Source organism: Altererythrobacter sp. Root672, from assembly GCF_001427865.1.
Taxonomy (GTDB): Bacteria; Pseudomonadota; Alphaproteobacteria; order Sphingomonadales; family Sphingomonadaceae; genus Croceibacterium_A.
Map to the genome: position 1 here is coordinate 394,623 of NZ_LMHH01000003.1, position 108,215 is coordinate 502,837.

Here is a 108,215-nt window from a genome sequence, read left to right on the forward strand (position 1 = left end):
ACCATTATGGCTGCGAGATCGATGAGACGCTCATTCGTCGGACGGCCGATGCGCTGGTCGCCAACGGCATGCGCGACGCGGGCTACGTCTACGTCAACATCGACGATTGCTGGCAGGGTGAGCGGGACGCAAACGGCTTCCTGCAGCCGGACGCCCGGCGATTTCCCTCCGGCATCAAGGCGCTGGCCGACTACGTCCATGCCCGCGGGCTCAAGCTGGGCATCTACTCGGACGCCGGATCGAAGACCTGCGGGGGCAGGGCCGGAAGTCAGGGCCACGAATTCCAGGACGCGCTCCAGTTCGCGCGATGGGAAGTCGATTACCTGAAGTACGATTGGTGCAATACCGGCACTGGCCCGGCGCAGCGCAACCCTCGCGAAGCCTATGCGACGATGCGCGATGCTATCCGCGCGGCCGGGCGTCCGATCGTGTTCTCGATCTGCGAGTGGGGAGAGAACAAGCCCTGGGAATGGGCCGGGGAGATCGGGCACCTGTGGCGCACCACGGGTGACATCGTGAATTGCTGGAACTGCGAGCTAGGACACGGCAGCTGGACCAGCTGGGGCATTCTCAACATTCTCGACAAGCAGGCCGGTCTGCGAAAGTACGCGGGCCCGGGCGGCTGGAACGATCCGGACATGATGGAAGTCGGCAACCTTCCGAGCCTGGCCGAGAACCGCTCGCACTTCGCGATGTGGACGATGCTTGCCGCGCCGCTCATCGCCGGGACCGACATTGTCTCGATGAAGCCGGAGATCGCGGCGATCCTGACCAACCCGCGGCTGGTCGCGATCAGCCAGGATCCGCTCGGTATCCAAGGCTTTGCCTGGCATCGCACGCCCGAACTCGAAGTCTGGGCGAGACCGCTTGCCGACGACAAATGGGCGATCGCCGTCCTCAACCGCTCCGACGTCCAGCGCACTCACCGGATCGATTTTGCCGGCGAACCGCTATCGGACGATCTCAATCAGAAGTTCGCCAAGATCGGCGAGCGTCACTACGCGATCACCGACCAGTGGACCGGCCAACCGCGCGGCACGACACCGCAGCCGTTGGACGTGACCGTCGATGCCCGGGACACGGCGGTGTTCCTGCTCACGCCCGAGGGGTGAGCGATCCGTCCGTCAGTCGTGATCCTTGCGTCCGAAGTCGGGCCGGGCATCGTCCTGGCCGATCGCGACGATCGAGCGGCGGATAGAGCGGGTTCGGGCGAACAGCTCGAACATGGTTTCCCCGTCGCCTGCGCGGATCGCTTCTCGCATCAAGGCGAGGTCGGTCAGGAACCGGTCGAGCATTTCCAGCACTGCATCGCGGTTCTGCAGGAACACGTCGCGCCACATGGTAGGGTCCGACGCGGCAATACGGGTGAAGTCGCGGAAGCCGCCAGCGGAGTACTTGATCACCTCTCCGCGCGTCACCTGTTCGAGGTCGGAAGCGGTGCCGACGATGGTGTAGGCGATGAGGTGGGGGATGTGGCTGGTGACGGCGAGCACCATGTCGTGGTGTTCGGCATCCATGGCGTCGACCATGGCGCCAAGCGCTTTCCAGAACTCGATCAGCGCGCTGACTTGCTCCGGATCCGCACTGGCCGGCGGAGTGAGGATGCACCAGCGGTGGTGGAACAGGCTGGCGAAACCGGCGTCCGGGCCGGAGTGCTCGGTGCCCGCGACCGGATGCGCGGGAATGATCGCATGGTTGGGCAGGGCCTCGGACAGGGCCTTGGCGACGGTCCGCTTGGACGATCCGACGTCGCTCACTAGCGCATCTGTCCGCAGCGCCGCGGAAATCTCGCGCGCGACTTCCGTCATTGCGCCAACCGGTACACAGAGAATGACGAGGTCCGCCTCTGCAACCGCATCGCTCGCGGTTTCGCAGATCGTGCCGGCCAGCCCACGCTCCCTGGCGCGCTGGCGCACCGCGGGATCGATGTCGTAGCCCGTGGTGGTCACGCCGGGCAGGTGCTGCGCGACCGCGAGGCCGATCGAGCCGCCGAGCAAGCCAAGGCCGATAATGGCAACGCGTTCGAACTTCACTGCGTGTTCTCCGCCAGCGTGCGGAGCACATCGGCCACTTCGTCCATCTGTGCCTCGGTCCCGATCGTGATACGCAAAGCCTGCGGCAGGCCCTGGCCCGGCAGATGACGCACGGCATAGCCGGCATCGTTCAGCCCGTTGAGCGCCGTTTCGGCCGTCAACGCACCTTCGAACAGGATGAGCACGAAATTCGCCTCGCTGGGAAGCGGACGCAGTCCGAAGTTGCCGAGCGCTTCCAGCGCGGCGACGAACTTGGCCCGGACGCGCGTGTTGGAATCGCGCGACGAGACGACGAAGCCCTGGTCTCCCACAGCCGCGAGGGCCGCCTGTTGCCCGGCAAGGTTCACGTTGAACGGTCCGCGAATGCGGTTGAGCGCAGCAATGAGGGCCGGCGCACCGGTGGCCCAGCCGATCCGCTCTCCGGCAAGACCGTAAGCCTTGGAGAAAGTGCGCATGACCAGAACATTGTCGTGCGTGTTAGCCAGCGCCACGCCGCCATCGTCGTCTTCCGGCGCGACATATTCGGCGTAAGCCTGGTCGATCACCAGCAGCACATGGCCCGGCAGGCCAGCGTGCAGCCGCGCAAGCTCTGCCCGCGACATATAGCTGCCGGTGGGATTGTTCGGATTGGCGACGAAGACCACCCGCGTCCGCTCTGTCACGCAGGCGAGCAGGGTGTCGACATCGGTCCCGTAATCGGCGTCCGGCGCTTCGACCGGCGTTGCTCCGCACCGCCGCGCCGCGATCTCGTAGAGCGAGAAGCCGTAACGTACGTAAAGCACTTCGTCCCCAGGGCCTGCGAAGGCACTGGCGGCCACGGTGAGCAATTCGCCCGAGCCCGTGCCGCAGACGATCCGCGCCGGATCCACACCGTGCAGCGCGCCGAGCGCGTCACGCAGTTCCGTCGAATCGGGATCGGGATAACGATCAGGCCCCGGCGCTGCGGCGCGTGCCTTCAGCGCGGCCTCGCTGGTGCCGAGCGGGTTCTCGTTGGCGGACAGCTTGACGAGCTTGCGCCCGTCAGCGGCCTTGCTCTTGCCGGGCACGTAGGCATGGATTGCCTCGATCCACGGCTTCATTGCCGGTCGGGAAATAGGAGCCCCTTCGTTCACCGCCGCGCGCATAGCCGCAAGCAGCAGCAATTGACAGCCCGCTTGGGCTATCCCATCCCCCACCAAGCGTGGCCACAGTTCTTTCATCCACAAGCAGCACCGTCCTGCTCGACAAGCCGCTCCAACTCGACAGCGGGCAGGCGCTCGATCGCGTGACGATCGCGTATGAGACTTACGGCGAACTTGCGCCGGACAAGTCGAACGCGATTCTCGTGCATCATGCGCTGACCGGCGACCAGCACGTGGCCAGTCCGCACCCCATCACCGGCAAGCCCGGCTGGTGGGATCGTATGATCGGGCCCGGCAAGCCGATCGACACCAACCGCTTCTTCGTGATCTGCGCCAATGTGATCGGCAGCTGCATGGGCTCGACCGGCCCGGCGAGCGAGGCTGCAGACGGCGGGCGCTATGGCATGCGCTTCCCGGTTATCACCATCCGCGACATGGTCCGCGCCCAGGTGGCGCTGCTCGACGCGCTCGGGATCGGGCAGCTTCATGCCGTGGTCGGCGGTTCGATGGGTGGGATGCAGGCGTTGAGCCTGGCCGCCAATTTCCCCGAGCGGGCCGCGCGCGTGCTCGCCATTGCCACCACGCCGCGCCACTCGGCCCAAAACATCGCTTTCCACGAAGTCGGTCGGCAGGCGATCATGGCCGATCCGAACTGGCAGGGTGGCGACTATTACGATTCGGGCAGCACGCCCGACAAAGGCCTCGCCGTGGCGCGCATGGCGGCGCACATCACATACCTTTCGGAAGCCGGGCTGACCGGCAAATTCGGCCGCCGCTTGCAGGATCGGGAAGCGAAGAGCTTCGGCTTCGACGCGGACTTCCAGGTCGAAAGCTACCTGCGTTACCAGGGGCTCGCCTTCACCGACCGGTTCGATGCCAACAGCTATCTCTATATCACCCGGGCGATGGACTACTTCGACCTGGCCGAAGAGCATGGCGGTCGCCTCGCCGATGCCTTTGCCGGGACGCCAGCTCGCTTCTGCGTGGTGAGCTTCGATACCGACTGGCTCTACCCCACGGCCGAATCGCGGGCGATCGTTCACGCGCTCAACGCCGTCGCGGCGCCGGTCAGCTTCGTCGAGCTTTCAGCGCCCTATGGCCACGACAGCTTCCTGCTCGAAGTGCCCTCGCTCGACCGGGTAATCACAGGGTTCCTCAATGGCTGAGCTGCGCCCTGACCTTGCCGTCATCGCCAACCACGTCGCTCCCGGTAGCCGGGCGCTCGACGTCGGCTGCGGCGACGGCGAGCTGATGGCCGTCCTGCGCGACAAGCAAGGCGTCGACGCCCGCGGGATGGAGATCGATCCCGAGGCGGTCGAACGCTGCGTCGCGCGCGGCCTCTCGGTGATCCAGGGGGATGCCGACCGCGATCTCGCCGACTACCCGGACGACGCGTTCGACTACGCGATCCTGAGCCAGACGCTACAGACCGCCGCGCGTCCCGACCTGATGCTGGAGCAGCTGTTGCGCGTCGGCCGTCGAGCCTTCGTCAGCTTCCCCAATTTCGCGCACTGGCGCATGCGCGCGTTCTTGCTGTGGCATGGCCGCATGCCGGTGACGCGCCACTTACCGGTGAGCTGGTACGAGACGCAGAACATCCACCACGTCACCGTGACCGACTTCGACAAGCTGCTCGCCGACAAGGGCGTGAAGACCGAGCGGAGCTGGTTCTTCAGTGGAGACACGGAACTGACGTCTGTCGGCGCAAATTGGCGGGCGGAATACGCGGTCTACCTGCTGAGCCGGTGATTAGTTCACTTCAGAACGCGATCTCGCCCACGAAGTAGCTGATCGAGATCGTCACCACGCCGATGACCAGCGTGCGCAGGATGTTCTTGCCCACCTTCATATGTCCGGCCCGTGCGCCGACGATCGAGGTCACGACAAGCGAAGCCAGCACAGCGAAGACGATCAACCGGGTCTCGATCGCCACGGGCAGGAGGAAGGTCAGCGCCAGCGGAATCGCCGCGCCGAGCAGGTAGGCGAGGGCCGCGGTTATGCCGGTCAGCCAGACTTCGGCGGCCGAAGTGAGCTTGAGGATGCCGTGCCCGCTTTCCAGCGCCGCTTTAATTGGCGAGCGGGCCATGAGTTCGACCGCGACCTGGTGTGCGAGATCACGGCTCAGGCCTTTTGATCTGTAATAGTGAAACACCTCGGTCTGCTCGATCTCTCGCTGCTGTTCGACGTCGGCTATTTCCTCGGCCACGGCGTTGAGCTGTGCTTCCCGATCGGCAGCGGCTTCGGACCACTCCGCACCTCCCGCACAAAGCATGCCGGCCACGGTCGCGGCCGTGGCGGCCATCAGCAGGGTCCGGTCGCCGGCACCAGCGCCGGCGAAGCCCAGCAGGATGCCGCCGGTCGCCACGATCCCGTCACGGGCGGCAAGGCTCCAGGTGCGGCGGGACTTGGGATCACCGAGATATTGGCGCATCTCGCGGAGGAGAGTTTTGCGCGCCATGTCCGACCCGCGCGGCCTACTCTGTCCTGACCGGGCCGAGCGCGCCGGCGTTGACCTGCAACACGCTGTCGTCGCGGGCCAGCGACCAAAGGCTGAGGCCTGCTTGGCGGGCTCGATCGACTGCCATGCTGGTCGGGAGCGAGACCGTGACGAGGCGGGTTGCCCCGGCGCGGACTGCTTTCTCGACGATCTCGTAGGAACAGCGAGCGGTCGAAAGGATGAAGCCTTCGGCCGGATCCTGATCACTGGCTGCGAGGGCGCCGATGAGTTTGTCGAGCGCGTTGTGGCGGCCGACGTCCTCGCGGGCGTGGAGGATCAGGCCTTCGGGCGAGGCCAATGCTGCGGCGTGGGCGGCGCCGGTCTTGCGGCCGAGTGGCTGGAAGTCGCGTAGCGCGGCGAGGGCGGCGAAGATGGCGCCTTCGGCCAGGGCTTCGTGGGTAGGGACGGGTGGCAGCGGGCGGGCGACGGCCTCTAGGTTCTCGATGCCGCACAGGCCGCAGGAGCTTTCGGCCACGCGGGTACGGACGCGGTCGGTGAGTTGTTCGATGCCGAGGCCCGAAAGAGCGGCGCGGACGATCCAGCCCTTTTCGACTTCAGCAACGCTGATGTCGGTCAGGTCGGAGGGCTGCTTGGCCAGGCCTTCGGTGAGGGCGAAGCCGAGGGCGAAATCCTCGAGGTCCTGCGGCGTGGCCATCATCACGGCGTAGCTGAGGCCGTTGAACTCAAGCGCGACGGGGGCTTCGGGCACCCACTCGCGGGAAGCAGGGCGGCTGGTGCCGTCGGGGCGGATTTCGAGCGGTGTGCTCAATTCACCCATCCGCAAGCGGGAGGGAAGAAGGGCGCTCACCCCGCGTCGGAATGGCCAACCTCGTCGACCCGGTTGAACTCGGTGCCGCCCGATTGCGGCGTGGGGGTCACGCCCGACGCGAGCAGGTCGATCGCCGCCGTCGCAATCGGCGAAAGGTCGGTGCGATTGTCGGCGAAGATCTGCGCCTTCATGCGCGGATCCCAGAACTTCTTGATGTGATCCGCGGTGGCCAGAACGGCGCTGTCGGCGCCGATCGAGGCGTAGTTGAGCCCGATCTGGTTAGCCATGCGCCGCAGTTTGACGATCGTGCCTTCGCTCATTCGGCCGGCTCCGCCTGGACGATACGGCGCGAGCGTTCGGCTTGCTCGTTATAGTCTTCCTGCCATTCGGACGGACCGTTGGACGGCATGATCTGCACCGCGGTCACCTTGTACTCAGGACAGTTGGTGGCCCAGTCGGAGAAGTCGGTGGTGACCACGTTGGCCTGCGTCGCCGGGTGGTGGAACGTGGTGTAGACCACGCCCGGCGCCACGCGGTCGGTGACGAGGACGCGCAAAGTGGTCTCGCCCGAGCGGCTGGTGAGCTTGGCCCAGTCGTCGGTCTTGAGACCGCGGTTCTCGGCATCGCTCGGGTGCATTTCGAGCAAGTCTTCCTGGTGCCACAGCACGTTGTCGGTGCGCCGTGTCTGCGCGCCGACGTTGTACTGGCTGAGGATGCGGCCGGTGGTCAGCAGCAGCGGGAAGCGCGGGCCGGTCTTCTCGTCGGTCGGCACGTATTCGGTGACCACGAACTTGCCCTTGCCGCGCACGAAGCCGTCGACGTGCATGATCGGCGCGCCTTCGGGGAACTTCTCGTTGACCGGCCACTGCAGCGAGCCTTCACGGTCGAGGCGGTCCCACGACACGCCGGCAAAGGTCGGCGTGAGGCGGGCGATCTCGTCGAGGATCTGGCTCGGGTGGGTGTAGGTCCAGTTCAGGTCCATCGCGTTGGCGAGCAGCTGGGTCACTTCCCAGTCGCCGTAGCCGTTGAGCGGCTCCATCACCTTGCGCACCGGCTGGATGCGGCGTTCGGCGTTGGTGAAGGTGCCGTCCTTCTCGAGGAAGGTCGAACCCGGCAGGAAGATGTGCGCGTAGTTCGCGGTTTCGTTGAGGAACAGGTCGTGGACGATCACGCAGTCCATCGCGGCAAGGCCGGCGGCGACGTGCTTGGTGTCCGGGTCGGACTGCAGGATGTCCTCACCCTGGATGTAGATCGCGCGGAAGCTGCCATCGACGGCGGCGTCGAGCATGTTGGGAATGCGCAGGCCCGGTTCCGGATCGAGCGTCACGCCCCAATCGTCCTCGAACAGCTTGCGCGTCGCGGCGTCGGAGATGTGGCGGTAGCCGGACAGCTCGTGCGGGAAGCTGCCCATGTCGCAGCTGCCTTGCACGTTGTTCTGCCCGCGCAGCGGGTTCACGCCCACGCCGCGGCGGCCGATGTTGCCGGTCGCCATCGCGAGGTTGGCGATCGCCATGACGGTCGAGGAACCCTGCGAGTGCTCGGTCACGCCGAGGCCGTAGTAGATCGCGCCGTTGCCGCCGGTGGCGAACAGGCGCGCGGCTTCGCGCAGGTCCTGCGCCGGAACGCGGGTGACGGCTTCGAGCGTTTCGGGGCTGTGGCGCTCGTCGGAGACGAAGCGGGCCCAATCCTGGTACTCGTCCCAGTCGCAGCGTTCGCGGATGAACTTCTCGTCGGCGAGGCCTTCGGTCACGATCACGTGCGCGAGGCTAGTCATGACGGCGACGTTGGTGCCCGGCTGCAGTGGCAGGTGATAGGCGGCCTCGATGTGCGGGCTGCGGACGAGGTCGATCCGGCGCGGGTCGATCACGATCAGCTTGGCGCCCTGGCGCAGGCGGCGCTTCATGCGGCTGCCGAACACCGGGTGGGCATCGGTCGGGTTGGCGCCGATCACCAGGATCACGTCCGAATCCATCACGGAATCGAAGTCCTGCGTGCCGGCGCTGGTGCCGAAGGTGGTCGACAGGCCGAACCCGGTCGGCGAGTGGCACACGCGGGCGCAAGTATCGACGTTGTTCGAGCCGAAACCGCCACGCACCAGCTTCTGCACGAGATAGGCTTCCTCGTTGGTGCAGCGGCTGGAGGTGATGCCGCCGAGCGCGCGGGCGCCCGATTCAGCCTTGATCTTGTTCAGGCGATCCGCGGTGTAGGTCATCGCCTCGTCCCAGCTGACTTCGCGCCAGGGCTGGTCGATGCTCTCGCGGATCATCGGGTTGAGGATGCGCTCGCGGTGGTTGGCGTAGCCATAGGCGAAGCGGCCCTTGACGCAGCTGTGGCCGCGGTTGGCCTTGCCGTCCTTCCACGGCACCATGCGCACGAGCTGTTCGCCGCGCATCTCGGCGCGGAAGGTGCAGCCGACGCCACAATAGGCGCACGTGGTGACCACGGCGCGCTCGGGCTTGCCGATCGCCTTGACGCTCTTTTCCTGCAGCGTCGCGGTCGGGCAGGCCTGCACGCAGGCGCCGCAGCTGACGCATTCGGAGCCGAGGAAGTTGTCTTCGACCTGTCCGGCGCTGACCTTGGAGCCAAACCCGCGCCCGTCGATCGTCAGCGCGAACGTACCCTGCACTTCGTCGCACGCGCGCACGCAGCGGCTGCAAACGATGCATTTGCTCGGGTCGAAATCGAAGTACGGGTTCGAGAAGTCGGTCGCGAGGCCGAGGTGGTTCTCACCTTCGAAGCCATAGCGCACATCGCGCAGGCCGACTTGCGCCGCCGCGTCCTGCAGCTCGCAGTCGTTGTTGGCGCTGCAGGTCAGGCAGTCGAGCGGGTGGTCGGAGATGTAGAGCTCCATCACGCCCTTGCGCAGCTTTTCGAGCCGCGGGGTCTGGGTGTGGACGTTCATTCCGGGCATGACCGGCGTGGTGCAGCTGGCGGGCGTGCCGCGCGCGCCGTCGATCTCGACCAGGCACAGGCGGCAGGAGCCGAACGCCTTCATGTTGTCGGTGGCGCAAAGCTTGGGGATCTGGCCACCGATCTCGGCCGCCGCGCGCATCACGCTGGTCCCGGCAGGCACCGTCACCTCACGCCCATCGATGGTGAGGCTCACCATCTCGTCGGACTTGACCTCGGGGGTGCCGAAGTCTTCCTGGCGTTCAAATCCCATCTTTTCGCTCCATCGCGGCGAGATCCGCCGGCGTATTAATATTAGCAGGTTTGGCGCTGATTTTCACGGCTGTTGCGCCAATGGCGCCTGCAAACGCAAGCATCGAATGCTTGGTGTCTGCCAGAAGCAACGTTTCAATCGCGTCAACGGCTCCCGCGGGCCAATGGCCGACGACCGGCTGGCTTTCCAGGTAAGCCGGGGCGGGGGACAGCAATTCGGGCAGATTCTCGGGCAAACCGAGCGAATCCACGCCCAAAGTCAGTACCGTATCGTAGCCTTCGTCACGCGCGAAATGGAGCGCCGCGGCAATGCCGGCGAGCGGGCCCATTTGCGGGTGTGGCCAGTCAGGGATGGTCGGGGCAGGGGCGGTTTCCCGTCCCACTACAACGACATACTCGCACCAACCGGACAACGTATCGACCGCCCGGGCGAGCAGGGTATGCCCGTCCAGTTCGGCCAGCGCCTTGTCGCTGCCGAAGCGGGTCGATTGCCCGCCAGCAAGGACGACGCCGAGGATCACTAGGCGTTGTTCCGATCGAGGACTTTTTCGCTCTCAGGCATAAAGTCTTCCGGCCAGTTCTTGAGCGCGCTGAGCACTGGGTAGGGTGTGAACCCCCCGAGCGCGCAAAGCGAGCCGAACTTCATCGTCTCGCACAAGTCGGCCAGCAGGCCGATGTCCTGTTCGGGCAAGCGGCCCTTCTTCGATGCGTTGTGCATGACCGGCAGCACTTCGACCGCGTCAGCCTTGCGTCCGCCTGCGCGGATGCGGTCGATCAGTTCGACCCCGCGGGTGGAACCGATGCGGCACGGGGTGCACTTGCCGCAGCTTTCGACTGCGCAGAATTCCATCGCGAACCGGGCCATCTGGCCCATGTCGGCGGTATCGTCGAACACGGTGATGCCGGCATGGCCGATCAGCGCGTCGGCCGCGGCATATTCCTCGTAGTCGAAGCGGATGTCGAACTGGTCGGGGTGGATATAGGCACCCAGCGGACCGCCGACCTGCACCGCCTTGACCGGACGGCCGCTCTCGGTGCCGCCGCCAATGTCGTAGATCAGCTCACGCAAGGTGATGCCGAACGCGGTTTCGAACAGGCCGCCGTGCTTGATGTTGCCGGCGAGCTGGATCGGCATGGTGCCCTTGGAGCGGCCGACGCCGAGCGCGACGTATTGGGCCGAGCCCCCTTCGGCGAGGATGTGCGGCACGGCGGACAGAGTCAGCACGTTGTTGACCACGGTCGGCTTTCCGAACAGCCCTTCGAGCGCCGGAAGCGGCGGCTTGGCGCGCACTTCGCCGCGCTTGCCTTCGAGCGAGTTGAGCAGCGAGGTTTCCTCACCGCAGACGTAAGCGCCCGCACCGGTGCGGACTTCGCAGCGGAACGGGGCGATGATGCCTTCGCACAGCTTCAGCGCTTCGGTCAGCTTGCGGATCGCGTCGGGGTATTCGCTGCGGCAGTAGATATAGCCCTGGTTGGCCCCGACGGCCTCACCGGCAATCGCCATGCCCTCGATCAGTGCGTAGGGGTCGCCTTCCATGACCATGCGGTCGGCAAAGGTGCCGCTGTCGCCTTCGTCGGCGTTGCAGACGATGTACTTCTGCGGACCGGCGGCGCCGGCCACGGTCTTCCACTTGATGCCGGCGGGGAAGCCCGCGCCGCCACGGCCGCGCAGGCCAGAAGCGAGCACTTCCTCGATGATCTCGGCCGAACCGATGTGGCGCGCACGGCGCAGCCCGGCCCAGCCGCCGGTTTCCTCGTAGTCGTCGAGGTTGGTCGGGCGGGTCTGCCCGGCGCGCGCGAAGGTCAGGCGCTGCTGGCGGGCGATGAAGGGCAGTTCGACGATTTCGCCAATGGCCTTGCTGCTCGATCCGTCGAGGATGGCGTCGACATCATCGAGCGTGGCCGGACCGAAGCCCATGCCCTCGATTTCGACCAGCGGTTCGAGCCAGTGCATGCCCCAGCTCGAAGTGCGGTGAACTTCGACGCCCTTCTTGGCGAATGCAGCAGCAAGCGCGTCGGCGCCCAGCGCCCGGGCCAGCGCGTCGTCGGAAATGCGGACGATACGGGTTTCGGACATCAGGCGTTCTCAATCACTTTGGCGAGGCTTGCGGCATCGAGCCGCGCATGGAGCGTGTCACCGACACGCGCGCTCGGCCCGGCGCTGCACAGGCCGAGGCAATAGACCGTCGAGAGCTTAACGCGCTCGCCGGCGGCCTGGTTTGCGGCGGCCATCAGGGTTTCGACGCCGCGGGCCTTGCAAGCTTCGGCGCGGCAGATCTGCACTACGGGGCGCGGATCGGCCTTCTCGTGGAAATCGTGGTAGAAACTGACCACGCCGTGCACTTCGGCGCGGCTCAGGTTGAGCGCGCCGGCGATAACGCGCTCGGCCTCGCCATCGACGCAGCCGAATTCGTGCTGCACGTCATGCAGGATCGGGAGCATCGGTCCCTCGCGGCCTGCGTGTTCGGCCACGATCTCCGCGACTCTCTGCTCTTTGGTACTCACTTGTTCAGCCTCTCCGCGTGCCAGGCGATATGCTCGTCCATGAAGGTCGAGATGAAGAAGTAGGAGTGGTCGTAACCCTCCTGCATCCTGATTTTGGCGGGCATATCGGCCTTGCGACATGCCTCGTCCAGTAATTGCGTCTTGAGTTGCGTATCGAGGAAGTTGTCTGCGGTGCCCTGGTCCACCAGCAAGTCCGGCAGACGCGCGCCCTGCTTGATGAGGGCGCAGGCGTCGTATTGCCGCCACGATGACATATCCTCGCCGAGATAGCCGCCGAGGGCCTTCTCGCCCCACGGGCAGTTCATCGGACTGACGATCGGCGAAAAGGCACTGGTCGAGCGGAACCGTCCGGGATTGCGCAAGCTGATGGTCAGCGCGCCGTGACCGCCCATCGAATGGCCAGTGATCCCTTGGCGGTCCATATCGACCGGGAACTCGGCACCGATGAGAGCGGGCAGTTCCTTCTCGATGTAGGAACGCATGCGGAAGTGCTTGGCCCACGGCTCCTGCGTGGCGTCGACGTAGAAGCCGGCGCCCTTGCCGAAATCGTAGGCCTCGTCGTCGGGCACGTCGTCACCGCGGGGCGAGGTGTCGGGGGCGACGAATACGATCCCGTGTTCGGCGCAGGCCCCGCGGTACTCGCCCTTTTCCATCACGTTGGCGTGGGTGCAGGTCAGGCCCGAGAGATACCACAGCACCGGAAGCTTCGCGCCCGGCGCATGGTCCGGCACGTAGACCGCAAAGGTCATGTCCGTGCCGGTCTCGCTGGAGGCATGGCGGTAAACGCCTTGCGTGCCGCCAAACGCGCGCGCGGTCGATACGACTTCCATGATTAGCGCCTTAGTCCGTTTCGCTCAGTGGCGCATGTGGAACGCGCAGACCTTGTTGCCGTCCGGATCGCGCAGATAGGCACCGTGCGACTGGTTCGGCGCGGCTGCGCGCGGGCCGGGGGCGCCTTCATCGACACCGCCAGCAGCCAGGCCGGCTTCGTACCACTTCACGATGGTCTCGTCGTCAGGGGCGGAGAAGCCGAGGGTGTGGCCATTCGAAACCGTCGCAGCTTCGCCGTCATAGGGCGGTGCGACGATGAAAGTGCCCTGCGGGCCGGCATAGATCAGGCGGCCAGCTTCGACCGGCGCGACGTTCTGGTAGCCCAGGACGCTCATGGTGGCGTCGTAGAACTGGCGGCTCTTCTCGATATCGTTCGAGCCGAGAAATACGTGGGTGAACATCGGCGACTCTCCTGTCGATTCTTATGCGGCCTTATCAGGCACTGTCATCATATAGCCGAAAATTTCGCCCTTGTGAAAGTGCCCGAGCGGTTTTTTCGGTTTCGTCGGAATCTCCCTCCCGCGAGCGGCCGGGGACCAAACGGCCTTCACTCTGGCGCGTCGTAGACCGCACAAAGCTTGTTTCCGGCGGGATCGCGCAGATAGGCGACCGTGACTTCGCGACCCGTCGCCGGCGAGACCCGCTTGAGGGGCTGGCCTTCGCACTCGGTTCCGCCGTTGGTGAGACCAGCGCTGTGCCAGCCGAGGACGGCCGCTTCGGACGGTGCGGAGAACCCGATCGTGCCGCCATTGGCATGGGTTGCCGGTTGGCCATCGATTGGCCTGCCGACGATCAGCAGCGCCCCGTCGTGGCGATAGAGCAAGCGCCCTTTGGCGTCGGTCGTGGCTGCAGCGATGCCGAGCGGGGCGAACGTCGCGTCGTAGAACCGACGCGCGCCTTCGGGATCGTCGGTGCCGATGGCCAGGTGTCTGAACATGAAAGTCTCCCGATTGGGTATCCGCGAAAGTAGGCCCTTGACCGCGCCTACAATGGAGGCAGCAATCCCCTCCGTTCGTGGTGAGCTTGTCGAACCACGCCAGCGCTGCGCCAGCGTCCTTCGACAGGCTCAGGACGAACGGATCAGGGGTAAGAAGGACCCCAAACGGTGCTTAGTAAACCACCACGCTGCGGATGCTCTCGCCCGCATGCATCAGGTCGAAGCCCTTGTTGATCTCGTCCAGGGTCAGGACGTGGGTGATCATCGGGTCGATGGCGATCTTGCCGTCCATGTACCAGTCGACGATCTTGGGCACGTCGGTGCGGCCCTTGGCGCCGCCGAATGCGGTGCCACGCCAGTTGCGGCCGGTGACCAGCTGGAACGGGCGGGTGGCGATTTCCTTGCCCGCTTCGGCCACGCCGATGATGATCGAGGTGCCCCAGCCGCGGTGGCAGGCTTCGAGCGCGGTGCGCATGACTTCGGTGTTGCCGGTGCAGTCGAAGGTGTAGTCCGCGCCGCCGTCGGTCAGTTCGAGGATCTTGGCGATCGTCTCGTCGCGGCTCAGGCCCTTGGTGTTGAGGAAGTGGGTCATGCCGAACTGGCGGCCCCAGGCCTCGCGGTCAGGGTTGATGTCGACGCCGATGATCAGGTTCGCGCCGGCGAGCTTGGCACCCTGGATCACGTTGAGGCCGATGCCGCCGAGGCCGAACACGACCACGTTGTCGCCGACCTGGACCTTGGCGGTGTTGACCACGGCGCCAACGCCGGTGGTCACGCCGCAGCCGATGTAGCAACTGGTCTTGAACGGCGCGTCTTCGCGGATCTTGGCGACCGCAATCTCGGGCAGCACGGTAAAGTTCGAGAAGGTCGAGCAGCCCATGTAGTGGAAGATCGTCTGGCCCTTGTACGAGAACCGGCTGGTCCCGTCGGGCATCAGGCCCTTGCCCTGAGTGGCGCGGATCGCGGTGCAGAGGTTGGTCTTGCCGCTGAGGCACGACTTACACTTGCGGCATTCCGGCGTGTAGAGCGGGATCACGTGGTCGCCCGGTACGACGCTGGTCACGCCCGCGCCGACTTCGCGCACGATGCCGGCGCCTTCGTGGCCGAGCACGCTCGGGAACAGGCCTTCGGAATCGAGCCCGTCGAGGGTGTAGGCGTCAGTGTGGCAGATGCCGGTCGCCATGATCTCGACCAGGACTTCCCCGGCCTTGGGACCTTCGAGGTCGAGCTCGACGATCTCGAGCGGCTTCTTGGCTTCGAAGGCGACAGCGGCACGGGTCTTCATGGCAGGTCTCTCACTGGCTGGCGGGACGAACTTTCAGGCGCCCATGGCCCTTCTGTCCGTCTCGCGCCAGCCTGAATTTCAACCGCAGGTCAGGCGCTCAGCGCGCCGCCTCCGCGGTTGAAATCCCGAGATCCGCATCGGCATCGCGCATCGGCAGCAGCCACAGCAGGCCGGCGCCAATGATCGCACCGAGCGACATGATGATCGACACCGTCAGCAGCTGCTCATTGCCGAGCGCCGTAAACAGGAACCCGGCAATGATCGGCGAACCCGCCGCACCGGCCCGTCCAACGCCGAGCACGAAGCCCGTACCCGTGGCGCGAGCATAAGCCGGGAAGCCCCGAGCGAAGGCGGCGTAGTAACCAACGATCGCGGCATTGAGGAAGAACATCGTCAGGAACGCGGCAATCCGCCACCCCCATAACGTCCCGCTACCCATGCCGAATGCAGCGACCGCCACCGAACCGAGCACTGCCGCAACAATGGTCGGCCCCTTGATGTCCCACTTCTTGAGCGCGAACCCGAAGATCGCACCACCCACGGCGCCGCCGATGTTGGCGACGGTCAGGGTGCTCGCAGCCTCAGGCTGGGTGAACCCGGCGTCGTGCACGATCTGCACGGCGAACTTCAGGATGAAGTAGAAGGTCAGGGTGTGGAACATGTAGCCGAACGCCAGCAGCAGCGTGACCGGCCGCAGGCGCGGGTTGGACAGGATGTCGGTGACCTTGGGCTTGGCGGCCTGTTCCGGCACCGGCGGAAGCTCGGCGATTTCGGGCTGCTGGAGCGCGCGAAGAGACTTGTTGATCTTCTCCAGAGCGCCAGCCGGACGACGCGCGGCGTAGTAGGCCGGGGTTTCCGGAACCAGCAGCATGACCAGCGGAATCATCACCGCGGTGACGATGGCGCCGAACAGGAACACGGCGCGCCAGTCATAGTCGACCAGCAGCCAGCTCTGCGCCGCGAAGCCGCCGATCACACCACCCAACGGGTAGCCGATCACGTAGAGCGCCATGGCGAGGCTGCGGTTTTTCTTGTTCGAGGTCTCGGCCGTCACGGCGTTGGTCGCAGCGAGCATGCCGCCGATGCCAAGGCCGGTGATGAGCCGCCAGATGGTCAGCTCGGACACCCCGGTCGCCGCATGAGCCATGTACATGCCGATGGCCATGACCACGAGGCAGATCAGCATGGCCGGCTTACGGCCGATCTTGTCGGCCACACCGCCCAGGATCAGCGAACCGAAGCCCATGCCGACGAGTTCGGCCGACAGGACGATGCCCAGCTCAGAGCGCGGAATGCCCCATTCTTCGGAAATGCCAGGAGCCGCGAAGGCGCTGGAAAGCACGTCGAAACCGTCGAGCGCGTTCAGCAGGATCATAAGGACGATGACGACCCACTGACGAAAACTCATCGGGTTGTCGTCGATCACCTGGATGGGATTGGTTCCCCCAGCGACACCGGCCATTTTTTGTATTCCTCTCTCCCAAGAAGGGATCTCATTCGTGGATTCGCGTGAGCATTTCCACCAGTTTTTCGACTTCGGCGGCGGTGAAGCGCGCCTTGAGCCAGTTTTCGTGTTCGGCGATGCAGACTTTGGCCTCGTCCAGCGCGGCAAGTCCCGCCTGCGTCACGTGGAGGGCCTGCTTGCGTCCGTCGCTGTCCGAGCGTTCGCGCCGCATGAAATCGCGATCCTGCAGGCGGTTGACGATCGTCATCGTCGTCGCCCGGTCCATGCTCAGCTTCCGGCCCAGCTCGACCTGGGAAATGCCCGGCTCCTCAGCCGCCAACCACAGGGCAGAGACCTGTTTTTGCGTGAGATCGAGGTTGGCAAAGGTCTCGGTGAAGTGGCGGTAGACTGCGCCATGCGCGAGCCGGAGATGGAAGCCCACGACCCCATCGAGCCCCCCAAGGCCCCGGGATTTGACATCCATCAGTTTCAGCGTCGGCACCAGCCCCTAATCCTCACCCCATCCCTTGCCTAATCGTTAGTGGAGCATACAATCGTCCGCAACAAGGCGGCACGCCAAATGAGAGGATCCGATGGCGCATTTTCCCCAGACCCCGAGCTTCACCGGCTTCAACACCCCCAGCCGGATCGAAGCGGACATCAACGACCTTCAGCACGAAGGGACGATTCCGCCAGAGCTCGATGGCGCGTTCTATCGCGTGCAGCCCGATCCGCAGTTCCCCCCGCGCCTGGGCGATGACATCTCGTTCAACGGCGACGGGATGATCACCCGCTTCCATTTCCACGACGGCCAGTGCGACTTCCGCCAGCGCTGGGCTCAGACCGACAAGTGGAAGCTGGAGAACGAGGCCGGCAAGGCCCTGTTCGGCGCCTATCGCAATCCGCTGACCGACGATGAGAGCGTGAAGGGTCAATATCGCTCCACCGCCAACACCAACGCCTGGATCTATGCTGGCAAGCTGTGGGCGATGAAGGAGGATTCTCCCGCGCTGCTGATGGACCCGGCGACGATGGAGACCATCGGGTTCGAGAAGTTCGGCGGAAAGATGACGGGGGAGACCTTCACCTCGCACCCGAAGATCGATCCGAAGACCGGCAACATGATCGCCATCGGCTATGCCGCCTCGGGCCTGTGCACCGATGACGTGACTTACTACGAAGTGAATCCCGAGGGTGAACTGGTCCGCGAGAAGTGGTTCAAGGTTCCCTACTACTGCATGATGCACGACTTCGGGATCACCGAGGATTACCTGATCCTCCATATCGTGCCCTCGATCGGTTCGTGGGAGCGGCTGGAAAAGGGCCTGCCGCACTTCGGCTTCGACACCACGCTGCCGGTCTATCTGGGCGTGATCCCGCGGCGTGATGACCTCAAGCAGGAAGACATCCGCTGGTTCAAGCGCGACAACTGCTTCGCCAGCCACGTGCTCAACGCCTGGCAGGAAGGGACCAAAGTCCACTTCCTCACCTGCGAAGCGAAGAACAACATGTTCCCGTTCTTCCCCGACGTCCACGGCGCCCCGTTCAATGGCATGGAGGCGATGAGCTTCCTCAGCGATTGGACCGTCGACCTGGCCAGCAACGGCGAGGACTTCGAGGCGGTAACCAAGCTGACCGACACGGCGGCCGAGTTCCCGCGCATCGACGACCGCTTCGCCGGTAAGAAGAACCGCTACGGCTGGTTCCTCGAAATGGACATGCGCCGTCCGGTCGAGCTCAAGGGCGGCAGCGCCGGTGGGTTGCTGATGAACTGCCTGTTCCTCAAGGACCTCGAAACCGGGGCCGAGCAGCATTGGTGGTGCGGGCCGGTCTCGAGCCTGCAGGAGCCGTGCTTCATCCCGCGCAGCAAGGATGCGCCCGAAGGCGATGGCTGGATCGTGCAGGTCTGCAATCGCCTGGAAGAGCATCGCAGCGACCTGTTGCTGTTCGACGCGCTCGACATCGAGAAGGGCCCAATCGCCACGATCAAGGTGCCGATCCAGCTGCGCTTCGGCCTGCACGGCAACTTCGCCCCGAGCGAGGAAATCGGGCTCGCCGCCTGACGTAACGCGTCCACCCATCCCGATACCAACCCGTCTGATCGGAAGGCAGTTTTTCCTGTCCGGTCGGCGGGTTAGGGCCGTCTCGCACAGGGGACGACGGGAGATGACAAGTGGTCGCACACTCCGCCGCCGTCGCTGACGGTATTGGACTATTTCATTTGGACAGGCGCGGGATCTTCCGACCTGAACTCAACCTCATGCGCGTCAGCGGGCTCGCCCAGGCGCGGCTGCAGTTGGCGGTGCTTTCGGGCAATCGCCGGCGGGCGCTGGAGCAGGTCGACCGGCTGGTCGGCATCGACCGGCAGCTCGAAGGCTTGGCGAAGGGCGAGGGTGGGCCCGATGCCGGCGAGCTGGAGGCCGAGCTGGCCGACCAGCGGTTGGCCATTGCCAGCGAGAAGTTGGCGCTGACCTCGGCGGTCAATCTGCCACGGTTGGAGCCGGCGTTCGGGGCAGGCATGGGTGCAGCGCTCGCGCGCGAGGAGCCGGTCGAGATCGTCGAGGACGAGACGCTGAAGGGCCACTTCGTCCGCGTTGGCCTGTGGGCCGGGAGCTTTGCAGTGCTTTGCGCTGGGGCCGCGGTCGCGGCGCTGACGTTGATCTAAGCCCTCTCTTTTTGGGAGAGGGTTGGGTGAGGGTGCGTCGCTATCGACAACACCCTCACCCTCCGCGCCTTGCGGCGCTGCTCCCTCTCCCAAGGGGAGAGGGGTTTCGGCTTAAGCCTCCACCGCCTGCTTGGCGTCGGCGAGCACCATCTCGGCGCCCTTTTCGGCGATCATGATGGTCGGCGCGTTGGTGTTGCCAGAGCTGATCTTCGGCATCACCGAAGCGTCGATCACGCGCAGGCCCTCGACCCCGCGTACCCGCAACTGCGGGTCGAGCGGATAGCGCTCGTCGCCCATCGCGACCGTGCCGACCGCGTGATAGAGTGTGCCGCCTGCCAGTTTGGCATAGGCGAGCATTTCCTCGTCGGTGTTGCCGAACGGATCGCCCTTCGACTTGAGGTAGGGCTCAAGCGCCGGCTGCTGCCAGATCTTGCGGATCAGCTTGAGCTGGTCGACCACGCTCTGCTTGTCGATCGGGTCCGACAGATAGTTCGGCACGATCTTCGGCCACACCGTACCGTCGGGCGACTTGGCGTGGATCGAACCGCGCGATTCCGGGCGGACCTGGCACGGGTTGGACGCCATGCCCGGCTCCTTGTCGAGCCGCAGACCCTGGTACTGGTTGAGGTATTCGAGGTCCATCGACGCGGCCATCACGTGGATTTGCACGTCGGGGAACTGCAGTTCCGGCCGCGTCTTCACGAAAGCGCAGCCATGCGCCACGGCGTAGCTCAGCAGGCCCTTGCGGGTGAGGCCGTACTTGGCGATCTCGCCCAGCAGCTTCACGCCGCGGCTCAGCTGGTTGATCGAATGATGCGGCTCCTTGAGCGCCGCCTGGCAGCCGATCATGTAGTGGTCCTGCATGTTCTCGCCGATCATCGGCGACTCATGCACGACCTTCACGCCGAGCTCCTGTAGCAGCGCGCCCTGGCCGACACCGCTGATCTCGAGAAGCTTGGGGCTTTCGACGGCGCCGGCTGCGAGGATCACCTCGCGCCCGACCATGACCTTGCGGGTCTCCCCGTTCTGCTTGAACTCGACGCCGACCGCCTTCTTGCCGTCGAAGATGATCCGCGTGGTCATCGCGCGGGTTTCGACGGTCAGGTTCGGGCGCTTCATCGCCGGGTGGAGGTAGGCGACAGCGGCCGAGTGGCGTCGGCCGTTCTTGGCGGTCATCTGGAAGAAGCTGCAGCCTTCCTGGTTCCCGTCGTTGAGGTCCTTCTTGTAAGGGATGCCGGCCTGCTGGCAGGCCTCGACCAGCGCAGCAGAGACGGGATGCTCATCCGGGAAGTCGGACACGTTGAGTGGCCCGTCGGAACCGTGGAACTCGTCCTCGCCACGCTCCTGGTGCTCGCTCTTGCGGAAGTAGGGCAGGACATCGTCCCAGCTCCACCCGCGCGCGCCCATCTGGGCCCAGCCGTCATAGTCGGCCGACTGGCCGCGCACGTAGAGCATGCCGTTGATCGAACTCGACCCGCCGAGCACTTTGCCCTTCGGCCACTTGTGCGAGCGGCCACCCGACCCCTCGTCGACTTCGGTCTCGTAGAGCCAGTTGACCTTGGGATCGTTGAGCGTCTTGCCGAAGCCAATCGGCGTGTGGATCATGATGTTGGAGATGAACTGGCTCGGTTCCTTGAGCGGGCGATCATCGCCGCCCGCTTCGAGCAGCACGACCTTGTGCTCCCCGCTTTCCGTCAGGCGTGCTGCCAACACGCAACCCGCGCTGCCCGCACCGACGATGACATAGTCTGCGTAAAGATCCGCAGCCATTCCAGCTCTCCTCTCAAACCCAATTTGCGCAGTAACCGCGCGATTCGCTTGTGCGGCACGCTAGGGACCGTAATCTTGAGCCGCAATGCAGGAGAGGCGCATGATCAAGCCCGAGCTTGAGTATGTCTATGAAGCGAGCGGCGAACTGGAAGCCCCGCGAGAGATCGGCAAAGTGGTCGACGGGACACGGCGGATCATCCCGATCGTGGCCGGCGGCTATGTGAAGGGTCCGAAGATCAGCGGTAAGCTGATGGGCAATTCGGCAGACTGGCAGCTTACCCGACCCGACGGCGTAACCGTGGCCGATGCCATCTATGCCCTGGAAACCGATGACGGCGTGCTGATCCAGATCCGCAACAAGGGCCTGCGCCATGGCCCGGCCGAAGTGATGGATCGCTTGCGTCGGGGCGAAGATGTGGACCCGGCCGAATATTACTTCCGCACAGTGCCGGAATTCATCGCCCCCGAAGGGCCCTACGACTGGATGAACAAGTCGATCTTCATCTGCTCGGGCGCGCGTTACGCCAGCAGCATCAAGCTGTGGGTCTGGCGCGTGCTTTAAAGGCTAGCGCCCCGCTGCCGCGGCAGCGGGGCGCTGGACTAAGCAGGATCTAAATCAAGGGCTGACGGGATCACCGCTGTCGTTCACGGCGACGGCGATGAGGACGATCGCGACGATCGCGAGCAGAGGGAGGAGAATGCCAACGCCGGTCAACTCGTCGGAATCTTCCAACGTCGTTGCTGCGCGAGGAGCCGGTCCAGTGGCGGCCTGCGCCAGGACCGGCGAGCTGGCCAATGAGATCGCTGAAAGTGCTAGTAACGCACTTCTACCAAGAGACATATCCACCTCCTCTTATTGTTGAGTTTCATTCCCTTACGCTAACAAGCGTTTGACGAGCAATACTTCTGTACGATTTTGTTGAGGGCAGCAAGTGGTCTGATCCTGCGCTAGTGCTTGGCGATGCGATGGTGGTCTCCGCCGCGTTGGGATCGAGTCAAAACTACGGGGCTTTGCTTAGTTAGGTCTTCCGGGGATGGTGAGGTTAATGCGCGATTCAGAGGTATGGCCAGCACTGCCCTTGGATTGGACTTCCTCCCGCGTCGGGCGCACGCGCGCCTGCGCTTGGGAATTCCGGCCCAGCTCATGACGGTCAATGGCCCCAGAGCGATTACCTTGCTGGACCTGTCGCAAAGCGGTGCGCGCCTCCAGCTTTCCGGGCCGGAACGGGTCAACGGCGGAGTCCTGAGGTGGATGGGCTTCGAGGTCTTCGGGGTTCGGGTCTGGCAGAGTGGGAACACGATTGGCCTGCAATTCGACAATCCGATCAGTTCCAACTGGGTCCTGGCGACGCGAAACTGGCGGCCGTCGGACCGAGAGTCCAAGATTGAATCGAGGAGTTTTGCCCGGGATTGGGCGAAGGGGGCCGGGGACAAGTCGGCCGATCCCTTGCTGAACAAGGTGAGGGGACGCGCGCCTCAGGCCGGTCCTTCGCTCGATATGCAGCAGCTACGCCAGTCCAATAAAGGCCGATGGAGCCAGTCCGGCATGGCGTTCATCCTCGGCAGCAGCGTGATCGGGATCGTGGTCGGAATCTGCAGCTGCTATTTCTAGGCTTTAGTGGCTGTGGATCGCGTATTCGATCCGCACGTCGAGCAGCGTCGGCGCGTTCTGCGCGAAACTCCAGCTCAGGGCTTCGTCCAGCGCCTCCACGCTGTCGACCAGTCGTGCCGGCAGGCCTTGCGCTTCGGCGAGCTTGACGAAGTCGATGCCAGTGAGGTCGCATCCGGGCACATGGTTCATGCCGAACTCGGCCGAGAAGCCGGTCAACGCTGCATAGGCGCCGTTGTTGAGGATCACGAAGCTGACGTTGGCCTGCTCCTCCCGCGCCGAGAACAGGCCCTGGATTGTGTACATTGCGGAGCCATCGCCGAGGATGGCGATGACCTTGTCGGGTTGGCCTTGGGCCACGCCGATCGAAGCCGGTAGCGAGTAGCCCAGACCCCCGCTGGCACAGGTGTAGAACCCGCCCTGACGAGTGATCGGCAGCGTGTCGTGCTCGGGTCCCCGCGCGGTGGGGGCTTCCTCCACGATCACCGCTTCCGCCGGACGCAGCGCCGCGATGCGCTTGAGCACATAGGCCGCGGTCATGGCCGGCTCCGGATCCTTGAGCTGGTGCGACCTACCGGTGAAGGCGCGCGCATTCACTCGCTCGCACAGCTGGGCGAGCCCGTCGGCCACGTCACCCAGGACGCCGCCGCCACCCGGAAGCGCGGCGAGGTGCTGCGGATCGTCGCTCAGGGCCATGAGCGTGGCGTTATCGGGCCAATGCGGGCCACTGCCTTCGACGTGATAGGTGAACACCGGTGCCCCGGCGACGAGGATCGCATCGTGGGGCGCCAGGAGATCACGCAGCTTGTCGCGCCAGGCGGGGAGGAAGCCGGCAAACTGCGGATGGTTTTCCGGGAAGGTTTCGCGCGCGGCATAGGGCGCCGCCCAGACGGCGAAGCCGGCCTTCTCGGCCAGCTTGATGGCGGCTTCCCAGCCGCCCGCGTTGGCGACGCCGGTGCCGATCACCAGCGCAGGGCGCTTGCTCTGGTCGATCATCGCGGCGAGCCGTTCGATGCCGGTTGCCGAGGGGACTGCACGCAAGGTCAGGTCGGGCAAGGGCGCCCAGTCGCATTCGCGCTCCCAGTCGTCGACCGGGATCGACACGAAGCACGGCCCCATCGGCGGAGTCATCGCGGTGACGAAAGCGCGCACCAAGGCCAGCGGCACGTCTTCAGCACGGGCCGGCTCGATGGCGTACTTGACGTAAGGTCGCGGGAATTCGGTCGGCCGTTCGGCGTAGAGGAACGGATCGTACGGCAGGATGCTGCGGGCCTGCTGCCCGGCCGTGACCACGATCGGCGTGTTGTTCTTCCACGCGGTGAACAAGTTGCCGAGCGAATGGCCGGTGCCGGCCGCGCTATGCAGGTTGACCAGCGCCGGCTTGCCCGATGAGCGGGCAAAGCCGTCCGCCATGCCGACTACGACCGCCTCGTTCAGGCCGAGGACGTAGCGGAAGCCTTCGGGCATGGCCTTGAGCATCGGCAGCTCGGTGCTGCCGGGGTTTCCGAACAGGCGGTCGACACCGAAGTGTTCGAATACGCGGAAGGCGGCTTCTCTGACTGTAGGCATGTTCAGGCCCTTACGCGCTGAGCAAAGCGGGCTTCAAGCCCTGCACGAGGGGACTGTCTGCGAAGCTGGGTGATTGGCATGGGTCGTAATGGCTTAAGTCACTGGTTGTAGGAAAGTTTTTTCTGACTTTGGAGTAACGGAGCTGGATCCTCCCCGAGCGAGCTCGAGGAGGATCTAGACAAATCGTCAGACAGCCTCGCCGCCGGCGCGTGCCCGTTCAAGCATCGTCGCCTCATCCCGGTTCACCCGGAACAGGATCACAAACAGGCAGACCAGGATCGCCGGGACCACCACGTTGATCGACATGATCGCTTGCCCCAGGTCGCCGCCGTTCCTGTCGCTGACGATGCCGACGAAATACGGACCCATGCCCAGGCCCAGCAGCGTGGTGATGATGATGAACAGCGACGAGGTGATCCCGCGCATGCGCGGCAGCACCAGGTCATAGAGCAGCGAATAGAGCGGCGGCAGCCACAGCGTCAGGATCAAGCTGTAGCCGACGAAGCGCAGGTAGAACTCGGTCGGGTTGGTGGCGCTGAAGGTCCAGATGCCGAAGAAAGGCGAGATGCCGAGCGAGAAGATCGTCAGCCAAACCCGGCCCTTGCCGCCCATGCGCGCGGTCAGCCAGTCGCTGAGCGGTCCGGCGACGATTGGTCCGATCATCCCCAGCACCGCGGCGAGCAGGCCGAACTGCACGCCGGTCTGGGCGGGCGAGAGGCCGAAGGCGCGGTTGAGGAACGACGGGGTGAAGCCCATCACGCCGTAGTTGATCGAGGTCTGGAAGCCCGCGACCACGATCAACAGGATAACCGAAGGCGAACTGACGACGTTGTAGGTCGCGCGGTCGGTCAGCTTGAACGACTGGAACAGGTTGAGGATCACGAACGCGCCGATGGCGACGACTGACCACTGCAGCACGTGCGGGTCGATGGAGAGGCCGAGCGCTTCGATCGGCGGGCGCGGAGAGAAAGCCTGGGTGATGCGCGTCATGGCGACGCAGAACACCAGGATCACGGCGAGCGAGACCAAGTTCACGGTCCACTGCTTTGCCCCGGCCTTGTGGTTCCACAGATAGAACCAGTTCGCGCCCGGAGTGACCGCGCCGAGTACCTTGGCGCTGGCCGTGAACGGGGCCGGGTCGGGCGGCGAGACGATGCCGTCCATGGCACCGCGGGTCGGCTCCTTCATGCGGTAAATGAGCACGGACAACAGCAGCCCGGGCAGAGCCGCGACCAGGAAGGCGAACTGCCAGCCGGAAAAGCCGCCCGGCGCTTCGACCCCAGCGTAGCGCACGTCCCACCAGTGGGCGACCACGCCGCCAAGCGTCATCGACAGGCCGAGACCGAGCGCGGTGGCGATGCCGAGCGCGGCCATCGCCGTGCCGCGCCGCTCGCGCGGGAAGACGTCGAAGATGATCGAGTTGGCGGCAGGCTGTGTCGCCCCTTCACCGACGCCGACACCGAGCCTCGACAGGGCCAGCATCCCGAACCCGTTGGCGAACGCCGCGAGGCCGGCCGCCAGCGACCAGCCGAAGATGCAGATACCGAGCAGACGGGTACGGATCCAGCCGTCGACCAGTCGGCCGAGCGGGAGCGAGAACAGCGCGTAGAACAGCGAGAACACGGTGCCGTAGAGCAGGCCCAGTTCGGCGTCGCCGATGCCCAGGTCCTCACGGATCGCGGGGGCCAGGATCGAGAGGATCTGGCGGTCGAGCAGGCTGATCGCCTGGGCCGCCGAAACCAGCGTCAGGGCATACCACCCCGCGCGCGTGACTTTTGCAGCAGGTTTCAGCGCTTCGTGAGCGACCGTCGTAGCCATGGTCTTTCCTCTCCCCAACTTCCCAAATCCTCCCCGAGCAAGCTCGGGGAGGATCTATTCTCAGCCCTTCAATGCCGCCGCGATCGTTTCGCTGATCGGCGTGGTCGGGCGGCCTGACAGCTCGCTCAGGTCCTTGCTCTCGCTGTAGAGTTCACCGAACCCTGAGAGGTAGCTGGTGCTCGCCAGCATGGTGGCAACCGGCGGCGGCAGGCCAACGCTTTCCAGCGTCTTGGCATAATCGCTTTCGGACTGGTTGACGTACTTGACCGGCTTGCCCGCCTGGCGGCCGACTTCGGCAGCGAACTCGTCCATCGTCCAGCTCGTGTCACCGGCCAGTTCGTAAACCTTGCCGCCGGGGCTCTTGAGCAGCGCGCCAACCGCGCCGCCGGCGAGGTCCGCGCGGGTCGCGGTGGACAGGCGGCCTTCGCCCGTTGCGCCGTAGATCGCGCCATGCTCGATGGAGGGGGCGAGGGCGCCGGTGTAGTTCTCCGAATACCACGGCATGCGCAGCACGTCGTAGTTGAGGCCGCTCTTCTCAAGCAGCTTCTCGGTCAGCACATGCTCGGTGGCGAGTGCCAGCTTCGAGCCCTGCGCGTTGAGCACCGAAGTGTAGGCGAGGTAGGATACACCCGCCTTCTTCGCCGCCTCGATCACCGCACCGTGCTGGCGTTCGCGCTGGCCAACGGCGTTACCGCTGATGAGCAGCACCCGGTCGACACCCGCGAACGCGGCGTCGAGGCTGGCCGGATCGTCATAATCCGCCGCCCGCACTTGCACGCCCTTGGCGGCATAGTCAGCCAGCGCCGCAGGATCGCGGGCGAGGGCGACCACGTTCGCGGCATCGGTCTTCTGCAACAGTTCGTCGAGAACCAGGCGGCCGAGCTTCCCGGTGGCCCCTGTCACGGCATAAGTCGTCATCGGCAATCCTCTCAATTCTCGATTCAGAGCTTGAACCAGCGTTCGGCGTTGCGCTGGAAAAACTTCTTCTTCTGGGCGGCGCTGATCTCGAGATCGTCCATCCAGCGTACTTCGTCCGGTACGTATTGATAGGGGTAATCCATCGCGTACATCACGCGGTCTTCGCCCATGACCTCGATCATCAGCTTGATCGAGGGGCCGAACGGCAAGCCGCTGTTCGTCGCCAGGACGTTGTTGCGCATGTAGTGGAACAGGTCGTGCTGCAGCGGCTTCAAGCGGTCGTAGCGCTGGCTGCGGATGCCGGCCTTGTGCATGTAGTCCAGGCGATAGAGCCAGAACGGCAGCCCCTCGCAGCCATGGCCGAGCATCAGCTGCAGGTTGGGATAGCGGTCGAACACGCCGGTCGTGAGCAGGCGCATCGCATGGTAGCTGGTCTCGACCCCGAAGCCGTAAACAGCGCCATCGAGCCCGGCTTCGACCATGCCGCCGATCATGCCGTCAGGCGGGCCTTGCGGGTGGATGTAGAGCGGCAGGTCGAGATCGGCGCAGGCGCGCAGGATCGGGTCGAACTGCTCCTCGTCGAGATAGTGGCCATGGGTGTGGCTGTTGATCTGCACGCCGTGGAAGCCGAGCTCTTCCTTGCCGCGGCGCAGTTCCTCGGCCGACCACTCAGGGTCGAGCGGGGCGACGGCGATCATGCCGTGGAAGCGGTCGGGGTAAGTCTCGCAGGCGGTCTTGAGCTGGTCGTTGGCGTTGCGGGCGATGCGCTTGGCTTCTTCGGCGTCGTGCATCGACTGGGTGCCGGGGCTGGTCAGCGCCAGCACCGCCTTGTCGATCCCGGCCTCGTCCATCGCCTGGATGCGTAGCGGCCCGAGGTCGAGCAGGCGCTCGCGAATGAAGGTGGTGCGCTCGCTCGGGCTGGTGCCGTAGAAGCCCCACAGGCTCTTGGTGCCCTTGTCGGCGCGGCCTTCCTTGACCAGGCGCATGATCGCGTCGAGCTGTTCCTGGGTGGCGAACGCTTCTTCGGTGGCAATGCGCAAGTAACCGCGGTCACCGCCGGTCTTCAATTCGTGAGTCAATTCATCTTCCTGTTCGATAGGCGGCGGGCCAGATGCCCTGCTTGCCGGGGGAGAGGATGCCGTTCGGATCGAGGGCGTCCTTGATGGTCTCGGCGAAGCGCCGCTGGACGTTGTTGTTGAAGTCGTACTGGTCGGCGACCAGGTCCATGAAATCGACATGGCTGCGGTATTCGCCGTAGCCGAGCTTGGCCGCCGGGCCGACCAGCGCCTTGCACGCGGCATAGGCGGCGCGGGCCTGGGGTTCGTCCTCGGTGTCGAACACTACCAGGCCGACGTGGATCATGTGGCGCTTGCTGACGATGAACACGCCCGAATAGTCGAGGCCGTCGGCGTTGAGTTGCTGGCGAACCATGTCGCGGATGGTGGTGCCGTCTTTCCCGGTGATCGGCATGGCGCAGGAGAAGCCGATGTGGCCGCCCTGTTCGCCGCCGTACCAGCGGGTCATGCGGTCGAGCGCCATACTCGGGATGCCGGCCTGGACGCGTTCGTGCGGGTTCTCGAAACCGGGCAGGGCGCTGCCGTCGTACTTGGAATAAGTGATGTTGCAGCCGGGAATGGAACCGAGCGCGGCGTCGACCTTGGCGCGGTTGTGTTCGACCACCGGCTCGTCGCCGTAGAGGGCAAAGCGCATGACCCAGCGACCGAAGCCGGGGGTCTGGGCGATCTTGTCGATCACCTCTTCGGGGATCGGGTCGCTGCCGGTGTACCAATCCTCGCGCCCCCAGAAGGCGCTGGCGGCGCAGACGGCGTTGATGATCATCGGCTGGTTGGGGATTGTCCCGTCGATCATCAGCGGGCGCAGAGCCTCGAGGAACGGGCCGAACTGCTCCTCGCTGTCGAGGGTAAGCCAGCCGGGCATGTAGACTTGCGGCGGCGGCATCAGCCACACGCCCATCTTGGTGACCACGCCATAGTTCGACTGGGTGAACAGCCCGTCGGGCGTCGGCCCGCAGCCGTGCGGGAAGACCTGCCAGGCATGCGGATTGCTCATCCCGCCCATGCCGGTGCGCAGCACCTCGCCGTCGGGGAGCACGACTTCCATCCCGCAATGATTGCCAAAGTGATCGCCGAGCGGGGTGTAGCCGACCCCGTGGTCGAGCGCGTTGCCGATCACGCTGCCGGCGCCCAGGTCGGGCACCGACATCCACAGCTTCGAGCCGATGGCGCGCAAGTGGTCGTAGAGGTCGAAGAAGCGCACGCCGGGCTCGATCAGAGCCCAGCAATTGTCCTCGTCGACTTCGAGCACTCGGTTCATGCGCCGCAGCGAGAGGGCGAAGCTACCTGACACGCGCGGAGCCCCGCCGCCGTAGCCCTTGTTGCGGCCCTGGCTGCTGGTCCAGACCGGCGTGCCACGCTCGTTGGCGACGCGCAGCACCGCCTGCACCTCCTCCACGCTGCCCGGCAGCAGCACCGCGCCGGGGCGGTACCACTCACCGGGAGGCGCGAAGGGATCGCCGTGATCGGCCATGGAAGCCGGATCGGTCAGGACGTTGTCGGCCCCGATCGCCTCGCGCATGGCACTGATCGCGCCTGCGAGACTGCCGGGGGGCAGGGTCCGTTCGTCCATCGCTTCCTCTCCTATCCGGCCGCGGTGGTTATCCTTCGTGCACGGCCTTCAGCACCATGCAGGCGAGCACGCCCTCGGGGCCATCCTCGCTGCCGTGGCCCGACCACTTGACCCCGCCGAACGGCGCGTCCGCGCCGCCGATCATGTGGCTGTTGATGCCGATCATGCCGGATTCGATCTCAGCCGCGAGGCGGCGCTGGCGGCGGTAGTCGCCGGTCCAGGTATAAGCGGCGAGGCCGTAGGGCAGGCGATTGGCCTCGGCGATCATCTCTTCCTCGCCCTTGAACGGGTTGATCAGAGCGACCGGGCCGAACGGCTCTTCGTTCATGATGTCGGCGTCGAGCGGGATCTCCGACAGCACGCTGGGCGCGTAGAAGAAGCCCTGGTTGCCGAGGCGCTCGCCGCCGATGTGCAGCGTCGCGCCCTTGTCCTTGGCGTTGCCGATCAGGCGGTCCATCGCCTCGGGCCGGCGGGGGTTGGCCATCGGGCCCATCTGCGTGCCTTCGACCAGGCCGTCACCGACCTTCACCTTCTTCGCACGCTCGACAAAGCCGTCGCGGAACTTCTCGAACACGTTTTCTTCGACGATGAAGCGGGTCGGCGAAACGCAGACCTGGCCAGCGTTGCGGTACTTGCCGCCGACTGCGGTATCGAGCGCCTTGTCGATGTCGGCATCGCCGAACACCAGCACCGGGCCGTGCCCGCCGAGCTCCATCGTGGTGCGCTTCATGTCGTCCGCCGCCAGCTTGGCGAGCTGCTTACCCACCACCGTCGAGCCGGTGAAGCTGAGCTTGCGGATCACCGGGCTGCCGAGCAGGTGGCGGCTGACCTCGTCAGGAATGCCGAACACCGCTTGCGCCACTTCCTTGGGCAGGCCGGCGTCGAGCAGGCACTGCAACACGCCAAGCGCCGAGGCTGGAGTCTCTTCCGCCGCCTTCATGATCACCGAACAGCCCGCCGCGATCGGCGCGCCGAGCTTGCGGCCGGGATTGCCGAGCGGGAAGTTCCACGGCGCGAAGGCCGCGACCGGGCCGACCGGCTCATGGCGCACGGTCGAGCGGGTGCCCTCAGGGCGGACCAGCTCGCGGCCGTAGATGCGGAAGCACTCGCCGGCGTAGAAGTTGAACAGGCCGACGTTCATCATCACTTCGATGCGGCTTTCGGCGAGCGGCTTGCCTTGCTCGAGCGTCGCCACGCGAGCGAGCTGCTCCTGGCGTTCGGCCATCAGGCGGGCGGCGCCGGTGAGGACGGCGGCGCGTTCCTGCGGGCTCGACTTCCGCCAGATCTTGAAGCCCTTCGCCGCGACTTCGAGCGCGCGGTCGAGATCGCCGGCTTCGGCCAGCGGCAGCGCGCCGATCGCTTCGCCGGTCACGGGGTTGACCACCTCGAACGTGCGCCGGCCGCCGCCGGACACTTTCTCGCCATCGATGATCATGTGGAGGGCGGGATAGTCGGCCAAGGCGGGGGCTCCTTCATGGAATAGAGAGCCGCACCGGTAAGGTTCCGCGCGAGGGCGGGACCCTTTCGGCAAGACAGACGACTCTCCCGGTTCGTATGTGTTGCTTACGATTGCGGCGACCGCCGCGCCAAGTCAACGGGTACCGTTAGAGACCCAGCGCTTCGAGCCGCTCCACTTCCTCGCGATAGGGCTTGATGCCACGCCACATGAAGAACGTGGCGGTCGGCAGGAAGATAATCGCGGTGATTAGGATCGCCTTCCAGATCTGCTGCTCGTCCCCGACCACGAAAGTGCTGACGAAGCCGATCACCGCCGGGCCCATGGCGCCGAAGAAGGTGAACATGAACAGGTAGAGCGCGGTGACCTGCCCGCGCATTTCGTTGGGGGCGATGCGCTGGACGGCCGCGTTCTGCGCCGGAGCTCCGGCGAGGCCGAAGAACACCGACAGCGCCATGCAGATGATCGCCAGCTCGCCCGTTGGCATCAGCGGCATGGCGATGGTGACCACGGTGGTGCAGGTGAAGATGATCGCCGTCGCGCGAATATTGGCGTCCTTGTAGCGCTTGCCCAGCCAGGTCACGAAGGCGCCACCGGCGGTGATCCCCAGCAGCATCGACACAAGCAGCAGGCTGCCGAGCAGGTCGCCGAGCCGGGCTTCGTCCCAGCCTTCGTAAGTGCGCAGGATGAACGGCGCGCGGAATTGCGGCAGGCCCTGGCTCTCGGTCGCCGACATAGCCAGCGCCACGAACAGCGGCAGGAACACGTACTTGCGTTTCCAAATCGCCACCGCCGCGTCGAAACCCATGAAGGCCGCGATCTTGCGTCCGAAAGGCGCCGACGGTGGGACAAGCAGCCTCGCTTCGGGCGGGCTGCGGCGCGGCGGTTCCTTGACCGTCAGCCAGATCAGCGCGGCGAGCAGCCCGGGTGCGCCGACCATGATCAGCACCAGCTGCCAGCTAAAGATTTCGATCCCGAGGAAGCCGATCGTCTCGCCCAGCGTGTCGGTCCAGCGGATCAAGCGTCCGCCCACGATGTTCCCAACCGAACTGCCGAGAATGTAGCCGAGCTGCAGCAGCGCGAAGACCAGCGGAATGCGCAGTGGTTTGAAGTAGTCGACCAGGATCGAGTACGAACCGGGCCCGTTGGCGGAGGAGCTCGCACCAACGAAAAGCCGGGTCGAGACGAGCTGCCAGAGGTTCTGCGCCAGGCCGCCCAGAGCCATGATCGTGCCGAGCGCGGCGATCCCGGCCGAGAGCACGAACTTGCGCGGGAAGATGTCGACCAGACGGGCAAGCGGGATGCCGACGACCACATAGGCTACGACCGTCACCGGCCCGAGCAGCAAGCCGAGCGTGAAGTCGGAAATGCCGAAGCTGATCTTCATCTTCTCTGCGAGCAGGCCGAACGCGGTCTGGTCGAGGAAGGTGACAAAAGTCGCGAACACGACGGCGAACAGCGCGTAGAAACCGGCCTTCTCGCTCGGCCACGGTTGCGTGGCTGCGGATGGGGCCGTTTCGACGCTGACAGTGCCGGGCCCGGTTGGCGCGATTGCCATGGTGCTCTCCCCGCGCGGCCCCGGTCGGCCGGGGTCTTGTCGCAATTTTCCTTGCCCCGATTTCTAGGTGGTGAATAGGAAAAGGCGAACGGAAATTTGTCGCATCGCGTCGCGCGTCGTCGCAATCCGTCGAGTGGAGAGGCTAATAGAATGAGTTCACAGGATTATTCAGATACTTACGCACGCGATCGGGCCGAGATCGAGGACCTGATGGCGCGCTATCTCTTCGCGCTCGACTACAACGATCTCGACAGCTTCATCGAGATGTTCACCGATGATGCGGAGTTCGAATTCGCCCGCGGCCGGGTGCAGGGCAAGGCCACGATCCTGGAAACCGTGAAAGGCTTCAAGAAGCGCATCGGCGAACACTACAAGGACGAAGACGGCAACCCCGCGGTCCTGCGCCACGTTCTCGCGCACACCGCGATCCGCGTCGATGGCGACCGCGCCTGGACCCGCGCGCAGTGGTTCGAGATGGCCAATGACGGGCCGGGCAAGAGCCTCAAGATGGGCACCTTCGGGATCTACGAAGACAAGCTTTCCCGGATCGATGGCCGCTGGCTGTTCACTGAGCGGCGTATCCTCAACGAGTTCCTCCCCGGTCGCGAGAGCGGACCCGAGAACCCGATCCGCACGATGGACGCGGCGGCTGCGCTGTGACCAGTCCTTCGACAAGCTCAGGACGAACGGATGTGTCGTTGATCCATTCATTTTCAACCCAACTCCGTTCGTGGTGAGCTTGTCGAACCACACGCGGGATCGGGCTGAGATAGCGGACCTCATGGCCCGCTATCTCTTCGCCATGGATTACCATGACGCCGATGCTTACGCGGAGTGCTTCACGGTCGATGGCGTGCTCGACTACGCGATGGGCACGCTCGAAGGCCGGGAGGCGATCCGGGCGGAGGCGATGGTGTTTCGCGACAAGATCGCCCAGGTGTTCAAGGACTGGCAGGGCAAGCCGGCCAAGTTGCGCCATCTCGTCCACCAGAAAGCGATCCGTATCGAGGGCGATCGGGCCTGGAATACCGGGCTGTGGTGGGAAATGACTAACGGCGGGCCTGAGGGCCGCCCGGCGACGCCCTCGTTCGGGACGTATGAGGATGAACTCCTCCGCGTTGACGGCCGCTGGCTGTTCAAGCGGCGCAAGATCTACAACGAGTTCCTGGCGGGCCGCGAGTCCGGAGCGGTTAATCCGGTGCTGGCGATGAACGCCGCCTAGTTCTCCGAGGAGAGGAAAGCATGATCGATTTCGCCGGCCGTACGGCCTTCGTTACCGGGGGCGCTAACGGCGTTGGCATCGGGATTGTTCGCAACCTCCTCAACGCGGGAGCCAAGGTAGCGATTGCCGACATCCGGCAGGACTCGATCGACGCGGCGCTGGCCACGCTCGACAACCGCGAAGTCATGGGCGTCCAGCTCAACGTGATGGACCGCGATGGGTTCAAGGCCGCGGCCGACAAGGTCGAGGCCGAGTTCGGCCCCGTCAGCCTGTTGTTCAACAACGCCGGGATCAATCTCTTCCAGACGATCGAGGATTCTTCGTTCGACGATTGGGACTGGGTGCTCGGCGTCAACCTTAACGGCGTCATCAACGGCGTCGGCACCTTCGCTCCGCGGATGAAGGCGCGTGCTCTCTCGGGTGAGGTCAAGGGCGGCCACATCACTAACACCGCCAGCATGGCGAGCTTCATCGCCGGCGGCGCGCCGGGCATCTACAACACTGCCAAGTTCGCGGTGCGGGGCCTGAGCTATTCGCTGCGCCATTCGATGTACCAGTACGGCGTCGGCGTGTCTGTCGTGCATCCGGGGCTGGTGAAGAGCTACATCTACGCCAGTGACGACGTACGGCCCGACGGCCTCAAGGGCGCGATGAAGGCTGTAGATCAGGCGGCGGTCGAACGGCTCGCAGGTATCCACGAGTTCGGCATGGAGCCCGACGTGATCGGCGCGCGTATCCTCGACGGCGTGCAGGAGAACCGGGCGAACATCTTCACGCATCCCGACCACAAGGACGAGCTGCGCGAGCTATTCGACGAGATCCTGGAGGACTATCGCGACTATCCGCAGGACGCCGGGTTCGACCAGCGCGTCGGGTTCGAGAAGATCCGGCGGGATAGCTTTGCGGCGACGAGGCGGAAGGCGAACGAGGTCGGGTGATTTGCACCCATCGGCAACCGTTCAGGGAGCCGATGGTAAGGCGCACTCATGAAAGCGTTCCTCCCCCTCCTCACCCTCGGCCTTCTCGCCGCTCCGGCCGCAGCGCAACAACCCCAGCGCCCCACCATGACGCTCGAACAGCAAATGATGGTCCGCTGCTCCGCGGTGTTCGCCGTCGTCGCCGGCGATCAGGCTCGTGGCGTGCCCTCAGCCCGCGCGTATCCGCCGATCGCCCAGCGCGGGAAGGAGTTCTTCGTCCGCTCGAACGCCCGCCTGATGGATGATCTGAACCTCACTCGCGAACAAGTGCAGGACCTCATGAACACCGAGGCGAAGACTATCCAGACCCGCTCGAAGGAGGACCACGACCCCGCAGCCTATCTCGACGGCCTGATGAAACCCTGTCTTTCTGCGTTGGACGCATCCGGCCTGTAGACGAAAACGGCCGCATGCGGCATGGCCTTAGGTCAATGTGGCAGCTCTACTATTTCCCCCTATGTCCGTTCAGTCGCAAGGTCCGGCTCGCGCTTAGCGAGAAGGGCGTCGGCTTTGACCTGCGGCGCGAGACGCCGTGGGACGCCAGCGATGCGTTCTATTCCTACAACCCCGCCGGCCGCACGCCGGTGATGCGGCTGGAGGAAAAGAACATCACGCTGATCGATAGCCAGGCGATCTGCGAATATTTCGAAGAGACGATCGACAAGAGCCCGCTGATCCTCGGCACCGCGATCGGCCGGGCGGAGATACGCCGGCTGACTTCGCTGTTCGACGAGAGCTTCTTTGCCGACGTCACTCACCCGCTGCTGCACGAGAAGATGAAGAAGCGCATGGTCCTGCGCCAGCCGCCTGACTCGAAGGCGCTGCGCAGTGCGATGCGGCTGGCGCACGAACATCTCGACTACATCGACTGGCTGACCGACAACCGCCGCTGGCTCGCGGGTGCGCAGCTCAGCCTGGCCGACTTCGCCGCCGCGGCGCAAATTTCGGTGGCGGACTACCTCGGCGGGATCGACTGGACCGGACACGAGGGTGCCCATGGTTGGTACCGCGTGATGAAGAGCCGCCCGAGCTTCCGCCCGCTGCTGAGCGAGAAGATGGAAGGCATCCACCCGCCCAGCCAATATGCGGACGTCAACGCCTGAGCATCGGCGCTATTGCTTGGCCATCGCGAGGCTGAACCGTTCCTCGGCGCTGATCAGGTGATCGTGATCGTCCTTTCCTAGGTCGATCTGGACCCAGTTGATCGTGCCGGTGAACGTGTTGCCGGTCACGCCATAGTCGGGCGAGGCGGGCGAGCCGGTGTCGCTGCCGACATCGCAGGCCTCGTCGGCCGAAAAGGCCATCGGTTGGGTCTGATCGACCCGGCCTTTTCCAACCGACTTACCGTCATAGAAGAGGGTGACGTCGCCACCTTTCGCCAGCCCGCCGCCGTCGTACTTGAACTCGAGGCGGACCTGGTGCGTACCGGCGGGGATCGCCTGGTCGGCTTCGGCGAAATAGTGCTCTATGCCGAAGAAGCAGTAGCAATACTTGAGCTTCCCGTCCTTGGCATAGAGCGTCCACCCACCGGCCTCGCCGCCCTGAGTGATGATCACGCCACTGGCCGAAACGCCTTCGGGCACCACGACCTCGGCGGTCACCGAGTACGACTTGTTCATGAGGGACAGCACGGACCCCTCGCTGACACGCATCCCTGGGAACAGCACTTGCGTGTCGCCGGTGATCAATTGCGGCCGCCCGGCGATGTCGGGATTGATACGCTCGAAGCCGCGATCGTCCAGTGGCAAGACGTTGTATTTCGCCGCCTCGATCAGCCATAACCGTTGTAGTTCGGCGAGCTTTTCGGGGTTGTCGGCGACGATGTTGCGCGCCTGCGTCCAGTCATCGGGGCCATAGAGTTCCCACGCATCCGCGTCGAACGGTCCCGGCTGATCCGCCTTCCACGGCGTGCGGTGCTTGGTCGCAGCGGTCCAGCCCTGGTGATAGATGCCGCGATTTCCGAACATCTCGAAGTACTGGACGTCGTGCGTCTCGATAGCCTTGGCGTCGTCGAACGTGGGCGCCATGCTGACACCTTCCAGGGGCGTCTGCGCGATGCCGTTGACAAATACCGGCTCCGGCAGGCCGCAGACATCGAGCACGGTCTTGGCGACATCGATCACGTGGTGGAACTGATTGCGGGTCTCACCGCGCGCCTTGATGCCATTCGGCCAGTGCACGATCGTGCCATTGCGCGTGCCGCCCCAGTGAGAGGCAACCTGCTTAGTCCATTGGTATGGGGTGCACAGCGCGTGCGCCCAGCCCACGGCGTAATGGTTGTAGGCCTTGGGCGTGCCGAAATCGTCGATCTTGCTCAGCAGGAATTCGGTGGTCTCGATCCCAGGCATGCCGTTCAGGGTCGTCATCTCGTTGAAGCAGCCGTTGATCGTGCCTTCGGCCGAGGCGCCGTTGTCGCCGATGATGAGGTAGATCAGTGTGTCGTCGAGGATGCCGAGGTCTTCGAGTGAATCGATGATCCGGCCGATCTCGTGGTCGGTCTGCTCGAGGAAGCCGGCGTAGATTTCCATCTGTTTGGCGAGCACCGGCTTGAGATCGTCGGACATCTCGTCCCACGCGGGGATTTCGTCATGGCGCCTGGTCAGCTCGGCGTCCTTGGGAATGACGCCCAGCGCCTTCTGCCGCTCGATCGTTGCTTCGCGCAGCCTGTCCCAGCCCTGATCGAACTTGCCCTTGTACTTGTCCGACCAGGTCTTGGGCACATGGTGCGGGGCATGAGTGGCGCCCGGAGCCCAGTACATGAAGAACGGCTTGTCATGCGCCAGCGCCTTCTGCTGCCGGATCCAGGTGATCCCGCGGTCGGCCAGGTCCTCGGTCAGGGTGTAGCCCTCCTCCGGCGACTTGGGCGGCTCGATGGCCTTGGTGCCTTCGTAGAGGCCCGGATAGTACTGGTTCGCCTCGCCACCGACGAAGCCGTAGAAATATTCGAAGCCCGAGCCGGTCGGCCATTGGTTGAACGGCCCCGCGGGGCTCACTTCCCACAACGGCACTTCATGGCACTTGCCCAGTTGCGCGGTGGAATAGCCGTTGAGCTTCATGATCTCGGCCAGTGCGGCTTTCTCCTTCGGGCGGATGCTGCTGTAGCCCGGCGCCGAGGTCGCCATCTCGGTGATCGCTCCCATGCCGACCGAGTGATGGTTGCGCCCAGTGAGCAGAGCCTGCCGCGTGGGCGAACACAGCGCGGTCGTGTGAAAGCGGGTGTACTTGAGTCCACCCTTGGCCAGCTTCTCGATGTTCGGCGTGTGGCACGGGCCACCGAACGTGCTCGATGCTCCAAAGCCGACGTCGTCGATCAGCACGATCAGCACATTGGGCGCGCCCTTCGGCGGTCTCAGCCGGACGATCGGCGGAAACTTCGTCGCCGGGTCGCGCGCGTCGTAAGTGGTGATGCCGACATGCTTGGGATCGGGCATCGGCAGGATGTGGCGCGGCAGGTTGTCGGGGGTGACGGGCATCGGGGGCTCCCTTGGGGCTGACTGGTCGAGTCGGGAGGCTAACGGGGCGCCAAGGGGCCACTATCGGGATAGACCCCGAATGCGCTGGAGGATTGAACGGTGTCGCCAGATCAGCGTCGGCTTGCTTTTCTCAGGACCGCCCGCTCCCCATATTCCTGCACAAAGGAGATCCGCATGACCGAGAAGTTGAAGCTGACCGACGCGCAATGGCGTGAGCGCCTGACTCCCGAGCAGTACCAGATCCTGCGCCACGCGGGGACCGAGCGGGCCTTCACCGGCAAGTACGAGAAGAACAAGGCGGCCGGCGAGTATGTCTGCGCGGGCTGTGGCCAGCCGTTGTTCGAAAGCAGCGACAAGTACGACAGCGGCTCCGGCTGGCCGAGCTTCACTCGCCCGGCAGCGGACGGCGCGGTGGAAGAGCATCGCGACATGACCCACGGGATGGTCCGCACCGAAGTGCTCTGTTCCAACTGCGAAGGCCATCTCGGCCACGTCTTTCCCGACGGTCCGGGCGAGAACGGCCTGCGTTATTGCATCAACAGCGCCTCGCTCGACTTCAAGCCGGAGGATAACTAGGCCGAACCAACGTAACGCGCGTTAACGCTGCGTTCCGATTGTCCTATGCATCGGCGCGATATCGGAGGGCGTGGCGCCCGGCCGCAGGACGATTCTAACCAATGTTGCAGCAAAGGCGGGGCTCAAGGACTGCCAATCGTAAGAACTCGGCCCCGCCGCCGACGTCGCGCTGGCGCGTCTGGTTGAGGCGCATCTTGGTGTGGGGCGGAGCGCTGTTCGCGTTGTTGCTGTTGGCGCTCGGCACGTCGGTGTTCTTCGCCGCGCGCAGCATGCCGAACTACTCCACCCTGATGAACAGCCAGGCCGGCCAGACGATCGTCGTCCGCGCCCGCGACGGCACCGAGATCGTCGCCATCGGGCCGAGCTATGGCGAGTGGCTCAGCTCAGACGAGATTCCGCAAGTGATGAAGGACGCGATGGTCGCGGTGGAGGACCGCCGCTTCTATTCGCACATCGGGATCGACCCGATCGGCCTCGCCCGGGCGCTTTACGTGTCGTTCCGCGATGACTCCTCGGTCCGCGCGACTTCGACCATAACGCAGCAGCTGGCGCGCAACGTCTTCCTCAATTCGAACCGCACGGTCGACCGCAAGCTGCGCGAAGCCGTGCTGGCGCTCGCGCTCGAAGCGAAGTTCAGCAAGGAAGAGATCCTCGAGCTATACCTCAACAAGGTCTACTTCGGCGGCGGCGCTTACGGCGTTGATTCCGCCAGCCGGAAGTTCTTCAGCCACTCTGCGCGTGACCTGTCGACGGCCGAGGCGGCGATCATCGCCGGGCTGGTCAAGGCGCCGAGCCATTATTCGCCGACCGCCGACGTCGATGCTGCCGTGGGTCGCGCCAATGTCGTGCTCGAACAGATGCGCAAGTACGGCGCCATCGGTGCGGACGAGGCCGAGGCGATCGACGTGTCCTCGGTCAAGCTGCGCAAGGACGACAGCCAGAACTCGGCGCGCTACTTCACCGACTACGTCCTGCCGCAGCTCGATGTGCTGCTGCCGGATACCGGCAACGAACCGCTCGAAGTCTGGACCACGCTCGACGTGGGTATGCAGCGGGCCGCGGCGGCAGCGCTCAAGGGCAACACTCCGGGGAGTGCCCAGGGCGCGCTGGTCAGCCTCGACCGGGATGGCGCGATCCTCGCGCTCGTCGGGGGTACGGACTACGTCAAATCTAACTACAACCGCGCGACCGAAGCCTTGCGCCAGCCGGGTTCGGCCTGGAAGCTGTTCGTCTATCTCAGCGCGCTAGAGGCCGGCTACACGCCCGATGACCGGGTGGTGGACGAGCCAGTCACGATCAAGGGCTGGAGCCCGCGCAATTCGAACGGCAGTTACGCTGGCGAGATCGATGTGCGCACGGCGTTCGCCTACTCCAAGAACACGGTCGCGGCGCAGCTCGGTAACGAGGTCGGCTTTTCGACAGTCGCTTCGATGGCGCGCCGGTTCGGCATCACGACCCCGATCGCGACAAATCCTTCGATGGTGCTCGGCACGTCGGAAGTGCGGGTGATCGACCTGACGCGCGCTTTTGCGGCGGTTTCGGCCGGCGGCAGTTCGATTGATCCCTACGGAATCACCAAGGTCGTCAGCGCCAGCGGCGACACGCTTTACGAACACCAGGCCACGCGCAGCAACCAGCTGGTTCCGGACTATGTCGCCGCCGGGATCACCGATCTGCTGCAGACGGCAGTCAACACCGGCACCGGGCGCTCGGCGCAGATCGGCCGCCCGGTGGCAGGGAAGACCGGCACGACCAGTTCGAACAAGGACGGATGGTTCGTCGGCTTTTCGAGCGGGATCACCACGGGCGTGTGGATGGGCCGCGACGACGCCAAGGCCGTGCCAGGACTCCAGGGCGGAACCGCGCCGGCGCGGGCGTTCTCTGCCTATATGCGCTATGCCGTGAAGGACCGGCCCGAGGAGAAGTTCCAGACCGAAGTCCAACTGCCCGATTGGCAGCTCGAACCGGACGAGGAGTGGATGTACGGCGATCCGGAAGACCAATATTACTACGTCGATGAGCAGGGGAACCTGATCGAGCCCCAGGGTGCCGAACAACCACGCGGCATGCCGTTCCCCGTCGAAGGCGAGGAAGAACCACAGCCGGGCGAGCCGGGTCGCCGACCCGATCCCCGGCTAGCCCCACCGCCGCCGGGCCGTGCCCCGCCGGCAGCGGCTAACGACGATTTTCTGGATCGGGCTACCGGGCGTTCGACTGAAGGCACGCCGCCTCGCGCCCAGCGCAGCAACGCGCCGGAATAACAGCAGCCTCGGTGTGACTTGTCCCCCTCCCGCTTGCGGTAGGAGTTATGGGTGGATGAGTGTGAGGGTTAGGTCGCGCCTGAACTGACAGGCCCACCCTCGGCCCCTCCCGCAAGCGGGAGGGGAGGTAGAGCTCAGCGGAGCCTTACCGGAACCGAGACTTCCGGCGCCCCACGCACGCGAACACGCAGCAGGACGGCCTTGCGCCCTTCGGTCTTCGCACCGCTAATGACGGCTTCAAGCTCTTGCGCCGAAGTGACGTCGCGGTTGTTCGCGCTCAGGATAACCGTGCCGCGGTTGATGCCCTTGAGTGCCGCATCGGCATTGGGATCGACATCGCTCACCACCACACCCTTGGTGGCGCTCGGCAAACCTAGCTGACCGGCGATCTGCGGGCTCAGCGGGATAACCTGCATGCCCAGCGATTCCTGGATCAGTCCGCCGGATTCCTGCTTGGCCCCATAAGGATCCTGATCGTCGGGGTTGAACACCTGCGCGGCGAGTTCTTCCTCGCTTGGGCGGCGTCCGACGGTGACGGGCAGGGTCTGATGCTGGCCGTTGCGGATGATCTCTACATTGATCCGCTTGCCGGGCTCGATGTTGGAGACGATGAACGACAGCGTCGTGTCGCGCGTCACCGGCTTGCCGTCGACAGTGACGACCACGTCGCCGATCCGCAGGCCAGCCTGCTCGGCGGCTTCGCCGGCCTGGACCGACTGGATGAACTCACCGCGATTTTCCGGGAGACCCAGCGACGCCGCGAGGTCTTCGTTCATCGGCTGGATGCGCACGCCCAGGAAGCCACGGACGATCTCTTCACCCGCGATCAGCTTCTGCACGATCGGCTCGGCTGTTTCTGCCGGAATGGCAAAACCAATGCCGACGCTGCCGCCCGTGGTGGAGAAGATCGCGTTGTTGATGCCGATGACGTTGCCCTGCATGTCGAACAGCGGGCCGCCGGAGTTGCCGCGGTTGATGCTCGCGTCGGTCTGGATGAAGCGGTCGTAAGCGCCGCCCGCGCCGGTGTTGCGGTAGACGGCCGAAACGATGCCCGAAGTCACCGTGCCGCCGAGTCCGAACGGATTGCCGATCGCGATGACCCAGTCGCCGACTCTCGACTGGCTGGAGTCACCAAAATGCACGAACGGGAAGGCTTCCGGGCGAGTGATCTTGAGCACGGCAAGGTCGGATGCCTGGTCACTGCCCACGACTTCGGCCGGGTATTCCGTGCCGTCGGGCATGGTGACCGTCACTTCTTCGAGTTCCGCCCGGCCATCCGGCTGGATCACGTGGTTGTTGGTCACCACGTAGCCGTCGGCCGAAATGATGAACCCGGAACCGAGCGATTGCGCCTCGCGCGTGGTCGGTTGCTGCGGCGCCTGCTGTGCGCCGCCGCCGCGATTGCCGAACAAGTCGGCGAAAGGCGTTCCGGCAAGGGGGTTGGAGTCGACAGTAATGCGCTGGCGAGTGGAGATGTTGACCACCGCCGGTTGCAGCTGCGCCGTCAGGTCAGCGAAGCTGGCAGGAGCGCCGGCACGAGGAACGACAGCACTGATCTGCCGTTCGTCGTTTTGGGCTACCTGGGCGCCGGCGGGCTGTCCGGTGAACAAGGAGATCGCCGCTCCGCTCGCAAGCAGAGCCGTGGTGACACCATAGGAATAACGCACGGGCTTCACGTCCTCTAGATCCTCTTTCTTTTACGGGGGCCCGAAAGCCCCGGATACCGGCAGTCCCACCTCGAGGATTCACTCGCGCGCGGCTGAACGCCCATTGAACGGCCCAAGGACCGGCTTAGTGCCCGCCGCTGCGGAATTGCCGCAAGTAGTCGTTATCCGGCGAAAGAATGATCGAGCTTTCACCTTCACCGCCTTCGAACGTGCGGCGATAGCTCTCCATCGCGCGGTAGAAGTCGTAGAAGCTCGGGTCCTTGCCATAAGCTTCGGCATAGATTCGCGCGGCCTGGGCTTCGGCCCCGGCGCGTACGATCTGGGCATCCCGCTGACCGCCGGCGCGCGTCGTTTCGGCTTCCTGCTTGCGGTCGGTTTCCATGCGCCGGAACGCGGCCTCGAGCGGAGTTCCTTCGGGCAAGTCGGCCCGTTTGATGCGCACGTCGATAACCTGGGCGCCATACTGCCGGGCCTGGGTATCGAGCGTGTTGCGGATGTTGGTCATCGCCACGCCGCGTTCGGCCGTGAGCATCGAGGCGAAAGTGCGCCGGCCGAGCTCCTGCCGCAGGACCGAGGCAAGAATGGGCTGCAACTGCGTTGCCACGTTTTCTTCGGTGCCGGCGTTCTCGACCATCTTCACCGGGTCGACGATGCGGAAGCGAGCATAGGCATCGACCTGCAGTCGCTGCTGGTCGCTAGACAGGACTTCTTGCCGCTCCATGTCGATGTCGAGCACGCGCTTGTCGATCATCTGCACGCGCTCGAAGAACGGCACGCGGAGCCACAGGCCGGCATTGGTCTGACCAAACGGTACGTTCGCCCGGTAGCTGTTGATCGTGCGGACCGGCTCACCGGTGCGGATGACCACGGCCTGCTTCGTTTCCGGGACGATGATGATGCTGGAGAACAGCGCGATCACGGCAAGCGCGACCACGATGATCGATAGCTTATGGGTTTCCCATACGGCTTGCATGACCCGTTACCTTCCCGCCGGCGGCGTTGTTTCGGCCTGCGGTGCAGCACGACGGCGCACCTCAGGCAGCGGCAGGTACGGCGTCACGCTGTTCGATTCGACGATCGTCTTGTCGGTCTTGCCCAAAACGCTTTCCATGGTTTCGTAGTAGAGCCGCCGCCGCGTCACTTCGGGGGCGAGCTTGTACTCTTCGTAGATCTTGTTGAACGCCGCCGCGTCACCCTGCGCCTTGGCGAGCAATTGCTGCTCGTAAGTGCGGGCCTGGTTCATGGCGGTGTTGGCGTCCTGCTGAGCCGCGGAAACGTCCTTGAACGCCTCGACCACCGCCTCAGGCGGATCGGTCTTCTGGATTTCGATGCCCTGGACCGCGATGCCCGAATTATAGGAATCGAGGATCTGCTGCATGCGCAGGCGGACGCTCTGTTCGATATCGCCGCGGCCTTGGCCAGACAGCACCTTGTCGAGCGTGTGTTCGGCCACCGAGGCGCGCATGGCGGCTTCGCCTACTTCGCGCAAAGTCTCTTCGGGCTCGGCCAGCTGGAAGCGGAACTTGCTCAGGTCCTTGATGTTCCAGCGGATCAGGTAGGAGAGATCGACCAGGTTCTGGTCGCCCGTCAGGATCAGCTTTTCCTCTGGACCCGAGGGAATGCGTACCGAGCGGATCTCGCTGACGTTTTCGATCGAGACCTGCTGGATCGGCCAAGGCAGCGTGAAGTTCAGACCAGGGCTGAGCGTCCGCGAATAGCGACCGAACGTCGTCACCACGCCTTCTTCGCGCGGGGCGACTTGGTGGACGCTCGTCACCCCGACCCACAGCAGCGCGAGGCCACCGATGATGATCGGGATCCAGCTGCCGCCGCCCGGACGTTCCGGAATGCGGAAGCCGGGGCCGCCAGGACCCTTGCTGCGACGCGGACCTTCGGGGCCGCGCTGCTTGAACAAGTCTTCGATATTGGCACCGCGACGGGGCCGATCTTCCGACCCGCCACCAGGCAGCCAGGGGTTGCGAGGCCCCTTCGGCGATTCTTCCGACGAAGGCGGCGTGCTGCCGTCATCGCTTCCGGAACCATCGCCGGGATTGTCCTTATCGCCCTGGGGCTTGCCCCACGGGCTACGCTTTCCGGCCATGGCCAGTGCGATCCTGTCTATGAACCCACCCAATTTTTCCATTCCCCATGTTATAGGGGGCCAATCCGCAAAAAACAGGGGCGCTGCAGGACATTTTCGCAGCACCTTGCGTGGGCGCGTCCACAGGCCCTAACAGGCGGTCGCATGACAACAGTCGCAGATATCGAACAGAACGTTCCCCCCCACATTGTTCCGCGCGTACGCTCGGCACGTTTTTCAGACGGCGTCGCCACGCTCGTCGCCGACGCCTCGGGCCTGTCCCGCGCCGCCGCGGCGGAGCTGCAGCAGGAGCTGGAACAGGCGATTGGAGGCTTGGAGGGTGTGTCCGAGGTCCGCGTCGCGCTGATGGCCGACAAGGTGCAGCGGCGGATCGTGGCGATCGGATCGGGCAAGGGCGGAGTCGGGAAATCGACCCTGACCGCCAATCTCGCCGTCGCCCTGGCGCGCACCGGGCACAAGGTGGGCGTGGTCGACGCTGACATCTACGGCCCTTCGCAACCGATGCTGCTCGACGCCGCGAACCAAAAGCCGACCGCCGAAGGCCAGCAGTTGATCCCGGTCGAAAGCGAATTCGGAGTGAAGCTGCTGTCTATGGGCCAGCTCATCGCGCCGGGTAAAGCGATCGCCTGGCGCGGGCCGATGACGGGCAACGCCCTTGGTCAGCTGATGGATGCCCAGTGGGGCGACGCTGAAGTGCTGCTGGTCGATCTGCCTCCCGGCACCGGCGACGTGCAGCTGACGATGCTGCAGAAGTTCAAGCCCGCCGGCGCAATCGTGGTCTCGACGCCGCAGGACCTGGCCCTGATCGACGCCACTCGCGCGCTCGACCTGTTCCGCCAGGCCGACATTCCGATCATCGGCCTGGTCGAAAACATGGCCGGCTATCTCTGTCCCCACTGCGGCCAGCCGAGCGAACCGTTCGGCAGCGGCGGGGCGGAAGCAGCGGCACGGGCCCTGGGCGAGGATTTCCTTGGCCGCATTCCGCTCGCCATGGAAATCCGTGTCGCCAGCGATGCGGGCCAGCCCCCGGCGGCTAACGATGGCCCGCAGGGCAAGGCCTTCGCCGACATCGCCGCACGACTTTCGGACTGGCTGGCGCGCCAATGAGGACAGGCCGCTGAGCCGAATTTCGGTCTCACGGCGCGGCCTGCTGGCCGGCGCTGCGGTCGGCGGCGGCCTGTTGGTCGCCTGGATGCTCCTGCCGCGCACCTACGATTCGCCGCTCGCGCCCCTGCAGGGCGAACAGGCGTTCAACGCCTGGCTCAAGATCGGGCGTGACGGAGTGGTGACCGTCGCCGTTCCGCAACTCGAGATGGGCCAGGGCGTGACGACGCTCCTGCCGCAAGTCGTGGCGATGGAACTGGGAGCGGACTGGCGCCAGATCGCCGTCGAGCTCACCCCGGCGAGCGGCGCTTACGCCAACTTCCCCTTGGCGGCCCGCTGGGCCCCCTTGCGCGGAGTGGCTTTCCCGCAGTTGGCGGACGAGCCCGACGACTATTTCCTCAAGCGTTGGGCCGAAACCGAACGCTTCAACGCGACGGCCGAAGGAACGTCGCTCGCGGCGTTCGAGATGCCTTGCCGTCTCGCCGGAGCTTCGGCCCGGGCGATGCTGGCGATGGCCGCGGCGGACCGTTGGGGCATCTCGTGGGAAGAATGCGAGGCGGAGCTGGGCTTCATCGTCCACGGCGAGAAGCGATTGAGTTTTGCCGAGTTGGCGGAAGAAGCGGCGAGCTTTTCGCCACCCGATCCTCCGCCGCTCCGTTCGCAGCCTCCGGCAGAACGGGCGCCAGTTGGTCGTGATGCCGAAGAAGCGGAAGTTCCGTTTCCCCGGTTGGACATGCCCTCGAAGGTCGATGGCAGTCTCCTGTTCGCGGGCGATGTGCGGTTGCCGGGTATGGTCTACGCCGCGATCCGTCACGGCCCGGCCGACCACGCTGAACTCTCCAGCTTCGAGCGCGAGGCAGCTGTCGGCCGGCAGGGCCTGGTCGGAATAGTCGAGGGCAAGCGTTGGCTGGCCGCAGTGGCGACCAACTGGTGGGCCGCCGAACGGGCGCTCGATGCGATGGAACCGCGCTTCAGCGTCGAGAACGTGGTCTCGTCCGGGCGTATCGACGAGGCGCTCGACCACGGTGTCAGGCGCGGCGAACCGCAGAGGATCGCCGAACGCGGCGAGGGCGACGACTTGATGGTCAAGCCCGACCTCGCCTTGCGCTACGATGTGATGCCCGCGGCGCACGGCACGATCGAGACGGCCAGCGCCACCGCGCGGTTGACGAATGGTCGGCTTGAACTGTGGCTCGCCAGCCAGGCGCCGGAACGGGCGCGGGCGGCGGCGGCCAAGGCGCTTGGTCTGTCGCTCGGCGATGTGGTGCTCTATCCGATGTCGGCCGGCGGAAGCTTCGACCGGAGGCTGGAACACGATCACGTGATCGAGGTCGCGCTGATTGCCCGCGAAATCGGCCGTCCGGTCCAGCTGGTCTGGTCGCGCTGGCAGGAACAGCTCATGCTCCGCCCGCGCCCTCCGGTTGCCGCGGTGCTGAGCGCGCGGCTGGCGCCTGGGGGCAGCATCAACACGTTCAGAGCGCGCCTTGCGATGCCTTCGTCGGCGCTGGAGTTCGGTCGCCGCCTGTTCGACAACCAGACCACCTGGGCGGCGATCGACGCGGTCGAGGATGAACCGGATGCGATGGCGACTGAGGGTCTAATGCCGGCCTACGGCATCCCCAACGTCGCGATCGACCACGTCCCGGTTAGCATCGCGCTCCCGACCGGGCGGTTGCGCGGCAATGCCCACGGCTACACCTGCTTTTTCGTCGAGAGCTTCATCGACGAGGTAGCGCAGCGGCATCAGCAAGAGCCGCTGTCGTTCCGCATCGCCATGTTGGGAGATGACCTGCGCCTGGCCCAGTGCCTCCAGCATGCCGCTCGCCTGGGAGAGTGGGGCGGCGGTGCGGCGGGTAGTTCACAAGGCTTGGCCTGCCACCGCATGGGCGACGCGCAGACCGGCGGGCGCATAGCGCTGGTGGCGACCGCGGTTGCCGGCGAAGGCGGCGTCAGAGTTGAGAAGCTCTCGGCAGCGGTCGACATAGGCCGAGTGGTCAACCGCGACATTGCCTTGCAGCAGATCGAAGGCGGATTGCTCTACGGTGTCGGTCTCGCTCTTGGATCGGGCGTCGAATACGACGGCGGGCTTCCCTTGCAGGGTCGCCTGGCAGCTCTCGACTTGCCGACACTCGCCGATAGTCCGGAAATCCGCATCGAATTGATCGACAGCGATGCCGAGCCGTTCGATCCGGGTGAACTCCCGGTAGCCGTGGTCGCCCCGGCGATCGCCAATGCACTGTTTTCCGCCACGGGGTTGCGCCTGCGGCGGCTGCCGCTGCTATCGGGTGGGTTATGAGTCTTCCAACCTCTTCATCGAGCGGGATCGGCGTGCTGCTGGTCAATCTCGGCACTCCCGACGCGCCGACGCCGCAAGCGGTGAAGCGCTATCTGCGCGAGTTCCTGTCGGATCGGCGAGTGGTTGAGATTCCGCCCATCGCTTGGCAGCCGATCCTGCGCGGTATCATCCTGAATACGCGGCCGAAGAAGTCGGCGCATGCCTATCAGCAAGTCTGGACTGAGGCTGGCTCTCCTCTCGCAGCGATCACTGCCGAGCAGGCCGCCAGGCTGCAGGAACGGATGGGAGCCGCCGTCCGCGTTGCCTATGCGATGCGCTATGGCCAACCGGCCATCGCGACCCAGCTCGAGGCGCTGATGGAAGCGGGCTGCGAGAGGATTCTGCTCGCGCCGCTCTACCCGCAGTACTGCGGCGCCACGACCGCAACGGTCGTCGATGCGGCTGGCGATGCCCTCAAGGCCCTGCGCGCCCAGCCGACCTTGCGGACCCTGCCGCCCTACTATGACGATCCGGCCTACATCGGGGCTCTGGCGGCGGACCTGCGCGGGCGGCTCGATGCGTTGCCGTTCGCACCCGAAGTCCTCTTGCTCAGCTTCCACGGCATGCCGGAGCGGACCAGGGCTCTAGGCGATCCCTACTACTCGCATTGCCTGGAAACCGCCCGACTGCTGGAGGCGGCACTCGACCGGCCGAGCCTGCGCTTTGTCACCACCTTCCAGTCGCGTTTCGGACGGGCCAAGTGGCTCGAACCTGCAACCGACACGGTCATTGCCGAGGAAGCGAAGCGGGGCACCCGGTGCCTGGCCGTCGTGGCGCCGGGCTTTTCGGCGGATTGCCTCGAGACGCTCGAGGAACTGGCGATCAGGGGTCGCGAACAGTTCCTGGCAGCCGGCGGAGAGGCGTTCGGCGCGCTGCCCTGTCTCAATGCCGAAAACGCTGGAATGGACATGCTCGAAACGCTTGTCCGCCGCGAATTGGCGGGCTGGCTCTGAGTTAAGCCGTAACCTGCGGATTGCATGTAAGAAAACCGCCAGCACGTTAACCTGATCTCCAAGCCTTTCTTGCCAAAGGGTCTGATGGGGTCGGGAATAGTGGCAAATTTCCTGCGGCGTTGGGGCCCGCTTTGGGCGGCGTTGCTGCTTTGCCTAGGAGCGACATCGGTCAACGCGGCCGAGATCCAGTTGCGGCCCGACCTCACGCAACCCGCCGCATCCGCTGGTCCTGCAGGCCAACCCCAGGGCGCCGACTGGACCTGGCTGCAACTCGACGATCCACAGCGCCTGCGCGCGCTCCCGGCCAATTGGCACTTGCTGATCGACCAGGTGCGGTTCGCGGAGATCAGGACGGTCGTGACGACCGCGGACGGCAAGCGGATCGTCATTGCACGACGGGGCAATGACCTAGGACACAACTGGGCGGCAGGTGCCGTGCTCAAGTTTGAGATTGCTCCGGCGGGCGAAGAAATCCGCAGCCTGGCAATCGGCTTCAAGGGCCTCGACGATCTCGCCCTCATGCGCAAGGTCACGGCCGTCAGCGCCGATCGCTCCGCAGTGCTGGAAGGCCGCTGGTTGATCCTGATGGGCATCTACGTGGGGTTGCTGGCTTCGGCCCTCGCCTACAACTTGCTGGTGCATTTCGGGCAGCGAAGCAGCTTCCAACGTTTCTATCTCGGCTGGGTCACCGTGGCGCTGGCCTATGGCCTGAGCTGGTCGAACCTCGGCGCTTATGCCTTCCCGGGCCTCGCCGGGCCGCTCGCGGCGCGGCTCAATAACGGCCTAGTGGGCATGCTGATCGCGCTTGCCGCGCTGTTCCTGATCTCGGTGCTCGAGCGCCGCACCGTTCCGCAGCGTCTGGTCACGGCTGTTCGGTTCTGGGCGTGCGCCGCGATGGTCGCCGGGATCCTAGCAATCGACGAACGGCTGGTTCCGGCCTCGGTCAGCGATCTCCTGCTCAATGTCGTCATGATCTGCAGCGTCGGCACATCGATAGCCGTGATCTCGGTCGCCGCTTGGCGGGGGAGCCGGGTGGTGTGGATCTACATGGTCGGGTGGACCCCGGTCATCGCGGTCTTCGCCCTGCGCGCCGCGCGCAACTTCGGCCTCACCGGGCAGAACGACTGGGTGGACATGGCCACTTTCGGGTCCATCGGTCTCGAAGCGATGGTCTTTTCCTTCGCCATCGCCAGTCGGTTCATCGTCTTGCGCAAGGAACGCGACGCGGCCGAGGCCAGCGCTCGTGGAATGGAAATCGAGCGCGAGACGCTACAGCGCGCAGCCCATTCCGACTTCCTCACCGGCCTGGGCAACCGGGCCTTGTTCCATGCCCAATTGCGCGAGTTGTTCGGCAGGCGCGCCACCTTCACGCTCATGCTGATCGACGTCGACTACCTGAAGGACATCAACGACCGACAGGGGCACGATGCCGGAGACGTCCTGCTGCGCCATATCGGCGAGCGACTGGGGGTATTGTCGAGCGACCAGGTCTCGTGCGCCCGCATCGGTGGCGACGAGTTTGCGATTCTTTGCGAAGACGAACTGGGCGCCCGGCTGCTCGTCATCGACGCGCTCGATCGCTTGCAGGGAGCTGCCTGGTCGCACGGCAGCTTCCAGGGATCGCTCTCGCTCAGTATCGGCTCGGCCAGTTCGCTGGGCGCTTTGGCCCCGACGGATCTATTCCAGCAAGCCGACATTGCGCTCTACGAAGCCAAGCGTCTTGGACGAGGGCGACGGCTGGAGTTCGACGGCCGCCTGCGGCTGCAGACCGAAAACCGGGTCGACCTGATCAGGGAGGCAACGGCCGGCCTCGATCGGGCCGAGTTCGCCCTGCATTTCCAGCCCATCGTCCACCTCGGAACCGGCAAGCTGGTGAGCGTCGAGGCGCTGCTACGGTGGAACCATCCCGAACGGGGAATGCTGACACCCGACTCCTTCGGCGGGGTCATGGAAGACGGTGATTGCGGGGCCGCGGTTCAGAAGCGCGTGATCGACCTCGCAATTCACGAACTCAGCCACCGTACGCGGGAGAACAACGTAGCGCTGGCGGTGAACTTCACGGCGATGGACTTGCGAGGGCGGGAAAGCGCCGAGCACTTGCTGGCCAAGCTGCGCGAAGCTGGCGTTGCGCCGGGTTCGCTGTGTATCGAAGTGACCGAGGGGACGATCCTCGCCAAGTCGGTCAACGATCCGACCGCCGCTCTGCGAGTGCTCCATGAAGCCGGCGTGCAGATCGCACTCGACGATTTCGGTACCGGTTATGCCTCGCTGGTCCATTTGAAGGAAATTCCGGTCGACATCCTCAAGATCGACCGGTCGTTCATTTCGGGCCTGCTGGACGACGGCGAGAGCGAAGAGATCGTCCGCGCGGTGATCGCGCTCGGGCACGGATTGAAGAAGCGGGTGGTCGCCGAAGGGATCGAGACTCGCGCCCAGATGGAGCGCCTGCGCGAACTGGGCTGCATTTACGGGCAGGGTTACCTGTTCGCTCACCCGTCTGCGGAGTTCGATCCCGCGCTAGCCTGCCGTCCTGCTTCCGCCGCCTGAGACAGCGGAAGCGTTTAGGCAGATCTTACTTGCGTGAGAACTGAACGATGTACTCGGCCAAGGTGCCGAGTTCCGCGTCGGTCATCTGTCCGGCGAAGGCCGGCATGGCGCCGCGGCCGTTGGTGAGGATGTCGACCACGTAGTCCTTGGTCAGCCGCGAATTGCGGTCCAGCGAAGGACCGATCGAGCCTGCCGCTTTGGCGTCGGCCAGCGAGTGGCAGGCGCTGCACGTGTAATCGTTGAACAGCTTGAGCCCCGCGGTGCGGACTGCCGGGTCCTGTGCCGGGGCATCGGGCGCCGCCGCTTCCGGACGAACGAGATCCGCTGCGTTCGTTGCCCGAGCCGGTGCAGGTGCGCTCGGCTGGCGGTTGGCGACGGCCGCCGGCAGCGGTGCCGGTGCGTCGGCGGCGGGCATGGGCCCGGTCGCGACAAAGGCCGGGGGCGGCGCAGGCTGGACCCAGGCGCTGGCTCCAGCAGCAGCGACGGCACCTGAGCGCGGGTGGGAATACTGATCAGCCATGCTGGCGATCGTGCCGCCTTCGCGAATGATCCCGCCGGGCACTGCGCCCGTTGCCTGATGCTGGGCGGGAGCTGCAGGAGCCAGTGTGCCGCTGCTTGCAATTTTCTGCGCCGAGCAGGCCGCTAGCGTCAACGCGCTGCTTATGCCGATAGCGGACAGGATGGCTTTCACCCCGCGACTTTGAAGGTTCATGGCCTCTCCTCGCTCGAACCGGATTTTGGCGCGCTATCGAAGTTTGGCCCTCGTCAGACAAGAGGAACATTCGACGGAAGTGTGCATGGCCGCGGCGATCGGCGCGGGCGGCAATTGCAACCTGAATAAAAGGCCATATACTGGCGGGTATAATCAAGAATTGTGTGCGTATAGACAAGAATGGGGGATAAGTGATCAGGTCGCCCGAGGAAGTTGCGCTCGAAGCATTGGCGGCCATTCGGTCCGGCGATTTCGAAAATCTGAAACCCCTGCTTAGCGAGACCATCGTGTACGAGGATCCGCGCTTGGTGCGGCGTGGCGTCGTTGCGATCAAGGCGTTATTCGAAGCTGACCGGCAAGCCTATTCAGATATGGAATGGGAAATATCCGGGCTGACTTGCGAGGGCGCTTCGGTTGTCGTGGAGCGTGTCGACCGGTTCACAATGAACGGTGAACGCTACAGCCTCGACGTCGTCGCAACATTTGAAGTCAATGAAGCGGGCAAGCTGGAGAGCTTCGTCCAATCTTTCGATTCGGCCCGACCGGTCCAGAGTTAGTCGGACGCTCCACCATTCAGGCGCTCGCCGACTTTCGTTTGTTCCTGGAAGTGTCGCATGGCCGCTTCGGCTTCGTCGAGGCCGGCTAGCCTGACGATATGCTCCTGATCGTGCCAACAGGCACAGACCTGCCCGTCGATCAGGCTGAAAAAGAGGCCGGTCCAGTCTTCATCGAGCTCGGACCCTGAAAGCTCGCTGCGGTTCATACAGGTGCTCACATGCAAGGTGAGCCCGTTATGCAGCGGCCCAGCCTTCTGGTTGATGAATAACAACGTTTTCGCATCGATGTGCCGGTCCGCCGTCCTGGTTGTGGAGCAACCGGTCGAATCGAGCCCTGCGACGGTCCCGCATTTAGGTTCGAAGTCCCAACGGATTAGTTAATGGGATGGTGGCGTGAAATTAACCATCAACTCCCGCGCGCGAACTCAAAAGTCGATCGCGATGCCCTTCTTCACCCAATCGCCGTAGCGTGTCGGGCTCAGTTCTTCGTTCTCATCCGCCGCCTTTGGCGCTGGGGGTGGGCCCTCGTCCCAGTGGGCAGGCTTGTTGAAAGGGCTGGGCCGGTGGGTGGCGCGCTTGGTCATGGTCGTAAGATGGGGCGGGTGGCGGTGTGGCGCAACTGCCTCTAGAGGGGCGCGATGAAGCGCAATGAAGGCAAACGGCCCACCGAAATCCAGGGCCTCGAAGCCCGCCGCGCCGCGTTGCGGTTGCTCGATGCAGTTCTGCGGCGCGGAGAAACACTCGACCAGGCGGCGGGAGCGGCCACCGGCGGACTGCTCACGAGCTCCGACTCGGCGCTAGCCCGGGCCATTGCGAGCGAGGTGCTGCGCTGGCTGCCGGATCTCGACGCCTTGATCGATTCTGCCACCCGCTTGCGGCTGGCCGACGATGCCAAGGCTCGCACCGTGCTGCGCATGATGCTGGCCCAGTGGCTGCGGTTGGAGACACCGCCACACGCGGTTGTCGCGACCGGGCTGGCGCTCCTGACGGGAGGGCCGCGCAGGCTGGCGCATGGAGTGTTCGGGGCGCTGGTGCGCGGAGAGGCTGCTTTGCCTGCCGTTCCAACGCTGCCGGAGACCGTGGCCGAGAGATGGGGCGATCGCGCGACGGTCATTGCTGCCGGGCTGGCCGAGCCGCCCCCGCTCGATCTCGAACTGCGAGACCCCGCGGAAACGGCCAGCTGGGTGGGGCGGCTTGGCGGCGAAAGTCTTGCCCCAGGCCACGTTCGCCTTCCTCGCGGTACCGCAGTTACCGACATCTCGGGCTTCGCCGACGGTGGGTGGTGGGTTCAAGATCTCGCCGCGTCGTTGCCGGCACGGCTGCTGGGGCCGGGCGAGGGCCGCCGCGTGCTCGACCTTTGCGCTGCGCCGGGCGGCAAGACGCTCCAACTCGCCGCCGCGGGCTGGAAGGTAACCGCGCTCGACATCAGCAAGCGCCGGTTGGAGCGGCTGCGTGAGAACCTCGCCCGGAACGGCCTCGACGCCGAAGTGGTCGTGGCCGACGCGCTCAAGTGGGAGCCGAAGGAACCGTTCGACGCCATCCTGCTCGACGCGCCCTGCACCGCGACCGGCACCGCCCGCCGCCATCCTGACGTGCTCCACCGCATCGGTGAGCGGCAGATCACGGAGATGGCCGAACTACAGGCGGCGCTGCTCGAGCGGGCGAGTGGCTGGCTCAAGCCCGGCGGGCGACTGATCTATGCGACCTGCTCCCTCGAGCCGGAGGAAGGCGAGCAGCGGCTTCCGGTCGCGGGTGTTGAGCTCGATCCCGTTCGCGCCGAAGAGCTGCCCGCCGGCCTCGCTCCAACCGCCGAGGGCTGGCTGCGGACCGACCCGGGCATGCTCTCAGACAAGGGCGGGCTCGACGGCTTCTTCATTGCCCGCTTCGTTAGCAAGTCGTGAGTTCAGACGGTTAACGACCGATTACCTCAAGCTGACTTGACCTTTGCCTGGAAGCTCTTGCGCAGCTTCAACAACTTGGGTGGGATCACCGCGAGGCAGTAGGGATTCCGCTGGCCTTCGCCCTCCCAGTATTCCTGGTGGTAGTCTTCCGCCGGATACCACTCCGCCGGACCTTCGATGGTGGTGACGACCTTTCCGTCATGGTCCGCGTTGGCCCGCTCGATCGCGGCTTCCGCCTCGGCGAACTGGTTTTCGTCCAGCGGGAAGATGGCGCTGCGGTATTGAGTACCCACGTCGCCGCCTTGGCGGTTAAGCTGCGTCGGGTCATGCGTGCCGAGGAACACGTCGAGGATCTCGGCGTAGGAAATGACCTCCGGATCGTAAGTGACGCGGATCGCTTCGGCGTGACCCGTGTCGCCCCCGCAGACCTGCTTGTAGGTCGGGTTCGGCACCGTGCCGCCGATATAGCCACTTTCGACTTGGCTCACCCCGATCACGTCGCGGAACACCGCTTCGGTGCACCAGAAGCATCCGCCTGCCACGATCGCCGTTTCATTCGCCATGCTCAGATCTCCTTTGCTGCGACAAATGGGGCGTGCCTGGGCGCTTGTCATCCTCCCCCTGGCGTTTAGGCTGTTCGGACAAGACAAACGGGAGAGTTACCATGCGCATGATACTCCTCGCCGCTGCCGCTGCTTTGGCCGTGCCTGCCGCGACTTCGCTACCCGTCGCTGCCCAGGCGCAGCAGGCGGCCGTCGATCCGGCGCTCGCGACCGTGCTCGCCCATTCCCGCCGCGATGGCGACCGGGCCCGCGACCAGTATCGCCATCCGGGCGAGACGCTCACGTTCTTCCAGGTCAAGCCGGGCATGACCGTCGTCGACTATCTTCCGTCGAGCGGCTGGTTCACGCGCATACTCGTGCCCTATCTCGGGCCGCAGGGGCAATACATCGCCATGGGCCCGGACCTGACCGGTGAGACCAACCAGTACTTCCTCAATTCGATGGGCGGTCTGGCGGACAAGTTCGCTGGCCAGGCGGCAGGTTGGAACCTGGGCGAAGGGGCGAAGATCTCGGCCTTCAACACCGATGGCTATCCGGAAGGTCTCGACGGCACTGTCGACCGGGTGCTGATCTTCCGCGAGATGCACAATCAGTTCCGCTTCGGCTGGCTGCATGACGACATGCTGGCGATCCGCAAGATGCTCAAGCCCGGCGGCATGGTCGGGCTGACCGATCACCGGATGAACGAAAACGCGCCCTATTCGATGACCGACGGCAACAAGGGCTACATGCGCGAAAGCGACGTGATCGCGCTGATGAACGCCTATGGCTTCGACCTCGTCGGCAAGAGCGAGGTCAACGCCAACCCCAAGGACACCAAGGACTATCCCCGTGGCGTGTGGGAACTGCCGCCGTCGCTGGCCGGCGCGACCGATGAGACGCGGCCCAAGATGCTGGCGATCGGGGAGAGCGACCGGATGACCCTGCTGTTCCGCAAACGCGACTAAGGCGCCTTGTGCGCCGGGCGCAGGTGACTAGATAGCGGCGCATGACCAAGCTCACCGTCGCCGCCTTGCAACTGGCGCTCGGCTCGCAGGACGAGTTCGAGAACATTGCTGCCGTCTCCGCTCTGGTGGAGGATGCCGCGGCCAACGGCGCGCAGATCATCCTGCCGCCCGAGCTCTTCTCCGGCCCCTATTTCTGCAAGGTCGAGGATGACGCCCTGTTCGCGAGCGCGCGGCCGGTGACGAAGCATCCTTCGGTCGTGGCGATGCGCGAGCTGGCCAAGGCGCTCAAGGTCGCCATCCCGACCAGCTTCTTCGAACGTGACGGGCATCACTACTACAACACCCTCGCGATGATCGACGCCGAGGGCGAGATCATGGGGACCTATCGCAAGAGCCACATCCCCGATGGCCCGGGCTACGAAGAAAAGTTCTATTTCCGTCCCGGCAATGACGGCTTCAAGGTGTGGAAGCTGTTCGGCGCGACCATCGGCATCGGTGTGTGCTGGGACCAGTGGTACCCGGAAACCGCCCGCGTCCTGGCGCTGCAGGGCGCCGAAGTGCTGTTCTACCCGACCGCAATCGGGTCCGAGCCCAAGGACACCGAAATGGACACGAGCCGCATGTGGCGCCGTGCAATGATCGGCCATGCGGTGTCGAACTGTATGCCCGTGATCGCGGCCAACCGTATTGGGCATGAGGCTGAACATGGCGGGGATGGGCAGGCCTTCTACGGCCACAGCTTCATCTGCGACGAGTGGGGTGACATGATCACCGAGTTCGGAGCTGAAGAAACCGGAGCCCTGGTGGCGACGCTCGACCTCAAGGCGGCCGCCAAGCACCGCGCGAGCTGGGGTTTCTTCCGCGACCGTCGTCCGCAACTCTACGGTCGCATCAGCGAGGATATCTGACTCACCGATACCTGATCGCGCTCGGGTCGAACCGTCGGCACCACCGGTTCGGCCGCCCTCGCGACGTGCTGAAAGCGGCGCTGGAGCGATTGTCGGAAGAGGGCGTGGCGATCGCGGCGGCTGGACCGGTACTCCTGACCGACCCCATCGGACCGTCGCACAGGCGTTACGCCAACTCGGCGGCGGTCATTGAAACCGACCTCGAGCCACCCGAGTTGCTCGCCTTGCTCAAACGGATCGAGCGCGAGTTCGGCCGTCGCACCGGTGGGCAACGCTGGACCTCGCGCGTGCTCGACCTCGATATCGTGCTGTGGAGCGGCAGCACTTTCGCGGCGCCGGACCTGACCGTCCCCCACCTCCTCTACCGCGAGCGCGCTTTCGTGCTGACCCCAGCCGCACGAATTGCTGCCGATTGGCGCGACCCGATAACGGGTCTGAGCATAAGACAGTTACACTCCCGGTTGACCCGCCCCGGCACCGCCCGTAGGTGAGCGCCCGTGGTCGGGCCCTTAGCTCAGTCGGTAGAGCAACTGACTTTTAATCAGTAGGTCGCTGGTTCGAATCCAGCAGGGCTCACCACAAGTCTCCTGTGAACGAGGTATCGACGTGAAGCGCACGCGTATGGCGGCTCTCGCCGCAATCCTGGCTTTCGGCTTGGCAACAGGTGCCACCGCACAGGAGGAGGCCGCAGGGCCCTCGCAAGATGCCGCCTGGCACAATCAGCAGATGATTGCGCTGGCGAGCCGGCAAGCGAGCGACGGATGGCAGTGGCTGCCCGGCGGCCTGCTGTGGCGCCGCGTGGCGGGCGATGGCTCGGGCAAGCATCCGACCGTGCAGGACGTGGTCACGTTGCACTACGCCGGAACGCTGGTCGACGGGACCGAGTTCGACAGCTCCTACGCGCGTCGTCAGCCCGCGACTTTCCCGCTGCAGGCGCTGATCCCGGCCTGGCAGATGGCAGTGCCGGAGATGGGCGTTGGCGACACGATCGAGATCGCCACTCCGTCTACGCTCGCTTACGGGCCGATCGGCCGCGGCCCGATTCCGGGTGGCGCGACGCTGCTGTTCAAGATCGAGCTGCTCGGCATTCAGGAGCGGTAAGGCCGTCTCAATCCGGGAAGCGGACGCCGGGCAAAGCGCCCGCCGGCGGAACAATACCTTCATAAGTTAATTCCCCAACCATGGGGAGCACAGAGGTCGATAAATATCCGCTGACGGGGCGTTTTCTCTTGGGTCGCCTGCGCCATGCGATGACCGCGGAAGAGAAAGACCTCGTCGAATCGCTCGTCGAGGATACCGAGCGCTTCCCCCGGTCCACCACGCTGATCGCACGCGGACAGCTGGCCGAGCGGTCGACTCTATTGATCGAAGGCCACATGTTGCGTGTCATCCGGCAGGACGGCCAGCGCCACGTGGTCGGCATGCATGTCCCCGGCGACTTTGCCGACCTGCACGGCTTTGCCCTGAAGCGGCTCGACCATGACCTTGTAACGGTGGGCAATTCGCTGGTGGGCTACGTGAGCCATGCCAAGCTGGTCGAGGTAACTCAGCAATATCCGCATCTCACACGGCTGATGTGGTTTTCGACTCTCATGGACGCCGCGATCCACCGCCAGTGGATCCTCAAGTTGCAGGAACTGCCGGCGCCGAGGCGGGTCGCGCATGTTTTTGCCGAGCTATGGCACCGGCTCGATCTGGTTGGCTTGGGTCGGAAGGACGGGCTGCGCACGTCGCTGATCCAGGCCGACCTGGCCGACATGTGCGGCACCACCGCGATACACATGAACCGGGCGCTGGCGCTGCTGAAGAAGGAGGGCGTCGCCGAGTTCCGTCGAGGGACGGTCTATGTCCAGGACCGCGCTCGGCTCGAGGCCTATGCGCGCTTTGATCCAGACTACCTCTATGGGCAAGGCAGGCTGCGCGTGGGCGGTGAACTCTCGAAGCCGTGAGCCCGCCCGGAAAGGCGTGACGTGATTGCGCGCGACAGGGCAGGTCCAGGCCCCGGATATCGGCCTTCCCGGCGTCCGAGATGGGGCACCTTGGTCTTGGTGGCGGTGCTTCACCTCTTGGCATTGGCGGGCCTGGTGCGCGTGTTCGCGCCGCAGTTCGCTTCGGCCGCTATCGAGAAGGCTGGCTCGCTGATCACGGTTCAGATCGTGGCGCCCGCTGAGCCGACGCCCTCTCCGGAACCTGCGGAGAGGGCCGACGCGGGGGCGGCGGCGGAGGAAGTCCCACAGGCGACACCACGCGCGGCAGAAGTTCCGCCTGTCCCTCTGCAACGGCCGAGCCCGGTGCCGGTCGCCTCGGGTGGTGGTGAGGAGGGCCAGGGTTCGGGCGCAAGTGGTGTAGGCGCCGGGTCCGGATCGGGCGTCTCCGGGAGCGGGCAGGGAAGTGGCGCGCGTCCGCTGCAATTGATCTCCGGCACGATCGACGATGCCCGCGACTACCCGGTGCCGCCCGGCGGGCGTCAGGTGCGCCGCGGACACGATGTCGTGATCGAACTAACTGTCGGTCCTGGCGGCAGGGTCACGGCCTGCCGCGTCACCGATCCAAGTCCCGACCCCCAGGCCGACGCGATCACGTGCCGCCTGGCGACCGAGCGATTTGTCTTCCAGCCACGCCTCGACGCCAACGGTCAGCCGACCGTCGGAACGTACCGCTGGCGGCAACGGTGGTTCTGATGACTTCGCCGCCCGGTGGCTCTAGGATGCTTGCAAATCAGCCGGCAGGATTCGCGAGCGATGGCAGTGATATATCCGGTGGTTCTGTGCGGCGGCAGCGGTACTCGGCTCTGGCCGCGCAGCCGTAAGGACGCGCCCAAGCCCTTCTTGCCCCTCGTTGATGAAGACACGCTGTTCGAAGCGACCCTGCGCCGGTGCGCCGATCCAGAGCGGTTCGCGCCGCCTGTCGTCGTAACGGGCGTCGGGCATCGCACCCATGTTGAGGCGCAGGCGGCATCGTTTCCCGGCACGCAGGTGATCGTCGAACCGATGGCGCGCAACACCGCTGCGGCGATCGCACTGGCGGCTCACCGGTTGCCGGAAGAGGCCATCATGCTGGTGTGCCCGAGCGACCACCACATCGCCGATACCGAGGCCTTCCGGGAGGCCGCATGCGCTGCGGCGAAGCTCGCGGGTGAGGGCTGGCTCGTGGCGTTCGGCATTACCGCTACGGCGCCGGAAACCGGCTATGGGTACATCCGGCGTGGAGCACCGCTCGAGGGCGGCTTCGAGGTCGAACGCTTTGTCGAGAAGCCGGACCTGAAGACCGCGATGAGCTTCCTGTCCGATAGCAGCTACAGCTGGAACGGCGGCATCTTCGTCTTCCGCGCCGGGACGTTTCTGGAAGAGCTGGCTCGCCATCGCCCCCGGCTCTCCGCTGCCGTCGAAGAAGCGGTCGCGAGCGGACGTGAGGACGGGCTCTCGTTCCACCCGGAAGCAGGGGCCTTTGCCGCGATTGAGCCGGAATCGGTCGACTATGCGGTGATGGAGAACACCACGCGCGCAGCTGTCGTACCGGTTTCTATGGGCTGGTCCGACATCGGTAACTGGCAGGCTTTGCGCGACGCGCGCGCGGGGGACGAAGCCGGCAACCGCACGCGCGGCAATGTCGAACTGGTCGATTGCAGCAACGTTCTTGCCGAAACCGACGGACCGCGCATCTCGGTGATAGGGCTCGACGACGTGGCGATCGTTGTCGATGGCAACGAGGTGCTGGTCACCACGATGGCGGGCGCGCAGAAAGTCGGCAAGCTTGCCGGTGCGGCCAACCAATAGGGCACCGGACAGAAGGGGGAATTTATGGGCGGCGGATCGGGCTTGATTGCCCAGACCATTCAGTTGGCGCTGGCGCCGGTTTTTGTGCTCGTGGCCATTGGCAACATCATGAACATCCTCTCGACCCGCCTCGGTCGCGTGGTCGACCGCTCGCGCGTGCTGCAGCAGATGCACGCAACGACGAGCGGCGTGGAACACGACCGGGTCGTCCGCGAGATTCGCACGGTCGACCGGCGGATCGCGATGATCAGCCGGGCGATTCTGCTGCTGGTGCTCAGCGGCCTGACGATCGGGCTATGCGTCGCCTTGCTGTTCGTCGAGGAGCTGTTCAGCATCAATCTGCAGCAAGTGGCGGCGGCGGCGTTCATGGTGGCGATCGGGCTGCTGATGTCCGCCCTGACGCTGTTCATGCGCGAAACCCAGCACGCAACGGCCGTGCTGAGGATTCCGGAAACGTACCTGGAACCGGATCGCAAGTTGTGAGGATTTGAGCCCTTTACGGGCAGGGATCAGGCTGACGGCGGAGCCAGCAGCTTGTGGCTCTGCTGCCGGATTGCACCTTCGACGATCGGCTGGATGAAGCCGAGCGCGGGCGGCAGGTCGACATAGAACATGACCTGCTGATCTTCGATATCGATGTGGGCGCGCAGTTGCTGACCCATGGCCGAAATCGCCATCGTCATGCGGTCTTCGCTGGGCCATTCGGTCACGACCTCGGCCATGCCGCCAGGAATGCTGTCGCCAATGCTGTGGCTATTGGCTTGCAAGCGGCGGCGGACTTCTTCCCGGCCGAGCGAATGGGGAATGGCGACTTCCATTAGGTATCCTGCTTGTTCGGTTCGGGAAGGGCCGCGGGCTCGCCGTCCGCACCATAGCGGTAGTCGAGATAGCGGGTACGAATGGCGAGATCATCGAGCGCGCCGTCGGCCAATTGCCGGGTAACGCGGTCGATCTCGTTGCTGATCTTGCCGAGGCTTTCGACCAGTTGCTTGTCGGGCGTCGAGCCGGCCCGCTCTTCGCGGCGCAAGTTCGCCGGGATCTTGCGGTAGGCGTCGACCATGCCGGGCAGGGTCTCGCCCACCAGCTTGCGGGTTTCGACCGCTGCCGGATGGACCGGATCGACATTCTCGAGCTGCAGGCCGAGCGCGTCGAGCTGGACGCCGATCTGGTCGACCAGGGTGACTGCCGGCGGCGGCAGCGCGGGGCGTTGGTGCTCTAGCCACAACTCGGTGCGCGCGACCATGTGCCGCACGTCGCCGGTGTTGAGATCGCTGCGGCTCGGTACCCTGACCTTGGGGAAGTTCGAGAACAGAAACGTCGCCGCGACCACTGCGAGGAAGGCGACCATGATCCCGGTGAACCCGATCCCGTCGATCGCGATCCCTACCGCCATCGCGGCAAAGACGATCGCCAGCAGCGATCCACCGATCAGCTTGATCCGCGTCATCAGGTTGCGTTGGCGCAGTTCGGCCGACCCTCGCCCGATCGGGCTGGTCGTACGCCGATGACGCCCTCCAGCCCGGTTGTCGGCCAGGAGAGCGCGCCCGTCGTGGAGCAGGCGGTCGCTGTCTGGGGTCAAGTCGCTCGACATCACTCAGAGGTTAGCAGCGAAGGTTCGTTGGCGACCTTGGACGCCTGGGCTTGGCCTTCGGCGCGGGCGATGTAGCCTTTCGACTTTTCGACCTCGGTCGAAAGCGTGTCGACGGTTTGCTTCATCGAGGCGAGTGCCTTGACCTTAAAGTTATCAACTTCATCCATGGTGTCGTAGATGTTCTGGAACGCGCGCTGCAGCGTCTCCAGCGGGATCGTGCTCGCCGCCGCCTGCTCGTGGATCTTGGCGGTGTTTTCGCGCAGGAGCTTGCCGGTGGAATCGATGATCCCGGCGGTGGTCTCGTTGAGCGACGTGATCTGCTGGAGCACCAGGCGCTGATTGGTCATTGCCTGAGCCACCGTCACCGCAGTGCGCAGCGCGCCGACCGTAGTGGTGCTGGCGCGGTCGACGCCCTTTACCAGCTCGACGTTGTTCTTCTTGACCAGGTCGAGCGCGAGATAGCCCTGCACGCTGACCGCCATCTGCGTCAGCAGGTCCTGGGTCCGCTGGCGGACATAGAATAGCGCTGTTTCGCGGATCGCCTTGGCCTTGGCCGGGTCAACGGAATCGAGGTTGTCGGCTTCGTCTTCGAGCCGCTGGTCGAGCGTCTTGGCGATGTGGGCCATCTGCTCGAGCTTGCCCATCGCTTCCCACAGCTTCTGCCGTTCGACGTCGATCGCCGCGTTGTCCATCAGCAGCTCGTCCTTGCCGCTGGCAAGCCGCGCGAGGATCGCCTGGATGTGCCCCTGGGCCGAGGTGTAGCTGTCGAAATAGCGCTTCAGTGAATTGCCGAAGGGGATGATCCCGAACAGCTTGCGGCTGGTCATCTTGCCCTTGCGGCCCGGATCGAGGTCTTCGACCGTACGGCGCAGTTCGGCGAGGTCTTTGCCGACGCCGCCTTCCTGGTCCATCGCGCGCACCGGGCGATCGAGGAAGCGGTTGGACATGCCGGCCGCGGTGGTGATCTCCTTGCGGCCCATGCCGGTGATCTGATCCACCTTCTTGCCGAATTCGGGCGACTGCGCATCGAGCGCGATCAGCTCGGCGACGAAGCCTTCGACCTTTTCCTCTAGCTTGGACTTCTTCTCGGCATCGACAGGCACGAGCCCTGCGGCGCGATCGGGCGCAACCATGGGCACCGGATCGGGCGGAGTCAGCTCGAGATCCGTTGCCGTCTTGGTCGTGGTTTCGTTGGTCGTCGCCATTCACCTGTCCCCTTCCGGTATTCGCTTACTGTATTAGGTAGGCAAAACACGCTCTTCAAGGGTGCGCGTTTTTCCGGCGCCGAGAGGGTGCCGCATGCGGTGCGATTGCGGAAGGGGAAAATGGCGCTGTGTTTAGATCCTCCCCGAGCTTGTCTCGGGGAGTGGCGCGCACCGTAGGTGCGTGACGGAGGGGTAGGCGGAACAACACAACGCCCCTCCACCATCCCGCTTCGCGGGACGGTCCCCCTCCCCGAGCAAGCTCGGGGAGGATTAGGCCGCCAGGTCGAAGGGCTCGATCTCGCCCGACAGGTACAGCCGCTTGGCCTTGGCCCGGCTGAGCTTGCCTGAACTGGTACGCGGCAGCGTGCGCGGGGGCACGAGTTCCACGACGCAGTTCATCCCGGTGATCGAACGGACCTTGTCGCGGATGGTGTCGCGCAGCTTGATGCGCTCGTCGGGATCCGAAACCCGGCAGTGAACCAGAACCGCGGGCGCTTCCTCGCCATTCTCGGTTTCGACGGAGAACGCGGCGATGTCACCGTGGTTGAAGCCCGGCAATTGCTCCACGGCCCATTCGATGTCCTGCGGCCAATGGTTCTTGCCGTTGATGATGATCATGTCCTTCGCCCGGCCGACGATGAACAGATAGCCTTCGGCCATGTAGCCCATGTCGCCGGTGTCGAGCCAACCGTCGATCAGGCAATCGTCGGTCGCTTCCGGGTTACGGAAGTAGGAATGCATGACGCTGGGACCGCGGCACCAGACCTTGCCGATCTGGTGGTCCTTCTTGATCTCGCCCTTCTCGCCGCGGATCTCGACGTCCATGTCGGGCAGGGCCTTGCCGCAGTTGACGATCGCACGGTAGCGCGCCGGGCGCGAGAGATCGCGCGGAGTGCCTGACAGGCGTTCTTCCTCGACCAGTTCGACGCGAATGCCTTCGCCCGGCGGCATCACGGTGACCGCGAGCGTGGCTTCGGCCAGGCCATAGCTCGGGGTGAAGGCGCTGGCCTTGAACCCGGCATCGGAGAAGGCGTTGACGAAGCTCTGCATCACGTCAGGGCGGATCATGTCCGCGCCGTTGCCGGCGAGGCGCCAGCGCGACAGGTCGAAGCGCTCGGCGACGTTGGATTGGCTCGAGATGCGGCGCGCACAGATGTCGTAGCCGAAGGTCGGCGAATAGGACATCGAGTTGCCCTTGTTGCGGCTGATCAGGTCGAGCCAGGCCAGCGGGCGCCGCGCAAAATGTTCGGTCTTGAGATAGTCGACCGAAATCTGGTTGGCGATCATCGACAGCAGGCAACCGACCAGGCCCATGTCGTGGTACCACGGCAACCAGCTGACCCCGCGGTCGCCAGTGCCGAGATTCATCGTCATCGCGTGGCCGTACAGGTTGTGCAGCAAGGCGCTGTGCGTGACGGCGACGCCGGTCGGAAAGCGCGTCGAGCCGGACGAGTACTGCAAGTAGCAGATATCGTCGGACTGGGCTTCGGGCAGCTCGATGTCAGGTACCGGACGTTCACCGAACGATTCCCAATCGATCCCTTCGCAACCCTGGCGCGAGGCCGCGACGGAGGCCATCTCGGCGATCTCGGCCGGGTAGAGCAGCAGCTTCGGCTCAGCACTTTCGAGCTGTACGCCGAGTTGTTCGATGTAGTTGTCCTTGCCGCCGAACGTGGTCGGCAACGGCAGCGGAACGGGCCAGGCACCGGCATAGACGGCACCGCAGAAAAGGGCGGCGAATTCCGGACCAGTTTCCGCGATCAGCGCCACGCGATCGCCCTTGCCGATTCCGGCAGCGATCAGGCGCTTGGCCCATGCGAGGGCGTCGACGCGTAGCTCGCTATAGGGATAGACCCGTTCGAGCGTGCCCCGTGCGTCGTAGAAATTGAAGCCCTTCTCGCTCTTCGCGGCGTAGTCGATGGCTTCGTTGAAAGTCGCGAAATCCGCACGGATGCGCGGCAACGCGCAGTCGTTGGGTGTGGGAGTGAGTTCGGTCATTGCCTAGATAATTGCCCGTCTGCTCTACGCTCTGTTGGCGCTTCCCCATTGCCTCATGGCAGCGGGATCCTAGCCGCCACGCGACAAACTTTCTCATTTGTCAACGACTGTGGCACGAATAAGGCGAAGGAACCCGGATGGATAGCGAACGAAGAGCGCCACATCGAGAGCGAAAAGTGCCAAAGCCGCTCGACAAGCCCCGGCTTGAGGAGTTGGCGCTGGCCTATGTCGCGAGGTTTGCGACCAGTGCGGCCAAGCTCGAACGCTACCTTCGCCGCAAACTGCGCGAGCGCGGATGGGAGGGAGAAAATCCGCCCGACCTCGGAGCGCTTGTCGAACGATATCAAGGGCTTGGCTATGTCGATGACGTCGCCTATGCCCGCTCCAAAGGGGGCAGCTTGCTTCGTCGGGGCTATGGTCCGCGCCGCGTGAGCCAGGCGCTAGGCGAGGCGGGAATCGCTGAAGAAATCCGCGAAGAGACTCGCGCCCGCCCTGCCGACGAGAGGCACGCGGCGCTGGCACTGGCCCGGCGGCGAGGGTTCGGCCCGTTCGGCCAAGATATCCCCGACCGGGAAAAGCGTGAAAAGCAATTGGCGGCCATGTTGAGAGCAGGACACCCGCTCGACAGCGCGCGCAAAATGGTCGATGCCCCCGACCGCACGGCGGCCGAGGAATGGGCGGCCGAACTGGACGATGAAAGCTGATACGATGCGCGCTCTGCTCCTTGCCATCCTGATCCTGGTCCCGGCTTGTTCCCCGCAGGCGGCCGGAGGCGCAACTTCGAGCGCGGCTGCGACTGCGACAACGGCGGTTCACCCGACTTCCGGCCTGGAAGTCATTCCGCTGAAGATCACCACGCCAACCGGCAAGGCCCATGCCTTCCGCGCCGAAGTGGCCCGGACACCGCAGGAACAGGCTAAGGGACTGATGTTCCGGACCGAGATGGGCGCGGACGAGGGCATGTTGTTTCCCTATGCCCGTCCGCAGCTCCTGAGCTTCTGGATGAAGAACACCGTCCTCTCGCTCGACCTGATCTTCATCGGGGAAGACCGGCGGATCATCAACATCGCCGCCAACGCGACCCCTTATTCCGAAACGCCCATCCCTTCCGACGGGCCCGGCATTGCCGTGCTCGAACTGAATGGCGGGCGTGCGGCCCAATTGGGCCTCGTGCCTGGCAGCAAGGTCGAATGGTGAGACCGGACGAGCTTGCACGAAAAAGGCACAAGCCCTAACGCGCGGCCCATGGGATTCTTCTCCAAGATCTTCACCTGGTGGGACGGCGCCACCATCGGCACCTCGTTGTTCAGCGCGATGAACGGCGAAAAGGTCGGTACCGACGCGCAGGGCAACACCTATTTCCGGTCGAACAAGAAGACCGTCGATGGGCGCGAACGGCGCTGGGTCATCTATAACGGCGCCAACGATGCCAGCCGGGTTCCGGCCGAATGGCACGGCTGGCTGCACGGCTCACTCGATGCACTGCCCGAAAACGAGCTGCCTCCGCCGAAGATCTGGGAAGTGGACTACACTCCGAACGCCACTGGCACTGTCGCGGCGTATCGCCCGCAGGGCGCGCTTGAGCGCGGCGGTCGGCGTGCGGCTGCTACGGGCGATTACGAATCGTGGACGCCCGACGCGTGAGGCTGGTGGCCGCTACGGCTGGTCTGCTCCTGCTTGCCGGATGCACCGGCAAGGCGCCTGAGCCTGAGGCCGAGGCAACCGAAGTTCCCAAGGAACTGGCCCAGGCCGATGCGGCCCGCGCGGCCGCCGGTATCGGTACGCCGATGGAACAGCGGGTTGCCGTCATCGGGCTGCTGAACAAGCGCAACAACATCTCTCAGGATCTCGAGATGAAGCCGGGCGAAGCTCGCCGGGTGGGCGACGTGGTCGTCCGCCTCTCGGCCTGCGAGCGCACGGCGCCGTGGGAAGAGCCGCCCGAAACCGGGGCTTTCGTGCAGGTGATCGTCCTCGAACGGGCCGATGCCGACTCAGAGCCCGCCTGGCGCCGAATCTTCTCCGGCTGGCTGTTCAAGAACTCGCCCAGCCTCAATGTCGTCGAACACCCGATCTACGATGTCTGGGTCAAGGACTGCAAAATGAGCTTCCCGGGCGAAGAAAGCCCGGTGTCTGACAGCAGCGGGCCGACGCCGCGGGCGACACCCACGGCTGGTGCCGAACCGGCGCCCGAACCTACTGTCACCGCACCCTCACCGGCGCCCGTCGAGACTCCCGCGGCGAACGACGCGTAGACTTCGGGCAGCGAGGGCGCCGGCCCTGCCATCACGGCCTTCGTCAGCCTTTCGAGATAGCACTCCCGCGTGACGGGCACTGCGCCGAGCGAGGCCAGGTGGTCCGTCATGAATTGGCAGTCGAGCAATTCGTACCCTCCGCGACGGAGCAATGCGACCAGCCATGCCAGGGCTACTTTCGAGGCGTCGGTCGCCCGGCTGAACATGCTCTCACCGCAAAAGGCGTGGTCGAAGCCGACTCCGTAGAGGCCGCCGACCAGGCGATCTCCGTCCCAGCATTCGATCGAGTGCGCGTGGCCCGCGATGTGGAGCGCGCGATAGCTGGCGGCGATGCGCTCGCTGATCCAGCTCTCGGGGTGTCCTTCGCGCGGGGCGGCACAGGCTTCGATCACGCCTTCGAAGTCGTGATTGCAGGTAACGCGGAAGCGATCCTGCCGGATGACTTTGGCGAGCGACCGCGAGCAACGAAATTCCTCAAGCGGGATGATCGCCCTGTCGCGCGGCTCCACCCAGTAGATATCCTCGTCGTCCCGGCTGTCAGCCATCGGGAAGATGCCGCTGCGATAGGCCATCAGCAGCAGGTCTTCGGGAATTATCTTGGTTGCGGGAGCGTGCATGGCAATTTCCGCAAGATGGGGCTGACCTCGTCGCTTGCCAAGCCAGTTCGGCGGCTATAGAGGCGCAACCCGCCCGCAGGAGTGTAGCTCAGTTGGTAGAGCATCGGTCTCCAAAACCGAGGGCCGTGGGTTCGAGTCCCTCCACTCCTGCCAATTCTTCAGCCGCGGCGTAAGTCCGCACGCGGCTGAAGCGTTTCGGCCCTAGACGCAGGTCTGTGGCCCAACATCCACAGTAGGCCGAAATCTACGCTGTCGCCGATGGAGCGCTGGAACCGCTGAGACGGGCCGGTCATTATTAGCGCCGGACGGGAGCTCATGAGGAGCATCTCATATGGCAAGCCTGAGTTATCGCAGCAGCAAGCCCGACGGTTGGGTCATGCCGCGTCCCTATCACGACGCCAGCCTACGCTACATGAAGCACGGACCGATTCAGCCGATGGAAGAGCCGGGCTTCTTTGCTCGCCTGTTCGGGCGGGGCTGACGTGACTTCATTGCCCAAGTCCGGAAGGTGCTGAACAGGGTCGCCAGCACCTTCGGACTTTCCTAACCGGCCCGCGCCTCCCGCGCCGGTCTTGCGTTTACGCGGGCGCCTCGCTACATCGCCTGCCGACTTCCGACATCGGAGCCAGCATGCCCCTCCCGGATCCCTCGAATCAGCGAGACCGGGGTGGCGATGGACCTATGGCGGAAGCAGAGTGTCATTTTTGCGAGGTCGATTAACGATGGCCAAGACCAGTCCCGGCGAATTCTTCCGCCAGGTCCGTTCGGAAGCGGGCAAGGTTGTGTGGCCTACGCGCCAGGAAACCGTGCGCACCGCGATCTTTGTCGCGATCATGATGCTGCTGCTGTCGGTATTCTTCCTCGGCGTCGACCAGTTGTTCGGGTTCGCTGTACGCGAACTGCTCGCACTGGTCTGATCTGCGCCAGACAGACTTTACGGAAAAGAGATCCATGGCCCGCTGGTACATCATCCACGCCTATTCCGGCTTCGAGAACAAGGTCCGCGATTCGATCATCTCGGAGGCTGAACGCCTCGGTCTCGCTGAAGCCGTGGAAGCGGTCGAAGTGCCGACCGAGACCGTCACCGAAGTGAAGCGCGGCAAGAAGGTGCAGGTCGATCGCAAGTTCATGCCGGGCTACGTGCTCGCCAAGCTGACCTTGACCGACGACGTCTACCACTTGGTCAAGAACACCCCGAAGGTCACCGGCTTCCTCGGCGCAGGCGGCAAGCCGCAGCCGATTTCGGAGCGCGAGGCCGCCCGCTATTTCGGCGGCGTGGCAGAAGCCAAAGCCACCCCGAAGCAGCACGTCAACGTCGACTACGAGATCGGCGATCAGGTCAAGGTGCTCGACGGTCCCTTCGCCAGCTTCAACGGCGTGGTGGAAGAGCTCGACTTCGACAAGAACAAGGTCAAGGTCAGCGTCTCGATCTTCGGCCGCGCGACCCCGGTCGAGCTGGACTTCGAACAGGTCGAACTGGTCAAGTAAGCGCCTAGCCAGATCCTGGACATGGTTCGGGGTCCACAATGGCTCTTTTTGGATTCGGTTTGCTGCGGGAGCGTGTGTTAAGCTGCGCAGCATGACGGTGCTGGATCAGTTTATCGCCTTTGCTCAAGCGCTTCCTGCCGGACGACGGCGGGAAGTGGAGGCCGTCTTGCGCACTATCATGGATGGGCAGGCCACCGGCAAGCACGGCGGCTTTACTGCCGAACAAATGGTGGAACTCGACCGCCGGATGGCTGAGGCCGATCCCGAGTATGCCGACCCGATCGAAGTGGAATCCGTTTTCAGGCGTCACGGCGTCGCCTGATGCAAATCCGCTATCGGCGGAGTGCACTCGCCGATCTGAATGCGATTGAAGCATTCTATCTTGAACAAGCGCCCCACGCGATCCACCATGTCTTGGCCGATATTCGCGCCGCCATCGGCATCCTCGCGCACTTCCCGCGCGTAGGAAAGCGGATTGGCCAGCGTGGGTTGCGCCGCATCCTGACCCGCCGATACCGATACATGATTGCCTATCGCGCTGAGCGAAACGAGATCGAGATCATTGGCATCTTTCGGTTCCAAGATCGCGAAGCTTGAATTGAACGGCGGTTTCGCCTAACGGCGCCCCTTCCCAAAGCTACAGCTCGGGAACCCGCGCGGGAGGTGGCCTCGGTCACCGCTTGAACCGCTTACCATGAGCCTCTTGCCGAAAGGCCCGCGGCGACAGTGAGAAAGGAGGCCAGTGATGGCCAAGAAGATCGAAGGCTATATCAAGCTGCAGGTGCCTGCGGGCGCCGCCAACCCGTCACCCCCGATCGGCCCTGCGCTCGGTCAGCGTGGCGTGAACATCATGGAATTCTGCAAGGCGTTCAACGCCTCCACGCAGGAGCTCGAAAAGGGCATGCCGATCCCGACGGTCATCACCGTCTATGCGGATCGCAGCTTCACGTTCATCACCAAGACTCCGCCGGCCAGCTTCCTCATCAAGAAGGCGGCGAACCTGAAGTCGGGCTCGAAGGAGCCCGGCAAGGTTTCCGCGGGCAAGATCGCGCGCTCCAAGCTCGCTGAAATCGCTCAGGTGAAGATGGCCGATCTGAACGCCAACGACATCGAAGCAGCAACGAAGATCATCGAAGGCTCCGCTCGCGCGATGGGCCTCGAAGTGGTGGAGGGCTGAACCGATGGCCAAGCTGACCAAGAAGCAGAAGCTGATCGCCGAGAAGGTTGACGCCGAAAAGCTCTATGGCTTTGACGAAGCGCTCGCCGTGCTCAAGGAATTCGCCAGCAAGAAGTTCGACGAGACCGTCGAAGTGGCGATGAACCTCGGTGTCGATCCGCGCCACGCCGACCAGATGGTCCGCGGCATGGTCTCGCTGCCCTCGGGCACCGGCAAGGACATGAAGGTCGCCGTGTTCGCCCGTGGCGACAAGGCTGACGAAGCGCTCAAGGCTGGGGCCGACAAGGTCGGTGCCGAAGACCTCATGGAAGACATGCAGGCTGGCAACCTCAACTACGACCGCGTCATCGCGACCCCCGACATGATGGCCGTTGTCGGCCGTCTCGGTAAGGTGCTGGGCCCCAAGGGCCTCATGCCGAACCCGAAGCTCGGCACGGTGACCCCGAACGTCGCCCAGGCCGTCAAGGACGCCAAGGGTGGCCAGGTTGAATTCCGCGTTGAAAAGCTCGGCATCATTCACTCGGGCATCGGCAAGATCAGCTTCACCGAAGCGCAGCTGAAGGACAACTTCCGCGCGCTGACCGATGCGGTGGTCAAGGCCAAGCCGACCGGCGCCAAGGGCAAGTACGTCCAGAAGATCGCGCTGACCTCTTCGATGGGCCCGGGCCTGAAGATCGACGTTAGCGAGGTCGAAGGCGCCTGATTATCGGCGGTTCGATCCGAGAGATCACCAAGGGGGCCGGCGGAGAGATCCGCCGGCCTTCTTTTTTGGGCTGGCCAAATGACCAGCACCGATTGGCGTCAGTTGCGCGGGTAAGTTTCGGCGTCGTCGTCGGGCGGATTCCGCCACCGGATGTTCTTCGCCGAAAGGGACAGCCGCTTTTTCAGTTTCACGCTGTCCAGCCCCCAGTCGCCCAGGTGCACCCCGCTTAGAAGCGTGAGAATCCCGACGACGAATAGGGTGACCGTGAGCGGGAGAGCGAGGAACACGTCCAGGATACGCTCGGTTGGCGTTTCTACATGGCCCGTGCGGTCCACTCCAAACAGCGCCAGACCGTCCCCAAGGGAATGTTCGGCCCATTCGCGCTGCAACCACCATTCACCCAACTCTATGGCGAGGATGGCAGGCGCTAGCAGCGCCGCCGCAACCCCGATGATGACCATTGTTTCGGCGGCAAGCTGCCGACCGATTCCGCGGCGGCGCAAGTTTGCGGCGGTAGCGGGTTTGTCTTTCGGTGGCGCAACGGAGAGCGACCGATCGGCGACGCCCGTTTTCTGCGGAGCCGGTTGCGCAGGTCCCAGGTCGTAACCGGACAGCAGGGAGGAGGCGGTAGCGCTAAGTTGTGAGGCGCAAGTCTCTTCGATCAGCCGCTTCTGAGCCGCTGACAATTCGTCCTCGAAGCTACCGACTTTGCCCCGCCTCATCCTCAAGGCATCAGGGTCCGACTTGTCGTATGCGTGTCCTGGAATCCCCTTGGTCAGTTCAAGGGCGCGAAGCTTGTCGAAGGACGAGAGTTCCACGGCCTGTTCCAAAGCCGGTAGGTCGACGCGCTGGTTCAGGAACTGGAGTGCACGCGCCATCTCGGAAACGGCGTCGGAGATGAGACCTTCGTAGGACACCACATAGTGCGGCCGCCGCTTCAGCTCTCGGCCCCAACTGTTCATGAAGCGGAAGTACTCTGGAAGCCCCTGCTCGTTGTCGCTCAGGAAGTCATCCATATCGCCGGTGAAGGACTGTTTATGCCGCGTTACGTGGTGGTAGCTGGACGCCATCACGTCGCGGGGGTCGCGTACCACGAACAGGACCGGAAGTTCAGGAGGGATGCGCGAGGTAAAGCGCGAGTGCGTCGATGGAATCAGGGGAACCGCTGCCGCATCCGCTCGCCTGATAAAGGCTGGAATACCCCGCGTCGGATCAAGATCGAAATTCGGGGCAAAGCCGAACATGGTCTCGGTATCGAGGTCGGGATGTCGAGCCTTGGCGGCGAAGTAATGGGCGAGGATAAAGCGGACCCAAGTCCGCCCGGATTTCGGATATGAAACCAGGATTGCGGTGGCTTCAGCGGATGCAATCCGCAAATTGCGGTTCAGGTGAATCCGCCGGGCAATAGCGGATGGCGCCCTGCCGATTGAGTCCATCAGCATTCTCCTGCGGGGAGAATATCGGGTTGCGGGCGTAGTCCCGACTACTCTTAGGGATGAGCAGTGGCGCTCAGGGGGTAGTGCTGCAGTGCGATAGGGGTCAGATTCCGCCCGGCGTAAAGTCGAATCCGGCCTCGGCCAGCGCCTCGCACAAAGTGTCGACACAGCTTCGGAGGTCGTTCGCATCGGTTGAGCGAATCACGAAATTCGCGCCGACTTGGCCATCGCGGAAGAAGGGATAGCTGCCGATCTGGCAATTGGCGTGAGCCCGCTCCACCTCGCGAAGGATGTCGGCGACTTCGCTTTCCTTGATGAACCCCCCGACCGTCTCGCTCAGCAGCGGGGCTCCGCCTTCGAGCGTACCCGTAAGCGCATCGAGCATCTGAGCGGCGATGTGTGGCACACCGGCGAGCATGTGGACGTTGCCGATCTTGATCCCCGGCGCGCCTGACATGCGGTTGGGGATGAGGTCTGCACCCTCGGGCGTGCGAGCCATTCTAAGCCGCGCCTCGCTGACCCCGCCGCGCGTCACATAGTACTCTTCGAGGATGCGCCGGGCTTCGGGGTGGACCACGACCGGGACGCCGAGCGCCGCGGCCACGGCATCGACCGAGATGTCATCATGCGTCGGGCCAATACCGCCGGTGGTGAAGAGGTAATCGTGCGTCGTGCGCAGCGCGTTCACGGCCTCGACGATGCGCGCTTCGACATCGGGCACGACGCGCACTTCCATCAGGCGGATGCCCTGGACTTGCAGCCAGCTGGCCACCTGGGCGATGTTCTTGTCGTGCGTTCGGCCCGAGAGAATTTCATCCCCGATGACGACTAGCGCGGCGGTCCAGATGCGGTCGGGCAAAGGCATGGTCCTGCGGTACGAGATTTGCGGGCCCCGCGCCACCGCATGATATTGGGGCCTATCCGGAATTTTCCTGATGTTGGAAGCAGGAGCATGGCATATCCTGTGGCACATATGGTGAAGCAAGCCCTGTCTCTCGTAGCTGCACTCGGCCTGTTGAGCGGGTGTTCCAGCCTCCCACCCGAAAGCTCAGTCGACTGCGTCGACGCCACGAGGCCTCACATCCGCCTTTCGGAGGATGGGCAGACCGCCTTCACCGAGATCGATGTCCTGACCTACAATATTGAAGGGCTGCCATTCCCGGCCCGATCGAATCGAGGTCCCTATCTCCGGGAGATCGGGCGGCGTCTGGCAGAGTTCCGCTCGGCCGGGGAAGGGCCGGACATCATCGTCTTCCAGGAAGTGTTCAGCAAAGACGCCGCGGATGCTGTGATGAGTACCGGCTATCGCAGCATTGCCGTCGGACCGCGCCGGCGATCTGACCAGGCACCCAACACCCAGGGCGCTCTCCCTGGCAGTCGAAACATCTTCAGGGGCGAGATCGGCCTTAACGTGATGTCCGCGGGGCTGGTGATCGCGACCGACTATCCGATGGTGGCCGCGAACTACGTGCCCTACGCCACCCGGAGCTGTGCCGGGTTCGACTGCCTGTCGAACAAGGGCGTGCTTTTTGCAGAAGTCGCCATCCCAGGCGTTCCAGGCGTGGTCGACGTCTTCACCACGCACATGAATTCACAGCGGGCCTCCGGCGTCTCAGAGGAACGCCATGCGGCCGCTCATGCCCGGCAAACGAACGAGCTGGCGGATTTCGTGATCAGGAGCAGTCCGCTGAGCGATCCAATCCTGATCGGCGGCGACTTCAACATGCGTAATTCCGATGTCCGACACTATACTTTCGATCGGCGGTCGCCGCTCGGCAACGTGCACCGCTATTGCAGTGAGAACCGCAGCTTGTGCGACGTGCGCCAGGACTGGGAGCACGAGGATCAGTGGCGGCGGGTGCAGAACCTGCACTTGTACCAGTCCGGCAACGTGGTGAAGGTACGCCCGATCCGCGTAGAGGGCATGTTCGACGGCGGTCCGAGCGGGCCGGTACTGTCTGACCACAACGGCTTCCGCGTGGTCTACGAACTGAGCTGGCCGGCCTCGGAAACCGAACTTGCGCCGACATGCGCGTGGTCACCAACTACCGCTCTCGCTCGGTAAGGAACTCGCGCGCGTCCGCGCATTGACGATTGCCAGCCGCGGCGGCCTCTGCCACCAATCCGCGCCATGACGATCGTTGCCGCACGCCGGTATCGCGATGGCAAGGTGGTGGAACACGACCTGCTGCCGTGCCTGGACAAACCGGGAGTGGATGAGTTCGACTGGATCGGACTGGTCGAGCCGAGCAGTGAGGAACTCAAGCTCATCCAGGACGACTACGGCCTGCACCCCCTGGCGGTCGAAGATGCACTGACCCATCGCCAGGATCCGAAGGCCGAATCCTACGGCTCGCAACTCTTCGTCCTCGCCCGGACCGCGGCGATTGGCGAAGGCGAGAAGATCACTTACGGCCAGACCTCGATCTTCCTTGGCGAGCGGTTCATCATCACCGTACGCCAGGGTAGCGAGCGAGCCCACGTGAAGCTGCGCGACCAGCTGGAAGCGACGCCGGAGCGGCTCGCCGAAGGACCCGATTTCGTCCTCCACGCCGTGCTCGACTACATCGTGGACGGCTACGGGCCGCTACTCGACGAGATCGAGGAGGACATCGGCGACATCGAGGAGCAGGCGATCGGCAATTTCCCCGACGGCGCCCGCATCCGCCGGATCTTCCGCCTGCGTCGGACACTGCGGCACTTCGAAGGGATCGCCGAAGCGATGGAGGAAGTGGCGGCCAAGCTGTGGGAGGTAGAGCAGCCCTCGATCGACCCACGCGCGCGGCCCTATTTCCGCGACGTGTTCGACCACACCCAGCGCGCCGCGAGGCGCACCCGCTGGCTCAACGACACGCTGGGCGGGATCCTGCAGGTGGCGAGCCTGCTCGAGCAGAAGCGGACGGGTGCCATTACGCGCCAGCTGGCCGCCTGGGCCGCGATCCTGGCGGTGCCGACGGCGATCGCCGGCATCTACGGGATGAACTTCAGGTTCATGCCCGAGTTGGAGTGGCGCTACGGCTACTTCCTCATACTGGGGGTGACCGCGCTTACCTGTGCGGGGCTGTTCTATCGCTTCAAGCGGATTGGGTGGCTCTAGGCCGGCAATCGGCTCATCCATTGCTCACGCGATTGTCGCCACATCTCCACCGGTAGGTTTTCGAGAGGGGGCGGCAGCTGTGTCGGCCCAACGTTCACCGCGCCGAGCGCCATTGCCAGGCGTTGCGATGGCACGTTGTTCGGGTCGATGGTGTGGATGACCTCCGTCCAATCGAGCGCATCGAAGGTCCAGCCGATCGCTGCCTGTGCGCTTTCGCGGGCATAGCCTTTCCCCCAGGCGCTCGAGAGCAGCGCCCAGCCAACTTCGGGACCCGGCCATCCCTCTGGTTGCCATGGCCCCACTCGTCCGATCCATTGACCGGTCGCCTTCTCGATGACGCTGAACATTCCGAAGCCTTTGAGCGACCAGGACCCGGCCATGGTCGCCATCGCTCGCCAGGCCGCGGAACGAGTCAGCGGTCCACCGATGAACTTAGCGGCTGCCTCGTCCGCCATCAGGGCCGCCCAGCCATCGAGATCTTCCTCGCGCGGGCGCCGTAGTATCAGGCGGGCCGTTTCCAGGCTGGGTTCCATATGATGCACTCCGATGCAGAAGGGGCTTCAATACAAATACATGGGAAGGTGACAAAGTCCGCTGTCCGCCCCGAGCAGACATTCATGCTACGGCAGTCCTCTGGAGTACCTAACATATGTTAGAGGGGAGTCTGACATGGGCCTAGCTACGGCATTCTCGTCATTCCTTTTGGCCACCGCTGCGCCAGCGAGTCCGGCTTGCCTGCCTGTAGAGGGTTGGGACGAAGTTCTCGCCGACGACCAGGTCCGTTGGATCGTCATCGGCGAAGTTCACGGCTCTAACGAAGTACCGGCCTTGTTCGCGGATGTCGTCTGCCTGACAGCCCAGTCACGACCCGTAGTCGTGGCGGTGGAGCAACCCGCCAGCGACCAGGCGGCGATTGATGCGTTCATCACGTCCGACGGAGGCGCGGAGGCTGAGCATAAATTCCTCAGTGCCGTCATGTGGAACATGCCGATGAAGGATGGGCGGTCGAGCGAGGCCTACTTCCGCCTCTTCGAAACCCTGCGGCAAATGCGTGCGGCGGGTCGGATCAGTTCGGTAATCGCCTTTCAGCCCACTGCGTTCACCGCGCGACCCACGCCTGCTGAATACGAAAAAGCGATGGCGGACTTGGTACGGAGTGCAGCCCAGGGCGGAGCTACCGTGCTTGCCCTGGTGGGCAACGTTCACGCCCAGCGCACCGAGGTTCCGAGGGGAACGCCCTACATGGCCATGGCCGGCAACCTTCCGGCTGAGGCGACCGTCACCTTCAACACCCGTGGCGAAGGCGGCGAGACTTGGGCGTGTATCGGCGATCCTAACGGCGCACCGGGCAAGATCGACTGCGGTGCGCACACCGCAGGACCGGTCTTGGGACGGGCCCGAGAGGTGGAGCTGAGCTCCGATCCGGCAGGACCCTATACCGGAGTGATCTATCTTGGCGCCCCAACCAGCGCGTCACTGCCGAAGGTGGCGGGGCCAAGTCAGCCGAGTGTTGCTACGGCTTTGAACCCATAGCGGTCGGTCTGCAAACGACCCATTGCGGACATTCGCCACCACCGATTGGACCTCCGGACGAATTAGGTGCGCCGGCTTCAAAGTCGCGGCGATTGGATATCTCGCCACCTTCCAGCAGGACGTACGACGGCATGATCATGGGCGAAGTGCGCTGCCCCTAAACGGCTGAGTGCCACATGGGTGTCGATCTTTCGACATGGGTGTCGATTTTTCGCTGCCTCCAAATTTCAGACACTTTTCAGGAAGATTGCAGCGCCTGCCCAAAGCTCCACCGAGCTTTGAGCGCTAAGAATCCTCGTCAGTGACCAGCAGGACACGCGGCGCAAGCTCTGTCCCGCTGGCCGTTGCAGGAGGATCCGTCATGAACCGAACGAAGAAGCTGATCTACGCGACGCTTATCGCTACAATCTGGGTTGCGGGACCAGTTGATGCGCGTGAGAGGTCGATTTCGGCCGACGTCGCCTACGGCGATCTCGACCTGACTACGACCGAGGGTGCCGCGGAGCTCGAACGGCGCGCCAGGATCGCAGTCTTGCGGCTCTGCGGGAATTACGACAGGAACGACGCGCTAGGCGAACGGCCGTTTCGGCGGTGCAAGCGGTCTGCCCGCGTCAATCCGACGGTAGAGGCGCTCGTGACGCAAGCCAGGCTTGACGCAACGACGCGTCGCGACACCAAAGTCGCGGTCAGGTAGCTCAATCGAAACCGCCGGCAGGACCGCGGAGACCGCCTCCGAGCCTCGCGCCGGCCCCAGGATCGCTACGCCGATGTCGCAATCTGTGCTAAGCGAATGTCGGAAGGAGCCTCTCGCTTGGAACAGGTGCGGCTTGGCCGGCTGACCCTGCAGCCCAGACGCCAATTGCTGGCAGACGGTGCACGCGTTCCGGTCGGGCGAAGGGCGCTCGAAGTGCTTTCAGTGCTGGTGGAGGCCAAGGGCGATCTTGTAACCAAGGACGAACTCATTGCCGCCGTTTGGCCCACTGCGGTTGTTGAGGAAAACGCCGTCCAAGCGCAGATAGTCGCTCTGCGCAAGGCGCTGGGCCCCGACGCCGGAATGCTCAAGACCGTTCGCGGCATCGGTTATCAGATCGAATTGCCCGAATGCCAGCCGGATGGCGGCCCGCCATCGCTAATTGTGTTGCCTTTCGTCGACATGAGCGTGGGGCAGGAGCAGGAATACTTCGCCGACGGCATATCCGAAGACATCATCACCGATCTCGGCGGGGTATCAGGGCTAAACGTCATCGCGCGCCACACGGCGTTCTCGCTCAAGGGGCAGGACGTGGGGATAGGCGAGGTCGTGCGGCGTTTCGCGGTTAGCCACGTGCTGGAAGGAAGTGTACGCAAAGCAGGAGACAGGGTCCGCATAACGGCGCAGCTGATTGACGGAGCGAGCGGCCTGCATGTCTGGGCGGAACGCTACGATCGTGATCTCGTCGACATCTTCACGCTGCAGGACGAAGTGGCGCAGGCGATCGTCAAGGCGCTCGAAGTCGAGCTGCTGCCGAGCGAAAAGCATGCGATCGAGGATCGGGGAACCGACAATTTCGAAGCCTACGATCTCGTCCTGCGTGCTCGCGCATTGTTAGGACAGCACGGCCTAACGAATGTCGAGAAGGCGCTCGGCCTCGCAACGCGGGCGGTTGAGCTCGATCCGAAGTTCATGCTCGCCTATCACCAGCAGGCGGCAGCGCTCGACCATCTCGAATTCCTGTCGCCAGAAAACAGAGATGAATGTGATCGCCAGCGAAAACACTTGATCGAACAGGCGACGGCGTTTGCTCCCAATGACGCGCTCTTGCTGCTCATGCGTTGCCGGGAGCATGTGCGAAAGGGCGAACTGGTCCTTGCCGAAACGCTGAACCAAGCGGTCCCGAAGGGCCAGGATCTGGGAATGTTCTGGGGTTGTCCGGAGTTCTTCGATTTCTACGTAGGGCGCTTCGGGCCAGTCCTGGAGTTGTTTCAGCGCAGGGTTCAACGCGATCCCATGGATCGAAACTCATCTCTGGGCTTGCATGATCTTCTCGATATCTGCGGACGGCTAGACGAAGCCGACGCAGAAGCCCGGCGAAACCGGGACTTGCCTGGTGACAGGGGACACTTCGAGTTCTCGACGTTCCTCCGGGCCAAGGGGCGGGCGACACGGGAGCAGCTGTCTGCCCAGTTTCGGATCATGCTGGAGGCCGGGGGATACGTCTCGACTGTACCCGTGAACAGGCAGCTCGAGCCGGTGCTGCACAATCCCGAAGCAGCCAAGAGGCTCGTTCGCGCGGCCCTCACCGACCCGGCTTGCCAAGACCCGCTTCGACAGCTCTGGATAGCACGCCTTGCGGCATTCTATGACGACATCGATGCCGTGCTCGCGGTGTTCCAGCGTGTCTTCGTAGACAGCGACAACATCGTCGATCTGCGCTGCGTCATGTGGCAGACGCCTTTCCGGCAAGCGCACCGCGACCTCCGATTCAAGGCCATTCTCGAGGCGCTGGGTCTTCCCGACTACTGGCGGCAAACCGGCCGGTGGGGAGATATCGTCAAGCCGCTCGGCAACGGTGATTTCGAGGTCACCGACTAAGCGCAAGCCCTCAGAAGTCACCGCGTCCCCGGCTCCCCGAGGAAAGCCAGGATCGCGCCCATCGTCGCCTCGGGCTGTTCTTCCATCAACCAGTGACCGGAATCGCGGATGCTGAGCCCGCGGACATCAGTCGCGGCGAAAGCGATCTCGTTCGCGAAACCCTCGCCGAACGACTTTTCTCCACCAATCGCGAGGATCGGCATGGCGAGCTTGCCCTCGGCGAGGAATTTCTGGTTATCGACGGCGTCCTGGCGGAAGGCCGCGAATTGCGCGAACGCGTTATGGATCGCGTTCGGACGGGAGTAGAGCGCGGCATAATGGGCACGCGTCTCTTCGTCGATGTGCTTCGGGTCGGCCGATAGTTCGTTGTAGAAGCGATCGAGGTATATCCGCTCCCGACCGGCGACGAGCCGTTCCTCGTCAGGGCCGAAGAAGTCGAAGTGCCAAGTTCGCTGGTCCTTGACCACGGTGTCCCAATTGCCAAGCCCGGGCAGCGGCGCGTCCATCACCACCCAGCGAGTGACCCGGTCGCGGTTCTGGGCGGCGAAAGCGTAGCCGACCATATTGCCGATGTCGTGCGTGACCAACGCCAGGGAACCCTCGAGCCCGAGCGCGTGGAGCACCGCCGCGATATCGCCGGCCTCGCTCTTCTTGTCGTACCCGATCTCGGGATGTGATGAGAGGCCCATTCCGCGCAGGTCCGGGACGACGACCGTGTGATCGGCGGCCAGCCGCCTTGCGAGCGGCGCCCACATGTCCCCGGTATCGCCAAACCCATGCAAGAGCACGACCAGGGGCCCATGACCGCCGATCCGCGTATGAATCGTCGCGCCGTCGACAGGAATTTCGCGTGTCTCGAAGGTCGAGGGAAATGGCTCGACCCCGGCCATCGCGGGGGTCGCGGCGAACAGACCGGCAATGAATACTGCAAACCAATGAGATTGACGGATCATGTGGGTCCCCCTGTCGACGGGCGTTGCCTAGCAGCTAGCCCGCTGCACGTCACCGTGCGCGACAGGTTGGTCATCTCCGCGGTCGACGTCCGCTTTCCACCCGAAGCGGCTATCACCGCTGGGTGGAAAGCGAACCGCTAACCCTCAATCCCTCGAAGCGCCCTCACCGTAGATCAGCGAGCGGTCCGGCGCGTCGTGGTAGTCACGGTCGCCGTTTGGGGCCGGGGCCTTGCCGATGGCCTTGGCGGCCTGGACGGTGTTGTGCAGCAGGCAGGCGATGGTCATCGGACCGACGCCGCCGGGGACTGGAGTCACTGCCTTGGCGTGCTGGACTTCGTCGAACTTGACGTCGCCGACCAGCTTCTCCTTGCCGTCCTCACCCATGATGCGGGTGATGCCGACGTCGATCACGACCGCGCCCGGTTTGACCCACGAACCTTTGACCAGCTCGGGCGCGCCGGCGGCGGCGACGATGATGTCGGCCTTGGCGGCGATCTCGGGCAGGTTCTCAGTGTAGATGTGAGTGACGGTGACGGTGCACTCACGGTCGAGCAGCATCAGCGCGACGGGCTTGCCGACGATGTTGGACTTGCCGATCACCACTGCATCGAGGCCGACGAAATCGTCGATCACCGATTCAAGCAGCATCATCACGCCGAGCGGAGTGCAGGGCACCATGCCGCCAGTGCCGGTCGAAAGGCGGCCGACGTTGACCGGGTGGAACCCGTCGACGTCCTTCTCCGGAGCGATCGCGCCGAGCACGGTGCGCGTGTCGATGTGCGCCGGCAGCGGCACCTGGCAGAGGATGCCATGGACCTCGGGGTCGTGGTTGAGCTGGTCGACTAGGGCGAGCAGCTCTTCCTGCGTGGTATCGGCGGGGAGGCGATGTTCGGACGAACGAATGCCGACCTTCTCGCAACCCTTGATCTTGCGGCGGACGTAGACCTGGCTCGCGCCATCGTCGCCCACCAGGATCACGGTCAGGCCGGGACGGGGCCCACCTGCTGCTACCAGCGCGTCGACCTCCGCCTTGGTCTGTTCGTCCAGCTTGGCCGCTACCTTACGGCCGTCGATCACCTCTGCCATGCCGAGGCTCAGTGCTTCGCGTCGTACTGGTTGATCCACTCGGCCGACGGGGTCAGCGCACCGAACGGATAGAAGTGCAGGCGCACGCGGCCATGCTCTTCGTCGTTGAGCTTCGTGTCGAGCGAGTTGACCAGCTTGTCCGGACCGGCGCTGCCAATGAGGTTGGTCAGCGAGATGCCGTACTTCTTCATCACGCTGGCCGAGGCGCCCACGCCGCAGCGCTTGGCGAAGCCGAGCAGGCGCTTGATGCCGGCCGGGCCGGGGACGCCGAGGCGCACCGGCACGTCGATGCCGCGCTTGCGCATTTCGCCGACCCATTCGACGATCGCGTCGTCGTCAAAGGCGAACTGGGTGACGACCAGCGGAGTCATGCCGCCGGCGCGGATCGCGGCGATCTTGCGCTCCATCCAGTCCCACAGCTGTTCGGGCGTGTTGTTCGGGTGACCTTCCGGGTGGCCGCCGATGCCGACGATCTGGATGCCGTGCTTCTGCAGCAGGCCGGTCTCGATGATCTGCAGCGAGTCCGAATAGGGGCCCTCGGCCTCGGGCGGATCGCCCGCGATGATGAAGACGCGCTTCACGCCGGCCTTGGTGGTGATGTCTTCGAGGTACTTGTCGAGCTGCGCTTCCGACAGGATGCGGCGGGCGGACAGGTGGACGATCGGTTCGAACCCGAGCTCGCGCACCAGCACGGCGGCTTCGACGCGCTGTTCGATCTCTTCACCCGGGAGGAAGGTCACGGCGATCTGGGTGCCGGGACGAATCAGGGGCGCGGCTTCGCGCAGGCCTTCGATTTCCTTGGCCGTCATTTCCAGTGAATAGCCGTCGGCCATATTGCGACGGGGCTTCTCCCAATCGGGGTGGATTGAGGCATAGGACATCGATTCAGCTCCTCTCGTGTGCGCGGCGGCGCCATAAGCGTTTCCCGCGCGATGACAAAGCCCCTAGCGCGACTGATTGTTTTCGGATAGACGAAATTTTCACACCTGCGAACAACATGACGAGAGCGATGCTGCTGTTCCTCCCCGGGCTGATTTGCGATGCGCGCACCTTTGCGCCTCAAATCGCTGCGTTTCCTGGGTCGAAGGCTATCAACAGCTATGGCCTCGCCAACTCGCTTCCGGAGATGGCGCAGATCGCGCTCGACGAGGCGCCCGAGCGATTCGACCTGTTCGGCCATTCGATGGGCGGGCGAGTCGCGCTCGAGGTGTTCCGTCTCGCGCCGCACCGGGTCCGTCGCCTCGCCATTTCGAGCACTGGCGTTCACTCGCTGCGCCCGACCGAACCGGCCAACCGCCACGCCCTTCAGGCGCTCGGTCACGAACAGGGCTTCGAAAAGCTGGTCGACACCTGGCTTCCGCCAATGGTTGCCGACGTGAACCGCGACAAGCCCGGGCTCTACGCCCCGATGCGGCAGATGTGCCTCAGCATGGGCCAGGACGTTTTCGACGCCCAGATCAACGCGCTGCTGACCCGGCCGGAGCAGGAAAGCCTGCTCGCCGAGGTCGCTTGTCCGACGCTGGTCATGACCGGCGAACTCGACGGCTGGAGCCCGCCGCCGCAGCACGAAGCAATCGCCGACCGAATCGCCGATTCAACACTGGTAATCGTAGAAGGTGCGGGGCACATGCTGCCCCTCGAGGCGCCCGACGCGGTCAACCAAGCCATCGCCGCCTGGCTCAATGAGCCGGCGAACGACTGAACCCCTACCCGTCAACCCGCCTTTAGGAGAGGCATAGAATGACTGAACAAACGCTGCAGCAGAAGCTGGACCAGGCAGGCGACGTCGTCGACTTCCTGCGCAACCAGCAAGTCGGCCCGAACGTCTATCCGGGCGTGCCGGCAGAATACTCCAACTGGCGCAACGAACAGCGCGCCTGGGCGAAGAGCGCCGTGCTCTTCAACCAGTCCTACCACATGGTCGAGCTCTACGTCCGTGGTCCGGACGCCTATGCGCTGCTCGAATACACCGCGATCAACAGCTTCAAGAACTTCGCCGTCAACAAAGCGAAGCAGTACGTTCCGGTGACCCCGGACGGCTACGTGATCGGCGACGTGATCCTGTTCTACCTGGCCGAGAACGAGTTCTCGCTGGTTGGCCGCGCTCCGGCGATCGAGTGGGTCGAATTCCACGCTCAGTATCCGAAGGCGGATGGCAGCAAGTGGAACGTGACCATCGAGCGTGACGAGCGTACCGCTCTGCGCACCGACGGCAAGCGCAAGAACTATCGCTTCCAGCTCCAGGGCCCGAACGCGATGAAGATCCTCAGCCAGGCGATGGGCCAGACCGCGCCGGACCTGAAGTTCTTCAACATGGCTCACGTCGACATCAACGGTAAGGACGTCATCGCCCTCCGTCACGGCATGGCCGGTCAGCCGGGCTACGAGTTGTTCGGTCCGTGGGAAGACTACGCCGCGGTTCACGCTGCGCTGGTCGAAGCCGGCAAGAACGACGGCCTGACCCTGGTCGGCGGCCGTGCCTACTCGTCGAACACGCTGGAATCCGGCTGGCTGCCTTCGCCGCTGCCCGCGTTCTACACCGGCGACAGCCAGATGATGAAGGACTACCGCGCCTGGGCTTCGGGCAAGTCCTACGCTGGCGTTTGCTCGATCGGCGGTTCGTACGTTCCCGACAGCATCGAGGGCTACTACCTCACGCCGTGGGACATCGGTTACGGCCACATCGTCAAGTTCGACCATGACTTCGTCGGCCGCGAGGCTCTCGAGCGCATGGCCAACGAGACCCACAAGACCAAGGTTACCCTGGCTCTCAACACCGAAGACGTGATGGCCGCCATCTCGTCGAACTTCACCACGGGCGACCGTGCGAAGTACTTCGAGTTCCCGAGCGCCGTCTACGCGATGCACCCGTTCGACGCCGTCAAGGTCGACGGCAAGCTGATCGGCGTTTCGACCTGGATCGGCTACAGCTCGAACGAGGGCGCCATGCTCTCGCTCGCGATGATCGACCCGGCTCACGTCGAGTTCGGCAAGGAAGTGACGCTGGTTTGGGGCGAACCCAACGGCGGCACCACCAAGCCGACCGTCGAATCGCACGTCCAGTTCGAAATCCGCGCGACCGTGTCGCCGGTTCCGTACTCGGCCGTGGCGCGTGACTCTTACGCTGACTCCTGGCGCCAGAAGGGCGTTGGGGCGAGCACGCTCGTCAACGCGTAAGCGAACTGACCCATAAGGAAGGGGCGGCCACCGCGAGGTGACCGCCCCTTTTTTTGTGGGCGGTGGAGGGCCTCAGGGCTTTCCTGCGTCCGCTAGCCATGTTCCCCGAGGGGAACGATCCTCCCCGAGCTTGTCTCGGTGAGGTGGCGCACGCCGCAAGCGCGTGACGGAGGGGTAAGCGGAAAAAGGCGAGCCCCTCCACCATCCGCTGCGCGGACGGTCCCCCTCCCCGAGCTTGCTCGGGGAGGATCTAGGAAACTCTCCGCTTGGCGATCGCCCTCAGCAGGCTTCGAGCAGTCCTGCAGTACGCTCGAGCAGATCCATCGCCCGGCGCTTCATGCTCTCGTCGAAGCGGGCCTTGGGAATGCCGAAGGACAGCGAACCGACAACCTCGCCGCCCATGGTCACCACTCGGCCAATGCCGCGGATGCCGAGCGAATATTCCTCGTTGGTTACCGCGAACCCGGTCCGGCGCACCTCGGCGAGGTCCTTTCGCAGGGCCTTCTCGCTGGTGACGGTCGTAGGTGTGAACCTCGACCGCTCGACTTCGGCGAAATAGCGTTCCAGATCCTCAGCGGGCAACGCGGCGAGAAGCGCTTTGCCAGAGGCGAGCGCGTGCATCGGCAGGCGCCGCCCGATGTCGATCGAATAGCGCAGGGCCTGCTCGCTGGTCTCGGTCACGATCGCCTCGACGTCCCAGTCGATGCGGACGAAGAAGCTGGTCGTCTCGTTGAGCTGGACGCGCAGGGTGCGCACCAGCGGCGCCGCGCGGTCGGCCAGGGTGAACCCGCCGGGACGAGCCTGCAGGCGTTCGAGCCCCGGACCGGCCGAGTAGCGGCGCCCATCGCGCGCGAGATAGTCCCGCTCCACCAATGTGCCGAGCAGGTAGGACAGGCTCGAAACCGGAATGCCGAGCGCTACCGCGATCTCCTGGGCGACCAGCGGCCGGTCATGAGCGACGACATATTCGATGATGTCGAGCGTACGGGTCGCCGACTTGACCTGGCTGGATTGCGCCGCGGCAACTGACCCGTTCTCGACCATCGCTATCCTATCCGTTTGTCGGCGATATCCGCGCCTTCGCGCAGCGCCTTGAGCTTCTTCCAAGCAACCGCGGGATCGATCTTGCCGTAGCCGGCGAAGGTACCGAACCCGCAGTCGGAACTGGCGACGACCCTGTCCTTGCCGACGAAATCGGCGAACCGTTCGATCCGCTGAGCGATCAGCTCGCTGGTCTCGATGTAGTTGGAGCAGGAATCGATGAATCCGGGGGCGAGGATCTTGCCGGTGGTGTCGGCGGCCTTCCACACGACCCACTCATGCTCGTGGCGCGGGTTGGCGGCTTCGAACAGGATGGTGGCGGGACGGGCCGAGAGCACCACGTCGATGATCTTCTCGAGCGGGATGTCGAAGTCGTGCGGGCCTTCGTAGTTACCCCAGCACACGTGCATGCGCAGCTTTTCCGGCGCGATGTTGGCCGTGGCGGCGTTGAGCGCTTCGACGTTGGCCGTAATGGTCTTGAGGAACTCCGCCTCAGTCATGTCCTGGTAGCCGGTGTGGCGGCTCATCGCGAGATCGGGGCAGTCGAGCTGAAGCTGGAAGCCGGCATCGACGATCGCCTCGTATTCCGGGCGCATCGCGTCAGCGAGGTCGGCCAGGTAGGCTTCGTGGCTCGGGTAGAACTGGTTCGGCTGGAAAGCGGTGATGAGGCCCGGGCTGGCCGAGTTGAGGAAGCCTTCGACGCCCTGGCCGTGCTTCTCCATCGCCGACTTGAAACGGCGGATGTCGTCATGCAGCGGCTGCAGGTTGACCAGCTCGACTTTGCCGATGGCCGAGGCGCGGGTGAATTCCTGCGCGCCCATGATGTGGGCAAGCTTTTTGGTCAGTTCCGGCACGGCTGCCAAGTCGAGCGCGGGCTTGCGCGGAGAATGGCCACCGAAGCCCGACAGGCGCTCGATGATGTAGGTCGAATAGCCGACTTTGCCGAGTTCGCCGTCGCTGACGACGCTGACGCCAGCTTCGACCTGGTCCTTTACCGCCTGGTCGACAGCATCCTGCACCAGCCGGTCAAACTCGGCTTCATCGTAAGCCTCCCCCTTGTCGCGAGCGAGGAGCAATGGAACGAGTTCTGGGCCACGGGGTAGGCTGCCGACATGCGTAGTCTTGATCATGCCGGCAGCTATTTCAGATATGCGAAATTACCGCAAGGACGAAGAAGTTAGGTGTCCCCCGCGACATCGGTCTGTTGCATGTTAGCGCTACTTCGCCGCGGTCGTTTCCCAACCGGTTGGCGAGTTGAGCGGAGCGAGGAAGCCCATCGCCTCGATCTCGTGCACCCTGCCGTCGGCACCCACCTTGAAGATATGCGCGGCCGGCAGGTCGAACGGGTCGAACGGCAGGCGGCTCTTGTCATACATGATCTTGGTGCCGTCGAGCGCGGTCACTTCGTAGGGCTGGAAATCCATCGGGTGGCGGAAGTGCGACAGGCCCATCACCAGCCCGGTCTGCGGGTCGGCGGCGAAGACGCGGCGATTGTCGATCGTGGTGATGTAGCTCATCACCTTGCTCGACAGTTGTCCGGCACAATCGCGGGCGATCGGTGCGGTGTTGGCGTTCGGCCCCGGACCGGCATTGGCGCCGGCGGTGATCATGCCGTTCTCGTGCCGCTCGCAGTCCGCGGCGAAGGGCATCAGGGTGCCGTCGTTGTCATCGAGCGCGGGATAGTAGCTGGCGCCGATCTTGATCAGTTCGTCGTGATCCTTGCGATTGGCTTCCGGCACATCCGCGAGCAGGCCCGGACGCACGGTCTGAAGCTGCGCGAGTTGGGACTCGTTGGTCACGTCGGAATAAAGATGCTCGGCCTCGACGATGCTGCCCCTGGGATCGAGCTTGAGCCGGATTGCGACGATGGCCGGCTTGCCATCGCGCTCGACCATGCCGATCCAGCCGGCGGTCTGGCGCACCTCGTCGGGCACGATCACGCCGAAGTCCGTCCCCGGACCGGTAGTGTCGGCCCACAGGCCCTCGCCCTGGCGGATGCGCTTGAGGTTTTCGACGATCACGGCTTCGTCCGAAAAAGGCACGCCTTCGGCCGAGTGCTTCTCGATCCCGGACACATAAGCCTGGGTCAACTTGACCAGGCAATCCCGGTCGCAAGCCGGTTTAGCGGCGTCCGCCTGCGCGTTGTTGCACCCCGCCAACGCAGTCGTGAGCATGAGCCCGGCAAGGGCCTGCGGCATCCACTTGGTCATTCGTTCCTCCCCTTTTTGTCTTGATCTTACCAGCCGCTCGGCATGCCGTAGGGTACCGTGGTCAGCACCGCCTCGATCTGGCGGAGCTTGCCGTCCTGCACCTTGAACACCTCGGCGATCATGAAGCTGAAGGGCTGGGTAAAGGTGCCGGTCACCGGTTGCACCGTGCCGTCGGGCCGACCGTATTCGCTGATCGCGCCGCTGTGGTCGAAGAAGGCTAGGGCGTAGACGAGGCCCCGTTCGGCATCGATTACCGGATAGCGCCTGGCTCGAATGTTAGTGACAATGACCTGGAACCCGGTGTCGAACTGCTCCTTGCAGCCGAGCTTCTGCATCGCGCCGGCCTTGGGATCGGGGGAGTTGGCCATCCAGCTGCCGTTCTCCATCCGCTGGCACTGCGGATCGAACGGCGCGTTGGCGCCGGTGAGTTCGGAATCGATGCCAGTGAAGTAGGCATTGGCCGCCGCTTGCAATTCGCTGCGGGAGGAGCGGGTGGCGGCAGGTTCGATCTCATTGAAGATCGGTAGCACGGCGGTCTGCGGGATGCGGGTGAAGCCTGCAGGAGCGGCGCTGGTGCTGCGAACGACCAGGTTCTCGATCTCGGTGATCTGGCGGTTCTCTACCCGCAGCCGGGTGCTGATGTAGTTGTCGTTGGTGCCTTCCTTGACGATCCCGAGCATGGCGACTTCGCCGTTCTCCGGATCGGTCACGTCGAAGCGGTAGGAGGGCAGCGCCTTGACCGTCTGCCACAGCCCGTCGCGCAGGGTGAGGGCTTGGCCGTTCTCGGTGTACTTCACGTCGTTGCTCAGCGGCAGGCGGCTGGAATCGTGAGCGACCAGAGCCGCATAGTACTGGTCCATCAGCCCGATCAGGCAGTCCCGGTCGCAGGGCTGCGGTGCCTGCGCGGACGCCACTTGCGGCGCCAGAACAGCCGCTCCGAAGGCCGCGAGTGCAAGGCCCAGTCTCTTCATGTTTTCCTCCCCCAAGTGCCGCTGGCTTAGACCAGCGCGCAGCCCACGCTTTGTATCTTATCGTCTTTCAGATGGTAGTGAATGTATTGCCGCATTTCCTGCACGTCGCCCTTCGCGATGGGGAAGAAGGCCTGCATCCCGTTGGCGTCGAGCGTCTCGCGGGTCAGGTCCTCGATTCCCTCGATCCGGATCACGCCCTCGACCGCCGCCAGCTCCTCTGAGGAGGCGAACTTCTCGATCGTGATCGTCTCGCGCACGAAGCGGTGGAGAAAGGTGTAGAAGGCGCGCAACTGTTCGCGGGTGGTGATCTCTATGCCGAAGAACGCCATGCGCGGGTTCTCGGCGTAGAAGTCGAACACCGCGTCATAGTCGCGGGCGTTGAAGGCGGCGGCGTAGCGCTCGTAGTCGTCTCTTGTCATGGCCTCTCCTTGCCAGTGATCCTAACGATCGTTAGCAATGCGGCAAGGGCTCCTGCGACGGGGCTCAAGGAGAGCGGTGCGTGACTGAAGAGGCATTCGATTACATTGTCGTGGGTGCGGGAAGCACGGGCTGCGTCGTCGCGGCGCGGCTGAGCGAGGATCCGGGCACCAACGTGCTGCTGCTTGAGGCAGGCGGACGCGACGAGCACCTCTACCTCAAGATGCCGCTCGCGTTCCTCAAGGCGATGCCCGATCCGCGCTTCAACTGGACCTATTGGACCGAAGCCGAACCGCATCTCGACGGACGGCGCATGCCGCTGCCGCGCGGGAAGGTCATGGGCGGCTCGGGTTCGATCAACGGCATGTTCGCCATGCGCGGGCATCCGGCCGACTACGACCAGTGGGCGCAGATGGGCGCGAACGGCTGGTCGTTTGCCGACGTGCTGCCGTACTTCAAGAAGTCGGAAGACTCCTGGCGCGGCGAGGGCACCTATCACGGTTCCGGCGGCCCGGTGCAGGTGCGGCCGATCGATTCCCCCTACCTGCTGCACGAAGAGATGATGGCGACTGCCGAGGCTGCCGGGTTCTCGACCAGCGAAGACCTCGCCGGCGATCACCCCGAAGGCTTCGCTCGCGGCGAGCAGACCGTCGACCGCAACGGCCGCCGCGTCAGCGCCGCCACAGCCTACCTCAAGCCCGCAATGGGCCGCCAGAACCTCGATGTCCGTTCGGGCGTGCTGGTCCGCAAGCTGGTGTTCGAGGGCAAGCGCTGCGTTGGCGTCGAGATCGACAACGGCGGAGAACCCAAGATCGTGCGCGCCCGGCGCGAAGTGATCGTCTCAGGCGGCGCCTACAACTCGCCGCACCTGCTGCTTCTAAGCGGGATCGGACCCTCAGCGCATCTCAAGGAGCATGGCATCGCGGTGCTGCACGACAGCCCCGGCGTCGGGCGCAACTTGCAGGAGCATCCGACCGCCAGCCTCGAATTCAACGCCAAGTACCCAGTCACTTTCCTCAACCAGCTCAGGTGGGACAAAATCGCGCTCAACGCCGCGCGCTGGATGGTCACTGGCAAGGGGCCGATGGCGACGCAGGTCAATTCCTGCAACGTGGTCATCCGCACAGCGCCGCACCTCGAGCGGCCCGACCTGCAGATCATGGTCAACCCGATCCGCTTCGACGCCATGCCCTGGTTCCCCGGCATCCGCGCGGTGCAGGAGCATGTGTTCTGGGCCGGGCTGGTCCAGCTCCACCCCGACAGCCGCGGCTGGGTCGAGCTCAAGAGCGCCGACCCGCGCGAGGTCGCGGCGGTCACGCTCAACATCATGGCCGAAGAGTCCGACCGCGAGCAGATGCGCCGCGCGATCCGCACAGCCCGCAAGATCTACAACACCGCGCCGATGGGTGACCTGCTCTCCGGCGAACGTACTCCGGGCGTGCAGGTGGACAGCGACGACGAGCTCGACGCCTACATCCGCGCGAGCTGCTACTGCGCCCAGCACCCCACCAGCACTTGCGCGATGGGCACCGGGTCGAACGCGGTAGTGGACTCCGAGTTGCGGGTGATCGGCGTCGAAGGCCTGCGGGTGGCGGATGCCTCGGTCATGCCGACCGTCCCTGGCGGCAATACCAACCTGCCGTGCATCATGATCGGCGAGAAGGCAGCCGACCTGATCCGCGGACGTAGTCTCCCACGGGCCGAGCTTCCCCAGCAGGTGGCTGCATGAGCCGCACCCCGCAGGAAGAGGCCAACCTCAAGCTCGTGCTCGACATGTTCGCGCACGTGCTGAACCCGATGGATTCGGGCGCCGTCGACCGGTTCATTTCGCCGGACTACATCCAGCACAACCAGTCGGTCGAACCGGGTGTCGCGAGCCTCAAGGCGTTTCTCGACATGATCCGCGAGCAGACGCCGAAGGCGGTGCACGACGTGAAGCGCGCCTTCGTCGATGGCGACCACGTGACCGTGCATTATCACGTGCGGCGCTGGCCCGATGACCTGGGCTGGGCGGTGATCGACATCTTCCGCGTCGAGGACGGCCTGATCGTCGAACATTGGGACGTGATGCAGGATGTGATCGAGGGCGGGCCTAACCCGAACTCGGCGTTTTGAGGGTTTAGGCAATGCGTTTCGAGAACAAGATCGTCCTCGTGCTGGGCGGCAATAGCGGGATGGGATTGGCGACCGCGAAGGCCTTCGCCGCCGAAGGAGCCAAGGTCCATCTGACCGGCCGCGATCAGGCGACGATCGACGCCGCCGTGGCTAGCATTCCCGGCAGCAAGGGCTACCGTTCCGACATCTCGGACATCGCCTCCACCGAAGCGGTCGTGGCGCAAGTCGAGGCCGAGGATGGCCACATCGACGTGCTCTACATCAACGCCGGCGTCGGTGGGTTCGCCCCGCTGCGCGGGATCACCGAAGAGGCTTGGGACCACGTCCACTCGATCAACCTCAAGGGCTGCGTCTTCGCGCTGCAGAAGGCGCTGCGGATCATGGGCAAGGGTGGTTCCATCGTCGTCACCGGCTCGATCGGCGCTCACGGCGCGCTCGAAGGTAACGGCGCCTATGCCGCGGCCAAGGGCGGGCTTTACATGGCGATGAAGGTCTTCGCCAAGGAACTGGTCAAGGAGGGCATCCGCCTCAACATGGTCAGCCCTGGCCCGATCGACACCCCGTTGCTCTACCGCAATCCGGGCATGAGCGACGAGCAGGTAGACGGCCTCAAGGAAATGATGATCGCCAATATCCCGATGCATCGCATGGGCGAGAGCGACGAGGTGGCAAAAGCCGTGCTGTTCCTCGCCAGTGACGACGCCTCGTTCATTACCGCCGCGAACCTGTTCGTCGACGGTGGCCTGCTGGAGCTGCGCTAATGCCCGAGTTCAACGACACCACCCCGTTCACCGCGCCGTTCTCCACCGTCGACAATCCGCGCATGGAGTTCGTGATGGAGGTCCGCCTGACCTTTCCCGAAGTCTACACCATGGCGCCGGTCCCGGCCGGCGGGATGCGCAGTGCGGTGTTGGTCCAGGGCGGCACATTCGAAGGCCCGCTGCTCAAGGGGCGCGCCATTCCCGGCTCGGGCGGCGACTACGCCTACTTCCGTCCTGACGACGTCGCGGCGTTCGACGCGCGCTATCTGCTGGAGGAGGACGACGGCACGATCATCCTGCTCAACAACAAGGGCTTCCTGTGGGGCCGCAAGCCCGACACCATGCAGCGCCTGCGCGACTGGGCCTTCAACGGCGGCGATCCGGTGCCGCACGAGGACTATTACTTGCGCGGCAACCCGACGTTCGAATGCCCGGTCGGCAAGCACGACTGGCTGACCAAGCACGTCTTCATCGGCGTTGGTGAGCGGCGCAGCGACGGGAATCTGCTGCGGTATTACGCGTTGGTTTGAGAGCTCCGGGAAGCCGCTGCGCTAAGCGTCAGCGCTTCCCACCTGCGGCTCCAACAACGACTTGCTGTGCCCCATCTACAATTCCAGTCAGCTCGAACGCGAAACCAGCCTCCTCTGCCGTTGGGCCGAAGAAAGCCCCGACAAAACTGCCGGTCAGCGGATTGCCGTTGCCGGTCAGTGAGCCGGAGAAGAAGGGGGTTCCCGAAGAGATCGTCCCGCTGCCAGTTGCCCGGTAAGTAGGCGGCATCGAGGCGCCATCGTAGTTGAAGATCGTGATGGCGTTATTGATCGCTCCGGAGGCGAAATCGACCGATAAATTGCCGGACACGTACGCTTGGGTGCCGTAGCCACGCAGCACAGACGCAAGGCCCTGGATGTCATAGGTCGCGGTGCCCAAACGCGGCACGTCCGCTGCGGGCGTCGGTACGCCGAACAATAGAACCGTTGTCTTGTGCTCGGCCGTGACCACATCGTTTTCGTGGAGAAAACCGAAGCTAAGGTAATGCAGCTGCAGCAGGGAGTTGTTGGTACCCGTGCCTGTCTGCAGGTTGTTGAACAACAGCAACCGATCGTCGCCTCCATCGCTGAGCGAAACGAGCCGCACACCTGGATTGGGCGGCGGGGACTGGGCCGGCAGGCTGAAAGTCGAATTCGTGCTTCCACGACGCACCGTGTAGACGCCATTCGCGTAATCGGGCGTCACGGTGATCGTGCCTTGATCGGACGCCGGCTCGGTCTTGGTCGTCCCTACTGTGACTCCGCCAGTAAGGATCGAGCCCGTATAACTCGTTGTAGCCGATAGGGTCTCGAAGGTCTGCGCGGATGCCAGCGGGAATGTACTCCCAGCCGGTGCGGGTGGGGGCGGCGGCGGAGGAGGCGGCGGTGGCGGCGGCGGTGGGGGCACCGGCGTCGGGGAGGTATCCTGCCCTCCTACCACAACGCCCCCGCCAATGGCGGAAAAGTCGGGTTTGTTGATCCCGAACGTGTATCCGAATTCAGCAGCGCCGGGGCCGAAGAAGCTCCCCAGTATCGAACCTTCGTATCCCGCCGAGGAAGTGGCCCAGGTGCCGCGGAAAGCGTTTTCGCCGCTCGTCAACGTCGCGCTACCTACGAGGGAACCGAGATCGATCGGGCTACCGTTTGAATTGTCGACACCGTTGAGGAGCAGCGTCGTCGCGATGTTGCCAGCGCTGAAATCGGCAAGCAGCGTGGCCGTCCCTTTCAGGTCGTAGTCTGTCGAGATATCGTACAGTTTTCCTTCGGCAATCCCGCCATAGCTCGCTGTTCCGCTGCGGGGAATGTCGGACGGGGCGGTGGGGATGCCAAAATAGAAGAAGCTCGCGAACTCATGCTGATCATGTTCGAGAGTGGCGTTATCGTACCGATCGACCGAATCGACGCCCCAAATTCCGTAACTGACATAGGTCAGCTCGAAATTTGGAAAGCGGTCATTGGTCTCTCCGGGCAGCAAGTATCTCAGCCAGCGCCCGGCCTCAATTGAGTTGAGGCTCCAGCCCTTGTACCCGCCGTATACGTTTCGGGAGTTATCCGAAAACGAGAAGCCCCCAGCGAGGGTGTTGTAAGTGGTGTTTGTACCCTTGGTTGGGTCGGCATAGAGCTTGAGCCCCTCGGTCGTACCATAGGTGCGATTGGCCGAGCTAAGCCAACCAGTTGAATAGTTGGCGTCCAGGCTGAGGGAGCCGGTCAGAAACCCCTGAGGGGACTTGAGGGCTTCCGTCAGTGTTCCGCTTGACGCCTGGGGGACCACCGTCGGCGGTGGCGGACTCTGCAGGATGAACGGCGAGGGTGTTGGCGTCGCAGTTGGTGTCGGCGTCGGTGTGGGCACTGGCGTTGGTGCAGGCGTTGGCGCCGGCACTGGAGGTGGCGTGCTGGCAACACCTCCGCTTCCGCCTCCTCCACACGCGCCAAGCATGGCGCAGCTCGCCAGCAGAATCGAAATTCGCGAAATTTCCATGAGATACCCCCCAAAGAGGGCTTTTGCGCGGAAACCTCAAAGTCGGTCAACGCTGAATATTCGGCCCGAACGAGTGAGCTCGGTTTACCCTTTGCCAGCGAGGCTCACTCCTTCCCGATATCGTAGTCCAACCGCGGCTGGTACGTCGCCGCATAGCGCTCCGGCAGAGCGCTGTCGGCGATCACCACGCGCTTGGCGATGAGCCACTTGCCGTCCTGCTTGACGAGCTTGTCGTACTCGCGGCCGTGCTCGGCGATTTGCGGCGGGGCCTTGGGGTCGGGGTTGGAGATGCCGGTCCACAGGAACGTGGCGGTGGCCTTGTCGCCCTCGACCTCGATCACCGGGTTCGACAGGACCATGTGGAACACGCCCTCGTTGGTGACGTTGTCGGGCTCGTCCTCCGAACTGGCGTAGAGAGCTTCGATCTCCTTCTTGCCGGTCGAGATGATACCATTGACGTCGAACACGGCGTCCTCGGTGTAATAGTCCCCGAACGCGCCGGCATTCTTGGTGCCGAAGTGAGCGTAGTAGCGGGTGACCATGTCCTCGATGGCGATGCGATCGGCGAGGGTGCTGTCGGCGCTCGCTCCGCTGGTGGCCGCGAAGCCCGGTACGTGCGGCACGACCAGCGCGCCCAATGCGATGCCGCCAATCGCCGCTGCGGCCACTACCCAGTTCTTCGCCATGATCCCCTCCGTCTTTTTCTGTTGGGGCGGAGAGTGCCCTTCACTCAGGCGGTTCGCAAGTCCGCTGCAAATGAATGGAGGGCGACGGCGGAACCGTCGCCCTCCGGTGCGGGCCTGGGTCAGGGGGATGGGTAGAGATGGCCCGCTGGGGACTAGTTAGTCGTGCTTCTCCGTGTGGCCGCTGGTCTGGGCGCCAGCTTCGGCGCTCGGAGCCCCCGTATCGGTGCTGACGTGCGCGCCAGCGTCCGCTTCGGCATGCGTATTGTTGGTCGCATCCTCAGCGGTCTGGCGAGCCTGGCCCGTTGTCGACTCTGCACGGTCGCGGGTGCTGTCCACGGTCCGTTCGGTGGTCGAGCGGGCTCCGTCGACGGTCCTATCGACTGTTCGGTCAACGGTGTTGCCAACGCCAGTGGTGGACGCTTCGGCGGAACCGCGAGCTGCGCCGGTAACCGGTCCAGCCTCACCCCGAACGGCGCCGGCCGCGTCGCCCGCGACCTGAGCTTGTGCCGTACCGGCAGTGACGAGCAGGCCCATGGCCATGGCGGAAATCAAAGTCTTACGCATCGCAACCCTCCTTATATTTGGTATTCGACTTGATGCCGGGTGGATATGCGCGAGCGGCAAAGCGGTGCCCGGGAAAACGACCGCACGAGACGGCAACGGGGCGGAACGACCCTGCGGGGCAGGTGTTTATCTGAGGTTCAGGCTGGCGGCGGCCTCGCAGCACAGCCCGGGCTCACAGGAGGACACCATGGCCACTCTGTCCAGCGTTCAGAAAGTTCTGTTTCCGCTCGCCGCGGCATGCGCGCTTGCCGCTTGCGGACAGGACAAGACAGAACAGACCTTCACCACCGACACTACCGACAAGAGCGGTGGCGAACTGATCGTCACCGAGCAGGATCCGAACGCGGTTCAGGTCACCACGCCGGATACGGCGATGACCAACGTCCCGCCCGGTGAGACGCCATCGCCCACGGGCACGGCGTCTCCTACGGGGACCCCGACGGCGACAGTGTCACCGAGCCCTAGCCCGACCGCGCAATAGTCGCCCTCACTTTCCCACGAACAGGAAAGCGACCCCGGCCATGATGCAGGCGAACGCCGCGGCGTGACGCCAGGTCACCGCTTCGCCGAGCACGAAGACCATGAACACCCCGAACACCGTCAAGGCGATGGCTTCCTGCGCGATCTTGAGCTGGCCGGCGCTCCAGCCGCTCGCGTAGCCGATGCGGTTGGCTGGGACGGCGAAGCAGTACTCGATCCCCGCCAGCAGCCAGGAGATCAGGATCACCCATCCGAGCGGCCGGGCATTGGCGACTTCTGGTCCACCCTTGAGGTGCCAGTACCAGGCGGCGGTCATGAACAGGTTCGAGAGCGTGAGCAGGATCAGCGTAGGCATGGCCGTTTCTGCGCGAGCCTGCCGGTTCCGGGCAAGCGGAATCGAGCGTCAGGATAGGGCCGATGCGTAGAACTCCTAATTGGAATCGACCTGTTTGTTCGTTCGTCCATCAAGACCCACCCTGCCTTTGCCCCTGCCCGACCGCAGGTCTTCACGAAGTAGGTTGAACGTGGGCGTACAGCGCCTAGCTTGTCTGCATGAAGCTGTTTCGTTTCACGGCAGCGATGCTGGGATTGGCCGTCTCTGCAGCCGCGGTCCCGGCGGCAGCTTGTTCGCTGGGGCCCGCGTACCAGGTGCCCACCAATCTCGAGCTTGCTCGCGATGCCGAGGTAATCGTGCTGGCACAAGTCGTGGGCGGAAGCATGAACACGGCCGACCCGGAAGCGAGCACCATCACCATTCGTCCGGCCGCGACGCTCAAGGGCAATGTCCCCGCCGGCGACATCACTTTGCGCGGCATGCTGTTGGCGGGCGACGTAGGGCGGGAATCGAACGTTCTCAGCAACCCCTACGAGTTCAAGGCGGCGCACCCGGTCAGCTATTGGGGCGCCTGCATCCGCTACGTCTTCCCGCAAGGGACGAACGCGCTGTTCTTCCTCAAGCAGGGCGCGGACGGGGCCTGGGTGCCCTCGGGCGGCCCCTTCAGCCGCTGGGCCGAGGACGTACCTGGCATGGACGCCCCGTGGGTCGAACTGTCGCGCCTCTATGTGCGTGCCGCGGGCCTGCCGGACGCCGAACGGATCGCCTTGCTCGAGAGCGCGCGTGACAGCCAGCGAGCCCGGCAGGGTGATCCGTTGGCGCAACTCGTGGCGGCCGATATCGACCGGGTGCTCAAGGGACAGGGCGGGACCGCCGGCTTGTTCGAAGACTCTGCGCAGACCGAGAGCACCGTTGCGTCCACGCTGGAGAAGATGCGCAAGGCCGCCATCGAAGCGGGAAATTGACGGCAGTTGGAGACCTTGGCCGCTTCGTGCGTTAGCCAAGGGAATTACAGAGAAAGAAAAGGGAGCCTAATGCGTACTGAATCCGAAGTTGCCGCGATGTCTTGCCCGGTCTGCCGGGTCCCGCTGGCCATGAGCGACCGCCAGGGGATCGAGATCGACTATTGCCCGCAATGCCGGGGGGTATGGCTCGACCGTGGTGAGCTCGACAAGATTATCGAGCGCAGCGCGCCGCAAGCGCAGCCTGCTGCTACTTCGGCTCCGCAACCTTCGGCTCCGCTTCATTCCGGCAGCCGGGAAAGCCCGTGGGCGGCGGATAGCCTGAGCCATGGCGGCTATGGCCACGGCGGGCACGGTCACAGTTCGCAGAGCTATGGGGGCAAGCCACACAAGCGCCGCAAGAGCTGGCTGGAAGACATTTTCGACTGAGGAGAGCGCCATGATCGAGACCACGATCGAAGACCGGCAACGCGAACTGCGCAGCCTGCTCGACAACATCGCCGCCCATCCCGAGAGGGCATGGGCGGAAGAGCGGCAACGGATCGCAGTACTGCAGCGTTTGTTGGCGGCCGAGGAGGCGTCGGCTCAGGCCAGCTGACGTTGGGCTAGGCGTCGACGGGCGGGTCGACCAGACCCAATGCGCGGGCCGTGCCGTAGCTGTCGAACAGCTCGAAGAAGTTGGTCGCAAACCCATCTTGCACGGTCCAGATGTCGACTTTCGGGCCTTCGACCACACGCAAGGTCTTGAGGTTCCGCCACGCGGCGTGACCGATCCATACATATGTGTCGCCGCGGACCACGAAGCGATGGGTGCTGGCGGAGAGCATTTCCCACTGCTCGGCTATCGCGGCGAAATAGGCGATCGCCGCGGCCTTGCCGACGAAGGGGCCGCGCATCTCGGCGTCGAGTACCGACGCCTCCAGAATCGAATGAAGTTCGATGTTGTCGGCATAGAGGGCATAGAACCGGTCCGGGCGGCGGCCCAGGCTTTCGTGCCACGCGGCGTAGGCGGCAGCCAGGCGCGCCTCGAAATCGTCCATCTGCGGCGTTCCGCTTAATTGCTCTTCTGAGCGACCCTATCGTGTTGGGATTAACACGATTTAGGTGCACTAGCTATGCAGCCCATGAACAACTCGCTAATGCGCCGCACCATGACCGCGTCTCAGGACAAGCAAATGCTCGCCAAGGCGGAGACGCTTATCGAAGCGCTCCCCTATTTTCAGCGCTATGCCGGCCGTAGCTTCGTGGTGAAGTACGGTGGCCATGCGATGGGCGATCCCGAGGCCGCGCGCGACTTTGCCGAAGACATCGTGCTGCTCAAGGCCGTGGGCATCAACCCTGTCGTGGTCCACGGCGGCGGGCCCCAGATCGGTGCGATGCTCAAGAAGCTTGGCGTCGAATCCAAGTTCGTCGACGGACTGCGGGTGACCGACAAGGTGACCGCCGAAGTGGCCGAGATGGTCCTGTCCGGCGCGATCAACAAGGAACTGGTCGGCTGGATCTCCCAGGCCGGGGGCAAGGCGCTCGGCATCTCGGGCAAGGACGGCGGCCTCGTTACCGCCACCAAGGTCAAGCGCACGACCAAGGACCCGGACAGCAATATCGAACAGGCGATCGACCTCGGCTTCGTGGGCGAACCGGAGATCGTCGACATCACGATCCTGGACACCGCCAGCAAGGCCGGCATGATCCCGATCGTCGCGCCGATCGCCGCGGGCGCCGACGGCCACACTTACAACATCAACGCCGACACCATGGCCGGCGCGATTGCCGCAGCCCTGGGTGCCGCGCGCCTGTTCCTACTGACCGATGTGCCGGGCGTGCTCGACAAGCAGGGGGAGCTGATGACCGACCTGACCCCGGCAGATATCGGCCGCCTGCGTGAAGACGGCACGATCACCGGCGGGATGATCCCCAAGTTGGAAACCTGCATCCAGGCCGTGGAAGCAGGGTGCGAAGCTGCGGTGATCCTCGATGGCCGTGTTGGGCATGCCATGCTGCTCGAATTCTTCACCAGCCGCGGTGCCGGCACGCTGGTACGCGCGGGATGACAGTGCGCGGCCTCTCGCTCGCGCTGGCAGGGACGATCCTGCTCGCGGGTTGCGGAGGTCCCGGTGAGCCTGCACCGGAGGCTAGTGTCACCGGTAAGGCTCCGACGCCGGCTGAAACCCCGGCCCAGCCGCAGAGACCGCCCGCTGTGGCCGACTATCCGGTCCTGTCGAGCAAGGACTGCGAAGAAGTCGCCGAACTCTACTTCGACGCGATCACCGACCGCAAATTCGCGTTGGCTGCGCTCGTCTGGAACGATCCGGTAGTGAATGCCGCGCGCCTCGAAACGGCCTATTATCGGTACAAGATGCCGCAGTTCGACTGGCAGGAACCCGAAGTCGAAGGCGCGGCGGGCTCGCTCTTCTGCACGGTCAAGGCGACGCTGACCGACGGCGACGATCGTTCGCGCGCTGCAGTGGAAGGCAGCGTGGTGCTCAAGCGCGTCAACGACGTGCCCGGTGCAACGCCCGATCAACTCCGCTGGACCATCCGCTCGAGCACTTTCGTCGAAAATCCGGAGGATGCCCCACAGGGCTAGCCTTGATACAGTGCCTCACGGTCGGCTAGGCAGTGCCAACCTAACTGGAGGCCTGCCCGCCCGTGTTCTTTCTCACCCTTTCGCAGATCGTCGGCTACCTGATCTCGATCATCATCATTCTGGTGATCGTCCAGTTCGTCATCAGCCTGCTGGTCGCGTTCAATGTCGTCAGCATGCACAACCATTGGGTCGCGGCGATCTATCGCGCGGTCAACGCGCTGCTTGAGCCGATCCTGCGCCCGATCCGGCGGCTGATGCCCGATACCGGCGCGATCGACTTCTCGCCGCTAGTGCTCATCGTGCTGTTGAACATCGTCAACATCATCCTGCGGAACCTGGCGCTAAGCACATTCTGATGGGCAAGTTCTCGCGCCCGGCTCTGTACACGGCGCTGGCGGGCTCGCTGCTGGCGGTATTTGCCGCCGGCGCTGGCCCCGCGTCCGCGCAGCAGGGAGAGAACTTCAGGCTCGAAGACCAAGGCGGCCGCCGCGACCGCGACCGCTACCTCCGCGCCAACCCGAGCAAGGTGATCGCCACCGAGCTGGCCTTCGCCCGAACCGCGCAGGAAAAGGGTCAGTGGACGGCCTTCAGCCAGTTCGCCACCGACGATGCGGTCATGTTCGTGCCGCAGCTGGTCAACGCGAAAGAGTGGCTGAAGAAGCGCGAGAACCCCGCGCAGGCCGTGCGCTGGCAGCCGCACCAGGTCTGGTCGAGCTGCGACGGTTCGCTCGCGGTGACCAAGGGCGCCTGGCAGCGACCGGACGGCTCGGTCGGCTATTTCACCACTGTGTGGCAGCGGCAGAAGAACCACGAATACAAGTGGGTCATGGATCAGGGCGACGCCTTGCAGCAGCCGTTGCCGCCGCCCGAACTGATTGGTGCTTCCTCCGCCGATTGTAGCAGGCCAAGCCCGGCCGCTTCTTCACCTGGCGGGGTCACGCGGGAGGGGCGGTCGAAGGATGAAACGCTCACATGGTCGGTAACGGTCGATACCGCAGGGGGCCGCACGGTCAGCGTCCGGATGTGGCAGGGCGGCGAGATGAAGGAAGTCTTCGCGGCCAAGGTCGCCGCCGCCTGACATGATTGAACTGTTCCTCTCCACCTTCGTCACGCTGTTCGTGGTGCTCGACCCGCCGGGTTGCGCGCCGATCTATGCCGCGCTGACCACCGGGGCGAGCCCGCAGCAGAAGCGCTCGATGGCGATGCGCGCCTGCCTGATCGCAGGCGTGATCCTCGTGATCTTCGCGCTGTTCGGGCAGGATCTGCTCGGCGCGCTGCATATCGAGCTCGACGCCTTCCGCGCGGCGGGCGGGGTCATGCTGTTCCTGATCGCGCTCGACATGGTGTTCGAGAAGCGCACCCAGCGGCGCGAGGCGAGGGCCGAGAAGATCCGCGAGACGCCCGAGATCGAGGACGTCGCGGTGTTCCCGATGGCCATGCCGATGCTCGCCGGACCCGGCGCCATCGCCTCGATCATGCTCCTCACCAGCACCGCGCAAGGCGTGCAGGGCACGCTGGTCGTGCTGGCGGCGCTGATTTCGGTGCTGGTCCTCGTGCTGCTCGCGCTGCTGGCGGCGAGCCCGCTGATGCGGCTCGTCGGCGCGCAAGTCGAGGCGGTGATTACGCGCTTGCTTGGCGTGCTGCTGGCGGCACTGGCCGCGCAGTACGTGATCGACGGCGTGCGGGGCAGCTTCGGGCTCTAATCCTCCCCATTCTGGGTAGGATTACTGCAGGGTCACCTGGCTCTCGTCGGGATCGCTGCGGCCGAAGAACTGCATCAGCTGGACCAGCAACTCGCACCGTTCACGCAAGCCACCCGCTTCTAGCAGGAGCTGCTTGGCCGCAAGGTCGAACGGGGCGATCTGGCTGACGCCGTTGATCAGGAGCACGTCATCGAGCCGCTCGACCGAATCCCAATCTACGCTGTAGCCCTGCCGGTCGGCGAAATCGCGCGCCTCACGCTCGAAGCTGGCACGTTCGACGCTGCTCAGGACTTCGTCGTCGGTGTCGTGGATGAGCTCGGCCTCGACCTGGCGGAATGGGGTCGATGTCTCGACCTCGCGTAGCAAGCGGAAGCGGGCTTCTCCTTCGAGCACGATGTTATAGCGCCCGTCGTCGAGCGCTTCGACCTCGCCGATTTTGCCGACGCAGCCGATCCCGAACAACGGCGCGCCCTCTTCGGCGCTTTTCGGCTGGATCATCGCGATCCGCCGGTCCTTGGCCAGCGCCGACCCGACCAGCGCACGGTAGCGCGGCTCGAAAATGTGCAACGGCAACTGCAACCCCGGGAACAGGATCGCACCTGGCAGAGGGAAGATGGAAAGGCGGATCACAAACTCCCCCTTCCGTTCGTCCTGGGCTTGTCGAAGGACGCAAGCACTGCGCCAGCGTGGTTCGACAGGCTCACCACGAACGGGAGTTGGGGAGAGGGGGGCGTCACGTTTACCCGAACAGCAGCAGCGACAGGCGCCGCCGCTGCGCCGCAACCCACGCATCTTCCAGCCCGACCGCCTCGAAGATCTGCAGCAGCTTGGCCTTGGCAGCGCCTTCATTCCACTCGGGCTCGGCGCGAATCATGTGCAGCAGCGTTTCGGCCGCGTCGTCGCGCTGACCGGCGGCGAAGGCAGCCTGGGCGAAGGTAAACTGCGCTTCCATATCGGCCGGCCTCTCGGCCGCGGCGGCGCGCAGGGTCTGGAGTTCACCGGTGTCGACCCCGCTGCCCGCCAGTTCCAGCGCACTGGCGGCTTGGGCGATCAGCGGATCATTGCGCAGCGCTTCGGGTACGGCGTCGAGCGCTGCCTGGGCGTCCTCGGTTTGCCCCATGGCCAGGAGCGAGCGGATAAGCCCCGAGATCACTGCGGTGTTGTCCGGCGCCATATCGAAGATCTGCGCAAAGATGGCCGTGGCGCGCTCGCCATCGCCTTCGGCCAGGACTTGCTCGCCCATCGCGATCAGCGGTTCGATCTCGGCGAGCTTCTCGGTCGCGCCATTCGCAACCGGCAGCTTCTCGAGCAATTGGTCGAGCATTTGCTTGAGCTGGGTTTCGGTCCGAGCCGGGGTCAGGTCGGCAATCGGCTGGCCCTGGAAGATCGCATACACGGTCGGAATCGAACGAACCTGGAACTGCGCCGCGATGAATTGTTCTTCATCGACATTGAGCTTGGCCAGGATCACGCCCTTGTCGGCGTACTCTGCCGCGACCTTTTCCAGCACCGGCGTGAGCGCCTTGCACGGTCCGCACCACTCAGCCCAGAAATCGAGAATCACCAGCTTGTCGCGCGAAGGATCGACAACTTGCTGCCGGAACCGCTCGACTGCTTTCTGCTCGTCCAGGTTGAGGCCCATGCTTGCCACGTTCTTTTACCCTCTCTGTCGCCTAGTGCGTACGCCTGCAGGCGTTCAATGTGGCCCTTGTCGAGGAATTTTGAAGGGCGCAAGCAAAGAGGCGAGATTGCGCTTGCGGGGTGCGAGACCCTTTGCTAACCGCGCGCCTCCCACCGGGACGCGATGTTGTCCCGGACGCCAGTGAGCGGGCGTAGCTCAGGGGTAGAGCACAACCTTGCCAAGGTTGGGGTCGAGGGTTCGAATCCCTTCGCCCGCTCCATTAGCGTTCCAGGGGGAACCCTCGAACTCCCAGTTGGCTCTGCGCGCAACAGCGCTGCGAGCATTTATCTGGCCCAGGCCCGGCTCCGAGGGCAACGCCTTTTCCTTGCGATCTTTTGGACGCCGCGTGGCCGGTGTTAGCTCTCGTGCGGGGCGTGACGCGACCAGGTTTCCAATTGGTCCAGCACGCAAACGAGGTCGGACCCGGCCAAGGTCAAGCCATAAGTCACGCTTCGCGGGAACGTGGGTGAAGCCAGGCGCGTGAGAAGGCCGCGGTCTTCAAGGCCGAGCAATCGCTCGCTCAGGACTTTCGACGAGATACCGGGAAGGCAGGCGGCAAGTTCGCCATACCGCTTCGCGCCAAGCTTCAGATGCCAGAGGATAAGGGCGTTCCAGCGATGTCCGAGAAAGGACAGCCAATCCTCGACCGGACATTCCATGGGCCGCCGGGGTTCGGGTGAGTCCAAATCGAACTGCTCGTCAGCAACGCGGTGCCTCATCCGGCACTCCTTCCCATTTGGTTAGTCCTGATCGGCCGTGACTAGGCTCCCACACCATTGATAAGGAGCAAGATTCGTGTCGAGCAGCGTAACTGAACCTCAGCGCATGAACGAAGCCTTCGCGCGGGCCTTCAATACCGGCAGGATAGAGACCCTTCTTGGCCTTTACGAGACACAGGCGGTGCTTCTGACTAACGGAAGTGGGGAGAGCAGCGTCGGCCTGCCGGCTATCGCCACGGAGCTCAAGAAGCTGTTGGCGGTCCCCGGCGTTATGACCTCGCAGAACAACTTCTGCATCGTTCACGGAGATCTCGCCCTGCTTCGCGCCGACTGGAAACTGACGACAAAGGACGGCACCGATATCGCGTCGGGTAGTTCAGCGGAGGTCGTCCGAAAGCAGCCGGATGGTCGATGGCTCTACATGATCGACCACGCGGCGGGTGCCGGGTTGCCGCGCGTCGGCGATTGACGCTGAACCGCGGAAACGCGCTACTAATCGAAGATGTCGACACCCGCGCCGCGGGGGGTTAGCCCTTGTGCAAAAGCAAGGGAGAGCAAATGGGGATTCTCGAAGGTCAGGTGGCCATGGTGACCGGCGCAGGGCGCGGGTTCGGACGGGCCATCGCGGAACGCTTGGCTCAGGAAGGCGCCTCCGTGGCGTTGCTTTCCCGCTCTTTGGCGGAACTTGATGAGGTGGCCGACGCGATCCGCAAGGCTGGCGGGACCGCGCTGGCGGTGCGCTGCGACGTCACTGACGCCCATTCGATCGAAAGCGCTGCGGCCAAGGTCAAGGAACTGCTCGGGCCGGTCGACCTGCTGGTGAACAACGCCGGTGTGCCGGGGCCGTTTGGGCCGATTTGGCATGTCGATCCCGACGATTGGTGGCGGGCGCAGGCGATCCATATCCGGGCGCCGATGCTGTTCATGCACGAGGTGCTGCCGGGGATGGTCGAACGCAATCGGGGGCGTGTGATCTGCGTTTCTGCGATCGCCAGCCGAATCGTCGCGCCGAATCTATCGGCCTATTGCACCGGGAAGATCGCGCAGAACCGGCTGGTGGCTGAAGCGGCGGCGGAACTGGCCGATACCGGTGTTGTGGTGTTCGCTATCGATCCGGGCTTTGCCGCGACCCAGCTCGCGCGCGATACGGCGGCCGACCCGGACGCACGCAAGTATTTCAAGCCGCTGATCGAGCGGATCGAAAGCCACCCGCATGCCTATGGCGAGGATCCCGACCTGGCGCGTTGCGCGCAGCGGTGCCTGGACCTTGCCTCGGGCCGTTATGACGGGTTGTCGGGCGGCTACTTCGAGCTGCCGGACGATCTTGACGCCAAGCTGGCCGAAAAGGCTGATCAGCCCGCGTGATTGCTCAGTTCGTCACCCGCGAGGGTGACGACATGCAACAGATTCGTCGCCCCGCTGACGCCAAAGGGCACGCCGGCCATCACCACCAGCTTGCTGCCGGCGCCGCCGAAGCCGTGACGCAGGGCCATGCGCTTGCCCTTGGCGATCATCTCTTCGAAGCTGCCGATCTCGCGGATCGTCACCGCGTGGGCACCCCAGAGCAGCGCCACCTTGCGGGCGACGGCCGAGTTGGGGGTCAGCACCATCAGCGGCACCGAGGGCCGCTCGCGCGCTACGCGGCGGGCCGATGAGCCGGTCGAAGTGAACACGGTGATCGCGTTGATCGCCACCGTGTCGGCAATCGTCATGCAGGCATGGGCGAGCGCGTCGGCGGTCGTCGGATCGGGCTGGGTGTCGAGCAGGCGCACGCGCTGGCGGTAGCCGTCGTCACGTTCGACCTGGCGGGCGATCGAATCCATCATCATTACCGCTTCTTCGGGCCATTGGCCCGCAGCGGTTTCGGCCGAGAGCATGACCGCGTCGGCGCCGTCGTAGACGGCGTTGGCGACGTCGGACACTTCGGCGCGCGTCGGCGCCGGGCTCTCGATCATCGATTCGAGCATCTGCGTCGCCACGATCACCGGCTTGCCGGTGAGGCGGGTGGCATTGACGATCTTCTTCTGCAGCGGCGGCACTTCTTCGGGGTTGAGCTCGACGCCCAAGTCCCCGCGCGCGACCATCACGCCGTCGGCCAGCTCGATGATCTCGTTGAGGCGGCGAATGGCCTGCGGCTTTTCGATCTTGGCGCAGAGCGCGGCCCGCGAACCGTTGGGACCCTCCATCAGCTTGCGCGCCTCGGCAATGTCGTCGGGCCGCTGGACGAAGCTGAGTGCGATCCAGTCCGCACCTTGCTCAAGAGCAAAGGCGAGGTCGCGCCGGTCCTTGTCGGTCAGCGCCGGAATCGGCACCTCGGCATCGGGCACATTGACGCCCTTGCGGTCTGAAATAACCCCGCCGACTTCGGCGGTGCAGACGATCTTGTCGACGGTCGCCTCGGTCACCCGCAGGCGAATCTTG

117 protein-coding genes, 3 tRNA genes and 1 pseudogene (2 of these 121 cut by a window edge) are annotated in these 108,215 nt (G+C 64.5%); 64 read left to right on the forward strand and 57 right to left on the reverse strand.

Annotated elements, in window-relative coordinates; genetic code table 11:
- Positions 1–1,112: the 3' portion of a glycoside hydrolase family 27 protein gene (locus ASD76_RS15855; protein WP_055925311.1), read on the forward strand. 121 nt of this gene lie to the left of the window's left edge; the window shows 1,112 of its 1,233 coding nt (coding positions 122–1,233); its start codon lies off the left edge, out of view; the stop codon is at positions 1,110–1,112.
- Positions 1,113–1,124: 12 nt separating this feature from the next.
- On the opposite strand, the gene ASD76_RS15860 is transcribed toward ASD76_RS15855, so the two are convergent.
- Positions 1,125–2,033: a prephenate/arogenate dehydrogenase family protein gene (locus ASD76_RS15860; RefSeq protein ID WP_055925314.1), complete on the reverse strand. Its 909-nt coding sequence runs from the start codon at positions 2,031–2,033 to the stop codon at positions 1,125–1,127.
- Positions 2,030–3,112, reverse strand: coding sequence for a histidinol-phosphate transaminase (gene hisC / locus ASD76_RS15865; RefSeq protein ID WP_235506805.1), 1,083 nt, complete (start codon positions 3,110–3,112; stop codon positions 2,030–2,032). Before hisC ends, ASD76_RS15860 begins: the two co-directional genes overlap by 4 nt.
- A 101-nt stretch (positions 3,113–3,213) precedes the next feature.
- Here hisC and metX point away from each other — a divergent pair, with 101 nt between their 5' ends.
- The gene (metX, locus tag ASD76_RS15870) at positions 3,214–4,320 is read left to right on the forward strand and encodes a homoserine O-acetyltransferase MetX (RefSeq protein WP_055925321.1); all 1,107 of its coding nucleotides are present in this window, start codon (positions 3,214–3,216) and stop codon (positions 4,318–4,320) included.
- Positions 4,313–4,903, forward strand: a complete 591-nt coding sequence (gene metW, locus ASD76_RS15875) for a methionine biosynthesis protein MetW (RefSeq protein ID WP_055925324.1) — start codon at positions 4,313–4,315, stop codon at positions 4,901–4,903. The genes metX and metW overlap by 8 nt, the downstream gene beginning before the upstream one ends.
- A gap of 10 nt (positions 4,904–4,913) precedes the next feature.
- On the opposite strand, the gene ASD76_RS15880 is transcribed toward metW, so the two are convergent.
- The 13 genes from ASD76_RS15880 to ASD76_RS15940 form a co-directional block, all read right to left on the reverse strand.
- Positions 4,914–5,612, reverse strand: a complete 699-nt coding sequence (locus ASD76_RS15880) for a VIT1/CCC1 transporter family protein (protein WP_055925327.1) — start codon at positions 5,610–5,612, stop codon at positions 4,914–4,916.
- A 16-nt stretch (positions 5,613–5,628) separates the two neighbouring features.
- Positions 5,629–6,429: a formate dehydrogenase accessory sulfurtransferase FdhD gene (gene fdhD, locus ASD76_RS15885; protein ID WP_055925330.1), complete on the reverse strand. Its 801-nt coding sequence runs from the start codon at positions 6,427–6,429 to the stop codon at positions 5,629–5,631.
- Between the two features lie 26 nt (positions 6,430–6,455).
- On the reverse strand, positions 6,456–6,740 hold the full coding sequence (locus tag ASD76_RS18050; RefSeq protein ID WP_082553897.1) for a formate dehydrogenase subunit delta: 285 nt from the start codon (positions 6,738–6,740) through the stop codon (positions 6,456–6,458).
- Positions 6,737–9,583, reverse strand: a complete 2,847-nt coding sequence (fdhF, locus tag ASD76_RS15895) for a formate dehydrogenase subunit alpha (protein WP_055925331.1) — start codon at positions 9,581–9,583, stop codon at positions 6,737–6,739. Before fdhF ends, ASD76_RS18050 begins: the two co-directional genes overlap by 4 nt.
- Positions 9,573–10,103 (reverse strand): molybdenum cofactor guanylyltransferase, encoded by a 531-nt coding sequence (locus ASD76_RS15900; RefSeq protein ID WP_055925334.1) that lies wholly within the window; start codon positions 10,101–10,103, stop codon positions 9,573–9,575. The genes fdhF and ASD76_RS15900 overlap by 11 nt, the downstream gene beginning before the upstream one ends.
- Entirely contained in the window at positions 10,103–11,659 is a 1,557-nt protein-coding gene (locus tag ASD76_RS15905; RefSeq protein ID WP_055925338.1) for an NADH-ubiquinone oxidoreductase-F iron-sulfur binding region domain-containing protein, read from the reverse strand. The genes ASD76_RS15900 and ASD76_RS15905 overlap by 1 nt, the downstream gene beginning before the upstream one ends.
- Entirely contained in the window at positions 11,659–12,087 is a 429-nt protein-coding gene (locus tag ASD76_RS15910; protein ID WP_200943137.1) for an NAD(P)H-dependent oxidoreductase subunit E, read from the reverse strand. Before ASD76_RS15910 ends, ASD76_RS15905 begins: the two co-directional genes overlap by 1 nt.
- The gene (gene fghA, locus ASD76_RS15915; RefSeq protein ID WP_055925342.1) at positions 12,084–12,917 is read right to left on the reverse strand and encodes an S-formylglutathione hydrolase; all 834 of its coding nucleotides are present in this window, start codon (positions 12,915–12,917) and stop codon (positions 12,084–12,086) included. The genes ASD76_RS15910 and fghA overlap by 4 nt, the downstream gene beginning before the upstream one ends.
- 24 nt (positions 12,918–12,941) lie before the next feature.
- Complete coding sequence (locus tag ASD76_RS15920) at positions 12,942–13,319, reverse strand: VOC family protein (RefSeq protein WP_055925345.1); 378 nt, start codon at positions 13,317–13,319, stop codon at positions 12,942–12,944.
- Positions 13,320–13,465: 146 nt separating this feature from the next.
- Positions 13,466–13,855, reverse strand: coding sequence for a VOC family protein (locus tag ASD76_RS15925; protein WP_055925348.1), 390 nt, complete (start codon positions 13,853–13,855; stop codon positions 13,466–13,468).
- Between the two features lie 172 nt (positions 13,856–14,027).
- The gene (locus ASD76_RS15930; RefSeq protein ID WP_055925351.1) at positions 14,028–15,140 is read right to left on the reverse strand and encodes an S-(hydroxymethyl)glutathione dehydrogenase/class III alcohol dehydrogenase; all 1,113 of its coding nucleotides are present in this window, start codon (positions 15,138–15,140) and stop codon (positions 14,028–14,030) included.
- A 97-nt stretch (positions 15,141–15,237) separates the two neighbouring features.
- On the reverse strand, positions 15,238–16,602 hold the full coding sequence (locus ASD76_RS15935; protein WP_200943122.1) for an MFS transporter: 1,365 nt from the start codon (positions 16,600–16,602) through the stop codon (positions 15,238–15,240).
- Between the two features lie 31 nt (positions 16,603–16,633).
- On the reverse strand, positions 16,634–17,086 hold the full coding sequence (locus ASD76_RS15940) for a MarR family winged helix-turn-helix transcriptional regulator (RefSeq protein WP_235506808.1): 453 nt from the start codon (positions 17,084–17,086) through the stop codon (positions 16,634–16,636).
- 91 nt (positions 17,087–17,177) lie between these two features.
- On the opposite strand from ASD76_RS15940, the gene ASD76_RS15945 reads away from it, so the two are divergent.
- Positions 17,178–18,647 (forward strand): carotenoid oxygenase family protein, encoded by a 1,470-nt coding sequence (locus tag ASD76_RS15945; protein ID WP_055925353.1) that lies wholly within the window; start codon positions 17,178–17,180, stop codon positions 18,645–18,647.
- Between the two features lie 197 nt (positions 18,648–18,844).
- A complete protein-coding gene (locus tag ASD76_RS15950; protein WP_156457765.1) occupies positions 18,845–19,249 on the forward strand; it encodes a hypothetical protein in 405 nt (134 codons plus the stop codon).
- A 111-nt stretch (positions 19,250–19,360) separates the two neighbouring features.
- Here ASD76_RS15950 and ASD76_RS15955 read toward each other — a convergent pair whose 3' ends face one another.
- Positions 19,361–21,019, reverse strand: coding sequence for a GMC family oxidoreductase (locus tag ASD76_RS15955; protein WP_055925360.1), 1,659 nt, complete (start codon positions 21,017–21,019; stop codon positions 19,361–19,363).
- A 100-nt stretch (positions 21,020–21,119) separates the two neighbouring features.
- Here ASD76_RS15955 and ASD76_RS15960 point away from each other — a divergent pair, with 100 nt between their 5' ends.
- The gene (locus tag ASD76_RS15960; RefSeq protein ID WP_235506811.1) at positions 21,120–21,581 is read left to right on the forward strand and encodes a DUF3237 domain-containing protein; all 462 of its coding nucleotides are present in this window, start codon (positions 21,120–21,122) and stop codon (positions 21,579–21,581) included.
- A gap of 54 nt (positions 21,582–21,635) precedes the next feature.
- Here the strand turns inward: ASD76_RS15960 and ASD76_RS15965 are convergent, their stop codons facing one another.
- On the reverse strand, positions 21,636–21,860 hold the full coding sequence (locus tag ASD76_RS15965; protein WP_156457766.1) for a hypothetical protein: 225 nt from the start codon (positions 21,858–21,860) through the stop codon (positions 21,636–21,638).
- A 222-nt stretch (positions 21,861–22,082) separates the two neighbouring features.
- Here ASD76_RS15965 and ASD76_RS15970 point away from each other — a divergent pair, with 222 nt between their 5' ends.
- Positions 22,083–22,631, forward strand: a complete 549-nt coding sequence (locus ASD76_RS15970; RefSeq protein WP_055925369.1) for a PilZ domain-containing protein — start codon at positions 22,083–22,085, stop codon at positions 22,629–22,631.
- A gap of 3 nt (positions 22,632–22,634) precedes the next feature.
- On the opposite strand, the gene mdlC is transcribed toward ASD76_RS15970, so the two are convergent.
- From mdlC to ASD76_RS16005, 7 genes are all read right to left on the reverse strand, one after another.
- Positions 22,635–24,197 (reverse strand): benzoylformate decarboxylase, encoded by a 1,563-nt coding sequence (mdlC, locus tag ASD76_RS15975; RefSeq protein WP_055925372.1) that lies wholly within the window; start codon positions 24,195–24,197, stop codon positions 22,635–22,637.
- Between the two features lie 186 nt (positions 24,198–24,383).
- Positions 24,384–26,015: an MFS transporter gene (locus ASD76_RS15980; protein ID WP_055925375.1), complete on the reverse strand. Its 1,632-nt coding sequence runs from the start codon at positions 26,013–26,015 to the stop codon at positions 24,384–24,386.
- A 60-nt stretch (positions 26,016–26,075) separates the two neighbouring features.
- Positions 26,076–26,933: an SDR family oxidoreductase gene (locus ASD76_RS15985; protein WP_055925378.1), complete on the reverse strand. Its 858-nt coding sequence runs from the start codon at positions 26,931–26,933 to the stop codon at positions 26,076–26,078.
- A 23-nt stretch (positions 26,934–26,956) separates the two neighbouring features.
- The gene (locus tag ASD76_RS15990) at positions 26,957–28,012 is read right to left on the reverse strand and encodes an amidohydrolase family protein (protein WP_055925381.1); all 1,056 of its coding nucleotides are present in this window, start codon (positions 28,010–28,012) and stop codon (positions 26,957–26,959) included.
- A 1-nt stretch (position 28,013) separates the two neighbouring features.
- The gene (locus ASD76_RS15995) at positions 28,014–29,579 is read right to left on the reverse strand and encodes an FAD-binding oxidoreductase (RefSeq protein ID WP_055925384.1); all 1,566 of its coding nucleotides are present in this window, start codon (positions 29,577–29,579) and stop codon (positions 28,014–28,016) included.
- A 28-nt stretch (positions 29,580–29,607) separates the two neighbouring features.
- Positions 29,608–31,038 (reverse strand): NAD-dependent succinate-semialdehyde dehydrogenase, encoded by a 1,431-nt coding sequence (locus ASD76_RS16000; protein WP_200943123.1) that lies wholly within the window; start codon positions 31,036–31,038, stop codon positions 29,608–29,610.
- A 145-nt stretch (positions 31,039–31,183) separates the two neighbouring features.
- Positions 31,184–32,593, reverse strand: coding sequence for an MFS transporter (locus ASD76_RS16005; RefSeq protein WP_055925387.1), 1,410 nt, complete (start codon positions 32,591–32,593; stop codon positions 31,184–31,186).
- 150 nt (positions 32,594–32,743) lie between these two features.
- On the opposite strand from ASD76_RS16005, the gene ASD76_RS16010 reads away from it, so the two are divergent.
- From ASD76_RS16010 to ASD76_RS16030, 5 genes are read left to right on the forward strand one after another with little or no spacing between them, the layout of a single operon-like run.
- Positions 32,744–33,253, forward strand: coding sequence for a nuclear transport factor 2 family protein (locus tag ASD76_RS16010; RefSeq protein ID WP_055925391.1), 510 nt, complete (start codon positions 32,744–32,746; stop codon positions 33,251–33,253).
- Entirely contained in the window at positions 33,144–33,815 is a 672-nt protein-coding gene (locus ASD76_RS18490; protein ID WP_414826695.1) for a nuclear transport factor 2 family protein, read from the forward strand. The genes ASD76_RS16010 and ASD76_RS18490 overlap by 110 nt, the downstream gene beginning before the upstream one ends.
- Positions 33,816–33,835: 20 nt before the next feature.
- Positions 33,836–34,753: an SDR family NAD(P)-dependent oxidoreductase gene (locus ASD76_RS16020; RefSeq protein WP_055925397.1), complete on the forward strand. Its 918-nt coding sequence runs from the start codon at positions 33,836–33,838 to the stop codon at positions 34,751–34,753.
- A 48-nt stretch (positions 34,754–34,801) separates the two neighbouring features.
- Positions 34,802–35,188 carry a hypothetical protein gene (locus ASD76_RS16025; protein WP_055925400.1) on the forward strand — a complete coding sequence of 129 codons (387 nt, stop codon included), beginning with the start codon at positions 34,802–34,804 and terminating at the stop codon, positions 35,186–35,188.
- 35 nt (positions 35,189–35,223) lie between these two features.
- Entirely contained in the window at positions 35,224–35,895 is a 672-nt protein-coding gene (locus ASD76_RS16030; RefSeq protein ID WP_055925403.1) for a glutathione S-transferase family protein, read from the forward strand.
- 9 nt (positions 35,896–35,904) lie between these two features.
- Here the strand turns inward: ASD76_RS16030 and ASD76_RS16035 are convergent, their stop codons facing one another.
- Complete coding sequence (locus ASD76_RS16035; RefSeq protein ID WP_055925406.1) at positions 35,905–38,265, reverse strand: arylsulfatase; 2,361 nt, start codon at positions 38,263–38,265, stop codon at positions 35,905–35,907.
- Between the two features lie 174 nt (positions 38,266–38,439).
- On the opposite strand from ASD76_RS16035, the gene msrB reads away from it, so the two are divergent.
- Together msrB and ASD76_RS16045 are read left to right on the forward strand one after the other, a co-directional pair.
- Positions 38,440–38,841 (forward strand): peptide-methionine (R)-S-oxide reductase MsrB, encoded by a 402-nt coding sequence (msrB, locus tag ASD76_RS16040; protein ID WP_055925410.1) that lies wholly within the window; start codon positions 38,440–38,442, stop codon positions 38,839–38,841.
- A gap of 101 nt (positions 38,842–38,942) precedes the next feature.
- Positions 38,943–41,102 carry a transglycosylase domain-containing protein gene (locus tag ASD76_RS16045; protein ID WP_055925411.1) on the forward strand — a complete coding sequence of 720 codons (2,160 nt, stop codon included), beginning with the start codon at positions 38,943–38,945 and terminating at the stop codon, positions 41,100–41,102.
- A gap of 134 nt (positions 41,103–41,236) precedes the next feature.
- On the opposite strand, the gene ASD76_RS16050 is transcribed toward ASD76_RS16045, so the two are convergent.
- From ASD76_RS16050 to hflK, 3 genes are all read right to left on the reverse strand, one after another.
- The gene (locus ASD76_RS16050) at positions 41,237–42,769 is read right to left on the reverse strand and encodes a Do family serine endopeptidase (protein ID WP_055925962.1); all 1,533 of its coding nucleotides are present in this window, start codon (positions 42,767–42,769) and stop codon (positions 41,237–41,239) included.
- Between the two features lie 124 nt (positions 42,770–42,893).
- On the reverse strand, positions 42,894–43,742 hold the full coding sequence (hflC, locus tag ASD76_RS16055; RefSeq protein ID WP_055925414.1) for a protease modulator HflC: 849 nt from the start codon (positions 43,740–43,742) through the stop codon (positions 42,894–42,896).
- A 6-nt stretch (positions 43,743–43,748) separates the two neighbouring features.
- Positions 43,749–44,912 carry an FtsH protease activity modulator HflK gene (gene hflK / locus ASD76_RS16060; protein ID WP_200943124.1) on the reverse strand — a complete coding sequence of 388 codons (1,164 nt, stop codon included), beginning with the start codon at positions 44,910–44,912 and terminating at the stop codon, positions 43,749–43,751.
- Positions 44,913–45,014: 102 nt separating this feature from the next.
- Between hflK and ASD76_RS16065 the strand changes: the two genes are divergently transcribed.
- From ASD76_RS16065 to ASD76_RS16080, 4 genes are all read left to right on the forward strand, one after another.
- The gene (locus ASD76_RS16065) at positions 45,015–45,977 is read left to right on the forward strand and encodes an Mrp/NBP35 family ATP-binding protein (protein WP_055925417.1); all 963 of its coding nucleotides are present in this window, start codon (positions 45,015–45,017) and stop codon (positions 45,975–45,977) included.
- Complete coding sequence (locus ASD76_RS16070; protein WP_235506843.1) at positions 45,910–48,270, forward strand: molybdopterin cofactor-binding domain-containing protein; 2,361 nt, start codon at positions 45,910–45,912, stop codon at positions 48,268–48,270. The genes ASD76_RS16065 and ASD76_RS16070 overlap by 68 nt, the downstream gene beginning before the upstream one ends.
- Positions 48,267–49,262: a ferrochelatase gene (hemH, locus tag ASD76_RS16075; RefSeq protein WP_055925420.1), complete on the forward strand. Its 996-nt coding sequence runs from the start codon at positions 48,267–48,269 to the stop codon at positions 49,260–49,262. The genes ASD76_RS16070 and hemH overlap by 4 nt, the downstream gene beginning before the upstream one ends.
- A gap of 99 nt (positions 49,263–49,361) precedes the next feature.
- Entirely contained in the window at positions 49,362–51,809 is a 2,448-nt protein-coding gene (locus ASD76_RS16080) for a putative bifunctional diguanylate cyclase/phosphodiesterase (protein WP_162249686.1), read from the forward strand.
- A 25-nt stretch (positions 51,810–51,834) separates the two neighbouring features.
- Here ASD76_RS16080 and ASD76_RS16085 read toward each other — a convergent pair whose 3' ends face one another.
- A complete protein-coding gene (locus ASD76_RS16085) occupies positions 51,835–52,521 on the reverse strand; it encodes a cytochrome c (protein ID WP_055925426.1) in 687 nt (228 codons plus the stop codon).
- Between the two features lie 191 nt (positions 52,522–52,712).
- Here ASD76_RS16085 and ASD76_RS16090 point away from each other — a divergent pair, with 191 nt between their 5' ends.
- Positions 52,713–53,078 (forward strand): nuclear transport factor 2 family protein, encoded by a 366-nt coding sequence (locus ASD76_RS16090; RefSeq protein WP_055925429.1) that lies wholly within the window; start codon positions 52,713–52,715, stop codon positions 53,076–53,078.
- On the opposite strand, the gene ASD76_RS16095 is transcribed toward ASD76_RS16090, so the two are convergent.
- Both ASD76_RS16095 and ASD76_RS18055 read right to left on the reverse strand, forming a co-directional pair.
- Positions 53,075–53,284, reverse strand: coding sequence for a hypothetical protein (locus tag ASD76_RS16095; RefSeq protein ID WP_055925432.1), 210 nt, complete (start codon positions 53,282–53,284; stop codon positions 53,075–53,077). The two genes, ASD76_RS16090 and ASD76_RS16095, sit on opposite strands and share 4 nt — an antisense overlap.
- 219 nt (positions 53,285–53,503) lie before the next feature.
- Positions 53,504–53,662, reverse strand: a complete 159-nt coding sequence (locus ASD76_RS18055; protein ID WP_082553900.1) for a DUF1674 domain-containing protein — start codon at positions 53,660–53,662, stop codon at positions 53,504–53,506.
- 54 nt (positions 53,663–53,716) lie between these two features.
- Between ASD76_RS18055 and ASD76_RS16100 the strand changes: the two genes are divergently transcribed.
- Positions 53,717–54,979, forward strand: a complete 1,263-nt coding sequence (locus ASD76_RS16100; protein WP_055925435.1) for an RsmB/NOP family class I SAM-dependent RNA methyltransferase — start codon at positions 53,717–53,719, stop codon at positions 54,977–54,979.
- 26 nt (positions 54,980–55,005) lie between these two features.
- Here the strand turns inward: ASD76_RS16100 and msrA are convergent, their stop codons facing one another.
- On the reverse strand, positions 55,006–55,542 hold the full coding sequence (gene msrA / locus ASD76_RS16105) for a peptide-methionine (S)-S-oxide reductase MsrA (protein WP_055925438.1): 537 nt from the start codon (positions 55,540–55,542) through the stop codon (positions 55,006–55,008).
- 101 nt (positions 55,543–55,643) lie between these two features.
- On the opposite strand from msrA, the gene ASD76_RS16110 reads away from it, so the two are divergent.
- The 9 genes from ASD76_RS16110 to ASD76_RS16150 all read left to right on the forward strand — a co-directional run bounded on the left by ASD76_RS16110 (position 55,644) and on the right by ASD76_RS16150 (position 61,656).
- Complete coding sequence (locus tag ASD76_RS16110; protein WP_055925441.1) at positions 55,644–56,489, forward strand: class I SAM-dependent methyltransferase; 846 nt, start codon at positions 55,644–55,646, stop codon at positions 56,487–56,489.
- 41 nt (positions 56,490–56,530) lie between these two features.
- Entirely contained in the window at positions 56,531–57,397 is an 867-nt protein-coding gene (gene aguB, locus ASD76_RS16115; RefSeq protein WP_055925445.1) for an N-carbamoylputrescine amidase, read from the forward strand.
- 14 nt (positions 57,398–57,411) lie between these two features.
- Positions 57,412–57,888: a 2-amino-4-hydroxy-6-hydroxymethyldihydropteridine diphosphokinase gene (gene folK, locus ASD76_RS16120; protein WP_321164436.1), complete on the forward strand. Its 477-nt coding sequence runs from the start codon at positions 57,412–57,414 to the stop codon at positions 57,886–57,888.
- Positions 57,889–57,900: 12 nt separating this feature from the next.
- Positions 57,901–57,976: transfer RNA gene (locus ASD76_RS16125), tRNA-Lys, on the forward strand.
- Positions 57,977–58,003: 27 nt separating this feature from the next.
- Positions 58,004–58,498, forward strand: a complete 495-nt coding sequence (locus ASD76_RS16130) for an FKBP-type peptidyl-prolyl cis-trans isomerase (RefSeq protein WP_321164434.1) — start codon at positions 58,004–58,006, stop codon at positions 58,496–58,498.
- Between the two features lie 80 nt (positions 58,499–58,578).
- A complete protein-coding gene (locus ASD76_RS16135; protein ID WP_055925454.1) occupies positions 58,579–59,346 on the forward strand; it encodes a Crp/Fnr family transcriptional regulator in 768 nt (255 codons plus the stop codon).
- 99 nt (positions 59,347–59,445) lie between these two features.
- A complete protein-coding gene (locus ASD76_RS16140; RefSeq protein WP_235506845.1) occupies positions 59,446–60,078 on the forward strand; it encodes an energy transducer TonB in 633 nt (210 codons plus the stop codon).
- Between the two features lie 60 nt (positions 60,079–60,138).
- Positions 60,139–61,173 (forward strand): mannose-1-phosphate guanylyltransferase, encoded by a 1,035-nt coding sequence (locus ASD76_RS16145; RefSeq protein WP_055925460.1) that lies wholly within the window; start codon positions 60,139–60,141, stop codon positions 61,171–61,173.
- A gap of 24 nt (positions 61,174–61,197) precedes the next feature.
- Positions 61,198–61,656 carry a DUF2721 domain-containing protein gene (locus ASD76_RS16150; RefSeq protein WP_235506847.1) on the forward strand — a complete coding sequence of 153 codons (459 nt, stop codon included), beginning with the start codon at positions 61,198–61,200 and terminating at the stop codon, positions 61,654–61,656.
- A gap of 26 nt (positions 61,657–61,682) precedes the next feature.
- Here the strand turns inward: ASD76_RS16150 and ASD76_RS16155 are convergent, their stop codons facing one another.
- The 4 genes from ASD76_RS16155 to ASD76_RS16170 form a co-directional block, all read right to left on the reverse strand.
- Positions 61,683–61,991, reverse strand: a complete 309-nt coding sequence (locus ASD76_RS16155; RefSeq protein WP_055925463.1) for a polyhydroxyalkanoic acid system family protein — start codon at positions 61,989–61,991, stop codon at positions 61,683–61,685.
- Positions 61,991–62,764 (reverse strand): hypothetical protein, encoded by a 774-nt coding sequence (locus ASD76_RS16160; protein WP_055925466.1) that lies wholly within the window; start codon positions 62,762–62,764, stop codon positions 61,991–61,993. The genes ASD76_RS16155 and ASD76_RS16160 overlap by 1 nt, the downstream gene beginning before the upstream one ends.
- Positions 62,764–63,969, reverse strand: coding sequence for a toxic anion resistance protein (locus ASD76_RS16165; RefSeq protein WP_055925469.1), 1,206 nt, complete (start codon positions 63,967–63,969; stop codon positions 62,764–62,766). Before ASD76_RS16165 ends, ASD76_RS16160 begins: the two co-directional genes overlap by 1 nt.
- 270 nt (positions 63,970–64,239) lie before the next feature.
- Positions 64,240–65,967, reverse strand: coding sequence for a fatty acyl-AMP ligase (locus ASD76_RS16170; RefSeq protein WP_055925472.1), 1,728 nt, complete (start codon positions 65,965–65,967; stop codon positions 64,240–64,242).
- Between the two features lie 176 nt (positions 65,968–66,143).
- On the opposite strand from ASD76_RS16170, the gene ASD76_RS16175 reads away from it, so the two are divergent.
- The 4 genes and pseudogenes from ASD76_RS16175 to ASD76_RS18810 all read left to right on the forward strand — a co-directional run.
- Positions 66,144–66,671, forward strand: coding sequence for a regulatory protein RecX (locus ASD76_RS16175; protein ID WP_321164435.1), 528 nt, complete (start codon positions 66,144–66,146; stop codon positions 66,669–66,671).
- Positions 66,672–66,675: 4 nt separating this feature from the next.
- Positions 66,676–67,164 (forward strand): DUF192 domain-containing protein, encoded by a 489-nt coding sequence (locus ASD76_RS16180; protein ID WP_235506848.1) that lies wholly within the window; start codon positions 66,676–66,678, stop codon positions 67,162–67,164.
- A 48-nt stretch (positions 67,165–67,212) separates the two neighbouring features.
- Positions 67,213–67,611 carry an NADH:ubiquinone oxidoreductase subunit NDUFA12 gene (locus ASD76_RS16185; protein WP_055925481.1) on the forward strand — a complete coding sequence of 133 codons (399 nt, stop codon included), beginning with the start codon at positions 67,213–67,215 and terminating at the stop codon, positions 67,609–67,611.
- A gap of 209 nt (positions 67,612–67,820) precedes the next feature.
- Positions 67,821–68,003 (forward strand): annotated as a pseudogene (locus ASD76_RS18810) (DUF2155 domain-containing protein); the annotation flags it as partial.
- Positions 68,004–68,038: 35 nt separating this feature from the next.
- Here ASD76_RS18810 and aat read toward each other — a convergent pair.
- A complete protein-coding gene (gene aat, locus ASD76_RS18060) occupies positions 68,039–68,836 on the reverse strand; it encodes a leucyl/phenylalanyl-tRNA--protein transferase (protein ID WP_082553901.1) in 798 nt (265 codons plus the stop codon).
- 77 nt (positions 68,837–68,913) lie between these two features.
- Here aat and ASD76_RS16200 point away from each other — a divergent pair.
- The 8 genes from ASD76_RS16200 (at position 68,914) to rplA (ending at position 72,204) form a co-directional block, all read left to right on the forward strand.
- Positions 68,914–68,989, forward strand: a tRNA-Trp gene (locus ASD76_RS16200).
- A gap of 178 nt (positions 68,990–69,167) precedes the next feature.
- Entirely contained in the window at positions 69,168–69,317 is a 150-nt protein-coding gene (locus tag ASD76_RS18560) for a hypothetical protein (RefSeq protein ID WP_200943125.1), read from the forward strand.
- Between the two features lie 241 nt (positions 69,318–69,558).
- Entirely contained in the window at positions 69,559–69,753 is a 195-nt protein-coding gene (secE, locus tag ASD76_RS16205) for a preprotein translocase subunit SecE (RefSeq protein WP_055925490.1), read from the forward strand.
- 34 nt (positions 69,754–69,787) lie between these two features.
- A complete protein-coding gene (nusG, locus tag ASD76_RS16210) occupies positions 69,788–70,324 on the forward strand; it encodes a transcription termination/antitermination protein NusG (protein ID WP_055925493.1) in 537 nt (178 codons plus the stop codon).
- 91 nt (positions 70,325–70,415) lie between these two features.
- Positions 70,416–70,646, forward strand: a complete 231-nt coding sequence (locus ASD76_RS16215; protein ID WP_055925496.1) for a hypothetical protein — start codon at positions 70,416–70,418, stop codon at positions 70,644–70,646.
- Positions 70,646–70,921 (forward strand): type II toxin-antitoxin system RelE/ParE family toxin, encoded by a 276-nt coding sequence (locus tag ASD76_RS18875; RefSeq protein WP_055925499.1) that lies wholly within the window; start codon positions 70,646–70,648, stop codon positions 70,919–70,921. Before ASD76_RS16215 ends, ASD76_RS18875 begins: the two co-directional genes overlap by 1 nt.
- Before the next feature lie 148 nt (positions 70,922–71,069).
- Complete coding sequence (gene rplK, locus ASD76_RS16225; RefSeq protein WP_055925974.1) at positions 71,070–71,501, forward strand: 50S ribosomal protein L11; 432 nt, start codon at positions 71,070–71,072, stop codon at positions 71,499–71,501.
- A gap of 4 nt (positions 71,502–71,505) precedes the next feature.
- Positions 71,506–72,204 carry a 50S ribosomal protein L1 gene (gene rplA / locus ASD76_RS16230; protein WP_055925502.1) on the forward strand — a complete coding sequence of 233 codons (699 nt, stop codon included), beginning with the start codon at positions 71,506–71,508 and terminating at the stop codon, positions 72,202–72,204.
- 98 nt (positions 72,205–72,302) lie between these two features.
- On the opposite strand, the gene ASD76_RS16235 is transcribed toward rplA, so the two are convergent.
- Positions 72,303–73,640, reverse strand: coding sequence for a sulfotransferase domain-containing protein (locus tag ASD76_RS16235; RefSeq protein WP_162249688.1), 1,338 nt, complete (start codon positions 73,638–73,640; stop codon positions 72,303–72,305).
- Between the two features lie 103 nt (positions 73,641–73,743).
- Positions 73,744–74,505, reverse strand: a complete 762-nt coding sequence (locus ASD76_RS16240; protein ID WP_055925508.1) for a competence/damage-inducible protein A — start codon at positions 74,503–74,505, stop codon at positions 73,744–73,746.
- Between the two features lie 108 nt (positions 74,506–74,613).
- Here ASD76_RS16240 and ASD76_RS16245 point away from each other — a divergent pair, with 108 nt between their 5' ends.
- Together ASD76_RS16245 and ASD76_RS16250 are read left to right on the forward strand one after the other, a co-directional pair.
- Positions 74,614–75,705: an endonuclease/exonuclease/phosphatase family protein gene (locus tag ASD76_RS16245; protein ID WP_055925510.1), complete on the forward strand. Its 1,092-nt coding sequence runs from the start codon at positions 74,614–74,616 to the stop codon at positions 75,703–75,705.
- A gap of 66 nt (positions 75,706–75,771) precedes the next feature.
- Positions 75,772–76,737: a magnesium and cobalt transport protein CorA gene (locus ASD76_RS16250; RefSeq protein WP_055925513.1), complete on the forward strand. Its 966-nt coding sequence runs from the start codon at positions 75,772–75,774 to the stop codon at positions 76,735–76,737.
- Here ASD76_RS16250 and ASD76_RS16255 read toward each other — a convergent pair.
- Positions 76,734–77,270 (reverse strand): GNAT family N-acetyltransferase, encoded by a 537-nt coding sequence (locus ASD76_RS16255; protein ID WP_055925516.1) that lies wholly within the window; start codon positions 77,268–77,270, stop codon positions 76,734–76,736. The genes ASD76_RS16250 and ASD76_RS16255 overlap by 4 nt on opposite strands.
- 136 nt (positions 77,271–77,406) lie before the next feature.
- On the opposite strand from ASD76_RS16255, the gene ASD76_RS16260 reads away from it, so the two are divergent.
- From ASD76_RS16260 to ASD76_RS16270, 3 genes are all read left to right on the forward strand, one after another.
- Positions 77,407–78,270, forward strand: coding sequence for a hypothetical protein (locus tag ASD76_RS16260; RefSeq protein ID WP_055925519.1), 864 nt, complete (start codon positions 77,407–77,409; stop codon positions 78,268–78,270).
- Positions 78,271–78,631: 361 nt separating this feature from the next.
- Entirely contained in the window at positions 78,632–78,964 is a 333-nt protein-coding gene (locus ASD76_RS16265; RefSeq protein ID WP_055925522.1) for a UrcA family protein, read from the forward strand.
- Positions 78,965–79,090: 126 nt separating this feature from the next.
- Positions 79,091–80,842 carry a winged helix-turn-helix domain-containing protein gene (locus tag ASD76_RS16270; protein ID WP_235506872.1) on the forward strand — a complete coding sequence of 584 codons (1,752 nt, stop codon included), beginning with the start codon at positions 79,091–79,093 and terminating at the stop codon, positions 80,840–80,842.
- 17 nt (positions 80,843–80,859) lie between these two features.
- Here ASD76_RS16270 and ASD76_RS16275 read toward each other — a convergent pair whose 3' ends face one another.
- The 3 genes from ASD76_RS16275 to ASD76_RS16285 all read right to left on the reverse strand — a co-directional run bounded on the left by ASD76_RS16275 (position 80,860) and on the right by ASD76_RS16285 (position 83,762).
- A complete protein-coding gene (locus ASD76_RS16275) occupies positions 80,860–81,795 on the reverse strand; it encodes an alpha/beta fold hydrolase (RefSeq protein WP_055925528.1) in 936 nt (311 codons plus the stop codon).
- 144 nt (positions 81,796–81,939) lie between these two features.
- Positions 81,940–82,881, reverse strand: a complete 942-nt coding sequence (gene folD / locus ASD76_RS16280; protein ID WP_082553903.1) for a bifunctional methylenetetrahydrofolate dehydrogenase/methenyltetrahydrofolate cyclohydrolase FolD — start codon at positions 82,879–82,881, stop codon at positions 81,940–81,942.
- A gap of 8 nt (positions 82,882–82,889) precedes the next feature.
- Positions 82,890–83,762 (reverse strand): methylenetetrahydrofolate reductase, encoded by an 873-nt coding sequence (locus ASD76_RS16285; RefSeq protein WP_055925531.1) that lies wholly within the window; start codon positions 83,760–83,762, stop codon positions 82,890–82,892.
- A gap of 116 nt (positions 83,763–83,878) precedes the next feature.
- Between ASD76_RS16285 and ASD76_RS16290 the strand changes: the two genes are divergently transcribed.
- Positions 83,879–84,583 (forward strand): alpha/beta fold hydrolase, encoded by a 705-nt coding sequence (locus ASD76_RS16290; protein ID WP_055925534.1) that lies wholly within the window; start codon positions 83,879–83,881, stop codon positions 84,581–84,583.
- Positions 84,584–84,621: 38 nt separating this feature from the next.
- Positions 84,622–86,058 carry a syringate O-demethylase gene (desA, locus tag ASD76_RS16295; protein WP_055925537.1) on the forward strand — a complete coding sequence of 479 codons (1,437 nt, stop codon included), beginning with the start codon at positions 84,622–84,624 and terminating at the stop codon, positions 86,056–86,058.
- Between the two features lie 279 nt (positions 86,059–86,337).
- Here the strand turns inward: desA and ASD76_RS16300 are convergent, their stop codons facing one another.
- The 5 genes from ASD76_RS16300 to ASD76_RS16320 all read right to left on the reverse strand — a co-directional run bounded on the left by ASD76_RS16300 (position 86,338) and on the right by ASD76_RS16320 (position 90,699).
- The gene (locus ASD76_RS16300; protein WP_055925540.1) at positions 86,338–87,102 is read right to left on the reverse strand and encodes an IclR family transcriptional regulator; all 765 of its coding nucleotides are present in this window, start codon (positions 87,100–87,102) and stop codon (positions 86,338–86,340) included.
- Between the two features lie 2 nt (positions 87,103–87,104).
- On the reverse strand, positions 87,105–88,229 hold the full coding sequence (locus tag ASD76_RS16305) for a cobalamin-independent methionine synthase II family protein (protein WP_055925543.1): 1,125 nt from the start codon (positions 88,227–88,229) through the stop codon (positions 87,105–87,107).
- Positions 88,230–88,316: 87 nt separating this feature from the next.
- Positions 88,317–89,309, reverse strand: coding sequence for a hypothetical protein (locus ASD76_RS16310; protein ID WP_055925546.1), 993 nt, complete (start codon positions 89,307–89,309; stop codon positions 88,317–88,319).
- A 26-nt stretch (positions 89,310–89,335) separates the two neighbouring features.
- Positions 89,336–90,280, reverse strand: a complete 945-nt coding sequence (locus tag ASD76_RS16315; RefSeq protein ID WP_055925549.1) for a hypothetical protein — start codon at positions 90,278–90,280, stop codon at positions 89,336–89,338.
- A gap of 26 nt (positions 90,281–90,306) precedes the next feature.
- Positions 90,307–90,699, reverse strand: a complete 393-nt coding sequence (locus ASD76_RS16320) for a nuclear transport factor 2 family protein (RefSeq protein ID WP_055925552.1) — start codon at positions 90,697–90,699, stop codon at positions 90,307–90,309.
- Between the two features lie 80 nt (positions 90,700–90,779).
- Between ASD76_RS16320 and ASD76_RS16325 the strand changes: the two genes are divergently transcribed.
- From ASD76_RS16325 to ASD76_RS16340, 4 genes are read left to right on the forward strand one after another with little or no spacing between them, the layout of a single operon-like run.
- Positions 90,780–92,426, forward strand: coding sequence for a GMC family oxidoreductase (locus tag ASD76_RS16325; protein WP_055925555.1), 1,647 nt, complete (start codon positions 90,780–90,782; stop codon positions 92,424–92,426).
- On the forward strand, positions 92,423–92,812 hold the full coding sequence (locus ASD76_RS16330) for a nuclear transport factor 2 family protein (RefSeq protein WP_055925558.1): 390 nt from the start codon (positions 92,423–92,425) through the stop codon (positions 92,810–92,812). Before ASD76_RS16325 ends, ASD76_RS16330 begins: the two co-directional genes overlap by 4 nt.
- 11 nt (positions 92,813–92,823) lie before the next feature.
- Complete coding sequence (locus ASD76_RS16335) at positions 92,824–93,573, forward strand: SDR family oxidoreductase (protein ID WP_055925561.1); 750 nt, start codon at positions 92,824–92,826, stop codon at positions 93,571–93,573.
- Complete coding sequence (locus tag ASD76_RS16340; RefSeq protein WP_055925564.1) at positions 93,573–94,103, forward strand: DUF3237 domain-containing protein; 531 nt, start codon at positions 93,573–93,575, stop codon at positions 94,101–94,103. Before ASD76_RS16335 ends, ASD76_RS16340 begins: the two co-directional genes overlap by 1 nt.
- A 28-nt stretch (positions 94,104–94,131) precedes the next feature.
- Here the strand turns inward: ASD76_RS16340 and ASD76_RS16345 are convergent, their stop codons facing one another.
- The 3 genes from ASD76_RS16345 to ASD76_RS16355 form a co-directional block, all read right to left on the reverse strand.
- Complete coding sequence (locus ASD76_RS16345; RefSeq protein ID WP_162249690.1) at positions 94,132–96,078, reverse strand: transferrin-binding protein-like solute binding protein; 1,947 nt, start codon at positions 96,076–96,078, stop codon at positions 94,132–94,134.
- Positions 96,079–96,182: 104 nt separating this feature from the next.
- The gene (locus ASD76_RS16350; RefSeq protein ID WP_055925570.1) at positions 96,183–96,764 is read right to left on the reverse strand and encodes a nuclear transport factor 2 family protein; all 582 of its coding nucleotides are present in this window, start codon (positions 96,762–96,764) and stop codon (positions 96,183–96,185) included.
- 156 nt (positions 96,765–96,920) lie between these two features.
- Positions 96,921–97,328 carry a hypothetical protein gene (locus ASD76_RS16355; RefSeq protein ID WP_156457768.1) on the reverse strand — a complete coding sequence of 136 codons (408 nt, stop codon included), beginning with the start codon at positions 97,326–97,328 and terminating at the stop codon, positions 96,921–96,923.
- A gap of 187 nt (positions 97,329–97,515) precedes the next feature.
- On the opposite strand from ASD76_RS16355, the gene ASD76_RS16360 reads away from it, so the two are divergent.
- On the forward strand, positions 97,516–97,809 hold the full coding sequence (locus tag ASD76_RS16360) for a hypothetical protein (protein WP_055925979.1): 294 nt from the start codon (positions 97,516–97,518) through the stop codon (positions 97,807–97,809).
- 6 nt (positions 97,810–97,815) lie between these two features.
- On the opposite strand, the gene ASD76_RS16365 is transcribed toward ASD76_RS16360, so the two are convergent.
- Complete coding sequence (locus ASD76_RS16365; protein ID WP_055925575.1) at positions 97,816–98,163, reverse strand: DMT family protein; 348 nt, start codon at positions 98,161–98,163, stop codon at positions 97,816–97,818.
- A gap of 197 nt (positions 98,164–98,360) precedes the next feature.
- On the opposite strand from ASD76_RS16365, the gene ASD76_RS16370 reads away from it, so the two are divergent.
- The 3 genes from ASD76_RS16370 to ASD76_RS18565 all read left to right on the forward strand — a co-directional run bounded on the left by ASD76_RS16370 (position 98,361) and on the right by ASD76_RS18565 (position 99,702).
- Positions 98,361–99,107: a hypothetical protein gene (locus tag ASD76_RS16370; protein ID WP_055925578.1), complete on the forward strand. Its 747-nt coding sequence runs from the start codon at positions 98,361–98,363 to the stop codon at positions 99,105–99,107.
- Between the two features lie 69 nt (positions 99,108–99,176).
- Positions 99,177–99,533, forward strand: coding sequence for a zf-TFIIB domain-containing protein (locus ASD76_RS16375; RefSeq protein ID WP_082553905.1), 357 nt, complete (start codon positions 99,177–99,179; stop codon positions 99,531–99,533).
- 10 nt (positions 99,534–99,543) lie between these two features.
- The gene (locus tag ASD76_RS18565; RefSeq protein ID WP_200943126.1) at positions 99,544–99,702 is read left to right on the forward strand and encodes a hypothetical protein; all 159 of its coding nucleotides are present in this window, start codon (positions 99,544–99,546) and stop codon (positions 99,700–99,702) included.
- 7 nt (positions 99,703–99,709) lie between these two features.
- Here ASD76_RS18565 and ASD76_RS16380 read toward each other — a convergent pair whose 3' ends face one another.
- Positions 99,710–100,144 carry a nuclear transport factor 2 family protein gene (locus ASD76_RS16380; protein WP_055925581.1) on the reverse strand — a complete coding sequence of 145 codons (435 nt, stop codon included), beginning with the start codon at positions 100,142–100,144 and terminating at the stop codon, positions 99,710–99,712.
- A 111-nt stretch (positions 100,145–100,255) separates the two neighbouring features.
- On the opposite strand from ASD76_RS16380, the gene argB reads away from it, so the two are divergent.
- From argB to ASD76_RS16405, 5 genes are all read left to right on the forward strand, one after another.
- Positions 100,256–101,155 carry an acetylglutamate kinase gene (gene argB, locus ASD76_RS16385; protein ID WP_055925985.1) on the forward strand — a complete coding sequence of 300 codons (900 nt, stop codon included), beginning with the start codon at positions 100,256–100,258 and terminating at the stop codon, positions 101,153–101,155.
- A complete protein-coding gene (locus ASD76_RS16390) occupies positions 101,152–101,691 on the forward strand; it encodes a hypothetical protein (protein ID WP_055925584.1) in 540 nt (179 codons plus the stop codon). Before argB ends, ASD76_RS16390 begins: the two co-directional genes overlap by 4 nt.
- A 62-nt stretch (positions 101,692–101,753) precedes the next feature.
- Positions 101,754–102,047 carry a YggT family protein gene (locus ASD76_RS16395; protein WP_055925588.1) on the forward strand — a complete coding sequence of 98 codons (294 nt, stop codon included), beginning with the start codon at positions 101,754–101,756 and terminating at the stop codon, positions 102,045–102,047.
- Positions 102,047–102,769, forward strand: coding sequence for a hypothetical protein (locus ASD76_RS16400; protein ID WP_200943127.1), 723 nt, complete (start codon positions 102,047–102,049; stop codon positions 102,767–102,769). Before ASD76_RS16395 ends, ASD76_RS16400 begins: the two co-directional genes overlap by 1 nt.
- 1 nt (position 102,770) lies before the next feature.
- Entirely contained in the window at positions 102,771–103,394 is a 624-nt protein-coding gene (locus tag ASD76_RS16405) for a MarC family protein (protein WP_055925591.1), read from the forward strand.
- A gap of 21 nt (positions 103,395–103,415) precedes the next feature.
- On the opposite strand, the gene ASD76_RS16410 is transcribed toward ASD76_RS16405, so the two are convergent.
- Both ASD76_RS16410 and ASD76_RS16415 read right to left on the reverse strand, forming a co-directional pair.
- Positions 103,416–104,024 carry an LON peptidase substrate-binding domain-containing protein gene (locus ASD76_RS16410; RefSeq protein WP_235506856.1) on the reverse strand — a complete coding sequence of 203 codons (609 nt, stop codon included), beginning with the start codon at positions 104,022–104,024 and terminating at the stop codon, positions 103,416–103,418.
- 109 nt (positions 104,025–104,133) lie between these two features.
- Positions 104,134–105,036 carry a tetratricopeptide repeat protein gene (locus ASD76_RS16415; RefSeq protein WP_055925594.1) on the reverse strand — a complete coding sequence of 301 codons (903 nt, stop codon included), beginning with the start codon at positions 105,034–105,036 and terminating at the stop codon, positions 104,134–104,136.
- Between the two features lie 184 nt (positions 105,037–105,220).
- On the opposite strand from ASD76_RS16415, the gene ASD76_RS16420 reads away from it, so the two are divergent.
- Positions 105,221–105,295, forward strand: a tRNA-Gly gene (locus ASD76_RS16420).
- Between the two features lie 136 nt (positions 105,296–105,431).
- Here the strand turns inward: ASD76_RS16420 and ASD76_RS16425 are convergent.
- Positions 105,432–105,794 carry a winged helix-turn-helix transcriptional regulator gene (locus ASD76_RS16425; protein ID WP_055925597.1) on the reverse strand — a complete coding sequence of 121 codons (363 nt, stop codon included), beginning with the start codon at positions 105,792–105,794 and terminating at the stop codon, positions 105,432–105,434.
- A gap of 76 nt (positions 105,795–105,870) precedes the next feature.
- Here ASD76_RS16425 and ASD76_RS16430 point away from each other — a divergent pair, with 76 nt between their 5' ends.
- Positions 105,871–106,263, forward strand: a complete 393-nt coding sequence (locus tag ASD76_RS16430) for a YybH family protein (protein ID WP_200943129.1) — start codon at positions 105,871–105,873, stop codon at positions 106,261–106,263.
- A gap of 89 nt (positions 106,264–106,352) precedes the next feature.
- Positions 106,353–107,159 carry an SDR family NAD(P)-dependent oxidoreductase gene (locus tag ASD76_RS16435; protein ID WP_055925602.1) on the forward strand — a complete coding sequence of 269 codons (807 nt, stop codon included), beginning with the start codon at positions 106,353–106,355 and terminating at the stop codon, positions 107,157–107,159.
- Here the strand turns inward: ASD76_RS16435 and pyk are convergent.
- Positions 107,147–108,215: the 3' portion of a pyruvate kinase gene (pyk, locus tag ASD76_RS16440; protein ID WP_055925605.1), read on the reverse strand. The gene runs 398 nt beyond the window's last position; the window shows 1,069 of its 1,467 coding nt (coding positions 399–1,467); the start codon falls outside the window, past its right edge; the stop codon is at positions 107,147–107,149. The two genes, ASD76_RS16435 and pyk, sit on opposite strands and share 13 nt — an antisense overlap.

Excerpts from the sequence above, each read along its gene's own strand:
- hisC (WP_235506805.1), bottom strand. The coding sequence starts at position 3,112 with ATGAAGCCGTGGATCGAGGCAATCCATGCCTACGTGCCCGGCAAGAGC.
- metW (WP_055925324.1), top strand. The coding sequence starts at position 4,313 with ATGGCTGAGCTGCGCCCTGACCTTGCCGTCATCGCCAACCACGTCGCT.
- ASD76_RS15880 (WP_055925327.1), bottom strand. The coding sequence starts at position 5,612 with ATGGCGCGCAAAACTCTCCTCCGCGAGATGCGCCAATATCTCGGTGAT.
- fdhD (WP_055925330.1), bottom strand. The coding sequence starts at position 6,429 with ATGGGTGAATTGAGCACACCGCTCGAAATCCGCCCCGACGGCACCAGC.
- ASD76_RS18050 (WP_082553897.1), bottom strand. The coding sequence starts at position 6,740 with ATGAGCGAAGGCACGATCGTCAAACTGCGGCGCATGGCTAACCAGATC.
- fdhF (WP_055925331.1), bottom strand. The coding sequence starts at position 9,583 with ATGGGATTTGAACGCCAGGAAGACTTCGGCACCCCCGAGGTCAAGTCC.
- ASD76_RS15905 (WP_055925338.1), bottom strand. The coding sequence starts at position 11,659 with ATGTCCGAAACCCGTATCGTCCGCATTTCCGACGACGCGCTGGCCCGG.
- fghA (WP_055925342.1), bottom strand. The coding sequence starts at position 12,917 with ATGGAAGTCGTATCGACCGCGCGCGCGTTTGGCGGCACGCAAGGCGTT.
- ASD76_RS15920 (WP_055925345.1), bottom strand. The coding sequence starts at position 13,319 with ATGTTCACCCACGTATTTCTCGGCTCGAACGATATCGAGAAGAGCCGC.
- ASD76_RS15925 (WP_055925348.1), bottom strand. The coding sequence starts at position 13,855 with ATGTTCAGACACCTGGCCATCGGCACCGACGATCCCGAAGGCGCGCGT.
- ASD76_RS15930 (WP_055925351.1), bottom strand. The coding sequence starts at position 15,140 with ATGAAGACCCGTGCCGCTGTCGCCTTCGAAGCCAAGAAGCCGCTCGAG.
- ASD76_RS15935 (WP_200943122.1), bottom strand. The coding sequence starts at position 16,602 with ATGGCCGGTGTCGCTGGGGGAACCAATCCCATCCAGGTGATCGACGAC.
- ASD76_RS15945 (WP_055925353.1), top strand. The coding sequence starts at position 17,178 with ATGGCGCATTTTCCCCAGACCCCGAGCTTCACCGGCTTCAACACCCCC.
- ASD76_RS15950 (WP_156457765.1), top strand. The coding sequence starts at position 18,845 with ATGCGCGTCAGCGGGCTCGCCCAGGCGCGGCTGCAGTTGGCGGTGCTT.
- ASD76_RS15955 (WP_055925360.1), bottom strand. The coding sequence starts at position 21,019 with ATGGCTGCGGATCTTTACGCAGACTATGTCATCGTCGGTGCGGGCAGC.
- ASD76_RS15960 (WP_235506811.1), top strand. The coding sequence starts at position 21,120 with ATGATCAAGCCCGAGCTTGAGTATGTCTATGAAGCGAGCGGCGAACTG.
- ASD76_RS15965 (WP_156457766.1), bottom strand. The coding sequence starts at position 21,860 with ATGTCTCTTGGTAGAAGTGCGTTACTAGCACTTTCAGCGATCTCATTG.
- ASD76_RS15970 (WP_055925369.1), top strand. The coding sequence starts at position 22,083 with ATGGCCAGCACTGCCCTTGGATTGGACTTCCTCCCGCGTCGGGCGCAC.
- mdlC (WP_055925372.1), bottom strand. The coding sequence starts at position 24,197 with ATGCCTACAGTCAGAGAAGCCGCCTTCCGCGTATTCGAACACTTCGGT.
- ASD76_RS15980 (WP_055925375.1), bottom strand. The coding sequence starts at position 26,015 with ATGGCTACGACGGTCGCTCACGAAGCGCTGAAACCTGCTGCAAAAGTC.
- ASD76_RS15985 (WP_055925378.1), bottom strand. The coding sequence starts at position 26,933 with ATGACGACTTATGCCGTGACAGGGGCCACCGGGAAGCTCGGCCGCCTG.
- ASD76_RS15995 (WP_055925384.1), bottom strand. The coding sequence starts at position 29,579 with ATGGACGAACGGACCCTGCCCCCCGGCAGTCTCGCAGGCGCGATCAGT.
- ASD76_RS16005 (WP_055925387.1), bottom strand. The coding sequence starts at position 32,593 with ATGGCAATCGCGCCAACCGGGCCCGGCACTGTCAGCGTCGAAACGGCC.
- ASD76_RS16010 (WP_055925391.1), top strand. The coding sequence starts at position 32,744 with ATGAGTTCACAGGATTATTCAGATACTTACGCACGCGATCGGGCCGAG.
- ASD76_RS18490 (WP_414826695.1), top strand. The coding sequence starts at position 33,144 with ATGGCCGCTGGCTGTTCACTGAGCGGCGTATCCTCAACGAGTTCCTCC.
- ASD76_RS16020 (WP_055925397.1), top strand. The coding sequence starts at position 33,836 with ATGATCGATTTCGCCGGCCGTACGGCCTTCGTTACCGGGGGCGCTAAC.
- ASD76_RS16025 (WP_055925400.1), top strand. The coding sequence starts at position 34,802 with ATGAAAGCGTTCCTCCCCCTCCTCACCCTCGGCCTTCTCGCCGCTCCG.
- ASD76_RS16030 (WP_055925403.1), top strand. The coding sequence starts at position 35,224 with ATGTGGCAGCTCTACTATTTCCCCCTATGTCCGTTCAGTCGCAAGGTC.
- ASD76_RS16035 (WP_055925406.1), bottom strand. The coding sequence starts at position 38,265 with ATGCCCGTCACCCCCGACAACCTGCCGCGCCACATCCTGCCGATGCCC.
- msrB (WP_055925410.1), top strand. The coding sequence starts at position 38,440 with ATGACCGAGAAGTTGAAGCTGACCGACGCGCAATGGCGTGAGCGCCTG.
- ASD76_RS16045 (WP_055925411.1), top strand. The coding sequence starts at position 38,943 with ATGTTGCAGCAAAGGCGGGGCTCAAGGACTGCCAATCGTAAGAACTCG.
- hflC (WP_055925414.1), bottom strand. The coding sequence starts at position 43,742 with ATGCAAGCCGTATGGGAAACCCATAAGCTATCGATCATCGTGGTCGCG.
- hflK (WP_200943124.1), bottom strand. The coding sequence starts at position 44,912 with ATGGAAAAATTGGGTGGGTTCATAGACAGGATCGCACTGGCCATGGCC.
- ASD76_RS16065 (WP_055925417.1), top strand. The coding sequence starts at position 45,015 with ATGACAACAGTCGCAGATATCGAACAGAACGTTCCCCCCCACATTGTT.
- ASD76_RS16070 (WP_235506843.1), top strand. The coding sequence starts at position 45,910 with ATGGCCCGCAGGGCAAGGCCTTCGCCGACATCGCCGCACGACTTTCGG.
- hemH (WP_055925420.1), top strand. The coding sequence starts at position 48,267 with ATGAGTCTTCCAACCTCTTCATCGAGCGGGATCGGCGTGCTGCTGGTC.
- ASD76_RS16085 (WP_055925426.1), bottom strand. The coding sequence starts at position 52,521 with ATGAACCTTCAAAGTCGCGGGGTGAAAGCCATCCTGTCCGCTATCGGC.
- ASD76_RS16095 (WP_055925432.1), bottom strand. The coding sequence starts at position 53,284 with ATGAACCGCAGCGAGCTTTCAGGGTCCGAGCTCGATGAAGACTGGACC.
- ASD76_RS18055 (WP_082553900.1), bottom strand. The coding sequence starts at position 53,662 with ATGACCAAGCGCGCCACCCACCGGCCCAGCCCTTTCAACAAGCCTGCC.
- ASD76_RS16100 (WP_055925435.1), top strand. The coding sequence starts at position 53,717 with ATGAAGCGCAATGAAGGCAAACGGCCCACCGAAATCCAGGGCCTCGAA.
- msrA (WP_055925438.1), bottom strand. The coding sequence starts at position 55,542 with ATGGCGAATGAAACGGCGATCGTGGCAGGCGGATGCTTCTGGTGCACC.
- ASD76_RS16110 (WP_055925441.1), top strand. The coding sequence starts at position 55,644 with ATGCGCATGATACTCCTCGCCGCTGCCGCTGCTTTGGCCGTGCCTGCC.
- aguB (WP_055925445.1), top strand. The coding sequence starts at position 56,531 with ATGACCAAGCTCACCGTCGCCGCCTTGCAACTGGCGCTCGGCTCGCAG.
- ASD76_RS16135 (WP_055925454.1), top strand. The coding sequence starts at position 58,579 with ATGGGGAGCACAGAGGTCGATAAATATCCGCTGACGGGGCGTTTTCTC.
- ASD76_RS16145 (WP_055925460.1), top strand. The coding sequence starts at position 60,139 with ATGGCAGTGATATATCCGGTGGTTCTGTGCGGCGGCAGCGGTACTCGG.
- ASD76_RS16150 (WP_235506847.1), top strand. The coding sequence starts at position 61,198 with ATGGGCGGCGGATCGGGCTTGATTGCCCAGACCATTCAGTTGGCGCTG.
- ASD76_RS16155 (WP_055925463.1), bottom strand. The coding sequence starts at position 61,991 with ATGGAAGTCGCCATTCCCCATTCGCTCGGCCGGGAAGAAGTCCGCCGC.
- ASD76_RS16160 (WP_055925466.1), bottom strand. The coding sequence starts at position 62,764 with ATGTCGAGCGACTTGACCCCAGACAGCGACCGCCTGCTCCACGACGGG.
- ASD76_RS16165 (WP_055925469.1), bottom strand. The coding sequence starts at position 63,969 with ATGGCGACGACCAACGAAACCACGACCAAGACGGCAACGGATCTCGAG.
- ASD76_RS16170 (WP_055925472.1), bottom strand. The coding sequence starts at position 65,967 with ATGACCGAACTCACTCCCACACCCAACGACTGCGCGTTGCCGCGCATC.
- ASD76_RS16180 (WP_235506848.1), top strand. The coding sequence starts at position 66,676 with ATGCGCGCTCTGCTCCTTGCCATCCTGATCCTGGTCCCGGCTTGTTCC.
- ASD76_RS16185 (WP_055925481.1), top strand. The coding sequence starts at position 67,213 with ATGGGATTCTTCTCCAAGATCTTCACCTGGTGGGACGGCGCCACCATC.
- aat (WP_082553901.1), bottom strand. The coding sequence starts at position 68,836 with ATGCACGCTCCCGCAACCAAGATAATTCCCGAAGACCTGCTGCTGATG.
- ASD76_RS18560 (WP_200943125.1), top strand. The coding sequence starts at position 69,168 with ATGGCAAGCCTGAGTTATCGCAGCAGCAAGCCCGACGGTTGGGTCATG.
- secE (WP_055925490.1), top strand. The coding sequence starts at position 69,559 with ATGGCCAAGACCAGTCCCGGCGAATTCTTCCGCCAGGTCCGTTCGGAA.
- nusG (WP_055925493.1), top strand. The coding sequence starts at position 69,788 with ATGGCCCGCTGGTACATCATCCACGCCTATTCCGGCTTCGAGAACAAG.
- ASD76_RS16215 (WP_055925496.1), top strand. The coding sequence starts at position 70,416 with ATGACGGTGCTGGATCAGTTTATCGCCTTTGCTCAAGCGCTTCCTGCC.
- ASD76_RS18875 (WP_055925499.1), top strand. The coding sequence starts at position 70,646 with ATGCAAATCCGCTATCGGCGGAGTGCACTCGCCGATCTGAATGCGATT.
- rplK (WP_055925974.1), top strand. The coding sequence starts at position 71,070 with ATGGCCAAGAAGATCGAAGGCTATATCAAGCTGCAGGTGCCTGCGGGC.
- rplA (WP_055925502.1), top strand. The coding sequence starts at position 71,506 with ATGGCCAAGCTGACCAAGAAGCAGAAGCTGATCGCCGAGAAGGTTGAC.
- ASD76_RS16235 (WP_162249688.1), bottom strand. The coding sequence starts at position 73,640 with ATGGACTCAATCGGCAGGGCGCCATCCGCTATTGCCCGGCGGATTCAC.
- ASD76_RS16240 (WP_055925508.1), bottom strand. The coding sequence starts at position 74,505 with ATGCCTTTGCCCGACCGCATCTGGACCGCCGCGCTAGTCGTCATCGGG.
- ASD76_RS16245 (WP_055925510.1), top strand. The coding sequence starts at position 74,614 with ATGGTGAAGCAAGCCCTGTCTCTCGTAGCTGCACTCGGCCTGTTGAGC.
- ASD76_RS16250 (WP_055925513.1), top strand. The coding sequence starts at position 75,772 with ATGACGATCGTTGCCGCACGCCGGTATCGCGATGGCAAGGTGGTGGAA.
- ASD76_RS16255 (WP_055925516.1), bottom strand. The coding sequence starts at position 77,270 with ATGGAACCCAGCCTGGAAACGGCCCGCCTGATACTACGGCGCCCGCGC.
- ASD76_RS16260 (WP_055925519.1), top strand. The coding sequence starts at position 77,407 with ATGGGCCTAGCTACGGCATTCTCGTCATTCCTTTTGGCCACCGCTGCG.
- ASD76_RS16265 (WP_055925522.1), top strand. The coding sequence starts at position 78,632 with ATGAACCGAACGAAGAAGCTGATCTACGCGACGCTTATCGCTACAATC.
- ASD76_RS16275 (WP_055925528.1), bottom strand. The coding sequence starts at position 81,795 with ATGATCCGTCAATCTCATTGGTTTGCAGTATTCATTGCCGGTCTGTTC.
- folD (WP_082553903.1), bottom strand. The coding sequence starts at position 82,881 with ATGGCAGAGGTGATCGACGGCCGTAAGGTAGCGGCCAAGCTGGACGAA.
- ASD76_RS16285 (WP_055925531.1), bottom strand. The coding sequence starts at position 83,762 with ATGTCCTATGCCTCAATCCACCCCGATTGGGAGAAGCCCCGTCGCAAT.
- ASD76_RS16290 (WP_055925534.1), top strand. The coding sequence starts at position 83,879 with ATGACGAGAGCGATGCTGCTGTTCCTCCCCGGGCTGATTTGCGATGCG.
- desA (WP_055925537.1), top strand. The coding sequence starts at position 84,622 with ATGACTGAACAAACGCTGCAGCAGAAGCTGGACCAGGCAGGCGACGTC.
- ASD76_RS16300 (WP_055925540.1), bottom strand. The coding sequence starts at position 87,102 with ATGGTCGAGAACGGGTCAGTTGCCGCGGCGCAATCCAGCCAGGTCAAG.
- ASD76_RS16305 (WP_055925543.1), bottom strand. The coding sequence starts at position 88,229 with ATGATCAAGACTACGCATGTCGGCAGCCTACCCCGTGGCCCAGAACTC.
- ASD76_RS16310 (WP_055925546.1), bottom strand. The coding sequence starts at position 89,309 with ATGACCAAGTGGATGCCGCAGGCCCTTGCCGGGCTCATGCTCACGACT.
- ASD76_RS16315 (WP_055925549.1), bottom strand. The coding sequence starts at position 90,280 with ATGAAGAGACTGGGCCTTGCACTCGCGGCCTTCGGAGCGGCTGTTCTG.
- ASD76_RS16320 (WP_055925552.1), bottom strand. The coding sequence starts at position 90,699 with ATGACAAGAGACGACTACGAGCGCTACGCCGCCGCCTTCAACGCCCGC.
- ASD76_RS16330 (WP_055925558.1), top strand. The coding sequence starts at position 92,423 with ATGAGCCGCACCCCGCAGGAAGAGGCCAACCTCAAGCTCGTGCTCGAC.
- ASD76_RS16335 (WP_055925561.1), top strand. The coding sequence starts at position 92,824 with ATGCGTTTCGAGAACAAGATCGTCCTCGTGCTGGGCGGCAATAGCGGG.
- ASD76_RS16340 (WP_055925564.1), top strand. The coding sequence starts at position 93,573 with ATGCCCGAGTTCAACGACACCACCCCGTTCACCGCGCCGTTCTCCACC.
- ASD76_RS16345 (WP_162249690.1), bottom strand. The coding sequence starts at position 96,078 with ATGGAAATTTCGCGAATTTCGATTCTGCTGGCGAGCTGCGCCATGCTT.
- ASD76_RS16350 (WP_055925570.1), bottom strand. The coding sequence starts at position 96,764 with ATGGCGAAGAACTGGGTAGTGGCCGCAGCGGCGATTGGCGGCATCGCA.
- ASD76_RS16355 (WP_156457768.1), bottom strand. The coding sequence starts at position 97,328 with ATGCGTAAGACTTTGATTTCCGCCATGGCCATGGGCCTGCTCGTCACT.
- ASD76_RS16360 (WP_055925979.1), top strand. The coding sequence starts at position 97,516 with ATGGCCACTCTGTCCAGCGTTCAGAAAGTTCTGTTTCCGCTCGCCGCG.
- ASD76_RS16365 (WP_055925575.1), bottom strand. The coding sequence starts at position 98,163 with ATGCCTACGCTGATCCTGCTCACGCTCTCGAACCTGTTCATGACCGCC.
- ASD76_RS16370 (WP_055925578.1), top strand. The coding sequence starts at position 98,361 with ATGAAGCTGTTTCGTTTCACGGCAGCGATGCTGGGATTGGCCGTCTCT.
- ASD76_RS16375 (WP_082553905.1), top strand. The coding sequence starts at position 99,177 with ATGCGTACTGAATCCGAAGTTGCCGCGATGTCTTGCCCGGTCTGCCGG.
- ASD76_RS18565 (WP_200943126.1), top strand. The coding sequence starts at position 99,544 with ATGATCGAGACCACGATCGAAGACCGGCAACGCGAACTGCGCAGCCTG.
- ASD76_RS16380 (WP_055925581.1), bottom strand. The coding sequence starts at position 100,144 with ATGGACGATTTCGAGGCGCGCCTGGCTGCCGCCTACGCCGCGTGGCAC.
- argB (WP_055925985.1), top strand. The coding sequence starts at position 100,256 with ATGACCGCGTCTCAGGACAAGCAAATGCTCGCCAAGGCGGAGACGCTT.
- ASD76_RS16390 (WP_055925584.1), top strand. The coding sequence starts at position 101,152 with ATGACAGTGCGCGGCCTCTCGCTCGCGCTGGCAGGGACGATCCTGCTC.
- ASD76_RS16400 (WP_200943127.1), top strand. The coding sequence starts at position 102,047 with ATGGGCAAGTTCTCGCGCCCGGCTCTGTACACGGCGCTGGCGGGCTCG.
- ASD76_RS16405 (WP_055925591.1), top strand. The coding sequence starts at position 102,771 with ATGATTGAACTGTTCCTCTCCACCTTCGTCACGCTGTTCGTGGTGCTC.
- ASD76_RS16415 (WP_055925594.1), bottom strand. The coding sequence starts at position 105,036 with ATGGGCCTCAACCTGGACGAGCAGAAAGCAGTCGAGCGGTTCCGGCAG.
- ASD76_RS16425 (WP_055925597.1), bottom strand. The coding sequence starts at position 105,794 with ATGAGGCACCGCGTTGCTGACGAGCAGTTCGATTTGGACTCACCCGAA.
- ASD76_RS16435 (WP_055925602.1), top strand. The coding sequence starts at position 106,353 with ATGGGGATTCTCGAAGGTCAGGTGGCCATGGTGACCGGCGCAGGGCGC.